94 protein-coding genes, 1 tRNA gene, 3 rRNA genes and 2 pseudogenes (1 of these 100 running past the window's edge) are annotated in these 115343 nt (G+C 69.1%); 39 read left to right on the forward strand and 61 right to left on the reverse strand.

Going from position 1 to position 115343, the window contains the following annotated elements; genetic code table 11:
- Positions 1-515 (forward strand): annotated as a pseudogene (locus tag E1P53_RS20580) (NAD(P)/FAD-dependent oxidoreductase); the annotation flags it as partial.
- Positions 516-684: 169 nt separating this feature from the next.
- Here E1P53_RS20580 and rrf read toward each other — a convergent pair.
- From rrf to E1P53_RS07005, 4 genes are all read right to left on the reverse strand, one after another.
- A 5S ribosomal RNA gene (gene rrf, locus E1P53_RS06990) occupies positions 685-801 on the reverse strand.
- A 112-nt stretch (positions 802-913) separates the two neighbouring features.
- A 23S ribosomal RNA gene (locus tag E1P53_RS06995) occupies positions 914-4043 on the reverse strand.
- 464 nt (positions 4044-4507) lie between these two features.
- Positions 4508-6031 (reverse strand): 16S ribosomal RNA (locus tag E1P53_RS07000).
- The 16S, 23S and 5S rRNA genes sit together here, the layout of an rRNA operon.
- A 1165-nt stretch (positions 6032-7196) precedes the next feature.
- Positions 7197-7273, reverse strand: a tRNA-Met gene (locus E1P53_RS07005).
- 242 nt (positions 7274-7515) lie between these two features.
- Between E1P53_RS07005 and E1P53_RS07010 the strand changes: the two genes are divergently transcribed.
- On the forward strand, positions 7516-7806 hold the full coding sequence (locus E1P53_RS07010) for a hypothetical protein (RefSeq protein ID WP_006899758.1): 291 nt from the start codon (positions 7516-7518) through the stop codon (positions 7804-7806).
- A gap of 83 nt (positions 7807-7889) precedes the next feature.
- On the opposite strand, the gene E1P53_RS07015 is transcribed toward E1P53_RS07010, so the two are convergent.
- Complete coding sequence (locus E1P53_RS07015) at positions 7890-10850, reverse strand: UPF0182 family protein (RefSeq protein ID WP_006899757.1); 2961 nt, start codon at positions 10848-10850, stop codon at positions 7890-7892.
- Positions 10851-11112: 262 nt separating this feature from the next.
- Here E1P53_RS07015 and E1P53_RS07020 point away from each other — a divergent pair, with 262 nt between their 5' ends.
- Positions 11113-11661 (forward strand): PPA1309 family protein, encoded by a 549-nt coding sequence (locus E1P53_RS07020; RefSeq protein ID WP_006899756.1) that lies wholly within the window; start codon positions 11113-11115, stop codon positions 11659-11661.
- A gap of 25 nt (positions 11662-11686) precedes the next feature.
- Here the strand turns inward: E1P53_RS07020 and E1P53_RS07025 are convergent, their stop codons facing one another.
- A complete protein-coding gene (locus E1P53_RS07025) occupies positions 11687-12751 on the reverse strand; it encodes a YlbL family protein (RefSeq protein ID WP_174320702.1) in 1065 nt (354 codons plus the stop codon).
- Positions 12752-12918: 167 nt separating this feature from the next.
- Here E1P53_RS07025 and E1P53_RS07030 point away from each other — a divergent pair, with 167 nt between their 5' ends.
- The 3 genes from E1P53_RS07030 (at position 12919) to E1P53_RS07040 (ending at position 16709) form a co-directional block, all read left to right on the forward strand.
- Complete coding sequence (locus E1P53_RS07030; RefSeq protein ID WP_006899754.1) at positions 12919-14367, forward strand: zinc-dependent metalloprotease; 1449 nt, start codon at positions 12919-12921, stop codon at positions 14365-14367.
- A gap of 95 nt (positions 14368-14462) precedes the next feature.
- On the forward strand, positions 14463-15374 hold the full coding sequence (locus tag E1P53_RS07035; RefSeq protein WP_006899753.1) for a bacteriocin biosynthesis cyclodehydratase domain-containing protein: 912 nt from the start codon (positions 14463-14465) through the stop codon (positions 15372-15374).
- 15 nt (positions 15375-15389) lie between these two features.
- The gene (locus E1P53_RS07040; RefSeq protein WP_131733852.1) at positions 15390-16709 is read left to right on the forward strand and encodes an ABC1 kinase family protein; all 1320 of its coding nucleotides are present in this window, start codon (positions 15390-15392) and stop codon (positions 16707-16709) included.
- Between the two features lie 91 nt (positions 16710-16800).
- On the opposite strand, the gene E1P53_RS07045 is transcribed toward E1P53_RS07040, so the two are convergent.
- The 3 genes from E1P53_RS07045 to E1P53_RS07055 all read right to left on the reverse strand — a co-directional run bounded on the left by E1P53_RS07045 (position 16801) and on the right by E1P53_RS07055 (position 19824).
- Entirely contained in the window at positions 16801-17091 is a 291-nt protein-coding gene (locus E1P53_RS07045; protein WP_109239331.1) for a WhiB family transcriptional regulator, read from the reverse strand.
- 159 nt (positions 17092-17250) lie between these two features.
- Positions 17251-17559 (reverse strand): hypothetical protein, encoded by a 309-nt coding sequence (locus tag E1P53_RS07050; protein WP_006899750.1) that lies wholly within the window; start codon positions 17557-17559, stop codon positions 17251-17253.
- A gap of 141 nt (positions 17560-17700) precedes the next feature.
- On the reverse strand, positions 17701-19824 hold the full coding sequence (locus E1P53_RS07055; RefSeq protein ID WP_131734512.1) for an ATP-dependent helicase: 2124 nt from the start codon (positions 19822-19824) through the stop codon (positions 17701-17703).
- Between the two features lie 115 nt (positions 19825-19939).
- Between E1P53_RS07055 and E1P53_RS07060 the strand changes: the two genes are divergently transcribed.
- A complete protein-coding gene (locus E1P53_RS07060; RefSeq protein WP_006899748.1) occupies positions 19940-20218 on the forward strand; it encodes a mycoredoxin in 279 nt (92 codons plus the stop codon).
- A gap of 93 nt (positions 20219-20311) precedes the next feature.
- On the opposite strand, the gene nudC is transcribed toward E1P53_RS07060, so the two are convergent.
- The 4 genes from nudC to E1P53_RS07080 form a co-directional block, all read right to left on the reverse strand.
- Complete coding sequence (gene nudC, locus E1P53_RS07065; RefSeq protein ID WP_210754405.1) at positions 20312-21220, reverse strand: NAD(+) diphosphatase; 909 nt, start codon at positions 21218-21220, stop codon at positions 20312-20314.
- A gap of 97 nt (positions 21221-21317) precedes the next feature.
- Positions 21318-22391, reverse strand: a complete 1074-nt coding sequence (locus E1P53_RS07070; RefSeq protein ID WP_109239410.1) for a potassium channel family protein — start codon at positions 22389-22391, stop codon at positions 21318-21320.
- 67 nt (positions 22392-22458) lie between these two features.
- Entirely contained in the window at positions 22459-25860 is a 3402-nt protein-coding gene (locus tag E1P53_RS07075) for an ATP-dependent helicase (protein ID WP_131733853.1), read from the reverse strand.
- Positions 25853-29272, reverse strand: coding sequence for an ATP-dependent helicase (locus tag E1P53_RS07080; protein WP_131733854.1), 3420 nt, complete (start codon positions 29270-29272; stop codon positions 25853-25855). Before E1P53_RS07080 ends, E1P53_RS07075 begins: the two co-directional genes overlap by 8 nt.
- 114 nt (positions 29273-29386) lie before the next feature.
- On the opposite strand from E1P53_RS07080, the gene E1P53_RS07085 reads away from it, so the two are divergent.
- Both E1P53_RS07085 and E1P53_RS07090 read left to right on the forward strand, forming a co-directional pair.
- On the forward strand, positions 29387-30181 hold the full coding sequence (locus tag E1P53_RS07085; RefSeq protein ID WP_131733855.1) for an alpha/beta fold hydrolase: 795 nt from the start codon (positions 29387-29389) through the stop codon (positions 30179-30181).
- A 12-nt stretch (positions 30182-30193) separates the two neighbouring features.
- Positions 30194-30493 (forward strand): MGMT family protein, encoded by a 300-nt coding sequence (locus tag E1P53_RS07090; protein ID WP_131733856.1) that lies wholly within the window; start codon positions 30194-30196, stop codon positions 30491-30493.
- A gap of 102 nt (positions 30494-30595) precedes the next feature.
- Here E1P53_RS07090 and E1P53_RS07095 read toward each other — a convergent pair whose 3' ends face one another.
- From E1P53_RS07095 to E1P53_RS07130, 8 genes are all read right to left on the reverse strand, one after another.
- Complete coding sequence (locus E1P53_RS07095) at positions 30596-31357, reverse strand: sirohydrochlorin chelatase (RefSeq protein ID WP_181954820.1); 762 nt, start codon at positions 31355-31357, stop codon at positions 30596-30598.
- A gap of 25 nt (positions 31358-31382) precedes the next feature.
- Complete coding sequence (locus tag E1P53_RS07100) at positions 31383-32573, reverse strand: uroporphyrinogen-III synthase (RefSeq protein ID WP_109239413.1); 1191 nt, start codon at positions 32571-32573, stop codon at positions 31383-31385.
- An 8-nt stretch (positions 32574-32581) separates the two neighbouring features.
- Positions 32582-32989, reverse strand: a complete 408-nt coding sequence (locus E1P53_RS07105; RefSeq protein WP_131733857.1) for a nitrite reductase small subunit NirD — start codon at positions 32987-32989, stop codon at positions 32582-32584.
- Positions 32986-35583 (reverse strand): nitrite reductase large subunit NirB, encoded by a 2598-nt coding sequence (gene nirB / locus E1P53_RS07110; protein ID WP_131733858.1) that lies wholly within the window; start codon positions 35581-35583, stop codon positions 32986-32988. The genes E1P53_RS07105 and nirB overlap by 4 nt, the downstream gene beginning before the upstream one ends.
- A 58-nt stretch (positions 35584-35641) precedes the next feature.
- The gene (locus tag E1P53_RS07115; RefSeq protein ID WP_131733859.1) at positions 35642-37222 is read right to left on the reverse strand and encodes an MFS transporter; all 1581 of its coding nucleotides are present in this window, start codon (positions 37220-37222) and stop codon (positions 35642-35644) included.
- Positions 37223-37466: 244 nt separating this feature from the next.
- Complete coding sequence (locus E1P53_RS07120; protein ID WP_006899736.1) at positions 37467-38321, reverse strand: TIGR02569 family protein; 855 nt, start codon at positions 38319-38321, stop codon at positions 37467-37469.
- A 65-nt stretch (positions 38322-38386) separates the two neighbouring features.
- Complete coding sequence (gene moeZ, locus E1P53_RS07125; protein WP_181371876.1) at positions 38387-39565, reverse strand: adenylyltransferase/sulfurtransferase MoeZ; 1179 nt, start codon at positions 39563-39565, stop codon at positions 38387-38389.
- A 100-nt stretch (positions 39566-39665) separates the two neighbouring features.
- Positions 39666-40709, reverse strand: coding sequence for a DUF3152 domain-containing protein (locus E1P53_RS07130; RefSeq protein WP_131733860.1), 1044 nt, complete (start codon positions 40707-40709; stop codon positions 39666-39668).
- A gap of 66 nt (positions 40710-40775) precedes the next feature.
- Here E1P53_RS07130 and fasR point away from each other — a divergent pair, with 66 nt between their 5' ends.
- On the forward strand, positions 40776-41459 hold the full coding sequence (gene fasR / locus E1P53_RS07135) for an HTH-type transcriptional activator FasR (protein ID WP_131733861.1): 684 nt from the start codon (positions 40776-40778) through the stop codon (positions 41457-41459).
- A 118-nt stretch (positions 41460-41577) separates the two neighbouring features.
- Here the strand turns inward: fasR and E1P53_RS07140 are convergent, their stop codons facing one another.
- Entirely contained in the window at positions 41578-41808 is a 231-nt protein-coding gene (locus tag E1P53_RS07140) for a DUF3107 domain-containing protein (protein WP_109239339.1), read from the reverse strand.
- A gap of 123 nt (positions 41809-41931) precedes the next feature.
- Positions 41932-42624: a ferritin-like fold-containing protein gene (locus E1P53_RS07145; protein WP_109239340.1), complete on the reverse strand. Its 693-nt coding sequence runs from the start codon at positions 42622-42624 to the stop codon at positions 41932-41934.
- A 306-nt stretch (positions 42625-42930) separates the two neighbouring features.
- On the opposite strand from E1P53_RS07145, the gene E1P53_RS07150 reads away from it, so the two are divergent.
- Together E1P53_RS07150 and E1P53_RS07155 are read left to right on the forward strand one after the other, a co-directional pair.
- Positions 42931-44583 (forward strand): DEAD/DEAH box helicase, encoded by a 1653-nt coding sequence (locus E1P53_RS07150; protein ID WP_131733862.1) that lies wholly within the window; start codon positions 42931-42933, stop codon positions 44581-44583.
- 12 nt (positions 44584-44595) lie between these two features.
- Complete coding sequence (locus tag E1P53_RS07155; protein WP_131733863.1) at positions 44596-45870, forward strand: Rv3212 family protein; 1275 nt, start codon at positions 44596-44598, stop codon at positions 45868-45870.
- A gap of 64 nt (positions 45871-45934) precedes the next feature.
- On the opposite strand, the gene E1P53_RS07160 is transcribed toward E1P53_RS07155, so the two are convergent.
- Positions 45935-46738, reverse strand: a complete 804-nt coding sequence (locus E1P53_RS07160; protein ID WP_006899728.1) for a ParA family protein — start codon at positions 46736-46738, stop codon at positions 45935-45937.
- An 83-nt stretch (positions 46739-46821) separates the two neighbouring features.
- Positions 46822-47286, reverse strand: a complete 465-nt coding sequence (locus E1P53_RS07165; protein ID WP_131733864.1) for a hypothetical protein — start codon at positions 47284-47286, stop codon at positions 46822-46824.
- A gap of 129 nt (positions 47287-47415) precedes the next feature.
- On the opposite strand from E1P53_RS07165, the gene E1P53_RS07170 reads away from it, so the two are divergent.
- Positions 47416-48351, forward strand: coding sequence for a diacylglycerol/lipid kinase family protein (locus E1P53_RS07170; RefSeq protein WP_181954834.1), 936 nt, complete (start codon positions 47416-47418; stop codon positions 48349-48351).
- Here E1P53_RS07170 and E1P53_RS07175 read toward each other — a convergent pair.
- Positions 48270-49490: an MFS transporter gene (locus E1P53_RS07175; protein ID WP_181954835.1), complete on the reverse strand. Its 1221-nt coding sequence runs from the start codon at positions 49488-49490 to the stop codon at positions 48270-48272. The two genes, E1P53_RS07170 and E1P53_RS07175, sit on opposite strands and share 82 nt — an antisense overlap.
- A 493-nt stretch (positions 49491-49983) precedes the next feature.
- On the opposite strand from E1P53_RS07175, the gene E1P53_RS07180 reads away from it, so the two are divergent.
- Positions 49984-50238 carry a WhiB family transcriptional regulator gene (locus tag E1P53_RS07180; protein ID WP_006899723.1) on the forward strand — a complete coding sequence of 85 codons (255 nt, stop codon included), beginning with the start codon at positions 49984-49986 and terminating at the stop codon, positions 50236-50238.
- Between the two features lie 158 nt (positions 50239-50396).
- Here the strand turns inward: E1P53_RS07180 and E1P53_RS07185 are convergent, their stop codons facing one another.
- On the reverse strand, positions 50397-51902 hold the full coding sequence (locus tag E1P53_RS07185) for a sensor histidine kinase (protein ID WP_131733867.1): 1506 nt from the start codon (positions 51900-51902) through the stop codon (positions 50397-50399).
- A gap of 152 nt (positions 51903-52054) precedes the next feature.
- Between E1P53_RS07185 and E1P53_RS07190 the strand changes: the two genes are divergently transcribed.
- A complete protein-coding gene (locus E1P53_RS07190; RefSeq protein WP_131733868.1) occupies positions 52055-53074 on the forward strand; it encodes an IS481 family transposase in 1020 nt (339 codons plus the stop codon).
- Here the strand turns inward: E1P53_RS07190 and E1P53_RS07195 are convergent.
- The gene (locus E1P53_RS07195; protein WP_131733869.1) at positions 53071-53298 is read right to left on the reverse strand and encodes a biotin/lipoyl-binding carrier protein; all 228 of its coding nucleotides are present in this window, start codon (positions 53296-53298) and stop codon (positions 53071-53073) included. The two genes, E1P53_RS07190 and E1P53_RS07195, sit on opposite strands and share 4 nt — an antisense overlap.
- A gap of 154 nt (positions 53299-53452) precedes the next feature.
- Between E1P53_RS07195 and E1P53_RS21115 the strand changes: the two genes are divergently transcribed.
- Complete coding sequence (locus E1P53_RS21115) at positions 53453-53527, forward strand: 50S ribosomal protein bL37 (protein WP_109239415.1); 75 nt, start codon at positions 53453-53455, stop codon at positions 53525-53527.
- A gap of 104 nt (positions 53528-53631) precedes the next feature.
- Here E1P53_RS21115 and rsrA read toward each other — a convergent pair whose 3' ends face one another.
- Complete coding sequence (gene rsrA, locus E1P53_RS07205) at positions 53632-53928, reverse strand: mycothiol system anti-sigma-R factor (protein ID WP_006899720.1); 297 nt, start codon at positions 53926-53928, stop codon at positions 53632-53634.
- A complete protein-coding gene (locus tag E1P53_RS07210) occupies positions 53925-54860 on the reverse strand; it encodes a sigma-70 family RNA polymerase sigma factor (RefSeq protein WP_131733870.1) in 936 nt (311 codons plus the stop codon). The genes rsrA and E1P53_RS07210 overlap by 4 nt, the downstream gene beginning before the upstream one ends.
- A 202-nt stretch (positions 54861-55062) precedes the next feature.
- On the opposite strand from E1P53_RS07210, the gene ybaK reads away from it, so the two are divergent.
- Both ybaK and E1P53_RS07220 read left to right on the forward strand, forming a co-directional pair.
- Complete coding sequence (gene ybaK / locus E1P53_RS07215) at positions 55063-55557, forward strand: Cys-tRNA(Pro) deacylase (RefSeq protein ID WP_006899718.1); 495 nt, start codon at positions 55063-55065, stop codon at positions 55555-55557.
- Between the two features lie 37 nt (positions 55558-55594).
- A complete protein-coding gene (locus E1P53_RS07220; RefSeq protein ID WP_006899717.1) occupies positions 55595-56350 on the forward strand; it encodes an SOS response-associated peptidase in 756 nt (251 codons plus the stop codon).
- 89 nt (positions 56351-56439) lie between these two features.
- Here the strand turns inward: E1P53_RS07220 and E1P53_RS07225 are convergent, their stop codons facing one another.
- Positions 56440-57468: a zinc-binding alcohol dehydrogenase family protein gene (locus E1P53_RS07225; protein WP_131733871.1), complete on the reverse strand. Its 1029-nt coding sequence runs from the start codon at positions 57466-57468 to the stop codon at positions 56440-56442.
- 137 nt (positions 57469-57605) lie between these two features.
- On the opposite strand from E1P53_RS07225, the gene E1P53_RS07230 reads away from it, so the two are divergent.
- Genes E1P53_RS07230 through E1P53_RS07240 form a run of 3 tightly spaced genes read left to right on the forward strand, consistent with a single transcriptional unit; the run spans position 57606 to position 60159 of the window.
- Positions 57606-58730, forward strand: coding sequence for an ABC transporter permease (locus E1P53_RS07230; RefSeq protein ID WP_006899715.1), 1125 nt, complete (start codon positions 57606-57608; stop codon positions 58728-58730).
- Positions 58727-59398: an ABC transporter ATP-binding protein gene (locus E1P53_RS07235; RefSeq protein WP_006899714.1), complete on the forward strand. Its 672-nt coding sequence runs from the start codon at positions 58727-58729 to the stop codon at positions 59396-59398. Before E1P53_RS07230 ends, E1P53_RS07235 begins: the two co-directional genes overlap by 4 nt.
- Before the next feature lie 38 nt (positions 59399-59436).
- Complete coding sequence (locus E1P53_RS07240; protein ID WP_109239352.1) at positions 59437-60159, forward strand: TetR/AcrR family transcriptional regulator; 723 nt, start codon at positions 59437-59439, stop codon at positions 60157-60159.
- Positions 60160-60184: 25 nt separating this feature from the next.
- Here the strand turns inward: E1P53_RS07240 and E1P53_RS07245 are convergent, their stop codons facing one another.
- Entirely contained in the window at positions 60185-61720 is a 1536-nt protein-coding gene (locus E1P53_RS07245; RefSeq protein ID WP_006899712.1) for a flavin-containing monooxygenase, read from the reverse strand.
- A 127-nt stretch (positions 61721-61847) separates the two neighbouring features.
- Entirely contained in the window at positions 61848-63038 is a 1191-nt protein-coding gene (locus tag E1P53_RS07250) for an ATP-grasp domain-containing protein (RefSeq protein ID WP_131733872.1), read from the reverse strand.
- Positions 63039-63168: 130 nt separating this feature from the next.
- Here E1P53_RS07250 and E1P53_RS07255 point away from each other — a divergent pair, with 130 nt between their 5' ends.
- Positions 63169-64383: an MFS transporter gene (locus tag E1P53_RS07255; protein ID WP_006899710.1), complete on the forward strand. Its 1215-nt coding sequence runs from the start codon at positions 63169-63171 to the stop codon at positions 64381-64383.
- Positions 64384-64387: 4 nt separating this feature from the next.
- Here the strand turns inward: E1P53_RS07255 and malQ are convergent, their stop codons facing one another.
- The 9 genes from malQ to E1P53_RS07300 all read right to left on the reverse strand — a co-directional run bounded on the left by malQ (position 64388) and on the right by E1P53_RS07300 (position 73317).
- Positions 64388-66520: a 4-alpha-glucanotransferase gene (gene malQ / locus E1P53_RS07260; RefSeq protein ID WP_131734514.1), complete on the reverse strand. Its 2133-nt coding sequence runs from the start codon at positions 66518-66520 to the stop codon at positions 64388-64390.
- A 78-nt stretch (positions 66521-66598) separates the two neighbouring features.
- On the reverse strand, positions 66599-67981 hold the full coding sequence (locus tag E1P53_RS07265; RefSeq protein ID WP_131733873.1) for an FAD-binding oxidoreductase: 1383 nt from the start codon (positions 67979-67981) through the stop codon (positions 66599-66601).
- A gap of 4 nt (positions 67982-67985) precedes the next feature.
- A complete protein-coding gene (locus E1P53_RS07270; protein ID WP_006899707.1) occupies positions 67986-68639 on the reverse strand; it encodes an SDR family oxidoreductase in 654 nt (217 codons plus the stop codon).
- Positions 68640-68829: 190 nt separating this feature from the next.
- Positions 68830-69102, reverse strand: coding sequence for a GlsB/YeaQ/YmgE family stress response membrane protein (locus E1P53_RS07275; protein WP_006899706.1), 273 nt, complete (start codon positions 69100-69102; stop codon positions 68830-68832).
- Between the two features lie 258 nt (positions 69103-69360).
- A complete protein-coding gene (locus tag E1P53_RS07280) occupies positions 69361-69873 on the reverse strand; it encodes a lipoprotein LpqH (protein ID WP_131733874.1) in 513 nt (170 codons plus the stop codon).
- Positions 69874-70051: 178 nt separating this feature from the next.
- Complete coding sequence (locus tag E1P53_RS07285; protein WP_006899704.1) at positions 70052-70918, reverse strand: ParA family protein; 867 nt, start codon at positions 70916-70918, stop codon at positions 70052-70054.
- 160 nt (positions 70919-71078) lie between these two features.
- Positions 71079-72452 (reverse strand): oxygenase MpaB family protein, encoded by a 1374-nt coding sequence (locus E1P53_RS07290; RefSeq protein WP_131733875.1) that lies wholly within the window; start codon positions 72450-72452, stop codon positions 71079-71081.
- A gap of 102 nt (positions 72453-72554) precedes the next feature.
- Positions 72555-72755: a hypothetical protein gene (locus E1P53_RS07295; RefSeq protein WP_006899702.1), complete on the reverse strand. Its 201-nt coding sequence runs from the start codon at positions 72753-72755 to the stop codon at positions 72555-72557.
- A gap of 88 nt (positions 72756-72843) precedes the next feature.
- The gene (locus E1P53_RS07300; RefSeq protein ID WP_131733876.1) at positions 72844-73317 is read right to left on the reverse strand and encodes an NUDIX hydrolase; all 474 of its coding nucleotides are present in this window, start codon (positions 73315-73317) and stop codon (positions 72844-72846) included.
- 90 nt (positions 73318-73407) lie between these two features.
- On the opposite strand from E1P53_RS07300, the gene E1P53_RS07305 reads away from it, so the two are divergent.
- The 9 genes and pseudogenes from E1P53_RS07305 (at position 73408) to E1P53_RS07345 (ending at position 85722) form a co-directional block, all read left to right on the forward strand.
- On the forward strand, positions 73408-74601 hold the full coding sequence (locus E1P53_RS07305; protein WP_040526549.1) for a pyridoxal phosphate-dependent aminotransferase: 1194 nt from the start codon (positions 73408-73410) through the stop codon (positions 74599-74601).
- Between the two features lie 70 nt (positions 74602-74671).
- On the forward strand, positions 74672-75883 hold the full coding sequence (acmB, locus tag E1P53_RS07310) for a methyl acetate hydrolase AcmB (protein ID WP_131733877.1): 1212 nt from the start codon (positions 74672-74674) through the stop codon (positions 75881-75883).
- Positions 75884-76024: 141 nt separating this feature from the next.
- Positions 76025-77414, forward strand: a pseudogene (locus tag E1P53_RS07315) (FAD-binding oxidoreductase).
- A gap of 32 nt (positions 77415-77446) precedes the next feature.
- The gene (locus E1P53_RS07320) at positions 77447-78601 is read left to right on the forward strand and encodes a helix-turn-helix transcriptional regulator (RefSeq protein ID WP_131733878.1); all 1155 of its coding nucleotides are present in this window, start codon (positions 77447-77449) and stop codon (positions 78599-78601) included.
- A 384-nt stretch (positions 78602-78985) separates the two neighbouring features.
- Positions 78986-80761 carry an acyl-CoA dehydrogenase gene (locus E1P53_RS07325; RefSeq protein WP_131733879.1) on the forward strand — a complete coding sequence of 592 codons (1776 nt, stop codon included), beginning with the start codon at positions 78986-78988 and terminating at the stop codon, positions 80759-80761.
- A gap of 63 nt (positions 80762-80824) precedes the next feature.
- Positions 80825-81586, forward strand: coding sequence for an SDR family NAD(P)-dependent oxidoreductase (locus tag E1P53_RS07330; RefSeq protein WP_006899695.1), 762 nt, complete (start codon positions 80825-80827; stop codon positions 81584-81586).
- 58 nt (positions 81587-81644) lie between these two features.
- Positions 81645-82178 carry a PH domain-containing protein gene (locus E1P53_RS07335; RefSeq protein ID WP_131733880.1) on the forward strand — a complete coding sequence of 178 codons (534 nt, stop codon included), beginning with the start codon at positions 81645-81647 and terminating at the stop codon, positions 82176-82178.
- Positions 82165-83694 (forward strand): PH domain-containing protein, encoded by a 1530-nt coding sequence (locus E1P53_RS07340; RefSeq protein ID WP_131733881.1) that lies wholly within the window; start codon positions 82165-82167, stop codon positions 83692-83694. The genes E1P53_RS07335 and E1P53_RS07340 overlap by 14 nt, the downstream gene beginning before the upstream one ends.
- A gap of 183 nt (positions 83695-83877) precedes the next feature.
- A complete protein-coding gene (locus E1P53_RS07345) occupies positions 83878-85722 on the forward strand; it encodes a hydroxysqualene dehydroxylase (protein ID WP_131733882.1) in 1845 nt (614 codons plus the stop codon).
- A 72-nt stretch (positions 85723-85794) separates the two neighbouring features.
- Here the strand turns inward: E1P53_RS07345 and E1P53_RS07350 are convergent, their stop codons facing one another.
- The gene (locus tag E1P53_RS07350) at positions 85795-86283 is read right to left on the reverse strand and encodes an NUDIX hydrolase (RefSeq protein ID WP_131733883.1); all 489 of its coding nucleotides are present in this window, start codon (positions 86281-86283) and stop codon (positions 85795-85797) included.
- Positions 86284-86359: 76 nt separating this feature from the next.
- Between E1P53_RS07350 and E1P53_RS07355 the strand changes: the two genes are divergently transcribed.
- From E1P53_RS07355 to rsgA, 5 genes are all read left to right on the forward strand, one after another.
- Positions 86360-88057, forward strand: coding sequence for a nucleobase:cation symporter-2 family protein (locus tag E1P53_RS07355; RefSeq protein ID WP_131733884.1), 1698 nt, complete (start codon positions 86360-86362; stop codon positions 88055-88057).
- A 71-nt stretch (positions 88058-88128) separates the two neighbouring features.
- Entirely contained in the window at positions 88129-88386 is a 258-nt protein-coding gene (locus E1P53_RS07360; RefSeq protein WP_181954821.1) for a hypothetical protein, read from the forward strand.
- Complete coding sequence (locus E1P53_RS07365; RefSeq protein ID WP_006899688.1) at positions 88386-88769, forward strand: VOC family protein; 384 nt, start codon at positions 88386-88388, stop codon at positions 88767-88769. The genes E1P53_RS07360 and E1P53_RS07365 overlap by 1 nt, the downstream gene beginning before the upstream one ends.
- Positions 88770-88821: 52 nt before the next feature.
- Positions 88822-90087, forward strand: a complete 1266-nt coding sequence (aroA, locus tag E1P53_RS07370) for a 3-phosphoshikimate 1-carboxyvinyltransferase (RefSeq protein WP_131733885.1) — start codon at positions 88822-88824, stop codon at positions 90085-90087.
- Positions 90088-90133: 46 nt separating this feature from the next.
- A complete protein-coding gene (rsgA, locus tag E1P53_RS07375; protein ID WP_131733886.1) occupies positions 90134-91180 on the forward strand; it encodes a ribosome small subunit-dependent GTPase A in 1047 nt (348 codons plus the stop codon).
- Here rsgA and E1P53_RS07380 read toward each other — a convergent pair.
- The 9 genes from E1P53_RS07380 to hpf form a co-directional block, all read right to left on the reverse strand.
- A complete protein-coding gene (locus tag E1P53_RS07380; protein ID WP_131733887.1) occupies positions 91122-92330 on the reverse strand; it encodes a fatty acid desaturase family protein in 1209 nt (402 codons plus the stop codon). The genes rsgA and E1P53_RS07380 overlap by 59 nt on opposite strands.
- Positions 92331-92420: 90 nt before the next feature.
- Entirely contained in the window at positions 92421-93752 is a 1332-nt protein-coding gene (locus E1P53_RS07385; protein WP_131733888.1) for a fatty acid desaturase family protein, read from the reverse strand.
- A 213-nt stretch (positions 93753-93965) separates the two neighbouring features.
- Complete coding sequence (locus E1P53_RS07390) at positions 93966-95081, reverse strand: GNAT family N-acetyltransferase (RefSeq protein WP_131733889.1); 1116 nt, start codon at positions 95079-95081, stop codon at positions 93966-93968.
- Positions 95082-95222: 141 nt separating this feature from the next.
- A complete protein-coding gene (locus E1P53_RS07395; protein WP_131733890.1) occupies positions 95223-96338 on the reverse strand; it encodes a ferredoxin reductase in 1116 nt (371 codons plus the stop codon).
- Positions 96339-96460: 122 nt separating this feature from the next.
- Positions 96461-97033 (reverse strand): DUF6912 family protein, encoded by a 573-nt coding sequence (locus E1P53_RS07400; RefSeq protein ID WP_006899681.1) that lies wholly within the window; start codon positions 97031-97033, stop codon positions 96461-96463.
- Between the two features lie 59 nt (positions 97034-97092).
- On the reverse strand, positions 97093-98571 hold the full coding sequence (locus E1P53_RS07405) for a wax ester/triacylglycerol synthase domain-containing protein (protein ID WP_131733891.1): 1479 nt from the start codon (positions 98569-98571) through the stop codon (positions 97093-97095).
- A gap of 60 nt (positions 98572-98631) precedes the next feature.
- Entirely contained in the window at positions 98632-99282 is a 651-nt protein-coding gene (locus tag E1P53_RS07410) for an Rv3235 family protein (protein ID WP_131733892.1), read from the reverse strand.
- Between the two features lie 95 nt (positions 99283-99377).
- On the reverse strand, positions 99378-102206 hold the full coding sequence (secA, locus tag E1P53_RS07415; RefSeq protein ID WP_131733893.1) for a preprotein translocase subunit SecA: 2829 nt from the start codon (positions 102204-102206) through the stop codon (positions 99378-99380).
- 183 nt (positions 102207-102389) lie between these two features.
- Positions 102390-103205 (reverse strand): ribosome hibernation-promoting factor, HPF/YfiA family, encoded by an 816-nt coding sequence (gene hpf, locus E1P53_RS07420; RefSeq protein ID WP_131733894.1) that lies wholly within the window; start codon positions 103203-103205, stop codon positions 102390-102392.
- A 390-nt stretch (positions 103206-103595) separates the two neighbouring features.
- Between hpf and E1P53_RS07425 the strand changes: the two genes are divergently transcribed.
- Positions 103596-104288 carry a ComF family protein gene (locus E1P53_RS07425; RefSeq protein ID WP_131733895.1) on the forward strand — a complete coding sequence of 231 codons (693 nt, stop codon included), beginning with the start codon at positions 103596-103598 and terminating at the stop codon, positions 104286-104288.
- Positions 104289-104368: 80 nt separating this feature from the next.
- On the opposite strand, the gene lpqB is transcribed toward E1P53_RS07425, so the two are convergent.
- Genes lpqB through mtrA form a run of 3 tightly spaced genes read right to left on the reverse strand, consistent with a single transcriptional unit; the run spans position 104369 to position 108656 of the window.
- Positions 104369-106138 carry an MtrAB system accessory lipoprotein LpqB gene (gene lpqB / locus E1P53_RS07430; protein ID WP_131733896.1) on the reverse strand — a complete coding sequence of 590 codons (1770 nt, stop codon included), beginning with the start codon at positions 106136-106138 and terminating at the stop codon, positions 104369-104371.
- Positions 106135-107982, reverse strand: a complete 1848-nt coding sequence (mtrB, locus tag E1P53_RS07435; RefSeq protein WP_131733897.1) for an MtrAB system histidine kinase MtrB — start codon at positions 107980-107982, stop codon at positions 106135-106137. Before mtrB ends, lpqB begins: the two co-directional genes overlap by 4 nt.
- Positions 107979-108656, reverse strand: a complete 678-nt coding sequence (gene mtrA / locus E1P53_RS07440) for an MtrAB system response regulator MtrA (RefSeq protein WP_006899673.1) — start codon at positions 108654-108656, stop codon at positions 107979-107981. The genes mtrB and mtrA overlap by 4 nt, the downstream gene beginning before the upstream one ends.
- A gap of 97 nt (positions 108657-108753) precedes the next feature.
- Between mtrA and E1P53_RS07445 the strand changes: the two genes are divergently transcribed.
- Positions 108754-109386, forward strand: coding sequence for a dTMP kinase (locus tag E1P53_RS07445; RefSeq protein ID WP_131733898.1), 633 nt, complete (start codon positions 108754-108756; stop codon positions 109384-109386).
- A 531-nt stretch (positions 109387-109917) separates the two neighbouring features.
- The gene (locus E1P53_RS20705) at positions 109918-110436 is read left to right on the forward strand and encodes a hypothetical protein (protein WP_244941135.1); all 519 of its coding nucleotides are present in this window, start codon (positions 109918-109920) and stop codon (positions 110434-110436) included.
- A 155-nt stretch (positions 110437-110591) separates the two neighbouring features.
- On the opposite strand, the gene ahcY is transcribed toward E1P53_RS20705, so the two are convergent.
- From ahcY to E1P53_RS07475, 6 genes are all read right to left on the reverse strand, one after another.
- Complete coding sequence (ahcY, locus tag E1P53_RS07455; RefSeq protein ID WP_131733900.1) at positions 110592-112067, reverse strand: adenosylhomocysteinase; 1476 nt, start codon at positions 112065-112067, stop codon at positions 110592-110594.
- Between the two features lie 151 nt (positions 112068-112218).
- Complete coding sequence (locus E1P53_RS07460; RefSeq protein WP_131733901.1) at positions 112219-112398, reverse strand: methionine/alanine import family NSS transporter small subunit; 180 nt, start codon at positions 112396-112398, stop codon at positions 112219-112221.
- Positions 112395-113978, reverse strand: coding sequence for a sodium-dependent transporter (locus tag E1P53_RS07465; protein WP_131733902.1), 1584 nt, complete (start codon positions 113976-113978; stop codon positions 112395-112397). Before E1P53_RS07465 ends, E1P53_RS07460 begins: the two co-directional genes overlap by 4 nt.
- Before the next feature lie 198 nt (positions 113979-114176).
- Positions 114177-114485: a WXG100 family type VII secretion target gene (locus tag E1P53_RS20400; RefSeq protein ID WP_006899667.1), complete on the reverse strand. Its 309-nt coding sequence runs from the start codon at positions 114483-114485 to the stop codon at positions 114177-114179.
- Between the two features lie 32 nt (positions 114486-114517).
- Positions 114518-114931 carry a WXG100 family type VII secretion target gene (locus E1P53_RS20405; RefSeq protein WP_165484402.1) on the reverse strand — a complete coding sequence of 138 codons (414 nt, stop codon included), beginning with the start codon at positions 114929-114931 and terminating at the stop codon, positions 114518-114520.
- A gap of 90 nt (positions 114932-115021) precedes the next feature.
- Positions 115022-115343, reverse strand: the end of a protein-coding gene (locus E1P53_RS07475; protein ID WP_131733904.1) for an ESX secretion-associated protein EspG. The gene runs 467 nt beyond the window's last position; 322 of the gene's 789 nt are visible here — the last part of the coding sequence; its start codon lies beyond the right edge, outside the window; it ends in the stop codon at positions 115022-115024.

Below are 115343 nucleotides of genomic sequence, written 5' to 3' on the forward strand. Positions count from 1 at the left end.
TCGCCTGGAGAAGGCCGGCTTCAAGCTCGACTTCGGCGACGACGACTCCGGCCTGTTCATGAAGTACCTCCGTCGCGGCTCCGGCTACTACATCGACGTGGGCGCCAGCGAACTGATCGCGAACGGGACGATCAAGCTCGTGCAGGGCCAACTCGACCACCTGACCGAGAACACGGTCGTCCTCGCGACGGCACGGAACTCGAGGCCGATGTCGTCGTGTATGCCACCGGGTTCGGCTCAATGAACGGTTGGGCCGCCGATCTGATGGGGCAGGAGGTCGCCGACCGGGTCGGAAAGGTCTGGGGACTGGGCTCCGACACCACCAAGGGACCCGGGTCCGTGGGAAGGCGAACTGCGGCAACATGTGGAAGCCCACGCAGCAACCCGGATTGTGGTTCCACGGCGGAAATCTCCATCAGTCCCGCCACTATTCGCTGTATCTCGCTCTCCAGCTGAAGGCCAGGTACGAGGGGCTCGACACCCCGGTCTACGGACTCGGCGAGGTCCACCACTGAGCTGACAGCAGCCGGCAGCGCAAACGAGAAATGCCCCGCGACACCGTGGTCGCGGGGCATTTCCCTATGTCGAGAATGGAGAGGTCAGAGCATGTGTCTGAATAGCCATGTGTCTGAATAGCACTGTGGCCCTTCACCGAATGGGTGAAGGGCCACAGTGGGAAGTTGTGTTCGGCGGTGTCCTACTCTCCCACACTGGTTAAGGTGCAGTACCATCGGCGCTGGAGGGCTTAGCTTCCGGGTTCGGAATGGGGCCGGGCGTTTCCCCTCCGCTATGGCCGCCGTAACTCTGTGAAACAACCACAACAGTTGTTTGTTTGTGTTGTGTGTTGTCTCAGAAGATGCATAGTGGATGCGAACACTGTTCAGACTTTTGTGTCTGGTGGTGTTGTGGTGTTGTTGGTAAGTCCTCGGCCGATTAGTACCAGTCACCTGAACACATTGCTGTGCTTACAGTTCTGGCCTATCAACCCCATGATCTGTGGGGGGCCTTAACCCCGCTGAGGGGGTGAGAAACCTCATCTTGGAACAGGCTTCCCGCTTAGATGCTTTCAGCGGTTATCCCTTCCGAACGTAGCTAACCAGCGGTGCCCCTGGCGGGACAACTGGCACACCAGAGGTTCGTCCGTCCCGGTCCTCTCGTACTAGGGACAGGTTTCCTCAAGTTTCTTACGCGCGCGCGGATAGAGACCGAACTGTCTCACGACGTTCTAAACCCAGCTCGCGTGCCGCTTTAATGGGCGAACAGCCCAACCCTTGACCTACTCCAGCCCCAGGATGCGACGAGCCGACATCGAGGTGCCAAACCATCCCGTCGATATGGACTCTTGGGGAAGATCAGCCTGTTTCCCCGGGGTACCTTTTATCCGTTGAGCGACACCGCTTCCACTTGCCGGTGCCGGATCACTAGTCCCGACTTTCGTCCCTGCTCGACATGTACGTCTCACAGTCAAGCTCCCTTGTGCACTTACACTCAACACTGATTGCCAACCAGGCTGAGGGAACCTTTGGGCGCCTCCGTTACCTTTTAGGAGGCAACCGCCCCAGTTAAACTACCCACCAGGCACTGGTCCTGAACCCGATCAGGGTCCGAGGTTAGAAGTCCAATACGATCAGAGTGGTATTTCAACAACGACTCCACCAACACTGGGCGTGCCGGCTTCACAGTCTCCCACCTATCCTACACAAACCGTACCGAACACCAATACCAAGCTATAGTGAAGGTCCCCGGGGTCTTTTCGTCCTGCCGCGCGTAACGAGCATCTTTACTCGTACTTGCAATTTCGCCGAGTCTGTGGTTGAGACAGCAGAGAAGTCGTTACGCCATTCGTGCAGGTCGGAACTTACCCGACAAGGAATTTCGCTACCTTAGGATGGTTATAGTTACCACCGCCGTTTACTGGGGCTTAAAATTCTCAGCTTCGCGGACGAATCCACTAACCGGTCCTCTTAACCTTCCAGCACCGGGCAGGCGTCAGTCCGTATACATCGTCTTACGACTTCGCACGGACCTGTGTTTTTAGTAAACAGTCGCTTCTCTCTGGTCTCTGCGACCCACACCAGCTCCCACCGCAAGGGTGTTCACCAGCCTGGGTCCCCTTCTCCCGAAGTTACGGGGGCATTTTGCCGAGTTCCTTAACCACAGTTATCTCGATCGCCTTAGTATTCTCTACCTGACCACCTGTGTCGGTTTGGGGTACGGGCCGTGTACCAACTCGCTAGAGGCTTTTCTCGGCAGCATAGGATCATGGAATTCGCCTCAACGGCTACGCATCACCTCTCAGGCATCACGAGACACGGATTTGCCTATGCCTCGCCCTACAGGCTTACACCATACAACCACTAACTGGCCCCACTACCTTCCTGCGTCACCCCATCGCTTGCCTACTACCAGCCGAGGTCCCACGCATCACCCCACCGGGCACCCGAAGGCGCCTCGGAAAGGATCTGGATGGTTAGTACAACTGATTCAGCATGGGCGCGGATACACGGGTACGGGAATATCAACCCGTTGTCCATCGACTACGCCTGTCGGCCTCGCCTTAGGTCCCGACTCACCCTGGGCGGATTAGCCTGGCCCAGGAACCCTTGGTCATCCGGCGGCAGAGTTTCTCACTCTGCTTTCGCTACTCATGCCTGCATTCTCACTCCCACACCCTCCACCACTAGATCACTCTGTGGCTTCCACGGATGCAGGACGCTCCCCTACCCACCCACACACCTGGCCGGCCCTCCGTAGAGAACCGACAAGCTAACGTGTGAGTGCCGCGGCTTCGGGCGGTGTACTTGAGCCCCGCTACATTGTCGGCGCAGGACCACTTGACCAGTGAGCTATTACGCACTCTTTCAAGGGTGGCTGCTTCTAAGCCAACCTCCTGGTTGTCTTCGCGACCCCACATCCTTTTCCACTTAGTACACGCTTAGGGGCCTTAGCCGGCGATCTGGGTTGTTTCCCTCTCGACTACGAACCTTATCGCCCGCAGTCTCACTGCCACACTCTCACTTACCGGCATTCGGAGTTTGGCTGACGTCAGTAACCCTGTGGGGCCCATCGGCCATCCAGTAGCTCTACCTCCGGTAAGAAACATGTGACGCTGCACCTAAATGCATTTCGGGGAGAACCAGCTATCACGGAGTTTGATTGGCCTTTCACCCCTACCCACAGCTCATCCCCTCCATTTTCAACTGAAGTGGGTTCGGGCCTCCACGACGTCTTACCGTCGCTTCACCCTGGCCATGGGTAGATCACTCCGCTTCGGGTCTAGACCCGGCGACTCAAACGCCCTATTCAGACTCGCTTTCGCTACGGCTACCCCACACGGGTTAACCTCGCCACCGAGCACTAACTCGCAGGCTCATTCTTCAAAAGGCACGCCATCACCCACCCTCCAAAGGAGGCACAGGCTCTGACGGATTGTAAGCGTCGGTTTCAGGTACTATTTCACTCCCCTCCCGGGGTACTTTTCACCTTTCCCTCACGGTACTAGTCCGCTATCGGTCACCAGGAAGTATTCAGGCTTACCGGGTGGTCCCGGCAGATTCACAGCAGATTCCACGAGCCCGCTGCTACTTGGGAGAACATCACGCAAGACCATGTGCTTTCAGCTACCGGACTCTCACCGTCTACGGCAGACCATTCCAGGCCACTTCACCTAACACACAGTTTTCTGACTCACGCTTCCACAGGTAGATGGAAGAAGATGAACCCCACAACCCCACACGCACAACCCCTACCCGGTATCACATGCGCATGGTTTAGCCTCCTCCGCTTTCGCTCGCCACTACTCACGGAATCACTATTGTTTTCTCTTCCTATGGGTACTGAGATGTTTCACTTCCCCACGTTCCCCCACACAGCCTATACATTCAGCTGGTGGTAACACGACATCACTCGTGCTGGGTTTCCCCATTCGGACACCCTCGGATCACAGCTCGTTTGACAACTCCCCGAGGACTATCGCGGCCTACCACGTCCTTCATCGGCTCCTGGTACCAAGGCATCCACCGAACGCCCTTACACACTTACAACAACACCTACAAACAACCCCCCACACACAGAACCACAAAGGGCCCTGCACACGAGGATCGAATGTAGACATCACCAAAAACTCAAAAGTTTTCTGCTCAATCACACACCAACAACACCAGCCACCCCCACAAGGGCCGCCAGCCTTGCCGGCGCGAAATAAAGATGCTCGCATCCACTATGCACTTCTCAAACAACACACACCGCACCCAGCTGCATGCCTCCGCGCCCCACCACAGGACACCTCACCGACACACACCCGATCTGCAGCTCAGAGGAAAACGTGTGTTCCCTCAGAACCCCGATAGTGTGACGATCAACCCGCCGGCCTCACGACCTCAGCGGCAACCCAGATGTTTCGTCAGGCGACGAAACCCACAGGCTGTGTCTGATGTTTCACCCTCGAACACACACACGCCGCACAGACATACGCCGGCAGAAACGTGTGATGTTGTGTGCTCCTTAGAAAGGAGGTGATCCAGCCGCACCTTCCGGTACGGCTACCTTGTTACGACTTCGTCCCAATCGCCGATCCCACCTTCGACAGCTCCCTCCCACAAGGGGTTAGGCCACCGGCTTCGGGTGTTACCGACTTTCATGACGTGACGGGCGGTGTGTACAAGGCCCGGGAACGTATTCACCGCAGCGTTGCTGATCTGCGATTACTAGCGACTCCGACTTCATGGGGTCGAGTTGCAGACCCCAATCCGAACTGAGACTGGCTTTAAGGGATTCGCTCCACCTCACGGTATCGCAGCCCTCTGTACCAGCCATTGTAGCATGTGTGAAGCCCTGGACATAAGGGGCATGATGACTTGACGTCATCCCCACCTTCCTCCGAGTTGACCCCGGCAGTCTCCTGCAAGTCCCCGCCATTACGCGCTGGCAATACAGGACAAGGGTTGCGCTCGTTGCGGGACTTAACCCAACATCTCACGACACGAGCTGACGACAGCCATGCACCACCTGTCTACCAGCCACAAGGGAAGCCCCATCTCTGGAGCGGTCCGGTAGATGTCAAACCCAGGTAAGGTTCTTCGCGTTGCATCGAATTAATCCACATGCTCCGCCGCTTGTGCGGGCCCCCGTCAATTCCTTTGAGTTTTAGCCTTGCGGCCGTACTCCCCAGGCGGGGTACTTAATGCGTTAGCTACGGCACGGAACCCGTGAAAAGAGTCCCACACCTAGTACCCACCGTTTACGGCGTGGACTACCAGGGTATCTAATCCTGTTCGCTCCCCACGCTTTCGCTCCTCAGCGTCAGTTACTACCCAGAGACCCGCCTTCGCCACCGGTGTTCCTCCTGATATCTGCGCATTTCACCGCTACACCAGGAATTCCAGTCTCCCCTGTAGTACTCAAGTCTGCCCGTATCGCCTGCACGCCTACAATTGAGTTGCAGAATTTCACAGACGACGCGACAAACCGCCTACGAGCTCTTTACGCCCAGTAATTCCGGACAACGCTCGCACCCTACGTATTACCGCGGCTGCTGGCACGTAGTTGGCCGGTGCTTCTTCTCCAGGTACCGTCACTCACGCTTCGTCCCTGGTGAAAGAGGTTTACAACCCGAAGGCCGTCATCCCTCACGCGGCGTCGCTGCATCAGGCTTGCGCCCATTGTGCAATATTCCCCACTGCTGCCTCCCGTAGGAGTCTGGGCCGTGTCTCAGTCCCAGTGTGGCCGATCACCCTCTCAGGTCGGCTACCCGTCGTCGCCTTGGTAGGCCATTACCCCACCAACAAGCTGATAGGCCGCGGGCCCATCCTGAACCGCAAAAGCTTTCCACCAACCCCCATGCGAGAGAAAGTGAATATCCGGTATTAGACCCAGTTTCCCAGGCTTATCCCAGAGTCCAGGGCAGATCACCCACGTGTTACTCACCCGTTCGCCACTCGAGTACCCAGCAAGCTGGGCCTTTCCGTTCGACTTGCATGTGTTAAGCACGCCGCCAGCGTTCGTCCTGAGCCAGGATCAAACTCTCCATGAAAACCTAGCAAAACAACCAACCCACAAAAGAGCCGGCGTTTCAACACTAGAAGACCAGGAAAGAAAACCTGACCAATCCAAAAACCAGCTCACGCCACCCAGACGGGGCCAGATGACATGAACAAAAAAAATACATCAACATTCGTAAAGAATGCTCGATGCCAAAAACGGCATCAGACAATCCATCATCACACTATCGAGTTCTCAAAGAACACACACCCACCAGATACTCACCCCATCACAGGGCTTTCACCAGCCGGCTCGGTTCAGACCTTCAGACGCTCACCCCGTCTCCGGGGCAACTCTTCCAGCCTACCAGACCCGATCCCCACCCCGCAAATCCGTGGATCTGCACAGTAAGGAAGTCCGGCAACCCCAACCCACCCAGCCGAAACACAACAGGTCTCGAACCAGAGGATCAGGAGCGTTCAGCTCGAACCCGGTCTCCACTCCCCGAACCAAACCCTCACCGGGCCCTCCGGGGCGGCGCCGTGGCGCGCTGACTGGGAATAAGTTACGCAGATGAGTCGGCAACGTCAAATCGCCTGGTCACGGCGGGTGCATCGGGACGAAATCCCAGGTCGTCGAGCGCCCTTGACGATGCTGCCCGGAAAATTTCCGCGAAAATTCTTCCGAACCTGCCGCGGAGGTGGCTCGTAACAGGTAGAAGCGCAGGTCGTCGCTCGAAGTGTTGTCGACGAGGCCGCCCAGCCTCGAGGACGGGAGCAGTCTCTCCCCTGACTCAGAGCCATGCCCCTCCCCGCTGGGACCGGCCTGCCGTTCCGGCTGTGTGGGGATGCCGCGGATCGGGGAGCTGGGTACTGATCCCGCGCCTCGAGCCCCGGACCGATCGGGGCGAGATGTACCCACCCTCGATCCCGCCGACTCCCTCGCCTCGACGCGTGGGGCCGGCGCTTCGAAAGACCTTCATGCGATCGGCCTTCGCACGAGGTGTCGGCACTCCCCTGCCGCGACCGACTGCGCCGGCGGCGTACTCCGTACGTTCGCGCCGGCGACCCGGACGATGGGCATCGCAACCCCATCCATGCCGGGTTCGCCTCCGGGCGCGGTCGGGCCACAGCCCTCGGGGCACGCGCCACAGTCGTGGCATCGACGCGAAAAAGCGAGAACCCCCGCCCGGACATCCCGGGCGGGGGTTCTCGTAGTGGTAGCGGGGACAGGATTTGAACCTGCGACCTCTGGGTTATGAGCCCAGCGAGCTACCGAGCTGCTCCACCCCGCGTTGGTGAACACCACGTTACACAGCGGTTCGTCGGCTATGCAAATCGCGGGACCGATCGCAGCTGACCTGCAGAAATAGACGTGACAGCAGTCACTCGCACTCGATAAAGCGCAGGTCACGGCTCGGCGCCAGGATGAGCACTCATGCCCACCCGCGGTCGTCGAGGTTGGTGATCTGCATCACAGACGGGCGTACACTCGGGTCACCCGAACCGGGCCGACCCAACAACCGAGGAGGGAACCATGGCCATCCGTCACTTCCACCACGAAAGTCACGGCAACCACCCGATGAGCTTCGTCGGGTTCGTGCTCACCCTCGCCGGATTCCTGGCGGCCGCGCTGTGGCTGGTCCACATGGCGGCGGGCAACTCCGGGTACGCCGCGATCTCCGCCGCGGTGATGGTCGTCGCCTTCGCAGGCGCAGTGGCCATCTTCTACACGATCGGACACCGCTATCACCACAGCCCTGTCCTTCCTGACAACACCCCCGCCGAAACCGAGCGTTACCTGCGCAAGTACCGCAGGCGTCACTGATCGGATCGATCCAGGAAGGGGAAGAGAAAGACGAAGCCGGCCGATGCACCCCGTAGGTGCATCGGCCGGCTTCGTCGTGCGGGCTAGTTCTGGCCGGGCAGCGACTCGTACTCGGTCACTGCCTCGTTCAGCCGATCGAGCGCTGCGCCGTACCCCGCGAAATCGCCCTTGGTCTGGGCGTCGCGCAGGGCCTTGATCGCGTCGTCGATCGCCTTCACCGCGGCGTCACGCTCGGGCGACGAACCGCCACCCTGCGGCGGGGCCGGGCGCTGCGGTGGCGTCGCACCACCCTGTTCCTCCGGCTGTTCCGGCTGCTCCTGCTCCTGCCGCTCACCCGGCGGCGTGGCGAAGTCCGGATTGATGCCGACCTGACGCAGGGCCTCCTCCACCGTGGCGGCGTAACCGATCGGTGCGGTTCCATCGTCGGTGGACTCGTATCGGGTGATCACCCGGTACAGCCGCGGGAACGCCTCCTGGCCCTGGGCCTGGGCGTACACCGGCAGGACGTAGAGGATGCCGTTGTCACCCACCGGCAGCGTGAGCAGGTTGCCGTAGATCACGGTGGCCCGCCCCTCGAGCGGCTTGAGGGTGTCGGCGACCTTGTTGTCGGTCGTCATCGGGTTGAACGCCTGCTTGGGGCCGGCCGTCTGGTTGTTGGCGGGCAGCTCCTTGACGGTGATCTGTCCGTAGTCGTCCGGGTCCGACGACACCGTCACGTACGCGCCGAGGATGGGACGGTTCAGACGGGTCAGCACCGAGGTCAGCTGGAACGACGACTTCTTCGACTCCGGGTTCGCGGCGACGAAGTAGTAGGGCGGCTGATCGAGGCCACGTCGTTCGGCATCCGGGCTGGTCGGATCGGAGGGCACCGACCAGAAGTCGTTCGCCTGGAAGAACGTGCTCGGCGATTCGACGTGGTAGCGGGTCAGCAGCGACCGCTGGATCTTGAACAGATCCTCCGGGTACCGCGCGTGCTCGCGCAGCGAGATGTTCTTGTCGTACTCGGCGCGCGGGGCGACCGTGCCCGGGAACGCCTTCATCCAGGTCTTGAGAACCGGGTCCTCGTCGTCGACCTGATAGAGGGTCACCTCACCGGTGTAGGCGTCCACCGTTGCCTTCACCGAATTGCGCACGTAGGAGACGGTCTTGTTGACCTGGCTCCGCCCGGTCTGCCCGGGGTTGAGATCCTGCGCATCGGCGGTCGCGCTCTGCAAAGACATCGGCTGCGAGTACGGGTAGTTGTCCAGCGTCGTGTAGCCGTCGACGATCCACTTGATCGATCCGTCGTCCATCACCGCCGGGTAGGCCTTGGACTCGACGGTCAGCCACGGTGCGACCTTCTTGACCCGGTCCCGGGGATCGCGGTTGTAGATGATCTTCGAGTCCGACGTGATCTCGCTGGAGAGCAGGAAGTTCCGCTCGGCGTACTTGGCCGCGTACAGGACCCGGTTGAACCAGTTGCCCAGCGGCACGCCGGCAGGGCCCTGGTAGGTGTACTTGGCATCGCCGAGATCCGCCTCGCGCGGGGTCGCCCCGCCGACGATGGCGTAGTCGGGATCGATCTTGGCCAGCAGCTCGCCGAAGTAGATGCGCGGCTGGGTCACCTTGATCGGCGCGTCGCGCTTGTACGACTCGGTCTGGTAGTTCGTGGTGTCGCTGACGAAGTACAGCGGGTCACCGCCGCCGCTGAGGTCGCTGCCGGTGACCGCCTCGCGCACCCGGTTGGCCGGCGCGGCGATGAAGCCGTCGCCGTGCGTGTACACGAGGTGCTTGTTCAGCCAGTTCTGCTGGTTCTCCAGGTAACGGCTCGGGTCGAGCTCGCGGACCGTCACCACGAAGTCCCGGATCTGACCGTCGATCTTGTACCGGTCGACCGCGAGCTGGGTCGGGAATCCGTAGAAGTTCTGGCGCTGCTGCTGCTGGATGAAGGTCGGCGAGACGACGTTCGGGTCCAGGATGCGGATGTTGGACAGCGTCGGGGTGTCGGCGTCGACGGTCGCGGGATTCGCCGGCTCGGCCGTCCAGTTCTTCTGGGTGATCACCTTGTCCGGCCCGATGCCATACGCCTCCCGGGTGGAGTTGATCGCCCGTTGGATGTACTCGGACTCCTTCTGCGCGGCGTTCGGCTTGACCGAGAACTGCTCCATGGTGAGCGGCCAGCCCACTCCGATCAACAGCGCCGAGAAGAGCATCAGCACCGTTGCGAGGGCGGGGATGCGCAGGTCGCGCAGCACGATGCCGGCGAAGAACGCGATCGCGCAGATGATGGCGATCGCCATCAGGATGAGCTTGGACGGGAGCACCGCGTTGAGGTCGGTGTAGCTCGCGCCGGGGAAGATCTCCGCCTTGCGCTGGCTGGAGAGCAGGTTGTACCGGTCGAACCAGTAGGCCACGGCCTTGAGGAGGACGAAGGTTCCGGCCAGCACCGACAACTGCACGCGGGCCGCGGTCGTCACCGATCCGCCGCCCTGCCCGAAGCGGATGCCGCCGAACAGGTAGTGCGTCACCAGGTTCGCGAGGAACGCCACCACGATGATCACGAACAGCAGGTTCAGCACGAACCGGTAGAACGGCAGGTCGAAGGCGTAGAAGCCGAGGTCGAGTCCGAACTGTGGGTCCTTGCGGCCGAAGTCGGTCCCGTGCAGGAACATCTGCACCGTCGCCCACGAGCCCTGCGCGACCAGGCCGGCGAGCACGCCGATGATCAGCGCGGGAGCCACGGCGAACCAGCGGACCTTCGCCATGATCGCGGTCCGGTAGCGGGCCAGCGGATCGTTGGGACCCGAGGTCGGCACGAACACCGGCCGCGACCGATAGGCCAGGGCGAGCGCGCCGAAGATGATCAGCCCGACCAGGATCGTCGTGATCAGGAACAGGATCAGTCGCGTCCACAGCACGGTGCTGAAGACGTTCGAGTACCCCACGTCGCGGAACCAGAGCCAGTCGGTCGCGAGACCGACGATTCGTGGTCCGACGAGCAGGAGGACCAGGACGGCGACCCCGATGCCGATGACGATCTTGCTCCTGCGTGACAGTGTCGGCATTCCCGCCGGCCCTCGTACGCCCACCAGACCCACTCTCCAAAGCTCTCAATTCGGACAACGCCCGGCGAGACGTGCTGGGCCGGGCGTGGTGACCACCACTGTACTGGCACCGCCCGTGCGGGGACCCCACTCGGGCGTCGGGCCAACGAACGGGGACCGGCCCGGGTTCCGGACGGCCACGTGCCGGCGCTGTCGGGTTGGTGTCGTGGGCACAGTCGGGGTTGTCGTCGTGGGACACGGCCGGGCGAGGCAAGATGAGCGGGTGCCTGCCGACTCGACGACTCCCGGACCCACGCCGACAGCCCCCTGGTCGACCGAGGACCTGGGTACCGCATTGAGCGAGATCCTCGACCACGTCGACGACTCCGGATGGGGTCAGGCGGCCTCGGTGTACGCCCTGGTCCCGACCTCCGTGATCGCCGAGCAGACGCCCCACCTCGTCGACGACTCGCCGTCCGTGTTCACCCCGGTCGAGCAGGAGTGCCCCGACCTCGACGAGTTCCTGGCCTCGGCCGTCTGGCCCGATGCGGTCGCCGGCGCCGCGGTGGCCCTGGAGATCGTGGTCGCCGAACCGGGGCCCGACGACGACGGCACCCCGCGCCACGTGCCCCCAGGCGCGCCAGGTCCCTCGACGGACGGGCAACAGGCGCGGCTCGTCGTCGGAGTGCTGCGCAACGGCCGGGACCTGGCACTGATGCGGCTGCGCCGGCAGGAGGGCGACGAACCCGAGACGCTCACCCACCCGAAGCTCGCGACGGAGTTGCGGGAGGCCCTGGCCGGGACCTTCGAGCCGGACGAGCCCGGGACCTGATGGAGCGGACCCGGCGGGGTCCGGTTCAGCAGGTCGGCGCCGGCTTGCCCGCGCCGATCGCGTCGAGCGCGTCGACCGCGCCGTCGAGGCTCTCGACCTTGACCAGTTCCAGACCGTCCGGCCGTTCGGAGACGGCCTCCGCGCAATTGCGCGCGGGCACCAGGAACACCTTCGCCCCGGCATCTCGGGCCGCACGGGTCTTGTGGGTGATCCCGCCGATGGGACCGACCTCGCCGTCCGGGTCGATGGTCCCGGTCCCGGCGACGAACTCCCCGTGGGTCAGCGCCCCGGGGGTCAGCTGGTCGATGACCGCCAGCGCCAGCATCATGCCCGCCGACGGGCCGCCGATGTCGCCGACGGTGTAGGTGACCTTCAGGCTCGGGTCGGCGTTGACGACGTGGGCGGTCACCCCGAGGAAGCCGTTCTCCTCGTCGGCCGGGTGCTGTGCCACCGTGACCGTGACCGTCTGCGGGGCGCCCTGGCGGACGATCTCGATCGGCACCTCGGTGCCCGGCGCCTTCTTCGACACGACCTCACGCATCTGCTTGACCGTCTCGACCTCGACCCCGGCGATTCTCACGACCTCGTCGCCGACCTGCAGGACGCCCTTGGCCGGCCCGTCGGGTTCGACACCGGCGACGCGCAGCGCGGTGGGGCGGTCCAGGTAGCGCAGGGCGGCGGCGGTGGCGTTCTCCTCCGAGCCCACCATCTGGGCGGTGTTCTCCTGCCGGACCTCCTCGGTGGTCCGGTCCGGCGGGTAGACCTCGTCGCGCGGGGTGACCGAGTACGTGCCCGACATCCACTTGCCGAGGGCGCTGAACAGGGTCAGTCCGTCGTGGACGGAGACGGTGGTCAGGTCGAGGTGACCGTCGGCCGGTTCGGTCGGCACCCCGTCGATCTGCACGACCCTGCGTTCGACGACCTCGCCGTCGTCCTCGACCTTCGCGGTGCCGAGGGTGTTCAGCGTCGGCCCGGGGCCGAGCGCCACGTACGGCACCCGCACCTGATTGCCCACCACGAGCAGAGCCAGCAACACGAACACGCTGACGGCGACGGTCGCGATCCTTCTGAGACGGGGGCTCGAACTCATTCCGCCCACGATAATGCCCCCAGCAGTGACGATGACGCGGGCACCGCCAGCGCGGACCCGGGCGCAGGACGCCGCCGCCCCGGAACGTCGCGAACCACGTGCCGGACTACGCGCACGGCGAACATCCACGACCCGTCGCGGCCCCCACCGGGCGGTACGGTGGACACATGAGTGATCTGCCCTTCGGCTTCTCGTCGTCCGGTGACGACGACGACCGCGAGAAGAACAGCGGCGACCGCGACAAGCCGGGCGACGCCGCCGGCGGCAACCCCTTCGGTGGCGCCAACCCGTTCGGATTCGCGATGGGCGGACAGGGACTGGGCGATTTCGATCCGTCGAACTTCGATCCGAACATGCTCGGCCAGATGTTCAGCCAGCTCGGCAACATGCTCAGCGGCATGGGCGCGGGTCTGGCCGGCGGCGGTTCCGGACCCGTGAACTATCAGGTCGCCGTGAATCTCGCGCGCCAGCAGATCGGTTCGTTCACGCCCGTCCTGGAGAAGGAGATCTCCGCCTCGGCCGACGCGGTGCGCCTGGCCGACGTGTGGCTCGACGACGCGACCATCTTCCCCACCGGCGTCACGCAGACCGTCGCATGGACGCCCGTGCAGTGGCTCGAGGAATCCCTCGACACCTGGAAGGTCCTCTGCAACCCCATCGCCGAGCAGCTCGCCCGCACCTGGCAGGACAACCTGCCGGCCGAGGCGGCGCAGTTCGCCGGGCCGATGCTCGGCATGCTCACGCAGATGAGCGGCATGGCCTTCGGCACCCAGCTCGGACAGGGCCTGGGCCAGCTGGCCAAGGAGGTGCTGACCTCCACCGACATCGGCCTGCCGCTGGCCCCCGAGGGGATCGCGGTGCTGCTGCCGGAGGCCATCGCGAAGTTCGCCGAGGGTCTCGGACTGCCCCCGCAGGAGATCATCGTCTTCATCGCCGCCCGCGAGGCCGCGCACGTGCGGCTGTTCGCCCATGTGGGCTGGCTGCGCCAGCGCCTCCTCGCCACGGTCGAGGAGTACGCCCGCGGGATCAGCATCGACTTCAGCGGGATCAACGAGGTCACGAGCAACATCGACCCGACCGAACTCCTGTCCGACCCGTCCAAGCTGGAGGAGCTCATCAGCTCGTCCACCTCGTTCGAACCGACGACGACGCCCGAGCAGAAGGCCGCCCTCGAGCGGCTCGAGACGCTTCTCGCGCTCATCGAGGGCTGGGTGGAGCAGGTCGTCACCCTCGCACTGGGCGACCGGATCCCGAGCACCGCCGCACTGACCGAGTCGATGCGCCGGCGTCGCGCATCCGGCGGCCCCGCCGAACAGACCTTCGCCACCCTGATCGGCCTAGAACTGCGCCCGCGAAAGGTGCGCGAGGCGTCGGAGCTGTGGCGCAAGGTCCTCGAGGCCACCGACCTGTCCACCCGCGACGGCGTCTGGGAGCACCCGGACCTGCTCCCCGACTCCGCCGACCTCGACAATCCCGCGGGCTTCGTCGACCGATTGCTGACCTCCGACTCCGATCTCGACAACGCGATCGCGGAGCTCGAGAAGTCCCTCGCCGAGCAGGACGATCCCGATACCGGTGACGGTTCGGGCGGGCCGGGGCCCGACGGCGACTCCTGAGCCGGCCGTCTCCACAGATCTCACGTCGCGCGCCATGTTGTGGATAACCCGGCTCGCCCGGGTCGGCGGCCGGATTTCGCTGGCAGAGTTGCGCCATGTCCATCACGGTTCCGCTCATCCGGCCGGGGACCCCGATCCTGGTGCGCCCGGGCAACCGCGTCCACGTCGGGATAGACCCGGCCGGCAGCGTGATCATCGAGCTCGACGCCGCGATATCGGCCCACTCGGTCGCCGCGATGCTGCGCCGGCTGGAACAGCCGTGCACCCCGGAGGCGCTGCTGCGCCGGGCCTCGGCCGCGGGCCTCGCACGCGAGGAGATCACCGAACTCCTCGACGGACTGTCCGCGGCGGGCCGAACCCTTCCGGCGCCCGCCGACAAGCCCTCGGGCGCACCGAGATCCGACGAGTTCCGCATTCAGATCCATGGTCAGGGCCCGCTGGCGGACATGTTGAGTGCGTCGCTGCGTCAGCAAGGACTGTCGGTGCACCGCACGATGCGTCGCCGTGCGGACGGCTCCCTGGACACCGTCGACACCGAGCTGGTGATCCTGAGCGACTTCCTCGTCCACGATCCGCGAGTGGTGTTCGCGCTGACGCGGGCGCGTATCCCCCACCTGCTCGTGCGGGTGCGCGACGGCGTGGGAATCGTCGGCCCGCTCGTCCTGCCCGGGCTGTCGAGCTGTCTGATGTGCGCCGACCACCATCGGTCCGACCTCGATCCGGAGTGGCCGGCGATGGCCGTCCAGCTCATCCGCGTGCCGGGCGACACCGATCCGGCGATCGTGGGTCCCACGGCGGCCATCGCCCACGGGCAGATCATCCGGCTGGTGGGCGCACTGCGTTCACCTGCGGCGCAATCGGCTGCGCTCGACGAGCCGGAGCTGTTGAATCGGGTCGTGGAGTTCCGGAACGATCCGGTCCGGACGCGCAGCCGCCGGTGGTCACCGCACCCCGACTGCGATTGTCGTCCGATGGGAGACGATCGGGGCAAGTCGTCTAAAGTGTGACGCGGAAAGGATGCTATGACCGACATCACTCGGGGGCAGGGTCGTCGCAACGCTAAGTTGGCTTCTCTCCCTCTCGGTATGGCCGGACGTGCGGCGGCGGGCCTCGGCAAGCGCATGGTCGGCAAGGACAAGGACGAGGTCAACCAGGAGCTGCTCGAGAAGACCGCGGAGCAGTTGTTCGCGGTGCTCGGCGAGCTCAAGGGCGGCGCCATGAAGGTCGGCCAGGCGCTGTCGATCATGGAGGCGGCGATCCCCGACGAGTTCGGCGAGCCGTTCCGCGACGCACTGACCAAGCTGCAGGCGGAGGCCCCGCCGATGCCCGCGGACAAGGTCCACAAGGTCCTCGACCAGCAACTCGGCACGCGGTGGCGTGAGCGGTTCCGGGAGTTCTCCGACGAGCCGGCCGCGTCGGCGTCGATCGGTCAGGTCCACAAGGGCATCTGGTCCGACGGCCGCGAGGTCGCGGTGAAGGTGCAGTATCCGGGCGCCGACCACGCACTGAAGGCCGACCTCAAGACGCTCTCGCGGATGTCGGGACTGCTCCAGAAGCTGTCGCCCGGCACCGACGTCAAGGCGATGATGGACGAGCTCATCGACCGGACCGAGGCCGAGCTCGACTACCTCGGCGAGGCCGAGAACCAGCGGGCCTTCGCCAAGGCCTACGACGGCAGCCCGGACTTCCTCGTGCCGAAGGTCATCGCGAGCGCCCCCAAGGTCGTGGTCTCCGAGTGGGTCAACGGCGTTCCGCTGTCGCGGATCATCCGCGAGGGCGATCAGGAGACCCGCAACGACGCCGCGGCGAAGATGGCCGAGTTCGAGGTCAGTTCGCCGTACCGCGTCGGCCTCCTGCACGGCGATCCCCACCCGGGCAATTTCTTCCTCGCCGACGACGGTCGCTTCGGCATCCTCGACTTCGGTGCCGTCGGCCACTACCCCGGCGGCCTGCCCCCGGAGACCGGACCGATCCTGCGGCTCGCCCGCGACCGCAAGTACGACGAGCTCCGCGAGCTGATGGTGGAGACGGACTTCATCCGCGCCTCGCACGCGCACAAGGTGACCGCCGCCGACCTCGAGGCCTACATGCGTCCGTACGTGGACCCGCTGTACTCGGAGTCGTTCCACTTCACCCGCAAGTGGATGCAATATGCGGCCGGCAAGGCCACCGATCTCAAGGGCGAGGTCTACAAGACCTCACGAAACCTGAACGTGCCCAAGCGGTTCGTGATGGTCTTCCGCGTGCTCGGCGGCTGCGTCGGGATCGCCTCCCAGCTCGAGGCACACGCTCCGTACCGCGCGATCATGGAGAAGTGGGTGCCGGGCCTGGCCGACGAGTGACGGGATGGGCGCGCGCCCGCGCCGCCCCGCGACCACACAGACGACGACACCGGCGTCGTGAGCGTTCTGCTCACGACGCCGGTGTCGTGTGTCAGGCGACATTCTTGCGCGGACGACCACGCGGTCGCTTGCGGGCGATCACGACGCCGCGCTCGAAGATCTCGCCGCCCCAGACGCCCCAGGGTTCGGCTCGGTCCAGCGCTGCCTGCAGGCACTGGGTCTTGAGCGGGCACTCGGCGCACAGGGCCTTGGCACGCTCGAGATCACGCGGGTCGTCGGCGAACCACAGGTCGGCGTCGGTGACCTGGCACGGCAGGTCGATCCGTGCGGTCGCTGCGCGGTCAGCCGAGATACAGGACTCGAGGACGCATTCGACGGTCATGGGTTTCTCCACATCTGCTCGTTGTCGGGTTTGTCGACCCGTGAACCTCGATGTGGCTGTCGTTCCGAATCCCCTTGTCAGGGGCCAGAGTTCGGATGACAGAAAGAGGGCCACGGGTTCGCCTCTGCGATTCGCCCGTGGCCCGGATATCTCGGAGGATCAGCTCCGGAGAATCGGTGTCGGTACGGGGAACCCATGCGGCGCGGGGGCTGCGGCTTCTGCTGCCGGCGGCGCGACGAGCGCTACCTGCGCTGCTGCCGGATGCGCTGTCGCGAGATGCTGTGCCGATGCGGCGGCGCGACGCGCCACGGCGGGCGCGGCCGCGACCAGGGCTCGCGAAGCCGGACGTGCACAGACAGCCGGGATCCAGGAGCGGGTGCGACGGGTGCGCGAGACGGCGGCGAACGCCGGGATCGGCTTGGCCGCAGGCACGGCGATGACGGCCTGGTTCACGGTGGTTCCGTTCACTGATCCGCTCCTTTCTTCTTCTCGGCGCTGGTGCTCTGGGTCGGCCTCGACTCGAGCGATGGGTTCCGTCGGGACACAGGCGTTCTCCACCCGTGTGCTGACTGGTGACCAGGGTAGACCGTGCGCAAAGAGCCGCACAACCTATTTTTGACCTGCGGTTTTGATGATCTCGAGCAATTCCTCGCCGTACTCGTCGAGCTTCGACGCCCCGATCCCCGGGATCGACACCAGCCCCGCGGTGTCCGTCGGCCGTTGCTCGGCGACGGCGGTGAGGGTCTTGTCGGAGAACACGACGAACGCCGGGACCTTCTTCTCCTGGGCGCGCTCGCGGCGCCATTCCTTCAGGGCGACGAGGAGGTCCTCGTCGAGGTCCGATGGGCACGACGAGCATCGGCCGAGCAGTGTCGCGGTGGAGCCGGTGAGCCGCGCTCCGCAGACCCGGCACGACGGCCCCTTGCGCGGGGTCCGCTCCTTCGCGATCTTCGACGCCGGGGAGTCGTCGGGCACGAGGTCGTTGAGGAAACGCGACCGGCGGCGGGCGCGGCCTCCCTCGTTGCGGGCCAGCGCCCACGACAGGTGGAGGTGCTCCCGGGCGCGGGTCACGCCCACGTAGAAGAGTCGGCGCTCCTCCTCGATGTCCTCCCACGAGCCCTTGATGGCCTGGCTGATCGGCAGCGAGCCGTCGGTGAGCCCGACGAGGAACACCGCGTCCCACTCGAGGCCCTTGGCCGCGTGCAACGACGACAACGTGACGCCCTGGACGGTCGGCGGGTGGCGGGCCTCGGCGCGGGCCGACAGCTCCGCCGACAGATCCGGCAGGGTCAGCTCCGGGTTCTCGGCGATCATGTCCTCGGTCAGCTGCAGCAGCGCCTTCAGGGACTCCCAGCGGGCACGCGCCTGGGCGCCGGACGGCTCCTCGGCAGACAGTCCGAGCTCCCCGAGCACCGACCGCACGACGTCGAGGGTCCCGACGCCGGGGCGAACCTCGCGCCCGGCGACGGACGCGAGTTGGCGCATCGCCTGACGGACCTCGGTGCGCGCGAAGAACGCCTCGCCCCCGCGGACCTGGTAGGGGATCCCCGCCTCGGTCAGCGCCTGCTCGTAGTTCTCCGACTGGGCGTTGACGCGGTACAGGATGGCGATCTCGGAGGGCGCGACCCCCTGCTTGATGAGGTGTTTGATCTCGATCGCGATCGAGGTGGCCGCGGCCGGCTCGTCGTCGTACTCGGCGAACGTCGGCTCGGGCCCCGGGGGCCGCTGCCCGATGAGGCGGAGTCGGGTGCCGGCGATGCGGCCGCGCGCGGCGCCGATGACCCGGTTGGCGAGGTCGACGACCTGCGGGGTGGACCGGTAGTCGCGTTCGAGCCGGACGACCGTGGCGTCGGGGAACCGGCGGGAGAAGTCCAGCAGGTAGCTCGGGGAGGCGCCGGTGAAGCTGTAGATCGTCTGGTTGGCATCGCCGACGACGGTCAGGTCGTCGCGCTCGCCGAGCCAGGCGTCGAGCAGGCCCTGCTGGACCGGCGTCACGTCCTGGTACTCGTCGACGACGAAACACCGGTAGCGCGAACGGAACTCCTCGGCCGCGCCGGGGTCGACGGTGAGGATCTGGGTCATGTAGATGAGCAGGTCGTCGAAGTCGAGGAGCCGGTCGCCCTCGGGCGAGACCTTGGCGTCCTCGTACTGCTCATACACCGCGGCGACCTTGGGCGGCGGCGCCGGCGACTCCCGCCCGAGGCGGCGGACCGCCTCCACGTAGCTCTCCGGGGCGATCAGCGTGGCCTTGGCCCACTCGATCTCCGAGGACAGGTCGCGCAGGGTGTCGGTCGAGGTGTCGAGGCCGGCCCGGCGCGCGGCGCGCGAGATGAGGGGGAACTTGTTGTCGAGCAGTTCCCACCGCGCATCGCCGAACACGTGCGGCCAGAAGTAGCGGAGCTGCCGCATGGCCGCGGCGTGGAAGGTCTGGGCCGCGACGTTGCCGGTGTGGCCGGCCCCGACGCCGAGGCTGCGCAGGCGGGTCCGCATCTCCCCCGCCGCGCGGGCGGTGAACGTCACTGCGAGAACCTGCCCGGGGTTCACCTGCCCGGTGTCGACGAGGTGCGCGATACGGCGGGTGATGGTGCGGGTCTTGCCGGTTCCGGCCCCGGCCAGGACGCACACGGGTCCGCGGGGCGCGAGGACGGCCGCGGACTGCTCGGGATCGAGCCCGTCGACCGCTCCGGCGTCGCGAGAGCTGGTGGGGGTGGTCGGATGGCGCACGGAGTCCACTATGTCACCACCCACCGACGGCGCCCGGCCGCCGACCCGCCCGTGCGTGACAGGCACCACTGTCCTCCGCGGCGTCGACGGGAACAGCCCGCCGCGGCGTGGTGTTATGAGGTTCATGAGCAACGTGATCGACGACGCGGCCGGCACCACCGACTCCGGCGAACTGACCATGTACACCACCACGTGGTGCGGCTACTGCCGCCGTCTCAAGACGGCGCTGAAGGCCAGCGGGATCCCGTGGAAGGAGATCGACATCGAGGCCGATCCCGCCGCCGCGGAGTTCGTGGGCAGCGTCAACGGCGGAAATCACGTCGTGCCGACGGTTCTCTACGCCGACGGCACCACCGCGACCAACCCGTCGATCGCCGACGTCAAGAAGAAGCTCGGCGTCTGAGTCGCCACCTTCTGATCTGCAGACGACGAACCCGGGTCCGGCATCCGCGCCGGCCCGGGTTCTCTCGTGTCGGGGTGCCCATCCCGTGGCTGTCTATCCCGTGTCTGTCTGTCCCGTGGCCGCCCAGGACTCGATGAGGGTGCGCGCGATCGAGATCGACCCGGGCAGCTGCAGTCGCGGGGGCGTCCCGTCCGGAGCGGGGTCGACGCGGGTCCATCCGTCGCGCGAGAGCGCCTCGCGCACCTCGTCGCGGTGGAACCACCGTGCGTCACCGATCTCGCCGTCGAGGAACTGCAGTTCGTCGGCCGGGTCTCCGATGGCGGCGAAGCCGAGCATCAGCGACCGCGGGAACGGCCACGGCTGGCTGCCGAGGTAGCGCGGCTCGCGCACCACGATGCCGACCTCCTCGTGGACCTCGCGGATGACGCACTGCTCCAACGACTCCCCCGGTTCCACGAAGCCGGCCAGGGTCGAGTACCAGCCGTCGGGCCAGATGGCCTGGCGGCCCAGCAGGATCCGGTCGGCACCGTCGTGCACGACGGTGATGATGGCCGGATCGGTGCGCGGGAACTCGTCGCGACCGGAGTCGACGCTGCGACGCACCCAACCGCCGCGCGCCGGCACGGTGACCGAGCCGTCGACCGGCGAATGCCTGGCCGTGTCATGCCAATTCAGGATGCCGAGTGCGGTGACCAGCAGCCCGGCCTCGTCCGCGGTCAGGCGTTCGGCACCCCGGCGGGCGTCGTCGGTGGGACCGTCGACGTGGTCGACGCGGCGGGTCCAGCGGTCGACGCCGTCGACCACGCCCAGGAACACCGCATCGGCCGGCGGGGCGTCGGCGACGGTCGTCGCCTCGACCCAGTGCAGGGCACCCGAATCGCCGACCGGATAGCGGCCGTTGGGATCGACGAGCAGCACCTTCGCCGTCGGCCAGCCGGCGGCCATCCGTTCGGCGTCGTCGCGGATCTCGTCGGCGCGGTCGAATCCCGCGCGCGAGAGCATGGGCAGTTGGAGCAGGTCGAAGTGCACGTCGTTCCCCTGGTGGTCGGTCGGGTGGGCGGTGTCGGGCCGGTCCGGTCGGATGGCGAGCGTCCGCCCGTCAGTCGTCGGACGTGCTCTTGCGGACGTACAGCAGCCGGTCGCCGGCCTCGATCTGTTCGACCTCGGCGTCGTCGACCCGATGGAGCACGCCGTCGCGGACCACGCCGAGCACGATGTCGCGCGTGTGCGCGGGCGATCCGCCTGTCTCGCTGGGATCCACCTCGCGTTCGGCGATGGAGTACCCGATGTCCGGGGTGAGGAGGTCCTCGATCATCTCGACCACCGATGGCGTCATGGTGGCAATGCCCAGCAGGCGGCCCGCCGTCTCCGACGAGACGACCACGGAGTTGGCGCCGGACTGGCGCATGAGGTGGGTGTTCTCCGACTCGCGGATCGACGCCACGATCTTCGCGCGCGGATTGATCTCGCGCGCGGTGAGCGTCGCGAGGACCGCGGTGTCGTCCCGGTTGGGCGCGACGATGATGTTCTTGGCGTGCGCGACGCCTGCGAGGCGCAGGACGTCGGACTTGGTCGCGTCGCCGCGGACCGTGACGAGCCCGTCGGCCGCCGCCGCCTCGAGGACCGCGGGTTCGGAGTCGACGACGACGATCTCCGAGGGCTTGACCCCGTCGCCGCGCATGGCGTCGACCGCGGTACGTCCCTTGGTTCCGTAGCCGATGACCACGGTGTGATTGCGCACGGCATTCCTCCAACGCTGGATCTTGAGCGCCTGCCGGGACCGTTCGGTGAGCACCTCGAGGGTGGTGCCGATCAGCACGATCAGGAACAGCACACGCAGTGGCGTGATGATGACGATGTTGACGAACCGGGCGAACGGGCTGATCGGGGTGATGTCGCCGTAACCCGTGGTCGACAGCGTCACCGCCGAGTAGTAGAGCGAATCGAGATAGGACAGCGGGTTGCCCTGCGCGTCGCGATAGCCGTCGCGGTCGATCCACACGACCACCGAGGTGAAGAACAGCGCCAGGCACGCCCAGAGGACGCGGCGACCGATCGCACGGGCCGGGCTCTGTTCGAGTTCGGGGATCCGGACGACGCCGACCAACGCGTAGTCGGGTTTGCCGGCCAGCTCGTCCCCGGATCCGAACCGGCGGCGCAAGCGGTTACGCATGGTCACATCTGGCGCTTCTGGGGTTCGCTCACACGCTGAAATGTAACCCACTCGCCGACATGGGAGCTCATTTGGCCAGCTTGGCCGCGAGCGTCGCCTCGTCGGGGAGGTCGTCGGCCATCAGCGTGTGTCCGTCGCGGACGTAGTGGAAAGCCGCGCGGACCTTCTCGACGGGAACGCCGGCCAGCTGGGCCCACGCGATGCGGTAGGCGGCCAGCTGGATGAACAGCGACTCCCGTTTCGCCGGTTCGGGAACCACGCCGGTCTTCCAGTCGACCACCGTCCACGACCCGTCCTTCTCTGCGAAGACCGCGTCGATGCGCCCGCGCACCACGATGCCGCCGATGACCGTCTCGAACGGGACCTCCACCTCGGTGGGGCTCCGGTTGGCCCACGGCGAGGCGAGAAAGGCCTCGCGCAGGGCATCGAGGTCGGCGTCGGGGCTGGCCGTGGCATCGGCGGCACCGGGGAGTTCGTCGACGTCGAGCAGTCGCGTCGCGCCGAACCACCGTTCCACCCAGGCGTGGAATGCGGTACCACGCCGCGCCATCGGATTGGGCCGGAACGGCGTGGGCCGCCGGAGCCGCCGGGCGAACTCGGCCTCGTCGGCGTCGAGTTCGACGAGCTGGCTGACCGACAGGTGGGTCGGCAGCGTGACCTCGACGAGCGCCTGGTTGGCCTGGTGGTGTTCGTCGAGCAGCGCCGACACCTCCGCCTCCCAGGCGGCGATCTCATCGTCGGGGTCGGCCGCTGCGAGCTCGGCCTGCCCCGCCGCGTCGGACGGGGCGTCGAACAGCGCGGGCGCCTCCCGCTTCGCGATCGCCTCGAGCACGAGGTCGGCGGCGGCCTGCACCGCGTCGCGGCGTCCGGCGAGCGGGTCCCGCGGCCACGACTCGGCGACGACGCGTTCGGCGAGCGGGTTGGTCGCGTCGTCGGCCGGCGGCGGGGTGCGGACCGCGATGGACATGCCCGTGGAGTCGACCGACGGATCGGTGATCACCTCGTCGATGGCGGTCATCAGCTCGTCGAAGAACTCCGATCCGCCGCGCGGCTTGTCCCCGGTCTCCGACCAGTGGTGTGCCGAGATCAGCAGGTCGTGCCGGGCACGGGTCAGCGCGACGTAGAGCAGGCGGCGGTCCTCTTCGAGGCGTCGCTGTGAGATGGCCGCCTTGTGGTCGGCGATCGCCTCCTCGAGCTGCTTGCGGTCGGCCAGCGCGTCGAGTTTGAGCACCGGGAACCCTTCGGCCGCACCGTCTGCCGACTCGGAAGGGGTCGCGAGGTCGCCGCGCAGCTCGGCCGGGAGTTCGCGGGCGCTGCCGAGCCAGGTGGTGTCGGCCTTGGCGCTGGGGAAGATCCCCTTCGCCAGGTGCGGGATCGCCACGACGTCCCACTCGAGTCCCTTCGCGGCGTGCACGGTGAGGATCTGCACGCGCTGGTCGGCCACTTCGATCTTGCCCGGCTCCAGGCCCTTCTCGATGGTCTCGGCGGCGTCCAGGAAGGCCAGCAGGCCGGGGAGGTTCGCGCCTGGACGGTCGGCGTAGTGGCTGACGTAGTCGGCGAAGGCGTCGAGGTGCTCGCGTCCGGTGATGGCGCCGCGCATGCGGCGTGCGCGGATCTGGGCCTCGACGCCCACGCCGATGGTGTGCTCCACGTCGGCGACGAGCTCGGGCAGCGGCTGCCCGATGCGACGCCGCAGCGATTCCAGCTGTGCCCCGAACGCGCGGATGCGCGCGTATCCCTCCGGGCTGTAGTCGCCCGGGTCACCGGGGTCGACGACGGCGTCGGCGAGGCCGGCCCGGTCGACGATCTCGGTGGGCAGGACGGAATCGAGTGCGGCGTCGAGCTGTTCGCGGCTGGTGACCACGCCCACCGATTCGGCGTAGCTCTCCGCGGCGAGGGTGGTGGCGCGCCGCCACAGCGCGGCGAGGTCCTTGGCCCCGAGCCGCCAGCGCGCACCCGTCAGCAGGCGTATGACCGCGGTGCCGGCCATCGGGTCGGCCATCACGCGCAGGGTGGCGATGATGTCCTCGATCTCGGGCACGTGCAGCAGGCCGCCGATGCCGACGACCTCGGCGGGGATCCCGCGGCTCTCCAGCTCGGCGGCCAACGGCGCCGAATCCTCGTTGCGCCGCACCAGGATCGCGGTCGTCGGCGGCGCCTCGCCGGCGGCCTCGGCGGCCTTCCATCGCTCCTCGATCGAGTCGGCGATCCAGCTGCGCTCGTCGATGACGGTCTCGGTGAGCGCGATGGTCGCCGTTCCGTGCGGGGCGTCGGGCCGCGGCCGCAGGACGCTGACCGGGATGCCCCGGCGCCGGAGTTCCTCGGACACCTGGTTCGCCAGGCGCAGGGCCTGCGCCGCGTTGCGCCAACTGGTGAGCAGTTCGCGGCGGTGCGCGGGCGAGCCGTCGGGACGAGGGAAGTCGCGGGCGAACCGGGGCAGGTTGGCCGCGGACGCGCCACGCCAGCCGTAGATGGACTGGATCGGATCGCCGACCGCGGTGACCGCCACCGGCTCCCGCGACGGCCCGTGCCCGCCGAACAGCGTCGACAGCAGGATGCGCTGGGAGTGGCCGGTGTCCTGGTACTCGTCGAGGAGCACCGCGCGGAACGCCGCGCGTTCGGACTCCACCACCTCGGGGTTGCCGACGACGAGCCGTGCGGCCAGCGACATCTGGCTGCCGAAATCGAGCGCGGACTGCGCGCGCATGGTGTCGGCGAGCGCGCGCACGAGCGGGAGCAGCGCCCGCCGCTCATCGATGACCTCCTTGATCTTCAGCAACGCCTGCGACGGCTTGTCGCGCTGCCGAGGGCCCTTCGGGAGGGTGTCGATGAGCTCGTACAGCCTCGACCCGGCCTTCTCGAGGTCGTCGATGTCGACGAGGTGCTCCGACATCTCGCCGTACAGCTTGAGCACGGCCTCGGTGACGCTCGCCGGGACCTTGTCGGTGTCGAGATCCTCCGGCCACGACGAGACGAGCCCGAAGGCCAGCTGCCACAGCTCCGTCTCGGTGAGCAGCGTCGACGACGGCTCGACCGGCAGCAGCAGGCCGTAGTCGGCGATGAGCCGACCGGCATAGGCGTGGTAGGTGCTGACCTCGGGGTCGGCCCCGCGCAGCCGGGCGGCCAGCGAGCCGTCGGGGTCCCAATTGCGCAGTGCCGCAGACCCCGACAGCATTGACAGGCGTCGGCGGATGCGCGCGCCGAGCTCGCTGGCGGCCTTGCGGGTGAAGGTCAGGCCCAGGATCTCGTCGGGCGCGACGATCTGGTTGGCGACGAGCCACACGACGCGCGAGGCCATCGTCTCCGTCTTTCCCGCGCCGGCACCGGCGACCACGAGCATCGGCTCGACCGGCGCCTCGATGACCGCCACCTGCTCGGGAGTCGGCTCGGGGAGCCCGAGAGCTGCGGCGAGCGTCTTGGCGCCGATCAGCGGACGCCCGGTCGGGGTCTGCGTCGCCTCGCTAGTCATCGGTCACCGCCTTTCCGGGGATCTTGGCCGGGCAGCTGGCCGTCAGCGCGCAGTGCTGGCAGCCGGGATTCGGCGTCGCGCGGAAGGTCGGGCCGATGCTCGCGCGCGCCGCGCGACGGACCTCCCCGATCCACTCGTCGAGCATCTCCGGCGTCAGCGGCGACTGGACCCGCTCGGTCGCACCCGAATCCCGGTGCGCCTTGGCCACGTACACCAGCCGCGCCCCGCCCGGGGTCGCCTCGCCGAACTGCGGCACGCCGCCGTGCGCGAGGGCCACCTGGTAGGCCGCCATCTGCGCGTGTTCGTCGGCCTCGGTCTTGGTGATGGGGTTCTTGGAGGTCTTGACGTCGACGACCACCGGGCGACCCTGCGCGTCGACCTCGAGCCGGTCGACGCGGCCGCGCAGGCGCACCGGCGGGGCCTCGGCGTCGCCGGCGGTGTCGTCGTGCACCGGGCCGGCGGGGATCGTCGCGTCGACAGGCAGCTCGACGCCCACCTCCTCGAGCTCGGACCGGGACAGCCGCAGCCAGTCGCGGAAGTGGGTGAGCATGTTCTCCGCGCGTTCGAGCTCGCGCGCGGAGTACCAGCCCGCGCCGGTGTCGACGCGGTCCCAGATCGCGCGCAGGGCCGCGGTGACCTCCTGCGGGTCCATCTGCCCGGCGACCGCCTGGACCAGGGTGTGCACCAGGCTGCCGGTGAGGGCGGGCGTCCCGTCGCCGTCGCGGCCCCCGTTGCGCTCGAGCACCCACCGCAGCGAACACCGGTTGAGTGCCTCGACATTCGACGGCGACAACACCACCGGCCCCTGGTCCGGGGTCCACAGCGGGGCGTCGGTGCTGGGCTCGGCGAGGCCGAACCAGTCCCGCGGATGGGCTCCCGGGATGTCGGAGTCGGCCAGGACCGCGAGCAGGCGCGCGGCGGCCCGGGTCCGCTCGTCGGGGTCGTGCGCGCCGGCCACCACCACCGATCGCAGGGTCGCGACCAGCGACGGCAGCGACAGGACGCGGTCGACGCCCGGGTCGAGCGCGGGCTCGGGCCGCGACGCGGCGTCGTCGGCGTCGGCGTCGGCCACCAGATCGGCGAGTTCGGTGATGAACCGCGACGGGGAGGCGTCGCCGCTGCCGTCCTCCACCGCCGTCACCAGCAGGCGACGACGCGCCCTGGTGCAGGCCACGAGGAACAACCTCCGCTCGTCGGCCAGCGCGGCGGCGCCGCGGGCGACGGTGTCGACGGCCTCGGCGTCCATCCCGTCGAGCAGGTCGACGAGCGCCGCGGTGCCGAGCACGCCGCCGCGACTGCGCAGCGATGGCCACAGGCCGTCCTGCACACCGGCGACCGCGACCACCTCCCACTCCCGGCCGACGGCGGCATGGGCCGACAGCACCGTCACGGATTCGGCTGCGGCGGTGGGCGTCCGGCTGTCGCGGGGGATCTGCAGCTGCGACAGGTAGTGCACGAACCCGGCCGGGCCGGCCGCGGGCAGGGTGTCGGCGAAGTTCGCCGCGGCCTCGAACATCGCCATGACGGCGTCGAGGTCGCGGTCGGCCTGCTCGCCGGCGGGTCCGCCGCGGACCGCGGAGGCGGCCCAGCGACGTTCGAGCCCGGTGGCCTGCCACGCCGCCCAGAGCGTCTCCTCGATGCCGCGCCCGGCGTCGTGTGCCCGCTGGGCCGCGGCCACGACGTCGAGCACCCGCCCCAGCGGCGCGGCCTCGGTCTCGGTCAGGGAGCGCCGGTAGCGGGTGCCGAGCTCCGGATCGAGGATGGCCCGCGTCAGCGACGTGAGCGAATCCTGCTGCCCCGAAGGATCTTTCGTCTCGTCGAGGCGGCGGATGCCGCGCCGGAGCCGGCGCATCGCACCGGGGTCGGCACCGCCGATCGGGCCGGACAGCAGGGTCAGGGTGTCCTCGGTCGTGAAGAGTTCGGGGGTGTCCGGATCGGTGTGGGCGGTCGGGTCGTGCCGGCGGGCCGCGACCACGCGCAGCACCAGCATCAGCGCGATGACCGCGCGTTGCCGGTGCAGGGGCAGGTCGCCGGCGGGCGTGGTGACCGGGACGCCCGCCGAGCGGAAGGCCCGGCGCAGCGGCGGCAACGCCAGCGAGACCGACCGCACGATGACGGCCATCTGCGACCACGGCACCCCGTCGAAGAGGTGCGCGCGGCGCAGCATGTCGGCGATGGCGGTGGCCTCCTTCGCCGCCGAACCGTAGATGCGCACCGCGGCGGCGTCCTTCGGGACCTCCGCCTCGCGGTCGGCATCGAGCTCGGACACCGGTTGCGGGTACGGGTGCGGCCGGGCGCCCGGGAGCCGCGCGGCGATGGCCCGCCCGAGTCGCGCGATGTCGGGGTGCGCGCGGAAGTCGTGTTCGAGGACGATGTCGCGGTCGGAGCCCGGATCGGCCAGGCCGTCGGCGAAGCGCGGGCTGGCGCCGCGGAAACCGAACACGGACTGGTCGGTGTCGGCGGCGATGATGGTCGACACCGTGCCGGTGCCGACCAGCCGGATCAGCTGCGCGGCCTGCGGATCGAGATGCTGCGCGTCGTCGACGAGGAGATGCCGGATGCGGCGCCGCTCGCCGCTGAGCAGGTCCGGGTCGGTGGCGAACGCCGAGAGCGCGGAGCCGATGAGCTCGGCCGCGTCGACGGCCGGCGCCGAGGCGCCGGGGGTCTCGAGTCCCACCGCGCCGCGCAGCAGCATGTTCTGCTCGTACTGCGCGTAGGCGCGTCCGGCGGCCACCCACTCCGGGCGCTTGTGCTTCTTGCCCAGCGCGGCGAGTTCCTCCGGCCCGACACCGCGTTCGGCGGCGCGCATCATCAGGTCGCGCAGGGCCTGCGCGAATCCGTCGGTGCCGAGCGCCGGCCGCAGGTGTGCCGGCCAGTACTCCGCGCCGTCCTCGATGTCGCCCGCGAGCAGCTCGCGCAGGACGACGTCCTGTTCGGAACCGGTGATCAGCCGGGGCGGCGGGTTGCCGTGCGCGCCGGCCTGCAGCCGCAGGATGGCGAACGCGTAGGAGTGCACGGTGCGCACCAGCGGCTCGCGCAGGGCCCCGCCCAGCACGCGCCGTCCTTCGGCGTGGGCCGACAGGACCCGTCGGGTGATCTCCTCCCGCAGCGCGACCGCGGCCCGACGGCTGGAGGCGAGGACCAGGACCGATTCCGGATCGGTGTCCGGATCGAGCAGACGCGCCACCGCGGCGTCGACGATGAGCGCGGTCTTGCCGCTGCCCGGCCCGCCGTGGACCCGGATCGGACGCCACGCCTGTTGCTCTTCGCCGGTGGCCCTGGTGCCGGCGGGATCGATCACGCGCCGGATGTGCGCAGGCCAGTCGCGCGGCGCGTCGACGGCCTCGGGTGCCGCGACCAGCCGCGCGCGCAGGGCGCTGCGCGAGGCCTGGGTGCCCGGGTTGCGACTCATGGCACCCATGCAATCACGAGCCACCGACGGCCCGGTCGCCGCCGACGCCACGCGGCCGCGGGAAGCGGTGGGTGCGGCGGGCGGCCGTCGGCGCCATCCGGCACGATAGGAGGCGTGGCAACTCTCAACACCCATGTGTTCGACGGGGATTCACCGTCCTCCGGCGAGACCCCGACGGTGCTCGCGATCCACGGCCTGACCGGGCACGGCAAACGCTGGGGACCGCTGGCCGGGTACCTGCCCGGTGTGCGCATCGTCGCACCCGACCTGATCGGGCACGGCCGCTCCCCCTGGCGCCCGCCGTGGAGCATCGAGCACCAGGTGCGGGCGTTGTCGCAGGTGCTCGACGAGCACGTGCCGACGGACCGGCAGGTCGTCGTGGTCGGCCATTCCTTCGGCGGGGCCCTCGCCCTGCACCTGGCGAATCGTCGCCCCGAGGCGGTCAGGGGCATCGTCCTGCTCGACCCCGCCCAGGGACTCGACCCGGATTTCGCGCTGGAGGTCGCGACCAACAGCCTCGACAACTGGGACTACGCCGACGCGGACGCGGCGCGCTCGGCCAAACGCGCCGAGGGCTGGGCCGCGGTGCCCGACGAGATCCTCGAGGCCGAGATCGCCGAGCATCTCGTCGCCCGCCCGCACGGCCGGGTCGGGTGGCGGGTGAGCGCTCCCGCCGCCGCGGCGTCGTGGAGCGAGATGGCCCGCCCCGCGGTGCTGCCGCCGCCGGGCATCCCGACGCACGTCGTGGTCGCCGACCGGGTTCAGCCGCCGTTCGTGCGACCGGCGTTCCTGGAGGCCTGCGCGAGCGAGCGCGCCGGCTCCGTCACCGTGCACCATGCCGACTGCGAGCACATGGTGCCGTTCCTCGCGCCGGAGCTGTCCGCGTCGCTCATCCGGTCGCTGTTCTGAGCCGGGGCCACGATGGCGGCGGTCACCGAAGAGCAGGTCGAGGCGGTCCGCGCGCTGGTCGCCGCCATCCCGGCCGGGCGGGTCAGCACCTACGGCGACCTGGCGGCCGCGGCCGGGTTGTCGAGTCCGCGCATCGTCGGCTGGATCATGCGCACCGACACCGCGGACCTGCCCTGGCACCGCGTCGTGCCGGCAAGCGGTCGCCCCGCACCGCATCTGGCCTCGCGGCAGCTGGAGCGGCTCGCCGCCGAGGGCGTTCCGATCGCAGATGGGCGAATCAGGTTGCGGGAGTGCCGATGGGCGATCCCCTGACGTGAGGGGCCGCCCTCGACACACAGGCGGCCATGACGCACCGCCGGCGGTCGAGGGACCGGCGTCCCTGCCGAGGACGTGGCGAGACCCGGACCGTGACGCTCAGGCCGTGCGCGCCACCGGGCTCCGGCGGTACGGGCTGATCGCCGCGCGCATGCGGGTGATGATCAGGTCGACGATGCGCGGGTCCGGGCCGAGCGGCGCGGCCACCGCGTCGGCGCCATAGGTCTGCAGACGCTGGTGGAACAGGCCCGGCGCGAGCAGGTGGCTCGCGACGACGACCCGACGGCCGGTGCGTCGTGCGCGTTCGATCGCATCGGGCACCGACGGCTGCGCGGTGGCGATGAACCCGACCTCGACCCGTCCGCCGATCAGCGATTCCAGTTGGCGCGCAGCCAGATACACCTGTCCACAGGCGCTCTCGTCGGACGACCCGGCGGCCGCGAGAACGACGGCGTCGCCGGGTTCCCAGCCGGCCTCGGCCAGGCGGAGTCGCGCGACCGCGGCGATCGCGGGGTCGGGACCGAGCGCGCGGGTGACCACGGTGTCGGGCCGGCCGGCCAGCGCGACGTGCTCCGGGATGTCCTTGCGGACGTGGTAGCCCGATGCGAGGAAGGCGGGCACCAGGACGGCGGGTTTGTCGAGATCGGCGATCACCTCGCTCGGCGTCGGCCCCAGCACGTCGACGAACGCCGTGCGGGTCACGCCGATCCGCCTGCCGACGGCCTCGGCGATCTCGGCGATCACGCTGACGCCGTGTGGATTACGGGTCCCGTGTGCGACCAGGACCGGGCTGACGTCGCGCAGGCGATCGCCGTACGGCAGACGGACGTCGTCGCCGGTCACGAAGGTGCCGTCTCTCATCTCGTGTCGATCTCCCCTGGTCGCGTCACTCGTCTTCGCCGTCGTACTCGAGGTCGACGGCGAGACGATAGCCGCGCTTGACGACGGTCTGCACCATCTTCGAATCCCCCAGCGCGGCACGCAGTCTGGCGACCGCGACCTCCACCGCGTGGGTGTCGGAGCTGTCGCCGGGCAGAACGGCCAGCATCTCCTGGCGCGACACCACGCGGCCGGGATTGCGGGCCAGCAGTTTGAGCAGCATCAGGCCGGTCGACGAGAGCTCCTTGAGCTCGGAGTCCACGACGACGGCCTGGCCGCGGATCGCGGTGTCGTGGCCGGCCACCCGCAGCACGTGCGACCGGCGCGGCAGTTCGTCGGTGATCAGCCGCGCCAGTGCGCCGAGGCGGAAGCGGCGCGGGTACAGCGTCGGGATCTGCAGCGCCTCCAGGGGGCTCGCCGTCACCGAGCCGACACACATCACCGGCACCGTCGTGCGCAGCGCGTGGACGAACTGCTGCAACTTGCCCAGTTCCTTGGCGCGGGTCAGGATCGACGCCGCGGCCGGCGCGCTGGTGAACGTGATCGCGTCCAGGTCGCCGCGCAACACCGACGCGATCATCTTGTCGATCCGGGCGACGTCGGGATGCATGTTCCAGCGGTACACCGGGATCGGGACGACCTCGGCGCCGGCGGCGCGCAGGACCGTGCAGAAATCCGGCAGCGGCTCCCACTCGCTGGTGGCGCCGTGCAGCTGCACCGCGATCCGCACCCCCTCGACGCCCTCGGCGAGCAGGTGGTCGAGCACCTCCGAGGAGGACTCGCTCTCCGGCGACCACTCCTCGCGCAGGCCCGCCGCCCGGATCGCGCCCTTGGCCTTGGGCCCGCGGGCGATGAGCCGGCTCTGTGACAACGCCCCCAGGACGGCCTCGGCCCTGCCCCAGCCGTCCGCGGCCTCGATCCAGCCGCGGAAACCGATGCCGGTGGTGGCGACCATGATCTGCGGCGGCGACGCGATGATCTCCTCGGTGACCCGTTCGAGCTCGGTGTCGTCCACCAGCGGCAGGATGCGGATGGTCGGGGCGTGCACGACCGCCGCACCGCGTCGTTCGAGCAGCGCGGCGAACTCGTCCGCCCGCCGGGCCGCGGTCACGCCGATCGTGAACCCGGTGAGCGGAAGTGCGACGGGGGTGTCGGTGGCCTCGGAACCGGCGTCGGCGGGTTCGCCGGCCTGATCGATGTCGGTGTTCACGCGGGAAAGAACACCTCGACGATCCGGTCGACGACGCGCACGCCGTAGCTCGGCACCGACACCGTCTCGTCGTCGAGACAAACGCCGGTGCGCAGGGAGAACACCTGCTTGCCCAGCGGCGACGCCACGGTCGGTTCCCCGCCGTGGTCGCCGGCGAGGCCGCGGGAGAGGACCGCGGCCCGGCCGAACGGGTCGATGTTGCCGATCGCATACAGCCGACTGCGGCCGACCGCCTCCCGGTCGGTCTCGGCGGCGGGCATCCGGAACAGCGCGGCCTGCTCCCCGGCGGGCCCCAGGACCGCGACGCCGCGGCCGACGACGAGGCCGTCGAGCGGGCAGGCCCGCACCCAGGTGCCCGCGACCGGCGCCGGTGTCGGCATGGTCTCGTGTGGTGCGACCGTCATGTCGGCACTCCTTCCTTGACCGGCTCGTTCGCCGGACCGTCCGCCCCGGCCCGGGAGTCGCTCGGCGTCGACGCCCCCGGACGCACCTGCGGCAGGTCCAGCAGAACCGGGACCTTTCGTTCGTATTCGGCGAATCGGATCGTCGGGTCGACCACATCGGGTGCGTTCACGAACGACACGAACCGCTTGAGCTTCTCCTCGTCGTCGAGCACCGCCGCCCATTCGTCCTGGTAACCGGCGACGTGGCGGTCCATCGCCTCCTCGAGATCGGCGGCGATGCCGAGGCTGTCCTCGCAGACGACCGCCTTCAGGTGATCCAACCCGCCGTCGAGGGACTCCAGCCACGGGGCCGTGCGCTGCAGTCGATCGGCGGTCCGGATGTAGAACATGAGATACCGATCAATGTAGGCGACCAGGGTTTCGTCATCCACCCCGCTGGCCAGCAGCTGCGCATGCCTGGGGCTCTGACCTCCGTTGCCGCCGACGTACAGGTTCCAGCCGTGCTCGGTGGCGATGACGCCGACGTCCTTGCCGCGGGCCTCTGCGCACTCACGGGCACAGCCGGAGACGCCGAACTTCAGCTTGTGCGGCGAGCGCAGGCCGCGGTAGCGCTTCTCCAGGAAGACCGCCATGCCGACCGAGTCCTGCACGCCGTAACGGCACCACGTCGAGCCGACGCAGCTCTTCACCGTGCGCAGGCTCTTGCCGTACGCATGGCCCGACTCCATGCCGGCGTCGACGAGGCGGCGCCAGATCTCCGGCAGCTGGTCGACCCGGGCGCCGAACAGGTCGATGCGCTGGCCGCCGGTGATCTTGGTGTACAGGCCGAAGTCGCGGGCGATCTCGCCGATGACGATGAGCTGCTCGGGCGTGACCTCACCGCCGGGCATGCGCGGCACCACCGAGTACGAGCCGTTCTTCTGCATGTTCGCCAGGAAGTGGTCGTTGGTGTCCTGCAGCGCCGCCTGCTCTCCGTCGAGGATGTGGTCGCTGGAGGTCGAGGCGAGGATCGACGCGACCGTGGGCTTGCAGATCTCGCAGCCGAGGCCGGTGCCGTAGCGCTCGATGAGCTCGGAGAAGGTGCGAATGCCGGTGGCCGCGACGATCTGGAAGAGCTCGGCGCGAGACTGGGCGAAGTGCTCGCACAGCGACTTGCTGAGCTCCACGCCGGAGGCCTCGAGCAGCTGCTTGATGCTCGGCACACAGCCACCGCAGGTGGTGCCGGCCGACGTGCAGCCCTTGATCGCGGCGATGTCGCAGGCGCCCTCGGCGATCGCCGAGCAGATGCTGCCCTTGGAGACGCCGTTGCACGAGCAGATCTCCGCGTCGTCGGGCAGCGCGTCCATGCCGACCCCGACGCCGCCCTCGGGTGCGATCAGCGCGGCCGGATCGCCCGGGATCTCCCGGCCGACCATCGGCTTGAGCATCGCGTAGGCCGACGCGTCGCCGACCAGGATGCCGCCGAGCAGCGTCTTGGCGTCGTCGCTGACGACGATCTTGGCGTATCTGCCGGCGACCGCGTCGCGGTAGGTGATCTCGAGCGCGTTCTCGGTGGTCGCGAAGGCGTCGCCGAAGCTGGCGACGTCGACGCCGAGGAGCTTGAGCTTGGTCGACAGGTCGGCGCCCGGGAAGGTCGACGATCCGCCGAGCAGGCGGTCGGCGACGACCTCGGCCGTCGAGTAGCCCGGGGCGACGAGTCCGTAGCAGCGGCCCTCGACCGCGGCCACCTCGCCGATGGCGTAGATGCTGTCGTCCTCGGTGACGCAGCTCGCGTCCACCAGCACACCGCCTCGCTCGGCGACCGGCAGGCCGGCGTCGCGGGCGAGCTGGTCGCGGGGCCGCACCCCCGCGGAGAACACGACCAGCGAGGCGTCGATGACCGATTCGTCCGACAGCGTGACCCGCAGGTTCCCGTTCTCGGCGTCGGCGATCTCGGACGTGCCGACGCCGGTGTGGACCTCGAGGCCGAGGTCGGTGACGAGGTTCTCGAGAATCGACCCGCCGCCGGAGTCGACCTGCATCGGCATCAGCCGCGGCACGAACTCGACGACATGCGGCTTGAGGCCGAGCAGCTTGAGGGCGTTGGCGGCCTCGAGGCCGAGCAGACCGCCGCCGACCACGACACCCGAGGCCCCCGGTCCGGCGGCCTCGGCGGCCGCCCGGATCGCGTCGAGGTCGTCGAGCGTGCGGTAGACGAAGCACTTCTCGTTGTCGTGTCCGGGCACCGGCGGCACGAAGGCGTACGAACCGGTGGCGAGAACCAGTGCGTCGTAGGCGATCTCGCGGCCCGCCGAGGTGACGACCCGCTTGGCCGCGCGGTCGATGACGGTGACGGTCTCGCCCAGGTGGGTCACGACGAGCTCGTCGCCGTCGTAGGTGTTGCCGTCCAGCGCCAGCGAATCCCGTTGCCACGAACCGACATAGGAGGACAGTCCCACCCGGTCGTAGGCCGGTTCGGCCTCCTCGCAGACGATCTCCACGCGCCAGGAGGCGTCGATGTCGCGCTTGCGCAACTCCTGGACGAAGCGGTGCCCGACCATGCCGTGGCCCACCACGACGACGATGTTGCGGCCCGCGTTGGTTTCGTTGCTCACTTCTTCACTCCCTATGCCTTGCTGCGAGGGGTTTGTGCCCGAGTCCGTCCCCGGTCGGTCATTTGATCGCCGGTGCGGTCGTGCCGTCGACGATCGCGTCGCCCGCGACGGTGTTCACCGCGTCGCCCGCGACGGTGTTCACCGCGTCGCCCGCGACGGTGTTCACCGCGTCGCCCGCGACGGTGTTCACTGCGTCGCCCGCGACGGGGCTCGAGTCCGCCGCGGCCGCCAGGACCGGCAGGTCCGTGGTCTCCTTCTCGCCCAGGACGATCGGGCGTCGAGCGTAGAACCACCACGTGACCGCCGCAGCCACCACGTAGAAGATCAGGAAGACCCAGAAGGCCTGTGTCGCAGACTGATTCGACTTGTAGCTGCCCCGCAGGACCAGGTTGATACCGACACCGCCCAGGCCGCCGGCGGCACCCGCGATGCCGATCAGCGCGCCCGACATGCTGCGCGACCACGTGGACTTGCCGAAGGCGGTGAGACCGGTGCGCGACTGCGCCTTGTGCTCCCAGATGGTCGGGATGATCTTGTAGACCGAGCCGTTGGCGACACCCGAGAGCAGGAACAGCAGGATGAAGCCGGTGATGAAGGCGGCCAGCACGCCGCCGGTGATGACCTTGCCGTTGGAGTCCGCCGACATGCCCGCGACCACCAGGATCGACGCGGCCGCGGCCATCGCGACGAAGCAGTACAGGGTCACCTTGCCGCCGCCGATGCGGTCGGCGAGCTTGCCGCCGTAGGGGCGGGCGAGCGAGCCGAGCAACGGGCCGATCCAGGCGATCTGCGCGGCGGCCAGGGCGGGCTTGGACGCGCCGGCCGAGGTGAAGCTGATGTTGAGGACCTGGCTGAACGCGAATCCGAAACCGATGAACGAACCGAAGGTGCCGACGTAGAGCAGGCAGATCAGCCAGGTGTCGCGGTACTTGAGACAGTCGACCATCGCCTTGCCGCTGGCCGTCTGGTGGTCGAGATTGTCCATGTAGAGCGCTGCGCCGACACCGGCGACGGCCAGTGCCACCAGGTAGATCGCGCACACGATCTCGGGCCGGTCGGCGAAGAGCCAGATCACCAGCAGGCCGATGACCTGGACCGCCGGGACGCCGATGTTGCCGCCGCCGGCATTGAGGCCGAGCGCCCAGCCCTTCAACCGCTGCGGGTAGAAGGCGTTGATATTGGTCATCGACGAGGCGAAGTTGCCGCCGCCGAACCCGGTGATCGCCGCGACCGCGAGGAACCAGCCGAAGCCGAACTCGCCGGGGTTCATCATCAGCACCATCGTCATCACGGTCGGGACGACCAGCACGAAGGCGGAGAAGATGGCCCAGTTGCGCCCGCCGAACCGCGCGGTGGCCTGGGTGTAAGGGATGCGCAGGCACGAGCCGACGAGGGTCGCGGTCGCCGCGATGACGAATTTCTGGTCCTGGCTGATGCCGTACTGAGGACCCATGAACAGGGCCGTCACCGAGAACAGGGACCAGATCGAGAATCCGATGTGCTCGCAGATCACCGACCAGACGAGATTGCGCTTGGCGATCTCGGCGTTGCCGTCGTCCCAGGCGACGCGATCCTCGGGATCCCAGTCGGTGATGGTGTGGTCACGTGTGAACTGCGCTTTGAGGTCTGCGAAAACCATGCGTCCCCGTCTTCCGTGGCTTGGTGGTCACTGCACGTGCAGTGCGCCGGCGATGCGACTCGACGACCGGGTGCGGCCGTCGATGCGCCGCCGACACCGATGTCGTGCGACTCGCCACCAAGCATGTGGGGAGCGTGTTGCGGGCATTTGCGGTCACGTGACCTCGCAGTCACGTTGTCCTCACTTCGCCACGCGGGCCCTGTGAGAACTCACACGAACCCGAAATACCCGCTGTGAGCTGGGATTATACCAGTAGACGCACCAGCTCGACCACGCGCTGCAGACCGGGTAGCGCCCCCGAGGTCGAGCGCGGGTGCAGGGCGTGGACGGCCAGCCGGAACATGGTCGCCCGCAGCATCATCTGCGGCCACTCCGGCTGATCGGACCAGCGGTCGATGAGTTCGGCGTCGGCGCCGCCCCACGCGAGGGCGTCGACCACCGCGACCGCCGCCGCCCACGGGGCGGGCCGCCAGTACGGGACGATGTCGGTGATGCCCGGCGCCGCGGCACCGGCGAACAGCACGGTGCCGAACAGGTCTCCGTGGACCACCTGGGAGGGCAGGTCCACCGGCTTGCGCAGCTTCGCGAGCGTCTTGAGCATCTCTACGCTCTGCACGCCGTCCGGCGAGGTCGGTTCGGCCATCCCCGCCGCCCGCGCCGACCGCAACGGCACGTCCTCCCACGCGGCGCGGTCGGCGGCGGTGAAGACGTCGACGTCGGTGTGCGGCGGGGCCGGCGGCTGCAGCAGGAATCGCGGGCGCTCGAGCGAGGCGAGGGCCTCGTGGAGGCGGTCGGCGACGAGGACGACCTCGTCGTGGCGGGGCTCGGGGTTGCCGGCGATGTAGGTGTCGGCCCGCCACCCGGACACGACGTAGCGGCCGTCGGTGGCGCGGAACGGGCGCGCGATGCGCAGGCCCTCGACGTACAGCGTCTCGCGCACCGAGGCCGACCAGGCGGCACGGGCGTGATCGGGCACCAGCGACAGCACGACCTCACCGACGCGCCACCCACCGATCCAGGAGTCGCCGAGGGCGACAGGTGGATGCGCGGTGAGCCCGAACGTGTTCAGCACGTGTACGGGCGGCTCGACGGTATTCACCAGGCCAGATTAGCGAGCGCCCGGCGGCGAGTGGACGAGGCACGCGGTGTCGCGCGCGAATCGCCTCAGTAGACGGGAAGGGTCTTGTCCACCTGATTCGCCCAGGCCGTGACCCCGCCCTGCAAGTGCGTCGCGTCGGCGAAACCGGCGCGCTTGAGAGCCGCGAGCGCCTCCGCGGACCGCACCCCGGTCTTGCAGTACAGGACCGTCGGACGGTCGTGCGGGATCTTCGCCAGACCCTCGCCGGAGAGGATCTCGCCCTTGGGGACGAGTGTCGCGCCGTCGATGTGGACGATGTCCCACTCGACGGGTTCGCGCACGTCGATCAGGGCCAGCTTCTCCCCCGCGTCGATCTTCTCCTTGAGTTCGACGGCGGTGATCGTCGACCCTGCCGCGGCCTCGGCGGCCTCGTTGGAGACGACGCCGCAGAAATCGTCGTAGTCGATGAGCTCGGTTATGCGCTCGCGGTCGGGGTCCTTGCGGATCCGGATCGTCCGGTAGGTCATGTCGAGGGCGTCGTAGACCATCAGGCGGCCCAGCAGCGGCTCGCCGATGCCGCAGATGAGCTTGATGGCCTCGGTGCCCATGATCGAGCCGATCGACGCGCAGAGGATGCCGAGCACGCCGCCCTCCGCGCACGACGGCACCATGCCGGGCGGCGGCGCCTGCGGGTAGAGGTCGCGGTAGTTGATGCCGCGGCCGTCCGGCGCGTCCTCCCAGAACACCGACGCCTGCCCCTCGAAGCGGTAGATCGAACCCCAGACGTAGGGCTTGTGCGCGAGCACCGCGGCGTCGTTGACGAGGTAGCGGGTCGCGAAGTTGTCGGTGCCGTCGAGGATCAGGTCGTACTGCGAGAACAGCTCGACCGCGCCTTCCGGTTCGAGGCGCTGGTCGTGGATGTTCACCGTGACGAACGGGTTGATCTCGAGGATGGAGTCCCGCGCGCTCTCTGCCTTCGGGCGTCCGATGTCGGACTGCCCGTGGATGACCTGGCGCTGCAGGTTCGACTCGTCGACGATGTCGAACTCGACGATGCCGATGGTGCCCACACCCGCCGCGGCGAGGTACAGCAGCGTCGGCGAGCCGAGTCCGCCGGCGCCGATGACCAGCACCTTGGCGTTCTTCAGCCGCTTCTGCCCGTCCATCCCGACGTCCGGGATGATCAGGTGACGGCTGTAGCGGGCCACCTCTTCATTGCTCAGCTCCGCCGCGGGCTCCACCAGCGGTGGCAGCGAACCGGTCACCGGACCTTGTGACACCTGACGCCTCCAGAAAATGGTTGTACACGTGACGACTGGGTCAACCACCCCGACGCGGCGCGCATTCCCGGACCGGCGCGCGTTCCTACTTGGTGGGGAACGGCCACGGGTTCGGTCGGCACACGAAGGATCGGTTGGCCTCCATGTCCGGGTCCAGCGCCATGATCTCGGAGTTGGCGACGCCGAAGGACTGCTGCATCATCACCGGGGCCAGCGCCCCGTTCTCGCGGCACGGCTCGTGGTCGGCGTAGCCGATGCCGTGGCCGACCTCGTGGTTGACGAGGTACTGGCGGTAGGCGATGTCGTCGCCCTGGTAGGACAGCGCGCCGCGGACCCACCGCGCCTCGTTGAGCGCGACCCGCGCCTGCGGCGGATAGAAGCACGACGTCTCGAGTTTGATCTGATATCCGCACAGCTCGCGCGTGGTGCCGGGTGAGACGAGCGTGATCCGCAGGTCGGGTTCGCCGCGGTCGATGCGCCGGAAGCTGACGCGCCCGTCCCCTATCCAGCTACGCGGGTTGGCCAGCGTCGTGTCGACCATCTTCGCGAAGGTCGGGTCGCCGCCGTAGTCCTGCGGATTCAGTCCGTTCTCCACCTCGACGGTGTAGGTGTACTCCTGGCCGCCGGTGCCCACCTTCTCCCCGGCGCCGCGGAGCACGCGGAAGGTCTTGCGGCCCTGCTCGGTGAACGGTCCGCCCTGCGGGAGCGTGCCGGCGGGAAGCGCCGCGGCCTGGATGTCGCCGGCCGGCGCGCCGATCGGCCGGGTCTCGGTGCTGATGTCGGTGTTGCGGGCCGCCGAGTCGGGGTTCACCGCCGCGGTGTCCGCGAGACCGTCGCCGCCTGCGTCGCGGACGGTCACCACGATGAGGGCGATGGTCAGGACGATGAGGACCGGGATGGCGTAGGCGCGCCAGCCGTAGGTCGAGACGAATCGGCCGAGCGCCGACTGCTTCTTGTACTCGGGTTGGGAGTCGCGATCGACGCGGGGGCGACCGCTGTCGTCGGTCGGGTCCCAGCGCGCGCGAAGCGGCTGGTCCGGCCTCGGCCGTCCCGACGGTCTCGGGCCGGCATCCTTGGTGCGAACCCGGCCCGTGTCCGGGGCGGGGCCACCCTCCTGAGTGCGGCTCACGGACCTACTTTCTCACAGCGCACCACCGATACTGCGGAGGAAGGTCTCCCGAGTAGTCTCTTGGGCATGTCGACCGCAACCAACGCGTCCGCCGTTCCCGGGCGCAGTACGCGCCTGCCCCGCAGCGCACGGCGCATGCAGTTGCTCGACGCTGCCAGCGAGATCTTCGTCGAGCGCGGCTACCACGCCGCCGGCATGGACGAGATCGCCGTGCACGCGGGAGTGAGCAAGCCCGTCCTCTACCAGCACTTCCCGTCCAAACTCGACCTCTACATCGCCGTCGTGGACTCCCATGCCGAGAAGCTGGTGAACGACGTCAACACCGCGCTGCGCACCACCACCGACAACCACCAGCGCGTGCGCGCGGCGGTGCAGGCGTTCTTCGACTTCATCGACCAGGACAACTCCGGCTACCGCCTGATCTTCTCCTCCGACGCCTCCGACCCGGCCGTGATCCGCCGTGTCGAGGGCGCCACCGAGGCCTGCGTCGACGCGGTGTACGGACTCGTCATGCACGACTCCGGCCTCGACCCGTACCGGTCGCGGATGCTGGCCTCGGGCCTCGTCGGCGCCAGCCAGGTCAATGCCCGCTATTGGCTCGAGGCGAAACGGCCGGTGGACAAGCAGACCGCGGTGGAGACCACCGTCGCCCTGCTGTGGGGCGGCCTGTCCGGCTTCCCGCGGCAGAACCCCGCCCGGTCCGATGCCGAGCCGAGGTCGGATGCCGCCGACACCGGCGCCGAGGCCTGAACCGCACCCGCCGGCACACGACGAGGGCCCTGCACCCGATCGGTGATCGTTCACCGGATGGGTGCAGGGCCCTCGTCGTGTGTCATCGGGCGGCGGCCGTCGGCGGGCCGCCGGCGCGTCAGGAACCGAATCCGACGCGGCGGTTCTCCGCGGCTCCGACCTCGACGTAGGCGATCTTGGTCACCGGGACGATGTAGCGGGCGCCCCGCTCGTCGACCAGGGTGAGCAGCTCCTTGCTGCCGCCCAGTGCCGCCTCGACCTCGTTGTAGGCCTCGTCGCTGGTCAGCGGCGTCGCGACAATCAGCTCCCGCGGGCTCTCGGTGATGCCGATCTTCACTTCCACGGCCATGTGCGGCCCTCCTCGAGTCTGGAACAACGCTTGCCGCACAAGGCTAGTCCAGCCGACCGGGTGGCACTCACCGGCTCCGCTGTCAGCGAAAAGCGCCGAGGAACCTCGTGCGGGCGGGGCAGGTCAGGCGAGTCCGAGATCGGCCATGCGCTCGGCGTGCTTGGCGGCCACCGCGTCGAAGAAGGTCGCGATGCCCGACAGCGACGACGCCCCGGAGAAGAGCAGGTCGGTGACCTCCTCCTCGGCGGCAAGGACCCACTGTGCGTGGGTGATCGCCTCACCCAGCAGGCGCCGGCCCCAGAGCACCAGGGGCGACTTCAGCGACGGGTCCCGCTCGACGGCGGAACGGACCTGCTCGCGCGCGAACTGCGAGTTGGCGGTCTCGGCCATGACCTCGGCCACCACCGAGCGGGAGTCGGTGGGGAGGGTGTCGGCGAGTTCGACGTAGAAGTCGGCCGCGAGGCCGTCGCCGACATAGGCCTTGACGAGGGCCTCGTACCAGGTCTTGGGGGTGGTCGCGCGGTGGTACTGGTCGAACACGGAGCGGTAGCGCTCCACGGCCTCGGCCGCGGTGAGCCCGGTCATCGCCTCGACGCGTTCGGCGAGCCGGTCGAAGTGCTCGACTTCCGAGGCCGCCATGCGCGCGATGGCGATCTTGCTCGGCACGTCGGGGGCCATCGCGGACTCCTCGATGAGCCGGTGGAAGGCCGAGAACTCGCCGGCGAGCAGCACCGCGAACAGCTTCCCGACCGCTCGATCCTGGTTCTCGATCGCGACTACCGGGTTCTGTTCAGAGGGGTCGGATGCAGGCGCCATGAGGTGATGGTAGCGGCCCGGCATACCAAGTACACTCGGTGTCGGTGCACTCCGACGGGACCCCCCGGCGCCTGCCCGCGTAGCCACGTGATCCCACGTGTTCGCCGGAGCGAGCGTGTGGATGCGGCCGTGTGGATGTGATGGAGACCACTCGCGAACGTCGCGGGAACAACGAGTCCGTGTCGCGACACCCCGGCCGAATCCCCGGTGCCACTACGACATTGCGCGCGCACTTTCGAGCTTTCCTCGTGCGCGCAGGAACCAACCGTGCGCGCAAGAGACTGGCCAGAAAGGCAACAACCGCACATGACCGATTCGTCCGTGCAGACGACCATCGTCGACGACACCCACACCGCCCCCACGTTCGCCGAGCTCGGCGTCGACGAGCGTATCGTCTCGGCCCTCGCCGACGACGGCAAGACCCAGACCTTCGCGATCCAGGAGCTCACCCTCCCCCTCGCCCTGCAGGGCGACGACCTCATCGGTCAGGCCCGCACCGGCATGGGCAAGACCTACGGCTTCGGCATCCCGCTGCTCCACCGCCTGGCCAACGCCGAGGCGTCGGGCATCCGCCCGCTGGACAACACCCCGCGGGCGCTGGTCATCGTCCCCACCCGCGAGCTGTGCATCCAGGTCACCAGCGATCTCGAGATCGCCGCCCGCAAGACCGACGTCACCCTGGCCGACGGCACCAACCGCATGCTGAAGATCACCTCGATCTACGGCGGGCGCCCCTACGAGTCGCAGATCGCCGAGCTGCAGTCCGGCGTCGACGTCGTCGTCGGCACCCCGGGCCGCCTCCTCGACCTCGCCCAGCAGGGCCACCTGGTCCTCGGCAAGGTGGCGATCCTCGTGCTCGACGAGGCCGACGAGATGCTCGACCTCGGCTTCCTGCCGGACATCGAGCGGATCATGGCCGCCCTGCCGACGCCGCGCCAGACGATGCTGTTCTCGGCGACCATGCCGGGCCCGATCGTCACGCTGGCCCGCACGTTCCTGCACCGCCCGACCCACATCCGGGCGGAGAACGCCAACGACTCGGCGGTGCACGACCGCACCACCCAGTTCGCCTACCGCGCGCACGCCCTCGACAAGGCCGAGCTCGTGGCCCGCATCCTGCAGGCCGAGGGCCGCGGCGCGACGATGATCTTCACGCGCACCAAGCGCACCGCGCAGAAGGTCGCCGACGACCTCGCCGAGCGCGGGTTCAAGGTGGGCGCGGTCCACGGCGACCTCGGCCAGGTCGCGCGTGAGAAGGCCCTCAAGAAGTTCCGCGACGGCAGCATCGACGTGCTGGTCGCCACCGACGTCGCGGCGCGCGGAATCGACATCGACGACGTCACCCACGTCATCAACTACCAGTGCCCGGAGGACGAGAAGACCTACGTGCACCGGATCGGCCGTACCGGTCGCGCCGGGCGCACCGGCATCGCGGTCACGCTCGTCGACTGGGACGAGCTGCACCGCTGGGAGCTGATCGACAAGGCCCTCGGCCTGGGCATGCCCGAGCCGGTGGAGACCTACTCGACCTCCGAGCACCTGCGCGCGGACCTGAACATCCCCGAGTCGGCCACCGGCCGAGTCGTGGCCCCCAAGCCCGAGCGCGACCCGAGCGAGGTGCGCGAGTCCCGCGAGGAGCGCGCTCCCCGCAAGCGCTCCAACCGCACGCGGCGTCGCACCCGCGGCGGCCGGCCGGTCGACGCCGATGCCAGGTCCGGCGAGTCCGCCGGCACCGAGGCCGCCCACGGCACCGACAAGCCCGAGAAGTCGGAGAAGGCGGAGAAGGCCGCCGACGCGAAGAGCGAGGCCGACGGCGCCGAGTCCGGTGGCGAGGGCGGCACCAAGCCGCGCCGTCGTCGCCGTCGTCGCGGCGGCCGCAAGCCGGCGGGCGAGCAGGGCGGCTCCGGCGGCGATGCGACCCCGGTGGCCGCACAGTCCGCCTCGGCAGCCGCCGAGTAGCCCAGCCCGCGCGTGGCACGCGTCCGACCCGAGCGGCGACGGCCCATCGACCTGGTGATCACCGCGATCATCGTCGTGGCCGTCGCCGTGCTCTGTCTGATCGCCTGGATCGTCAGCCCGGTTCGCGCCACCCAGAGCGCCCAGGCCGCCTCCGAGCCGCCTCCGGTCGTCTCGGCCACCGCGGTCCCCGAGCGCTTCGCGGCCCGGTGGAGCGCCGGGTCGGACGCGACCGTCGCACCGGCGGTCGGAAAGGCGCTCGTGGTCACCGGTGACGGCGGCACGGTCGTCGGCCGCGATCCGCGCACCGGGGACGAGGTCTGGTCGTACTCGCGGGATCTGGATCTCTGCGCGGTGGACACCGCCTGGACGTCGAGCGCCGACACCGTGCTCGCGGTGTACCGCAACTCGCGGGGCTGCTCGGAGGTCACCGCGCTCGACGCGGCCACCGGCGCGCGCCGAGGCGCCCGCACGAGCGACGCCGACGAGGAACTGCGTCTCGTCAGCGACCACGGCTACGTCGTGGCCCGGGGTCCGCAGCGCCTGGAGACCTGGGGATCGAACCTCGTGCGCGGCATCGAATACGGGCGCGTCGTGGCACGGGTGCGCCCCGAGGACGATCCGCGGCGGCAGGACTGCCGGTTGTTCTCGGCCGCGATCAGCGGTGATCGCCTGGCGGTCGTCGAGCGCTGCGCGGGCGACCCCGGTTACCGGCTGACCGTCCTCGGCGCCGTCCTCGACGACGAGGAACGGGTCCGCGAGTATGGCTCCTCACTCATCACCGGCGACGTGAACGGCCCGCCCCCGGTGCTGATCGCGATGTCGTCGTCGGGCATCGCCGTCTACGACGGCGGGGTGAACCCGGCCGAACCCCCGTCGTTCGGCGACGACAGCGGCCCGACGATCCGCCGCTTCGACACCGACGCGGTGGCGGTGGGCACCAACACGGTGGCCGGCGACGCCTCCCCACCGGCGAACAGCGTGCCCATCGAGAGCGACGGCGTCGTGACGTACTGGACCGGCAAGGCGACGGTCGTGCTCGACGCACAGAGCCTGCGGCCGATCTACCAGGTCCCCGGCGCGCTCGGGCCGGGCCAGGTGATGGCCGGGCAACTCCTGCTCCCCAGCGTGGCGGGCATCAGCGTGCGCGACGTGGCCACCGGCCGCGAGGTGCGGTCGATCCCCCTGCAGCGCAGTTCTCCCCCGGACGGCGTCGTGAGCCTGAAGGTCGTCGGCGACACCGTCGTCGAGCAGCGTGGACGGACCGTCGAGGCGTTCGGGCCGGCCTGAGCGCCCGGCGCTCCTCGGGGCCGCGGCACCGGACGGGTCTCGCGGCGTCGGCACCGCCGACCGGTCAGGACTGCTGGGCAGTCAGATCGTAGGTGCGCACATCCTCGCCCGCGTCCCAGTGCTTCCAGAGGTTCTCGGCGAGCGCACGGTAGGCGGTGGCGCCCTTGTTCTTGCGGCCGCGCATCACCGACGATCCGGATGCGGAGGCCTCCGCGAACCGCACCGTGCGCGGGATCGGCGGATCGAGGACCGGCAGGTCGTACCGGTCGGAGACGTCGGAGAGCACGTCGCGGCTGTGCGTGGTGCGGGCGTCGAAGAGCGTCGCCACCGCGCCGAGCATCTTCAGGTTCGGGTTGGTGATCTGCTGGACCTCGCGCACCGTGCGCAGCAACTGGCCGACACCGCGGTGTGCGAGGGTCTCACACTGCAAGGGCACGATCACCTCGTCGGCCGCGGTCAGCCCGTTGAGCGTGAGCACGCCCAGCGACGGCGGGCAGTCGACGAGGATGACGTCGAAGTCCTCCGCGACCTCGGCGAGGGCCCGCTTGAGCGCGTATTCGCGGCCGGGTCGCATGAGGAGCAGGGCCTCCGCCCCGGCGAGGTCGATCGTCGCCGGCAGCAGGGTCACCTTGTCCTCGGTGTCGAGCAGGACGTCGGTGATCTCCTCGTCGCCCAGCAGCACGTCGTGGACCGAGGTCTCCAGCTGGTCTGGATCGTGCCCCAGCGAGAAGGTGAGACACCCCTGCGGGTCCAGATCGACGACGAGCACCGACACGTCGAGGTCGGCGAGCGCTGCTCCGAGGGACTCCACCGTGGTGGTCTTGGCGACCCCACCCTTCTGGTTGGCAATCGCGAGGATGCGCGTCATGCGCCCTACTGTACGGGTGACCGCTCCACGATCGCCCCTCGACAGACGACCGTGTCCGTTACGAGCGGGTCAACTCGGACGCGTCAGAGATCCGGGTCGGACTCACCGGCGAGCCAGCGGACGGACGGGCCGCTGAAGAGCATGACGAGCACCGTCGCGGAGACGAGCGCCATCGGCACCGCGACGACGGTGATCCCGCTGGTGTAGAGGTAGTACGCGACCGGCAGCAGCAGGATCTGCGCCACCAGCGCGATCGAGCGCCCCCAGCGCCGCCCGGCCCACAGCGCGATGCCGCCGACGAGCACGCCGCCGAAGATGATGCCGAACCAGGCCGCCGTGCCGTATCCGCTGATGGCGGTCTCCTCGTGGCCGGCGAGTGCGCGGATCACCAGGACGATCGCCACGATGACGCCGATGAGGCCCTGGACGGAGGTCACCGCGCCGGCGATCTTGATCTGCCTCGGCGGGGCCGGATCCACGGACGACGCCACCGGGGAATGTTCCGGGGCGGTCTCGTCCTTCTTCCGGCGATCCTTCTCCGTGCTCACCCGACCCAGGGTATTGGGTGCCGGTCCGGCCGCGATCGGCACTCCCCGCGGCGCACGCCCGCCCGGACTCGCGGTGGGCGGGTGACACCGGCGTTTTGTCAACCCATATCCTCGGGAGTCGTGCGCGTCATGCTCATCGTCAACCCGTTCGCCACCGCGACCAGTCCGGCGGGGCGTGACGCCCTCGTCCACACCCTCGGCGCGCACTTCGACCTCGACGTCGAGCTCACCACGCACCGCGGCCACGCCTTCGAGCTCGCAGCCCGGGCAGCGGCCGAGGGATTCGACGCGGTGGTCGTCCACGGCGGCGACGGGTCGGTGAACGAGGCGACCAACGGGCTGCTCGATCCCCCGGGGACATCGGACCCGTCCACCGCCCGCCCCGCGCTCGGGGTGATCCCGGGCGGGAGCGCCAACGTGTTCGCGCGAACCCTCGGCGTCGACCCCGACCCCCTCTTGGCGACGCAGCAGATCATCGACCTCCTCGACGCCGGCCATACCCGCCGGATCGGGCTCGGCCACACCGACGACCGATGGTTCCTCTTCAACGCCGGCATGGGCATCGACGCGGTCGTGGTGCACGCGATGGAGGACAAGCGCCACGCCGGCAAGGCGGCCACCCCCGCCCGGTATCTCTGGACGACGGTCAGCAGCTTCCTCCGCCACGCCGGGAGTGCGGCGACGTTCGACGTCGAGATCCCCGGCCACGACCGGATCACCGGCGCGCGCTTCGGCTTCGTCTCCAACACGAGTCCGTGGACCTACCTGGGGCCGCGCGAGATCCGCACCAACCCGGGCACCGGCTTCGACACCGGCCTCGGCGTCTTCGTGTCCACCTCGACCGGCGTGCTCCGCAATCTCCCGCTGGCGACTCGCCTTCTGGCACAAGCAGATCCGAAGGCCGGCCACCTCTATCGCGAGGACGACGTCGACGAGGTCCGGTTCGTCGCGGAGACGCCCATCGACGTCCAGATGGACGGCGACTACATCGGCGCCTTCCGCGACATCCGCTTCCGCCACCGACACGACGCGCTCACTGTCATCGCTCCCGCCGACGCCAGGTAGGGCACCAGGAGATACGGGACGGCGGCGAGCGCGAACAGCACCGGAGGGTCGAACCGGACCGAGCCGGCCGCCCAGGCGGCGAACGCCAGGAGTGCGACGAGTTCCTCGCCCATCCCGGCGAGGGAGGTGACCGTCGCGCGCGACTCCGAGTCCAGGCGGTCCTGCAGCGCGGCCTCGGCGACCACCAGCGCCCACCCGAACACGCCGAATGCGACGGCCACCCCGACGACGCCGGCCGGATGCCCCCACAACGACACGACGACGAGGACCGCGGCCGCGAGCGCCACCCCCGGACCGATCGCCGCCGGGCGGCGGAAACGCCCGGCCGCGAGCGCCCCGCAGATGTCACCGACCGAGACGACCACCATCAGCAGGGCCACCGTCTGCGGCGCGGCGACGCCCTCATCGCCCCCGGCGGAGGCGGCGCCGGCGGCTCCCGTGACGAAGGAGCCGACGAGCAGCGGCAGGTACTCGTCGAGCGCCCCGACCCAGGTCAGCGCGACAACGAGCAGCAGGAGCCGACGGACGACGGGCCGGCCCCGTAGGCTCCGGACACCGCTGCCGATGATGGCGCGGACGCCCGGGTCCGGATCGGGGCCCCCGCATTCCGCGGATTCCTCCGGGCCGCGTCCATCGGGCTCGGACCGTCGGCGCCGCGACTCGGGCAGGGCCGCCGAGGCGAGGGCGCAGAGGACGCAGGAGACGACGCCCGCCACCCCGGCGGCCGTGTAGCCGCCCCACTCGAAGAGCGGCGCCGCGAGCGCCGTGCCCGCGATGACGCCGACCGCGGAGGCCGCCCGCATCGCCCCCGCGAAACGGGCGTAGTCGCCCGCCCGCCCCTCGGCATCGAGTTCGTCGTAGACGAGCGCCTGCGCCGTCCCGGACCGCAACGCGCCGCCGATGGCCCAGAGGACGAACCCCGCGGCGAAGGAGGCGAAGGACGGGACGAAGACCCACAGCGCAAAGCCCGTGCCGGTGACGCAGGGACCGAGGATCATCGGCCACCGACGCGAGAACCGGTCGGCGAGCACCCCGGTCGGCACCTCGACGACGACGGTCGACGCGGACCAGAGAGCGAACAACGCCGAGATCTGCGCACCGGACACTCCGGCGCCGGGCACTGTCGGATCGGCGAACAGGAGTGCGTACAGCGGATAAAGAGGGATCAGGTCCTCGAAAAGCGCTGCACCCGTCGCGGCCGGCCAGAGGCGCCGCGAGCGGGCCCCGGACCCTGCTTCGAGGTGTGGCCTGGATCAACATCGTCGGAACATGTGACCCACTATACGCACACGATCCGGCCTGGTCACCAGCCGATTTTCGAGACAGAAGGGCTCTACCTGCAGAAACCCATCGACACCGCCGTTGCGGGACGCGTAGGTTACTACACGGGCAGCAACCCCGCTGTCCATACCCCCCTCGGGGTTCCTGCGAGCCGGAGTGGTAGGCGCTCGACGTGATGTTGCCCACGTGTTAACCAAGAACCATTGACTTCGGCTGAATTCGTGAAAGTATTCACAAGCAACAGCGCGGAAACATTCGGTGCGCCCGCGTGAATTGTGAGTAACAGCCAACAAGCAGCAAGCAACCAACTGACGATGTGGTGCGCTCAGCCGCGCCTGAAGGAGTAGTGGAATGGACTGGCGTCACAAGGCCATCTGTCGCGACGAGGATCCGGAGCTGTTCTTCCCCGTGGGAACCAGCGGTCCGGCCATCGCGCAGGTCGCCGACGCAAAGCTCGTCTGCGCCCGGTGCCCCGTCACCGCCGAGTGCCTGTCCTGGGCCCTCGAGACCGGCCAGGACGCGGGCGTCTGGGGCGGCATGAGCGAGGACGAGCGCCGCGCGCTGAAGCGCCGCACCGCTCGCACGCGCACCCGGAGCAGCGTCTAGGCTCATCGAGCCGGTCACGACCGGACTTCGAAGAAACCCGGCTCCGGCCGGGTTTTTTCGTGCCCTCGTCCCCGGTCCCTCGGCCCCGGCCCCTCGGCCGGCGTGCAACCGCGCGCGACACCACTTCCGCGAACCACCGTGATTCGCAGGAGTATTCGTCACCCGCGAAGCGGGATGTCCACGGCCACTTCGGTTCCCGGACCCTCGGGATTGGGGCGGATGTCGAGTTCGCCGCCGAGCTCGATCGAGACCAGGGTCTTCACGATCTGCAGCCCGAGGTGATCCGAGGTGCCTAGGTCGAAATCCTCGGCGAGACCGGAGCCGTTGTCGCGCACCATTATCCGCAGGTGCCGGACATCTCGCTCGGCGATCACGGCGATCTCGGCGTCCGGCCTCGGCTCCCCCGGGAAGCCGTGCTCCATGGCGTTCTGGATCACCTCGGTGAGGACCATCACCAGCGGCATCGCCAGTTCCGCGGTGAGCACCCCGAGGCGATCCTGGTGGCGCACCCGCACCGGCGACTCGCTGGGGGCCACGTCGACGAGGATCGGAACGAGCCGGTCGACCACCTCGTCGAGATCCACCTCCTCGTCGACGCTCCCGGACAGCAATTCATGCACCAGGGCGATCGAGGCGACACGACGCACGGCCTCGTTGAGCGCCTCGCGGGCATCGGAGTTGGAGGTGCGTCGGGCCTGCAGGCGCAGCAGCGCCGACACCGACTGCAGGTTGTTCTTCACCCGGTGGTGGATCTCCCGGATGGTCGCGTCCTTGCTGATCAGCGCCCGGTCACGCCGCTTGACCTCGGTGACGTCGCGGATGAGCACCACCGAGCCGGACACCTCGCCACGCGGCCGCAGGGGGACCGCGCGGATCAGCACCGTCGCCCGTCGCGCGTCGGCCTCCACACGCATGCCCACGTCGCGGTAAGGGCCGGCGGGAACCTCGATCGCCCCGGCGGCGATGTCGAGCATCATGGCGACGTCGTCGGCCTCGAAGGGCTCGGTGATCAGCTGCTTGACGACGTGGGACAGCCGCGTGTTGCTGAGTTCGGCCGTCCACCCCATGCGATGGAACGCCGACAGCGCGTTGGGGCTGGTGTAGGTGACGACCCCGTTGCGGTCGAGCCGGATGAATCCGTCACCGGCGCGCGGCGTCGACAACCCGCGCGGATTGCCCTCCTCTTCGGGAAAGGTCCCGTCGGCCACCATCTGGCACAGGTCGTCGGCGGAGTCCTGGTAGGCGAGCTCCAGCGGCGACGGCAGTCGCGGGTGGGTGAGGTCGACGGCGCGGGTCAACACCCCGATCGCGCCGCCGTCGAAGCCCACCGGAACGGACTCCCGCCGCATCGCGGTCGCGCCGAACCAGGTGGGGTCCTCGTCGCGCAGCACGCGGTCGGACTCGAAGGCGCGCAACACCTGCGGATGCGCCGTCGTGTCGATGACGCGACCCACCTCGTCGGTGGGGAACACGGTCGACGCCGTGTTCGGGCGACACTGGGCGACGGTGACGACCGCTCCCTCGTCGGTCCGCACGGACAGCAGCAGGTCCGCGAAGGACAGGTCGGCGAGCAGCTGCCACTCGGCGACGAGGCGCTGCAGGTGGGCCGCCGCCGCGTCGGAGAGGGTCGTGTGCTCGGCGAGGAGGTCGGCAAGGGTCGACATGGTGAGGCTCCGGTTCCGCGGGTCTGCGCGGCGGCTAGGTGTACTGACCCGGAACGTTAGGTACAGAGTTCGGCGAGTCGACGTGACATAGGGAAGACCTCCGAGTGAGGTGTGGAGCTGTCTAAGAACCGCTCCTCAACCCGGAGGTCTTCATGTCCCACCGTAATTCACCGCTGTCCCCGACTGGCCGGTTGCGTCTGGCTCGGTGTGTTGTGGACGACCGGTGGCCACTGCGCCGCGCAGCTGACCGGTTCAACGTCTCAGTCACCACGGCCAAGCGATGGGCGGATCGCTACCGCGACCACGGGCCGGCCGGAATGGTCGACCGGTCCAGCCGGCCCCGATCGTGTCCGCATCGCACCAGCCGGCGCCGGGAACGCCGGGTCGTCGGGTTACGCGTCTCCCGCCGCTGGGGGCCAGCCCGGATCGGATACCACCTGGGGTTGAACGTCTCCACGGTGCACCGCATCCTCACCCGCTACGGCTGCCTACGACTGTCGTGGATCGACCCGGCAACCGGGGCGCCGGTACGTGCCCGCAGACGCGAGGTCCGCCGGTACGAACACCAAGCGCCCGGAGACTTGATCCACGTCGACATCAAAAAGCTCGGCAGAATCCCCGACGGCGGTGGACATCGCGTACACGGCCGCGCCCAGGGCACCCGCAACTCCAGTGCCCACCGCGAGCCTGGACGAACCCGCAAAGTTGCTGGCCGCCCCAACCTGGGGTACGCGTATCTGCATCACGCCGTCGACGACCACTCCCGCTACGCCTACTCCGAGATCCTCGCTGATGAGAAGAAGGAAACCGCGACCGCGTTCATGACTCGGGCGTTGGCGCACTTCGCCTCGATCGGTGTCACCACCGCGCGAGTGATGACCGACAACGGGTCGTGTTACCGGTCCCGCATATTTCGGGACTTGTTGCACGACAACAAGATCAAGCACAAGCGGACCAGACCGTACCGGCCGCAAACCAACGGCAAGGTCGAACGATTCAACCGGACCCTGCAGGAGGAATGGGCCTACGCCCGTCCCTACCTCAGTGAAACCGAACGCGTCGCGGCCTTCCCCGAGTTCCTTCGCATCTACAATCACGAACGCGGCCACACCGCACTCCGAGGCAACTCACCCGCCGACCGCGTACCCAACCTGTCGGGTCAGTACAGCTAGGCCGTGGGATCGTCGAAGGTCGCGATGACGTCGCCGGCCTGGATCACGTCCCCGACGTTAACGCGCACGTCTGCGATGGTGCCCGCCTCCTCGGCGAGCACGGGGATCTCCATCTTCATCGACTCGAGCAGGACGACGGTGTCCCCGGCCTCGACCTCCTGCCCCGGGGTGACGAGCACCTCGAGGACGCTCGCGACGATCTCTGCGACCAGGTCTTCTGCCATGGACCCAAGTTAGCCCACCGTCCGCACGCCCACGACGGCTCGGGTGGTCGGCGACCGGCGCGCGCACCGGGGCCGTGGCCGGGGCGTTTTTGGCACGTGGGAGAATGCCTGAGACACTGTGATGTCACCATTCGGCAACAAAGGAGAATGCGTCATGGGAAAGCGCGGACGCAAGAAGCGCGCTCGTAAGAAGAGCGCAGCCAACCACGGCAAGCGCCCCAACGCCTGATCTCCGCCTCACGGCGGGTTCGGCTAGCGAGCACCAAGCGAAAAAACGCCCGGGTACGGCCTCTCGGCCGCCCGGGCTTTTTCGTGTTCGACGCCGTTCCCGCGTCAGCGGGGATCGGTGTTCTGCTCGCCGTACTCGTGGACGATGACGGTCTTGCGGATCTCGATGCGCAGACGGTCCTTGAGACCCTGTGGTGCCTGGTCGCCGCCGCACTTGCGGTTGACGAGGGCCTTGAGCTGCCGCTCGATCCCGTAGTGGGCCAGGCACGACGGGCAGTTGTCGAGGTGGCCCTGAAGGCGCTTGCGGGCGTTCTCGTCGCACTCGTTGTCGAGCAGGAGCCAGACGTCGGCGATGACCGCCGAGCAGTCGAGCTGGGTGACCTCCGGATCGATGTCGCTCATCGCGCCACCTCCGCACCCGTGGTCTTCGAACGGTTGAACCCACGATCCCGGGCGACGTCGGCCAGCAGCTCGCGGAGCTGGCGGCGTCCTCGGTGGAGTCTGGACATGACGGTGCCGATGGGGGTGTCCATGATCTCGGCGATCTCCTTGTACGGCAGGCCTTCGACGTCGGCGTAGTACACGGCCATCCGGAAGTCCTCCGGCAGCGCCTGCAGCGCGGCCTTGATCTCGTCATCCGGAAGAGCGTCGAGCGCTTCGATCTCCGCCGATCGCAACCCCTGGGAGCTGTGCTCGGCGGTGGCCGCGATCTGCCAGTCGGTGATCTCGTCGGTCGGGTACTGGGCCGGCTGACGCTGTTTCTTGCGGTAGCCGTTGATGTAGGTGTTGGTCAGAATCCGGTAGAGCCACGCCTTGAGGTTGGTGCCCTCCCGGAACGACGCGAAGGCCGTGAACGCCTTGATGTAGGTCTCCTGCACCAGGTCTTCGGCGTCGGAGGGATTGCGGGTCATCCGAAGCGCCGCACCGTACATCTGGTCGAGGAGCGGCAGCGCATCACGTTCGAAACGCTCGGTCAGCTCCTCGGCGCTCTCGGACGGGTCGGCGCGCCGCGGCGCCCCCTTCCCGTCGGACACGTCGTCGGTCGGCACGTCGGGGCTCGCGGATTCCGCGGGGCCGTCGGCGTCCGGACCGGCCGGCGCGGTGTCCGGCCGGGTGTCGGCCGAGTCGGCGTCGGATGGAGCTCCGTCGGCGGGGGCTCCGTCGGCGGGGGCTCCGTCAGATGGGGCTCCGTCAGCTGGGGCTTGGGCCACTACGATCCCTTCGATCAGAGGCGTCACTGGGACGTTGCCGATCCAGCTTACCGACCCCGCCCACTCACCGAGAGAGGTCGCGCCGGCCAGCGGCCCGCGCTCGAGTACGGCCGTGTCGCTCACGTCGGTCCCACCTCTCTCGGTTGCTCACGATCATCACGTCGCAAACAGTCACAACAGGACCCGACCGGCGGTTTGTTCCCGACGTGACCGGCACCTCGCGGGCCGCGCCCGATCGACTCGCGCGAAGCCGTGCGGCGGCCGACCGCCGTGCTCGCATACCCTTCGGAGCAGTCCCGACCCGCGACCAGCGAGGAGACCGGCCATGGCGGCAACCCCGGCGATCGCAGCCCTCGAACGCGCGAAGATCGTCCACACCGTGCATCGCTACGACCACGACCCGCGGTCGGAGTCCTATGGCACCGAGGCCGTCGACCACCTGGCCGTCGAACTCGGGATCGTCGCCGAACAGGTCTTCAAGACCCTTGTCGTCGAGCTGTCCGGCAGCCGACGACCCGGGCTGGCGGTGGCGGTGGTCCCGGTTCCCCGCAAGCTGTCGCTGAAGGCCGCCGCGGCCGCCCTCGGCGCCTCGAAGGCGAAGATGGCCGAGGCCAAGGCCGTCACCCGCAGCACCGGTTATGTGCTCGGCGGGGTCTCGCCGGTCGGCCAGCGGACCCCGCTCCCGACGGTCGTCGACTCTTCGGCGCTCGGTTTCGACCGTGTCCTGTGCAGCGCGGGCAAGCGGGGCCTCGAGATCGCGCTGGCACCCGCCGACCTGATCGCGGTGACCGACGCCGTGGTCGCCGACATCGCGGTCTGACCTGTCGGGTGTCGGACGCCTGGGGCAGCATGGAGGCATGTGCGGACGCTATGCGGTGACCACCGACCCGGCGAAGCTCGCGGCCGAGATCGACGCGGTCGACGAGGTACCCGAACCCGAGGACTCCACCGACCTCGACTCCCCCACCCCGCGCGCGCCCGGCCCGAACTACAACGTCGCGCCGACCACGACCGTGATGACCGTGGTGAAGCGGCATTCCCCCGACGACCCCGACGACGATCCGCTCCTGCGCATCCGGGCGATGCGATGGGGTCTCGTGCCGCCCTGGGCCAAGGAGGTCGGCAAGGGGCCGCTGCTGTTCAACGCCCGCGCCGAGACCGCCGCGGAGAAGAGTTCGTTCCGCGCGTCGGTGAGGTCCAAGCGATGCCTGGTGCCGATGGACGGCTGGTACGAGTGGAAGAAGGGACCCCTCGACCCCAAGGGCAAGCCGACGAAGATCCCCTTCTACATGACCCCCGAGGACGGCACGCGGCTGTTCATGGCGGGTCTCTGGTCGGTGTGGCACCCGAAGGGGACCGATGCGCCCCCGCTACTCAGCTGCACGATCCTCACCACCGACGCGGTCGGTAGGCTGCGCGAGGTCCACGACCGGATGCCGCTGATCATGCCGTACGACAACTGGGACGACTGGCTCGATCCGGACCACCCGGCGCCCGGCGAACTGTTCGCCCCGCCGCCGCAACCGCTGGCCGAGGCGATCGAGATCCGCGAGGTCGCACCGCTGGTCAACCGGGTCTCCAACAACGGCCCGGAGCTGATCGAGCCGGTGTAGACCCGGCGCCATGAAGCCGGTGGCATCGAGCCCGGAGGGACCCGTGCTGTCCGGGACACCGAGCAATGTGGACCTCGAGGTCGTGGGCCTCAGCGCGGGGCGACGAGCACCGCGGCGCCGTCGAATCGCCCCGCCTCGAGGTCGGCGAGTGCCGCGTCGGCCTCCGACATCGGGTACTCGTGCGTCGTCGCCCGCACCCCGTGGCGAGCGGCAAGCTCCAGGAACTCGCGCCCGTCCTCCCGCGTGTTGGCGGTGACGGAGCGGATCTCCTTCTCGTAGAACAGTTCCCGCTCGTAGTTGATCGCCGGGATGTCGCTGAGGTGGATGCCGGCGATCGACAGGACGCCGCCGCGGTCGAGGGCGCGCATCGCGACCGGGACCAACTCGCCGACGGGTGCGAAGGTGATCGCGGCGTCCAGCAACACCGGCGGGGCGTCGTAAGCGCCGCCCACCGACGCCGCCCCCAGTTCGGCGGCGAGCCGGCGGGACTGCTCGCCGCGCGTCATCACGTGGACCTCCATGCCCAGCGCGATCGCCACCTGGGCGCACAGGTGCGCGCTACCGCCGAAGCCGTAGAGACCCAGCCGACGCGGGCGCCCCGACTCGGCGACCGAGGCATCGAGCAGGCCGGTCCGCCGCAGCGCGCGGTAGCCGATGATGCCCGCGCAGAGCAGCGGCGCGATCGACACGTCGTCGACGTCGTCGGGCAGGGCGTAGGCGAACGCGGCGGGCACGGTGACGAACTCGGCGTACCCGCCGTCGACGTCCCACCCGGTGTACACCGATGCGGCGCACAGGTTCTCGGCGCCGCGGCGGCAGCAGTCGCAGGTGCCGTCCGTCCGGTGCAGCCAGGCGACGCCGACGCGGTCGCCGGGCGCGAACCCCTGCGCACCCGGGCCGAGTTCGACAACCTCCCCGACCACCTCGTGTCCGGGCGTCACACCCTCGCGATGGACCGGCAGATCGCCCTCGGCGACGTGCAGGTCCGTTCGGCAGACCCCGCAGGCCCGCACCCGGACCAGCAGCTCCCCCGGACCGGGCCGCGGATCGGGTTTGTCGACGAGTTGCAACGGCCGGGAGGCGATCGGTCCCGGCTCTGTCACCGACCACGCGCGCATACCCCGAGGTTATCGCCGATCGGGCGGGCTCGACGCAAGTGAAGTGCGACCGGTCTCACCATTGACGAACTCGTTTTTCCGACATCGCGTCGGTAAACTTTCCGACATGTTGTCGGCAAATCAGCGAGGGCAGTGACGTGTTCCTCGCACTCCGTGAACTGTCCTTCGCCCGCGGGCGCTTCGCCCTGATGGGATCGGTGGTCGCGCTCATCGCGATCCTGATGGTCCTGCTCAGCGGCCTGTCCGTGGGCCTCGTCAACGACGGCGTCTCCGGCCTCAAGAAGCTGCCGGTGACCTCCTTCGCCTTCCAGAAGGACGTCGCCACCGATTCTGCCTTCTCCCGCTCGCTGGTCCCGATCTCCGATGTGGAGACCTGGAAGGAGCAGCCGGGCGTCGAGGCCGCGGCCCCGTTCGGCAACACCCTCGTCAACGGCCGCACCGAGAAGGGCCTCGAGATCGACCTCGCCCTCTTCGGCGTCGAGCCGGGATCGTTCGTCGACCCGAAGGCGGCCAAGGGCGAGTCCCTCTCGGGCGCTCCCGGCGAGATCGTGATCAGCGAGACCGCCGAGGAGAACGGGCTGAAGATCGGCGACGTCGTGACAGTCGAACCGCTCGGCACGCAGCTGCGCGTCGTCGGCGTCCTCGACGGCCAGAGCACCTTCGGTCACGTCGACGTCGCCTACGTGCCGCTGAAGACGTGGCAGGAGATCCGCGCCGGCGCGCGTCCGGGCGAGCCGGTCCCCCCGCGCGTCTACGAGGACATCACCGCGGTCGCGGTGAAGGGCAAGGACGTGAACCTCGCGGCCGGTGACGCCGCCGCCGACACCACCTCGCTCACGCTCGACGAGTCCTTCGGCGCCTCGCCCGGTTACACCGCCGAGACGTCGACCCTGTCGCTCATCCAGGCGTTCCTGTACGCGATCTCGGCCCTCGTCGTCGGCGCCTTCTTCACCGTCTGGACGATCCAGCGCCGTCAGGAGATCGCGGTGATGCGCGCCATGGGCGCCTCCACCGGCTACCTGCTGCGCGACTCCCTCGCCCAGTCCTTCATCCTGCTGCTCGTCTCGGCCCTGGTCGGCATCGGCATCGGCGTGGGCATCGGCGCCGCCATCGGCTCGACCCCCATGCCGTTCGCACTCGAGGCCGGATCGGTCGCCGTCGCCGGCACCCTGCTGGTCCTGTTCGGAATGATCGGCGCCGCCGTCGCGGTTCTCCGCATCACCCGCGTCGACCCCCTGACCGCGCTGGGAGGCAACCGATGAGCGCTCTGTCCCTGAAGAACGTCACTCTCGTCCACGGCGACGGCGAGGACGTCGTCACCGCACTCGACGACGTCAGCATCGACGTCACCCCCGGCGAGTTCGTCGCCATCGTCGGCCCGTCCGGCTCCGGCAAGTCGAGCCTGCTCGCCGTCGCCGGCGCACTCACCACCCCGACGTCGGGCACCGTCACCGTCGGCGGCGTCGACCTGGGCACCGCGTCGAAGAAGGAGCTGACCCGGATCCGCCGTGAGCACATCGGTTTCGTGTTCCAGAGCGGCAACCTGCTCGGCGCCCTCACCGTGGAGGACCAGCTGCGGTTGCCGCTGACGTTCGGCAAGGTCGAGAACCCGCGGTCGCCCGCCGACCTGCTGGCCAGCGTGGGCATGAGCCACAAGGCCAAGCGTCGTCCCCATCAGCTCTCGGGCGGCGAGCGGCAGCGCGTGGGAATCGCCCGGGCGCTCGTGACCAGCCCCGACGTCCTGCTCGTCGACGAGCCCACCGCCGCGCTGGACCGCCGGCGCAGCCACGAGATCGTCGAGCTCCTCGCCCGCGAGGCGCACGAGCACGGCGTCGCCACGATCATGGTGACCCACGACCAGGACGTGCTCGTACACTGTGACAAGGTGTACGAGATGATCGACGGAACACTGAAAGCGGTGTCGTCCTAGCAGTTTTGACCGATCGAATGAGCTGAGGAGGTGGGCGTTTGCCTCGCATCCAGGCGCCCACCCTCGCCGAGCACCGCCGCCAGCAGATGCAGGCGATCCTCGACGGCGCCAAGGCCATCCTCGCCGAGACCGGAAAGGCCCCGAGCCTCGCCGCGGTCGGAGCGCGGGTGGGCCTGGCGCGGTCGAGCGTCTACCAGTACTTCTCCTCGAGCGACGAGTTGCTCGAGGCCGTGGTGGCCGATCTGTTCCCGAGCTGGGGGCGCTTCGTCGGCGACCGCGTGTCCGCGGAGTCCGAGCCGGGTCGCCGCATCTGGGCGTACATCTGCGCGAACGTCGACCTGTTCGTCGGCTCCGAGCAGGCGGTCGCCAACGCACTCGCACGCGTCGTCGACCCGAGCGTCCTGCTGGAGCCGATGCAGCGATTCCACGCCGAGTTGCAGGAGCCCCTGATCGAGGCCCTCGTCGCGCACGGCGAGTCGCACCCGCGGGAGGTCGCCGGGATCATCGACTCGGTGATCCTGCAGGCCTGCCGGTCACTCGGCGCCGAGCACTCCGACGACGAGCACTCTGACGACGAGGAGCCCCGGGAGACCGGCACCGACTCCGCCCCAGCCCCCGCCCCCGCCGCGGACCCGAAGATCGCCGCGGTCCGCGAGGAGATCCTCGCGATGATCCGCCGCCTGCTCGGCGGCTACCTCGGACTCGTCCCCGGCTCGGCGCCGGACCCGGGCAATTCGTGGTCGCCCCAGCGGGATCGGTGATCGACCCGGTGGAATTCGCGGTGGCTCACCGGAATTCGTAATCGCTCAACGGGAACGAGTCCATCTCACGCAGCGTGCGCAGGGTCGACGACGGTCGGAGCAGCGTCGCCTCCCCGTGCTGGTTGAAGTAATAGCTGCGCGAGGTGGCGCAGTTCCCGTTGTAGAACACCGAGGACTGCAGGCGATCGGTCATCTCGTCGAGGAAGGCGTCGTTGGCCGCCTCGGTGACCTCGAAGGTGTCGCGCCCGCGCCGGCGCAGTTCGCCGAAGAGTCGCGTGATGTGCTTCATCTGCCCCTCGATGGTGGTGAAGTACGACAGCCCGCTGTAGGAGTACGGACTGTTCAGGGAGACGAAGTTCGGGAACCTCGGCACCGTCACGCCCTCGTATGCCTGGAAGCGGTTCTCCCGCCAGAACTTCCCGAGCTCACGGCCCTCCCGTCCGGTGATCTCGAAGGCCGGGAAGTTCACGTCCCAGAGGTTGAACCCGGTGGCCAGGACGAGGGTGTCGATCTCGATGCGCGTGCCGTCGGCGGCGAGGATCGCGTCGGGTTCCAGCCGCGCGATGCCGCTGGTCTGGAGGGTGACGTGGGGCTTGGCGAAACTGGCGAAGTAGGTGTTGGAGAAGGTCGGCCGCTTGCACCCGAAGTCGTAGTCCGGGGTCAGCTTGCGCCGTAGCTCCCGGTCGCGGACCTGCACGCGAAGATGTGCCTTGGCCAGCAACTCGGCGAGCTTGTTGCCCGGCTTGAGCTGCTTGTGGTGCAGGACCCCGGCCACCATGAGCAGCTCCAGCATCGAGGTGTTGACCACCCGGGCCGCCTTCTGGGTGAGCGGCACACGCCGGAACATGCGCTGCACCGGCGGCGGGATCGGGAAGTCGACCTTGGGCACCACCCAGATCGGCGTGCGTTGGAAGACGGTGAGCGACTCGGCCGCCTTCGCCGCCTCCGGGATGAGCTGCACCGCCGTCGCGCCGGTGCCGATGACCGCCACCTTCTTGCCGGTGAGGTCGAAGTCGTCCTCCCAGTCCGCGGTGTGCAGGATCTTTCCCCGGAAGTTCTTGAGCCCCGGGAAATCCGGCACGTGCGGCTGGGACAGGAAACCGGTCGCGGTCACCAGGTACCGGGCCGTGCGCTCGGCGCCGTCGGCGGTACGGACCCGCCAGATCCGGGCGTCGTCGTCCCACGCCGCCGAGTCGACCCGGGCGCCGAACTCCATGTGGCGCTTGAGGTCGTACTTGTCGGCGACGTGGTGGGCGTAGCGCTTGAGCTCGGGGCCCGGGGCGAACAGCCGCGACCAGTTCGGGTTGGGCTCGAAGGAGTACGAGTAGGTCACCGACGCGATGTCGACGGCCAGTCCGGGGTAGTGGTTGACGTGCCAGGTCCCGCCGAGGTCGTCCTCACGTTCGAGAATGGCGATGTCGTCGATGCCGAGGCGTTTGAACGCGATGGCCGCACCCATCCCGCCGAAGCCGGCACCGACGATCAGCACCTCGTGTTCCGGGACCTCGCGACCGGGACCATCGGGACCGGGAAGACCGGGACCTGGGCGTGCGGGTTGCATGACTGACCCCCAATAACTGTTACCAGCAGTTACTGTAATCTAGCACACACCCGCCGCCCATCGCCCATCGCCCATCGGGCCAGGTCACCGGACATGCTCCCGGCCACCGCCCCGGCGTCAAACGCAATCAGGCGATGGCGGTCCCGTCCCACAGCACGTCGAAGAACTGGGTCGCCATCAGCTCCTCGGCCTTGTTGCGGTCGAGTCCGAGCTCGCGCCGGTAGGCCAGGACATGCTGCAGCGACAGCGCCGAGTAGAGCAGGGGCAGGTGGTCGTGCTTCTGGTCGTAGACACCCGTGGCGCCCTTGGCCGCCTCCAGGTTCTTCCGCAGATGCGACGGATGCTTGATGATGTCGCGGAGCACCGCCGCCTTGATCATCTTCTTGCGTCCGGCGGGCACGACCACCAGCTCGCCCGGATCGAACAGGGCCTTGTCGAACTCCTCCGCGGTGGCGACGGTGCACCCGGCGGTGGGACGCGGGTTGCATTCGACCATGTGGTGCTCGCCGTCCTCGGTGACCAGGTAGTCGAAGCTGATCTGCCCGTGCCAGTTCAGCTCCCGGGCGATCTTCTGGGCGGCCTCGAGCGACTCGGGCGAGTCCACCGACTGGAAGACGATGCCGCCGCGGTCGTCGATCGCCAGCGGGTGCTCGTAGCAGGAGTGCAGCACGATCTCGCCGTGATGGGCGACGCTCCAGCTGCAGCGGTCGACGCCCTTCAGGAACTCCTGCACCAGCCACGGGTCCTCGGCGGTGGGGGTCACGTCGTCGACGGAGGACTCCCCGGCCAGCGGGCCGGTGTTGGTGAGGATGTCGAGGCCGCCACGACCGTATGCGGCGCGAGCGAACCAGTGCGGCCAGCGCCCGGTGGCCTCGCGCAGTTCGTCTCGGCTGGTGACGGTCACCGATTCCGCGGCGGGCAGCCCGAGTTCGCGGCACAGCTCGGTGAAGGTGACCTTGTCGTGCACGCGGGCGAGGGTGTCGAAGTCGGGGAAGAACAGCTCCGTAGCGGGGTGCGCGGCGGCGATCCGGTCCCGGTGCCGTGCGAGATAGAAGACCTCCTCGAACATCGGCAGCAGCCAGTTGACGTCGTACTCGCCGATGGCCTCGATCACCGCGTCGATGAACGCCTCGGTCTGCTGGGTGGGCGCCGGCACCACGATGTGGCGAGTCGCGCCGCGCGAGTGGCTGCCCGGCGCCGAGGCGAACGTGTCGGCGGCCGTGACGTCTCGGCCCGTCTGCCCGAGCTTGTGGATCTCGTCGACGGCGAAGGGCATCCGGGAGGTGGTGACCAGGATTCGGGGGTCGGCAATCGTCATGAGACGAAAGTAGAACATGTGTCCGCGTCGAATCGGACGACGCCGCCGTGACAGCACGGATCCGCGCCCGCAGGCACAAATACGGCCCGGAACGGCCGCGCACAGGGCCCCGGAGTAGTTTGGCCTTCTCATGAATTCCCGAACCGCCGGACCGACCACGCCCTCGGCCACCACGTCGACGACCCGGTCCTTCGTCGCCGCCGTGTACGCCTTCGCGGTCGTCATGCTCGGTACCACCATGCCGACACCGCTGTACGCGATCTACGGCGAGCAGCTCGGTTTCGGGGTCGCGACGACGACGGTGATCTACGCCGTCTACGCGGCCGGTGTCATCGCGGCGCTGATCCTCTTCGGCCGCTGGTCCGACGTCGTCGGGCGTCGGCGCCTGCTCATCGCAGGGGCGGCGTTGTCGGCGGTCAGCGCCGTCGTCTTCCTGACCGCGGGCCCGGTGTGGCAGATGCTGATCGGCCGGGTCATCTCGGGGATGTCCGCCGGCATCTACGCCGGCGCGGCGACCACCGCCATCATCGAACTGGCCCCGCCGTCGTGGCGCGGACGGGCACCGGCGGTCGCCACCGCGGCCAACATCGGCGGACTCGGCCTGGGTCCCCTCATCGCCGGTGTGCTCGCCCAGTACGCCCCCGCCCCGCTGCACACCCCGTTCGCCGTCGACCTCGCGCTGCTGGCGCTCGCCTTCGCCGGGATCTGGCGCCTGACCGAGACCGTCGCCGTGAAACCGGGTGCACGACTGGGCATCCAGCGGCTCTCGGTGCCCGCCGACATGCGCGCCGTGTTCACCCGTGCCTCGATCGCGGCGTTCGCCGGGTTCGCGGTCACCGGGACGTTCACCGGGGTGGCGCCGACGTTCCTGTCGTCGATCCTCGGCATCGACAACCTCGCCTTCGCCGGGGTGGTGGTGTTCGCGGTGTTCGCGTCGAGTGCCGTCACGCAGATCGTGGTACGCCGCATGCCGACCGACACGGCGCTGGTCGCGGGGTGCGCGATCCTGATCGGCGGCACGTGCCTGTCCACCGCGGGCCTCGTCACCGCATCGGCGGCGCTGGTCGTCGCCGGGGCCATGGTCTCCGGCATCGGGCAGGGCATGTCGTTCTCCAAGGGCCTGGCCTCGGTGGTGGCGGCCGCCCCGCACGACCGCCGCGCGGAGGTCACCTCCACCTTCTTCGTCGTCGCCTACGTGGGCATCTCGATCCCCATCGTCGGCGAAGGGCTCACCGCCCGCGCCTGGGGGCTGCAGGAGGCGGGCATCGTGTTCAACGCCGGCGCCGCGGTGCTCGCGCTGCTGTCGCTGATCCTGACGGTCGCCGCCGTCCGGCGCGCCGGCTGACGCCTCAGGTCCGCGGCACCCCTGCGGCGGCGAGGGTTTCCGCCAGCGCGCGGAACCGGGCGCTGCTGACCAGGTCCTCGACGAGGACCACCTCACCGTCGGCGTCGGCCAGCGGGATGCACCAGTTCGGGTACTGCCTCGCGTTCGTGCCCGGTTGGTTCTGAATCCGCCGCTCGCCCACCGCATCCACGAGGGCGACGCTCAGCAGCACCGACGGGCTGCGGGCGATGAGCGCGTACAGCGCGTCGACGACCTCCGGCGCGGCGAGCGGGATGTCCCGCGGGAGCAGTCCGCGCTCGTGGGCGAGGTCGAGCACGGCATCGCGCTCGCGCTCGACGCGTTCGCGTTCGGCCTCCTCGCTCGTCTCGAGGATGCCGAGCCGGGCACGCAGGGCGACGTGGTCGCCGGCGAGGTAACCGGCGGTCGGCGGGAGATCGTGGGTCGTCACCGAGGTCAGGCAGAGTTCGCGGTAGCGCTCGGGCGGGACGGCTCCGTCGCGGTCCTGCTCGAACCAGAGGATCGAGGTTCCGAGGATTCCGCGCTCGCGCAACGTGTCCTGCACCGTCGGTTCGAAGACGCCGAGGTCCTCGCCGACGACGACCGCGTCGGCCCGTTGTGCCTCGAGCGCGAGGATCCCGATGAGCGCCTCGCTGTCGTAGTCGACGTAGGCGCCCTGCGCGGCGCTCATCCCGTCGGGTATCCACCAGAGTCGGAACAGGCCGAGGATGTGGTCGACCCGCACCCCGCCGGCGTGCCGCAGCACGGTGCGGAGCATGTCGCGGTAGGGCGTGTAACCCGCCTCGGCGAGCCTGCGCGGATGCCAGGGCGGCTGGTCCCAGTTCTGACCCTGCTGGTTGAAGCCGTCGGGCGGCGCGCCGACCGACACCCCGGTGGCGAGGACGTCGCCGAGCGCCCAGGCGTCGGCGCTGTGCCGGCCGACGCCGACGGCGAGGTCGACCATGACGCCGATCGACATCCCCGACGACGAGGCCGCGTGCGCGGCGGCGGCGAGTTGCTGATCGCAGATCCACTGCAGCCAGATGTAGAAGTCGATCCGGCGGGAGAGCTTGCGCCGCTTCTTCTTCACGTATGCCGGGTCGAGGAACTTGCCCTGCCAGCGCGGGTCGTCGGCGTCGTACCGCTCGGCGAGCGCGCACCAGGTCGCGAACCTCTTGAGGCCCTTGCCCTCTCGTTGCCGGAATGCGCGCAACGCGGCCTTGCGTTCGCGGCTGAGGGGCACCCCGTAGATCAGTTCCAGGGCCTCCATCTTCGCGCGGTAGGCCTTGTTGCGCCGGATTCTGTCGGCGGCGGTGTTCTCCGCCAGGAAGCCGCGCGCGACCTTCCGCGCCCACTTGCGCTGCGACTTGGTCAGTCCCTCGTACTCGGGGATGTCGGTCACGCGGATGTAGAGCGGGTTGAGGAAGCGCCGGGTGACCGGCAGGTACGGCGAGGCCTCGATCGGCGGCTGCGGTTGCGCCGCGTGCAGGGGGTTGACCTGGACGAAGTCGGCCCCGAACGTGGCACCGGCCGCCTCGCAGATCCCCGTCAGGTCCGCGAGATCGCCGACTCCCCACGAGTCCGCCGACCGGATCGAGTACAGCTGCACCGCCAGCCCCCACCGCTGCCCGCCGAGGAGCCGGTCGGCGGTGTGCAGCCGGCGCGGGGTGACGATCAGCGGCGCCTCGCCCGATGCCGAGGCGGCGAGATCGACGGCGTGGATGCGGTGGTAGCCGGGTTCGAGGGAGTCCGGAACCGCGAAGGTCGCGCGACCGACGAGTCGCCCGTCGACCTCCCGCGGGTCGACCCACACGTCGAGCTGTTCGGGCGCGATGATGCGCCCGTCCTCGGCGACGATCGTCACCGTCACCGGATTCCCGTGCGGGACGTGGACGCAGAAGGTGTTGCCCGTCCCCTCGGTCACGACGGTGACGGCGGGAACGAACTCGCGCCAGGGTCGTTCGTCGATCTGCCGGATCGACTCCTCGATCGCCTCGGGCGAATCCGCCGCGACACCGAGCGCGTCGAGGACGGCCACCAGCGTCTCCGGGCTCGCCTCGTGCCGCTCCTCTTCCCAGCCCACGTGATCGGTGGCCACACCGCAACGACGTGCCAGGTCGGTCAAGCGGTCGGGGTTCACGTCAGCCACCTGGTCATGGTCTCAGGATTCGGCCGGGTCCGCCGTGCATGTGTCCGCCCCGGCCGCACCCGACGACCCCTACCCGAAGATGACCCCCGGGTTCAGCAGCCACTGCGGGTCGAGAGCCGACTTGATCGCCCGCATCGCGTCCAGGTCGACGTCGGACCGACCGAGATGGGTCCATCGCGCCTTCGCCCGTCCGATGCCGTGCTCGGCGCTGATGGAACCGCCGTGCGCCGAGACGATCCCGAACACCGTGTCGGTGACATCGCCGGCGCGTTCGACGGGGACGTCGAGGAGATTGACGTGGATGTTGCCGTCGCCGACATGTCCGAAAAGAACCGGACGGCAGTCGAAGTCTCCGGAGTCCCCCACCGCGGCGAGATCCGCGAACGCCTCGGGCAGGGCGCGGATCGGGACCGAGATGTCGAGCTTGACCACCGGTGTCGCCGACGATCGCGTGATGGACTCGGTGTGGCTCTCGCGGGCGCCCCACAGCGCCCGGGCCGGCGCCGGCTCGAGCACGGCGTCGGCGAGTCCGTCTGTGCCGGAGAGCAGTTCCGCGGTGGCGGCCTCGATGTCGCCCGGCCCGCAGACCTCGAGCAGGACGTAGAAGGGCGCCCGACTCGCGGTGGGGCGCCGCTGCCCGTGCTCGTGGACGAGCGCGATCCCGGCCTCGGTCATGAGTTCGGCGGCCTCGACGGTGAGCCCCTGCGACGACGCGGCGCCGATCAGGTCGATCGCGGTCTGCACGTGGTCGACCGCGGCCACGGCGACCACCGCCGACGCAGGCGGCACCACCAGCCGGAAGAGCACGCGCGTCACCACGGCGAGAGTGCCCTCGCTGCCCGCGAGCAGGCCCGGGAGGTCATACCCGACGTTGTCCTTGATCAGCGACGTCCATCGGCGCAGGACCCGGCCGTCGGCGAGGACGGCCTCGATGCCGAGGACCTGTGAGCGGGTGTTGCCGCGCCGGATCATGCGCGTCCCCCCGGCGTTGGTCGAGACCACCCCGCCGGCGGTGGCCGACTCGCGCGATGCGAGATCGATCGGGAACGCCAGACCGGCCTGCGCGGCGCGCGCGTCGATCGCGGCGACGGTCGCGCCCGCCTGGGCTCCGACGCAGCGGCCGATCACGTCGACCTCGTCGATGTCGGTCATGCGGGACGTCGACAGCAGGATCGTCGGGCGTTCCGGATCACGCCGCGCCGGCGGCACCGACCCGCCGACCAGTCCGGTGTTGCCGCCCTGCACGCAGATCCGCGCCCCGGCGCCGGAGCAGATGCGGACGACCGCGGACACCTCGTCGGTGGTCCGGGGTCGCACGACGGCGTCCGCCTCGCCCCGGTATGCGCCGGTCCAGTCGACGAGGAAGCCCGCCATCGCATCGGGATCGGTCAGGACGTTCGCGTCCCCGACGACCTCGCGCAGGGACGCCTGCAGGGTGTCGGCCGCCCTCATCGCGTCAGGCCCGGGCGACCGCATCGGGGATCGGGGTGTCGCCGTCGTTGAACTCGATGACCTTGTGCACGGTCTCGGGCCTGGCCAGGACCTCCGCGGCGACGGCGGCCACGTTGTCGCGGCTCACCTCGTCACCCGCGGTCCGCGAGCCGCCCACGGAGATCCTGCCGGAGCCGGGTTCGTCGGTGAGCCGGCTCGGGCCGAGGATCGTCCAGTCGAGATCGCTCGCCTTGAGGTGGGAGTCGGCCGCCGCCTTGGCCTCCGCATAGGCGTAGAACGAGTTGTCCTCGGGGACTCCGTGATCGGGTCCCGCACCGAAGTACGACACCATGACGTAGCGGCGGACGCCGACCTTCGCCGCGGCGTCGATGGAGCGGATGGCGGCGTCCCGGTCGACCGCGTAGGTCCGCGTCGGGTTCCCGCCTCCCGCGCCGGCCGACCAGACCACTGCGTCGTGGTCGGCGATCGCGGTGGCGATCCCTGCGACGTCGAGGGTCTCCACGTCGGCGACGACCGGTTCCGCGCCCGTCTCCGCGACATCGCGCACATGCTCGGGGTTGCGGATGATCGAGGTCACCTGATCCCCCCGATCGGTCAGGATCCTCGCCAGCTTCAACGCGATCTTGCCGTGTCCTCCGATGATGGCCACTCGGGTCATTGACTGCTCACTTTCGGTTGCTCGCTTGTGGACTCGTGGGCGCCTGTCCCAACGTACTCACGCCGAGGCCACGTCGCCCCGGTTCGTCGACGCCTTTGCACGACAACGCCCCGGCACGACAACACCTCGGCACGACAACGCCCCGGCACGAACGCGGTGCGCGAACGTGCCGGGGCGGGGCGTCGGGGTGTCAGACGCGAGTGCGACGTCCGGTGACGGCCTTGACGATGGCCAGCAGGATGCAGGCTCCCACCAGGCAGGTGATGAAGCTGAAGATCCAGCCGGCGCCCTCCACGTCGACGCCGAAGACTTTCAGCAGGAAGCCGCCGATCACGCCGCCGATCACGCCGACGACGATGTTGAGCAGAATTCCCTGCTGCGCATCGGTCTTCATGATCTTGGAGGCGATCCAGCCTGCGAGTCCGCCGATGATGATCCATGCGATGATGCCGATTCCCAGCATTGTGTGCCTCCTAGTGCCTTGAGTCTGAAGCGTGCGAATCGCCCGGGTCGGACAGATGGTGCGATTCGCGACATGACCGGAGTTACCCACGCGCCGTGGAGCCAAACCTGCGCATGGAGATCCGTGTCCGCTTCGAGACCTCTGCGGAGGCCGTACCGAGACCTCCGGCCGCGGGACGCGTCCGGAGCAGATCACCGGTGAGCTGCAACAAACCCGCGATGGCGGCCGCTCAGGAGGCGGCCGGGTCCCGGGACGGATCTACGGACAGGTCACCTTGATCTCGTAGCTCTTCTTGACCATCTTCGTCGGGTCGGACATGTTGACGCCCGTGGCCTCTCCCTTGATCGTGTAGGTCTTGCCGTCCTTGTCGACCTCGGCGCTGCCCTCGCCGGCGCCTCGCTGGTATCCGAGGGTCACCCCGTCCACGGAACCGAGTCCGACGGATTCGACCTGCGGGTCGTCACCGGTGGACACGACGGCACCCACGCCCGACGTCCCGGCGCCGACCCCGATGTTCACCTTGCCCGCGACCTCGGCACATGCGACGGTCTTGTCGCCGAGATCGACCTCCTTGTCGTCGACCTTCACCGTCGCCTCGCTCGACGACCCGGAGTCGTCGGACTTCGCCGTCGCGGTCAACGACCCGGACTCGACCGTCACCGCCGCCCCGCTCGACGATCCGGAGTCACCCGAATCGTCTGAGCCACAGGCGGGAAGGGTCGCGGCCAGCGCCGCCGCGCCGAGAATCGAGGCGATCTGCACCTTGTTCATGAGGGACTCCCTGGGAGATGTGAACGCCCGCCGGGCGGCGAACTAGGTCGAAAATAGCCCGTTGAGCACGCACTTTGACCCAGATTCGAAGGGAGCCCCCGCTGCCGACGGGCCGAGTACCCGCGAAACGGCCGGTTCGGAATCGCGACTTGAGTTCCGGTTCGGCCGGATCCGCGTCTCAACCGGCCGGCGCCAACTTGGCGTCCGCCTCGATCATCACCGCCCGGGTCAGGTCCCGGAACTGTTCGTAGTGGCCGTGATAGCCGTATTTCGCACGCAGACTCGGCCGGCAACCGTACTCTGCGGCGGCGCCGACGGCATTGGACTCGTGGATGTAGGCAGGCAGGATGTTCTGGATCGTCGGGTCGCGGCGGAGCCGGTGCACGGTGTCCCGGTGCAGCGTCGACGACGCCCGGTACTTGGTGATCACGACGCCGAGTTCGACGATGCGACGACCGATCTCGTCGGAGAAGTCGGCGACCTGCCGCTGAACGTGCGGGATCGCATAGGTGGACAGCACGTCCGGGATCGTCGGGATGAGATATCCGTCCGCCATGGCCAGCCCATTGAGGCTGAACGGCCCGACGTTCGGCGGGCAGTCGATGAGCACGTAGTCGTAGCGGGACAGGATCGGTGCCAACGCCCGACGCAGCACCTCCACCGCCGCCAGATGGTCGTCGAGCGCCACCCGGCGGGCGCTCAGCTCCTCCTGCAGGTCGATGAGATCCAGCGACGAGGGGACGAGGTCGATTCCCGTGAGCCCGTCCGTCGCGGAGACGTCACGGCAGACCGTGCGCTCGAGGTCGAACCGCCGTGTGCCGTCGAGCACGTCGGCGAAGAGCGGGGCGACGGTGTGTCCCCGCCGGTTGAGCGCCTCCCAGCGCTGCTCCCCGATCATCATCGTGGTGAGGCTGGTCTGCGCGTCGAGGTCGATCAGCAACACCTTCTTGCCGAAGACCCCGGCCAGGAAGTCGGCGAGGCCTGCGGTGAGCGTGGTCTTGCCGACACCGCCCTTGAGGCTGATGGTCGCGATCACCGTCGGCATGTGCGTCCTCGGCTCTGGTCTCCTCGTGCCACTCGGCGATCAGGTTAACCGAGGTCAGGTGCCCACACCTGCGATGTCGCCCAATGCCGGGCACCGCGTGCGGCGCGAGCCGGTATCCGACGACGACCCGCGCCTGCGCGCGCACGAGCCGGACGACCGGTCAGCCGGCCCTGCCCAGCGCCTCGACGCGACGGTCGTGACCGGCGAACGTGGGGCCGCGTCCGCCGTCCTTCTCCGCGGCCAGGCGGGTGAACGCGGCGTGCATGACGGCCCAGTAGGTGTCGCCCCGGGCACGGCGTCGGTCGGCCCGCTTCCAGTAGCCGGGGACGCGCCGGTCGAGGTTGGCGAGGTGCACCTGCGCGGTGACGAGCTTCGGGGCCAGGCGGCCGATCCACGTCGGCTCGGGCGTTCCGGTGATGCGCAGGCCGAGGACCTGACCTCCGATGAAGAAGTACAGCCCGTGCAGGGCCTGGTGGATCGCCGATTTCACCCGGGCATCGACGACCGGGACGTGCACCTTGTCCATCAGCGTCTCGAGCATCATCTCCGAGAGGTCGTTGAGCGCATCGGCGTACTCTGACGGCGGTTCCATCACCGCGTAGCCGTAGTCGAGCAGCTCGACGGCCTCACCGAAGGTGCGCGGGATCATCGCCTCGCGGATACCCAGGAGGTGGCCGATGTACGACCAGAAGATGTTGAGGTCCTCGAGGTCCCGATACTCGTAGCGACGACCGTAGTTGATGTCGTACATGAGGTTGGCGACACCGAATGACGGTATGCCGCCGGACATCTCGGCATTGGAGATCGGCACTCCGTGTTCGGCCACCCACTCCTCGCCCCACTTCTTGCGGAGCATGACCCGCGCGTGTGCGTGCATGAGCCGGACGCGGACGGCGTTCTTGAACGCGACCCCGAAGCGGTTCAGCGCGCCGGGGGCCGGCAGGTGCACCCAGAACTCCGCCGACTCCAGCGACCGGTTGATCATGTCGCGCTGCATGCGGCCCATGGTGCCGACGGCGGACCCCACCGACCCGCCCTGGACCGTCGCCAGGGTGTTGAGGAAGATCAGCGACGCCTTGCCCGCCGGGGTGACGCTGTTCGCCACGATCGCACCGCGGTCGACGCGGTCCTTGGTGATCCATGCCGGCGGGGTGTCGATGTGCCCGAAGAGCGCCACGAGCTCGTGGGGCGGATCCTCGATGGTGTCCAGGCCGAAGTTCAGTGCGCGCTCGAACATCTCGCGCCCCTTCCGCGGCGGCAGTCGTCGGAACATCTGCACGACCGCATCCATCTCCGGGTCCCCGACCCACACGTGGTCCTTGGCTCGCGCGACGATCCCACCCGTCTCGGGCAGCCGGTCCTGCACGTCGACCCAGCCGTCGAGCAGTCGGCGTCTCGCCGGGGTCCACTCCGGGTTGAACCTCGGCCGCCCGGGAGGAGCCGGCCGGAGCGGTCGCCCGAGGACCGGGTCGACCGGGGCGCCCGGATCGGGCGGCGGAGCGAGCGGATCGAGTTCGTCGATGGCGGTCGTCACGGCAACTCCCCCTGCGGTCGATGAGATAACCAGGTGATCTAGGTTACCTATGTCGACTCCATTTGGGACGCGCTTTGGCAGTTCCCGCCCGAGTTCGACCGATCACTGGAGCGGAGTCGGATGGTTGTCCTTCGACTTGGAACGGAACAGCAGCACCCAGCCGCCGTAGAGCGCCAGGCCGATCAGAGCGATCCAGAAGAGCCCCTTGAGCAACGGGCCGACAACCGCGAGAGCGATCAGCACGACGGCGACGACGCCGAGGATCTTCCAGAAGGTGTTCGATGAGTTCGTCGTTGTGTTCATGACACCGAGTCTCCGCCGCCGGAAACCGGAAATCCACAGGTCAGCACGCATATGGGGCGAAGTTCAGGGGCTTCCCTGACCTCGACCCCTAGCGTCGGAACCAGGCCTGCGGACCACCCTCGAGGGCCTTGGAGATCCGAAGCCGGGAGGTGTCGGTGAGGTCGTCGGGCAGGGAGTCCGGGGCGAACCAGGCGACGTCGGAGTTCTCGTCGTCGGCGGCGCGGGGGTCTCCGGCGACGTGGTGGGCCAGGAAGCACACGTCGAGATATCGCGCCCGGTCCCCGTTCGGATAGGTGATCACCGGGGTCACGTCGACGCTGGTCAACCGCACGATGTCGACGGTCACCGCGGTCTCCTCGGCCACCTCGCGCACCGCGGCCCGGGCCGGTTCCTCGCCGGGTTCGAGCACCCCCGACACCACGGCCCACCGGCCGTTGTCGACGCGCCGGGTCAGCAGGACGCGACCGCCTGCGTCGAGGACGACAACGCTGACACCGGACAGCCAGAGCTCACGATGACCGACCTGGGCACGCAACTCGCGGATGAATTCGGGAACGGGCACCCCCACATCCTCCCCGCCGCCTTCCCCGGCAGCACCGGAAGCGGCGATGCGGACGCCGTGTCCGGCGGCCCGACGCGCAGAATGTCCTCCATGAGGATCTCCCGCCGAGCCGAGCAGATCGCGCCGTTCTACGCGATGGAATTCGCCAGGGACGCCGCCGAGCTGGAGGCGCAGGGCCATCACATCGTCAAGCTCAACATCGGCGAACCCGACTTCGGGGCGCCGCCGGAGGTCCTCGCTGCCGCACGCCAGGTGAGCGACGGCCGGCCGCTCGCCTACACCGGCGCGCTGGGCCTTCCCGAACTGCGTTCGGCCATCGCCGGGTTCTACCGCGACCACTTCGGCGCCGACGTGGACCCGAGGCGGGTCGCGGTCACGTCCGGGGCGTCGGCCGCGCTGCTGCTGTCGTGCGCGGCCCTCGTCGATCCCGGCGACGGCGTGCTGATCGGCGATCCGTCGTACCCGTGCAATCGGCAGTTCGCCCACGCCTTCGGCGCCGACGTCACGTTGCTGCCGACAACCGCCGCGACCCGCTTCCAGCTGACCACCGAGGCCGTCGCCGCGGCGTGGACCGAGACCACCCGCGGCGTCATCGTCGCGACGCCGTCGAACCCCACGGGCACGTCGGTGCCCTACGACGAGCTGGTCGCGATGACCGACCTCGTCGCCGCGCGCGGCGGCTGGTCCATCGTCGACGAGATCTATCTCGGGTTGTCCGATCCCGGTCCCGACGGGCGGCCTCCGCGCAGCATCCTGGCGACCGACTCCCCCGGCGCCGCCGAGACGGTCGTGATCAACAGCTTCTCGAAGTACTTCGGCATGACCGGCTGGCGTCTGGGTTGGTGCATCGTGCCCGACGAGCTCGTGGGCGTCCTCGAGCGACTGGCGCAGAACTTCTACGTCTGCCCGCCCACCCCGTCGCAGTACGCGGCGCTGGCCTGTTTCACCCCCGAGTCCCTGGCCGTCGCCGAGGGCAACCGGCGCGAGTTCGCACGGCGGCGCGGGTTGGTCATCGACGGGCTCGCGCGCATCGGGCTCGACGTGCCGGTGGTGCCCGACGGCGCGTTCTACGTCTACATCGACGTCGGCTCCACCGGGTTGACCGCGTCGGAGTTCTGCGAGCGGGCCCTGCACGAGGCCCACGTGGCGCTGACACCGGGCAAGGACTTCGGCGTGGCCGGGGCGGAGCGGTTCGTGCGGCTGTCCTACGCGGCCTCGACCGAGGACCTGGCCACCGCCGTCGACCGCCTCGGCGGGTTCGTGGAGTCGCTCCGCCCCGCCTGAACGGCCGGTGACCTCGCCATCCGGCCGATACAGTGTGGTGCGGAACACTCCTCGGACGCGGGAGACGCGCATGAGCACGGCAGATCTCGACACCGTCGACCCCGAGCGCATCGAGCAGGAGGCGGGCCGGGCCCTGCGCGGTCTCCTCGGCCGCACGCCGCGCATCCCCGGCGTGGTCGCCGGCGTCACGACCGACCGCCGCACCGTCCACCTCGACGCCGTGGGGGTGCGGTCGATCGACGACGGCTCCCCGATGACCACCGACTCCGTGTTCGCCCTGTTCTCCACCTCCAAGGCCATCACCGCGACCGTCGCGCTGCAACTCGTCGAGAGAGGGGAACTCGACCTGCACGCGCCGGCGAGCGAGTACGCCCCGGCGATCGGGGACCTGCAGGTGATCACCGGCTTCGACGCCGACGGCACCCCCTGTTCCCGCCCGCCCGCGTCGCCGATCACCACCCACCATCTGCTCACTCACACAGCGGGTTTCGGCTACTCGTTCTTCAACGAGACCTACCGTCGGCTCGAGACCGAGCACCGACAGCCGTCGATCTCCACCGCGACCATGGCCGCCCTGCGGACGCCCCTGCTGTTCGATCCGGGCACGCGGTGGGAGTACGGCTCGAACATCGACTGGGTCGGCCAGGTGATCGAGGGCGTCACCGGCCGGCGACTCGGCGAGGAGATGCACGACCGGGTGTTCGCCCCACTCGGCATGTCCGACACCGGTTTCCATCACACGGAGTCCACCCGCCACCGGCACGTGACCATGCACCACCGCCGGGGCGACGACCTCGTCGCCGAACCCTGGCGGGAACCGCCCGCCGCCCCGGAGGTCCAGATGGGCGGGCAGGGCCTGCACTCGACCGTCGGAGACTACCTGCGGTTCATGCGGATGTGGTTGGCCGACGGCCGATCCGATTCCGGCGAGCGCATCCTCTCCCCCGAGACGGTCGCGATGGCGATGCGCAACCATCTCGGCGACCTGAGGATCCACCGGCTCCCCGGACTCGATCCCCGCCTGACCAACGACGCCGAGTTCTTCCCCGGCATGACGAAGTCGTGGTCGTACGCCTTCATGATCAACGACTCCGACGCCCCCACCGGACGCCCGGCCGGTTCCCAGTCGTGGGCCGGTCTCGCGAACCTCTACTACTGGCTCGACCCGCTGAACAAGATCGGCGGATTCTGGGCGACCCAGGTCCTCCCCTTCTTCGACCCGGCCTCGGTGGAGGGCTATCTGGATTTCGAGTCCGCGGTGTACCGCGCGCTGAGCGTCTGACGCCGCACCCGGCGCACGGAATCCCCACGGCCGTGTGACATCCCAGACTTCTGGGAACCCCTGATCCCAGAACCGCCGCCGGGATTCTCCCCGCCGTCGCGGGATGGTCGAAAGGCATGGACCCCACGGATTCTGGGGGACATGAACACAACGATCACATCCCAACCCACCGACCACATCTCCCTCGGCACGCTCATGTCCGAGGTCTCCGGCCCCGTCCTCACCCCGACCGATGAGGGGTACGCCACGGAGCTGGGCGGCTTCAACCTGATCGCCGCACCGGCGGCCGACCTGGTCGTCGGCGCGACGAACGCCGACGACGTCGCCCTCGCCGTGCGATATGCCCGCGCGAACGGATTCCGCGTGGGGGCCCGGGCCACCGGACACGGCCTGCCGATCGAGGGCAGGGGCACCGTCGTCGTCACCACCTCGCGGTTGAACTCGATCACCGTCGACCCGGTCGCGCGGACCGCGCGTGTCGGTGCCGGCGTGCGCTGGCGCGACGTCGTCGCCGCGACGGCGCCGCACGGGCTGACCGGGGTCGTCGGCTCGTCCTCGCCGGTCGGCGTCGTCGGCTACACGCTCGGCGGCGGGCTGAGCCCGCTCGGGCGCCGGTTCGGTTGGGCCGCAGACCATGTCCGCTCCATCGAGCTGGTGACCGCGGACGGCGTCGTCCGCAGCGTCGACGCGTCGGCCGGCTCGGACCTGTTCTGGGCGATCCTCGGAGGGCGCGACGGTTTCGGGATCGTCACCGCCATCGAGTTCGAGCTGTTCGACCTCCCCACCGTCTACGGCGGCGGCATCTTCTTCGCCGGTTCGGCGGCACGGGACGTGCTGCACGCGTGGCGCGACTGGGCGCCGACCCTTCCGGAGGAGGCGGGCACCTCGGTCGCCGTCCTCCGCCTCCCACCGGATCCCGATCTGCCCGCGCCCCTGCAGGGACAGCTCGCCGTCCACGTCCGGTACACGCACACCGGAGACCCCGCCGCGGCGGCCGCCCTTCTCGCGCCGATGCGTTCGGCCGGGCCGATCCTGCTGGAGAACGTCGACATCCTGCCGACCGCCGCCCTGGACGCGGTGCACATGGACCCGGCCGACCCGATGCCCAGCGTCGAACGCGGCGTCCTGCTCGGCGAGTTCCCGGCCGCGGCCGTCGAGGCGCTGCTCGAGGTGGCCGGACCGCAGGTGCCGATCCCGCCGGCCATCGTCGAGGTGCGGTTGCTGGGGGGGACGTCTGCGACGGCCGCAGCGCGTGCCGAACGCGGTCGCCGGACGCCACGGCGCCTATTCCGTGATCGCGATCGGAGTGCCGGCCGGACCGCTCGCCGACCAGGTGGGTCCGCGCCTGCAGGCGGTCGTCGACGCACTGGCGCCGTGGCGGTGCGGCGCGCTGCTGAACTTCTGCGGGCTCCCGCCGCCGACCGCGCCGGCCTGTGGGGACCCGACGAGCGGCTGCGACTGGAGACGATCCGCCGCCGGCACGACCCGACGAGGGTACTGGCGAGTAGATGACCCCAACATTATGGGATAGACATCGGCGCAGCTCAGGACCATGATTGGGCAATGGTGTCGAGTCTGACGACCGAGCGCGTGCGCCGCGACGTGGAAGTCGTGGCGCACGCGGGTCTCGGTCTCGACGAGTTCTTCGCCGAGACGGTCGAGTCGCTGCGACGGGCGGTCCCCGTCGACGCGGCGTGTGTGGCGACCTTCGACGCGAAGACGCAGATGCTCACCTCTGCGCGCAAGTACGGCGACCTGCTCGGCCAGGACGAGCGGGACCCGGACTTCGGGCTCCTCGAGTACGGCGGCTGCGAACCGTCGAGCTATCGGGAGCTGGCGTCGCGCAAGTGCGACGCGGTCGGCATGAACCTCCTCACCCGAGGACAGGTCAAGCGGTCGGAACGCATGTCGCAGTTGATGATTCCGGAGTACTGCTTCCACGACGAGGCCCGCCTGTCGATCCGCGACGGCGATCGGCTGTGGGCCGGGATCGCGATGTTCCGCAGCGGCGCGGGCTGCCGCCCGTTCGACGAGGACGAGATCGGCTTCCTGGCCTCCCTGTCCCGCACGCTCGCGCACGGGGTCCGGATCGGCCTGCTCAGCTCCGTCGTCACCGAGCCCGTCGTCACCGAACCCGGAACCTCGGTCATGCACGGCCCCGCGGTCCTCATCATCGACCGGGACAACGAGATCGTGCAGATGTCGGCGGGCAGCGAGGAACGGATCGACGACCTCGCGGCCGGCCCCAACAGCGCCTCGGCAGTCAATCCCGTCTTCGGGCTGATCGGCGCCGCCCGACGCTACGGCGCCGGCGAGACCGATGTCCCGCCCCGCCTACGGGTACGCGGAAAGTCCGGGATGTGGCTGGTGATCAACGCCTCCCCGCTGTCGTCTGCCGACGGACGGGTGGGCGAGGTGGTGGTGACCATCGAGGAGGCGCGACCGCCCGAGATCATCCCTCTGGTGGTCGAGGCCTTCGGACTCACCGCGCGAGAGCGGGACGTGACCCAGATGGTGTTGCAGAACGTCGCGACGAAGGACATCGCCGCCGCACTGCACGTTTCGGCCTACACCGTGCAGGACCACCTCAAGTCGATTTTCGACAAGGCCGGTGTGCGGAGTCGCCGGGAGCTCATCGCTCGCGTGTACTTCGATCAGTACGCGAACCGCCTCGGGGACACGTTGACGCCGTCGGGCTGGTTCGCGTCGGAAGAGTGACACCTCGACGATCCGGGACCCGGGGTTCGACGACCAGAGGCCGGAAAGGCCGGGCTCAGCAGACCGGGACTCGAAATCGGGGCGGGCTCGGGACGATGCCACCCCCGCCGCATGGCACCGTTCCCGATCCTCCCGTGGGTATTCACGACATAACCGAAGTTATTCACGATCGTGAATCGTCAGTAGTCCAACACATCCCCGCGCACCTTTACAAGGAAACGTGGCAAGCTGTGATGGAGGTAACGTGTGTTGTCAGATTGCGGAGCGCAACCCTCCGCCCGCCCACGATGACCGGACTCACCACCGAGCGAACGATCGGTATAGCATCGTGGGAGTGCCGTACCGGGCACACTGCAAGCGTCGGTCCGATCACGAGGAAGTGCGATGGCCACACCCATGTCCCGCCGGGACCTCGAGTTCCTGCTGTATGAATGGCTCGATGTCGAATCGCTGACCTCGCGTGAGCGGTTCGCCTCCCACTCGCGCGACACCTTCGACGCCGTCCTCGAGCTGAGCGCCGACCTCGCCATGAAATGCTTCGCCCCGGCCAACAAGATCGGCGATGCCCACGAGCCCTACATCGGCGACGACGGCAAGGTCGTCCTGCCCGACGAGGTCGTCGCCGGACTCGAGGAGTTCCGCAAGGCCGGCCTGATCGCCGCGTCGTTCGACGAAGAGCTCGGCGGGATGGCGCTCCCCACGGTGATCCGACAGGCCTCGTCGGTGTGGTTCCAGGCCGCCAACGCCGCGATGTCGTCGTACGGCTTCCTCACCGTCGGCAACGCGAACCTCCTCGCCGAGTACGGCACCCCCGAGCAGATCGACACCTGGGTGCGGCCGCTGGTCGAGGGCCGCTACTCGGGCACGATGTGCCTGTCGGAGCCCCAGGCCGGGTCGTCGCTGGCCGACATCACCACCAAGGCCGTCAAGGCCGACGACGGCACGTACCGGATCACCGGGACCAAGATGTGGATCTCGGCGGGCGATCACGAACTGACCGAGAACATCGTGCACCTGGTGCTGGCGAAGACCCCCGGCGGAGGCCCCGGAGTCAAGGGCATCTCGCTGTTCATCGTGCCCAAGTTCCTGCCCGACGGCACCCGCAACGACGTCGCGCTCGTCGGCCTCAACCACAAGATGGGCAACCGGGCCACCACCAACTGCCTGCTGAACTTCGGCGACGGCACCTTCTCCCCCGCGGCGGAACCGGGCGCGGTCGGCTTCCTCGTCGGCGAGGAGCACCGGGGCCTGTCCTACATGTTCCACATGATGAACGAGTCCCGCATCGGCGTCGGGTTCCTCGCCACCGCACTCGGATACGCCGGGTACCAGGCATCGCTGGAATACGCGAAGGTGCGCACCCAGGGGCGCCCCGTCGACCAGAAGGACCCGTCCACGAAGCCGGTCCCGATCATCGAGCACGCCGACGTGCGCCGGATGTTGCTGGCGCAGAAGGCCTACGTGGAAGGCGCACTCGCCTTCGGGCTGTACTGCAGCAAGCTCGTCGACGAGGCCGCGACCGCCTCCGACGAGGAGCGCGACCGCATCAACCTGCTGCTCGAGCTGCTCACGCCGATCGCCAAGAGCTGGCCGTCGCAGTGGTGCCTGGAGGCCAACAGCCTCGCCATCCAGGTGCACGGCGGCTACGGCTACACCCGCGAGTTCGACGTCGAGCAGTACTACCGCGACAACCGCCTCAACCCGATCCACGAAGGGGCACACGGCATCCACGGCCTCGACCTGCTGGGCCGCAAGGTCACCATGCAGGGCGGGGCCGCGCTGACGCTGCTCGCCGAGAGAATCGGCGCGACCGTCGACCGGGCACGCGAGGTGCCCGAGGCCGCCGGGTACGCCGAGGCCCTGCAGTCCGCCGTCGACCGGCTCGGCAAGGTGACCGCGCACATCTGGTCGTGCGATGACCCTAAGCTCGCCCTGGCCAACGCCACGATCTACCTCGAGACCGCCGGCCACATCGTCATCGCCTGGATCTGGCTGGAACAGGTGCTGGCCGCCCACGGCCGGTCCGGAGACTTCTACGACGGCAAACGCGCTGCGGCGCAGTACTTCTTCCGGTACGAGCTACCGAAGACCGGCCCACAGCTCGACCTGCTCGCCGCACTGGACCGCACCACCCTCGACGTCGAACCGTCCTGGTTCTGACACCCCCGACCCCGGCGCGGCCCACGGTGGGCCGCGCCCGAACACGCTGTAAGGGAGACGATGATGTCCGTGATGGATCTGTTCGACACGACCGGCAAGGTGGTCATCGTGACCGGCGCCTCGTCGGGACTCGGTGTCTCGTTCGCGAAGGGCTTCGCCGAGGCCGGCGCCGACGTGGTGCTCGCCGCGCGCCGCGTGGAGAAGCTCGCCGACACCGCCGCCGCCGTCGAGGCGTTGGGGCGCAAGGCACTCGCCGTACCGGCCGACGTCGCCGATCCCGAGCAGTGCCGGCGCGTGGTCGATTCGGCGATGGAGACCTTCGGCAAGGTCGACGTGCTGATCAACAACGCCGGCATCGGCACCGCCTACCCCGCGACGAAGGAGACGCCCGAACAGTTCCGGGAGGTCATCGACATCAACCTCAACGGCTCGTACTGGATGGCGCAGGCGTGCGGCCGGGTGATGCAGCCCGGATCGGCGATCGTCAACATATCCTCGATCCTCGGCATCACCACCGCCGGGCTCCCGCAGGCCGCGTACGCCGCCAGCAAGGCCGGCGTCATCGGCCTGACCCGCGACCTCGCCCAGCAGTGGGGCGCGCGCAAGGGCATCCGCGTCAACGCGATCGCGCCGGGCTTCTTCGAGACCGAGATGACCGACCACTACAAGCCCGGATACCTCGACTCGCAGATGCCGCGAGTGGTGCTCGGGCGCACCGGCCACGGCGAGGAGCTCGCCGCCACCGCGATCTGGCTGTCGTCGGCCGCCTCCGGATACGTCACCGGCCAGACGATCGCCGTCGACGGCGGCGTGACCCTGACCTGACGCCGACTCCGTTCGCAAAACGAACTGTGCGTGGGTCGTGCACCCTAGACTGACCGCAATGGACCCCGCATCTGCCCCACATCACACCGACCCGGCGAACGCGGTGCACCCGACCCTCCGGGAACCGGTCAACCAGGTCGACCCTCGGGCCAGGACGCTCTGGCGGCTGCCGCCGCTGATCTTCGGCATCCCGGCGACCATCGCGGCCATCGCGGTCGCGGTGGTCGCCCCCGAGGCCCGCGCGGTCGCCACCTGCGCCGCGGTCGTGCTCGCGCTGCTCACCGCCTTCTACGCGACGGTTGTCCCGTTGTGGCGGTACCGGTTCCACCGCTGGGAGGTGAGCGACGACGCGGTGTACTCGCAGACCGGTTGGTTCGTCCGGCACCGGGTGATCATCCCGATCGCCCGCATCCAGGTCGTCGACACCGAGGCGGGTCCGCTCGAACAACTGCTGGGTCTGGCGAAGCTCACCGTGACGACCGCATCGTCGGCCGGCACGATCCACATCGCCGGCCTCGACGCCGAGCTGGCGCGCACCACCGCCTCCGACCTGACCATCCGCACCCAGGCGTTCACCGATGACGCGACCTGACCCGGTCCCGCCTGCGCCGCCGCCTCCCGCTCGGCTGCACATCGACGCGCCCGACGAGTGGCATCGGCTGTCGCCGTGGATGATGGCGGTGGGCCTCGTCGAGGCGCTACCGTCGCTGGTCCCGGTGCTCATCGCAGTGGTCTTCGCCGGCCGGTCCGCGCCGCTGCTCATCCTGATCGCCACCGTCCTCATCGTGCCGCCGGCAGCGGCGATCCCCTGGCTGACGACCTTCTACCAGGTGACCGACGAACACGTCCGAGTCCGCAGCGGACTCCTGAACAAGAAGGTCGCCACCGCCCGGCGCGACCGCATCCGCAGCGTCGACCTGACCGCCTCCCTGGTGCACCGGATCCTCAACCTGCAGAAGGTCACGATCGGCACCGGCGGCGACGACCAGTCGTCGCAGGTGAAATTGCGCGCCGTGACGCTCGCCGAGGCCCGGGCGCTGCACGACGAACTCATGCCGACCGCGACCTCCGGCGCGGCGGCCGCCGCGGATGCCACGGACGGCTCGCCGGCACACCCGGTCGCGCACCCAGAGGTGCTGACGCGGTTCCAGATGAGTTGGCTGCGCTTCTCGCCGTTCTCGGTCGGCGGCCTCGCGGTCGCGGCGGCGATCGGCGGCGCCGCCGCACAGATCGCCAACGAGGCAGGATTGTTCGACCGGACCGCGGGTGTCGTCCACGACGCGTACGACACCGTGCGCGAGATGCCGCTCGCGCTCGTCGCCACCGTCGGCGTGGTCGCCGTGATCGTCGGCGGCGCGGTGCTGTCGGCAGTCGGTTACCTGTTGAGCTACTGGGATTTCCGGCTCACGCGACATCCCGACGGCACGTTGCGCACCGAGCGCGGACTCCTCACCACCAATGCCATCAGCTTCGACGAGAACCGGATTCGCGGATCCGATCTCTCCGAGCCGATCCTGATGCGACCGCTGCGAGGTGCCCGCCTGCACGCGATCGCCATCGGCGCGCACAAGCACCCGTTGCTGCTCCCGCCCGCCCCGCGCGACGAGGCGATGCGCGTGGCCGGACTGGTCACGCACGAGCAGGCCGAACTGACCGCCCCGCTCACCGCCCACGGCCGTGCGGCGTTCGTCCGACGACTCAATCGCGGATTCCTCTCCGGCCTCGTCGTGTTCGCGGCGATCGCTGTCCCGGCCGTCGCCGGCACCATTCCCGTCGGCTGGATCGCGGCGGGTGCACTCGCGCTTGCCGCGTCGACGACTCTCGGCGTCGTCCGCGCCCGGCATCTCGGGCACCGCGTGACCGCGCGGTCGGTGGTCATCGCCCCGCCCACCGTCGCGCGCCGGCGGATCGTCGTCGACCGCGACGGCGTGGTCGGCTGGGCAAGCAGGTCCTCGCTGTTCCAGCGTCGCGCAGGGGTGTGCACGCTGATCGTCGCGACGGCCGCCGGCGCCGAGCACTACTCGATCGTCGACGTGGACGAGACCACGGCCGCGGCGATCCCCGCCGAGGTCACGCCGGAGTGGGTGGCCCCGTTCCTGGCGCGCTGAGTCCTGCAGGCCACCCGGCCTGCGCCACCGACGAGCACTCCCCGTGAGGAGCGGCCGGCACTGTCGAGCACCTGGACGACCAACCGAGACGTTCGCCGAATTCCGTCCCACGCCGTCCGCGGCTGTGTTAGACCTCGAGGAGTCGGTACTGACTGCTCTGGGGTCGACGAAGGGGTCGGAGGCATGTCGGAAGACCAGCACACCACCGTGGGACCGAACACGCCTCTTCGCAGAGGCATTCCGAGACGCGCGGTCCTGACCGGACCGGCCGCAGCCGCCGTGATCGCCGGGACCGCGGTGGCACTCCCCCACGCGACGGTGCCGTCGGCGAGGGCGGTACCCCGCACCGGCGTCGGCCGCGGACGCGACGTCGCGATCTTCGGCGGGGGCATGGCCGGGCTCGCCGCAGCACACGAACTCAGCGAACGCGGCTTCTCGGTGACCGTCTACGAACCCGCCTATCTCGGCGGCAAGGCCCGCAGCTTCGACGTTCCCGGCACCGCTCGAGGTGGCCGTCGCGGCCTCCCCGGCGAGCACGGCTTCCGCTTCTATCCCAGCTGCTACCAGCACGTCCCGGAGATGATGCAGCGAATCCCGGTGGGCCGCAGCAATGTTCGCGACCGGCATCTCACCAGCGTCGAGTCGGCCATGATCGCCTTCGACGAATCGGGGTACGCACCGACCACCGTCCCGGCCTCACTGATCGGTTTCGTCGATCACGCACCGCAGATCGCCACACTCGAGAATCTCCGCAACTCGCTGATCACCGGGCTCAAGTTCGTCGTCGACGTCCCGGCCACCGAGCTCACCTACTTCGTGTCGCGCCTGCTGGTGATGGCCACCAGTTGCACCGAGCGCCGGATCGCCCAGTGGGAGAACCGGTCCTGGATGGAGTTCGTCAAGGCCAAGGGCAAGTCCCGTTCCTACCAGCGCTATCTCGTGGGAGCACTCACCCGGTCGCTGGTCGCGGCCAAGCCGGAGACCGCGTCTGCCCGGACGATCGGGCAGATCGGCCTGGCCCTCGCCACCGCCGCGAGCGGGCTGATCCCGCAGTACCGCTCCGACCTCGTCCGCGGCGACGTCGACCGAATCCTCGACCGGCCCACCAACCAGGCGTGGATCGACCCGTGGGTCACCCATCTCCGCACCCGCGGGGTCCGCTTCGTGATGGGGGCCGGTCTCGCACGGTTGGACGTCGGCGGCGGACGCATCACCGGAGCCCGCCTGACCACCGGCCAGATCGTCGAGGCCGACTGGTACGTCGCGGCAATGCCGATCGACCGCCTCAAGCCGCTGCTGACCCCCGCGCTGCTCGACGCCGCGCCATCACTCGCGGGAGTGCCTGCGCTGCAGGACGACTGGATGGTCGGCATCCAGTACTATCTCCGCCACCGGTCGGATCTGCCGCCGGGCCACATCGCCGCGCTGGGCACCCCGTGGGCGCTCACCGGCCTGTTCCAGGCCGCACCGTGGAACGTCGACTTCTCCCGCACCTACGGCGACGGGACGGTGAAGGACTGCCTGTCCATCGACATCTCGGAGTGGGAGAAGCCAGGCATCCTGTACGGCAAGCCCGCCAAGCAGTGCACCAGGCAGGAGATCGCGCGTGAGGTGTGGGCGCAGATGAGCCGGGCGCTGAACGCCGGCGGCCGCGAGACCCTGCGCGCCGACGACATCGTCACCTGGTCCCTCGATCCGGGCATCACCTGGTCAGGGGGTCGCACCCACAACGCGACCCCGCTCATGGTCAACACGAAGGGGTCCTACGGCAACCGGCCCGACGCGCACACCGAGATCCCGAACCTGTTCATCGGCGGCGACCACGTGCGCAGCAACATCGACCTCGCGACCATGGAGGGCGCCAACGAATCCGGGCGTCGGGTCACCAATGCCATCATCGCCGCGGCCGACAGTCCCGCCGCGGAGGCGACGCTCTTCCCACTGTGGGAGCTGCCCGTCCTCGAGCCGCTGAAACAACTCGACCGGGATCGCCACCGGGCCGGGCTTCCGCACATCCTCGACGTCTGACCGGTCGCCGCCGGGCCGGCGTCCCGGACGCCTTCACACGCCGCTCGAGCGCGCGCGATCTCTCGCCACCGCTCAGCCGAGCAACTCCAGCAACCGGTCCACGAACGCGACCTGCGCGGGGTTCAGCTTCGCCCGCGCGGTCTCGGGATCGAACCACTCGGCGCGGTCGACCTCGGGGAACTCCTGCACGCGTCCCGACCGGGGTGGCCACTGCATCTCGAAGGTGTTGCTGACGACCTCCGAGACGTCGAGGTCACCTTCCAGGGCGAAGGCGACGACCCGCTTGCCGCTCTTGAGACACACCTCGCCGAGATCGGCGTGCGGTCCGGCGGGCGGCGGGGAGCCGATCTCCTCGGTGAACTCCCGCCGCGCGGCGTCCCACTCGGACTCGCCCGCGTCGACGAGGCCCTTCGGCACCGACCACGCACCCTCGTCCTTGCGCGCCCACAGCGGGCCGCCCGGATGGACGAGAAGGACCTCCACACCGTCGGGGTTCGCGTCGGTGCGGCGGTAGAGCAGGAGTCCGGCGCTGCGGGGAGCGTTCGATGGGCGCGGGGGCACGGATATATCTTCGCGGAAACGTCGAGGACACACGAACGCGCCTTCCCGGAAATACCGGGTCCGTACAAAACGTGGCATGTCCGTCATCGGTGTGCTCAAGAACGGGAAGCCCGGCGCTCGGCCGGTCGACGAGATCCCGCCCTTCGTCAGACTGTTCCCGCTCGGACTGCAGCACGTGCTCGCCATGTACGCCGGCGCGGTCGCGGTCCCGCTGATCGTCGGCGGTGCGATGGCCGGCGCCGGGCAGCTCGAGTCCGGCGACATCGTGCACCTGATCATGGCCGACCTGTTCGTCGCCGGCATCGCGACGATCCTGCAGGCCGTCGGGTTCTGGCGCTTCGGCGTCCGGCTGCCGCTGATGCAGGGCGTGACCTTCGCCGCCGTCGGCCCGATGATCACCATCGGCACCAGCTATGGCATCACCGCCATCTACGGCTCGGTGATCGCCTGCGGCCTCTTCATGATCGCCGTCGCACCCGTCGTCGGACGCCTCATCAGATTCTTCCCGCCGCTGGTCACCGGCACCATCATCCTCATCATCGGCGTCTCGCTGATGCGCGTGGCCGCGGGATGGTTCGGCGGCGGCACCGCCGCCGGACCGGACTTCGGCGACCCCAAGGACATCGGATTCGGCTTCCTGACACTGGCGATCATCGTCGCGATCGAACGGTTCGCCCCCGACGCCCTGCGACGGGTCTCGATCCTGCTCGGCCTCGTGATCGGAACCCTCGTCTCGATCCCGTTCAGCATGACCAACTGGGACAAGATCGGCGAGTACCCGTGGGTCGGCGTGCCGCAGCCCTTCCAGTTCGGCGCACCGACCTTCGAGATCAGCGCGATCATCTCGCTCCTCATCGTGGGCCTGGTGATCATGACCGAGACCACCGGCGACATCGTCGCGGTCGGCGAGATCGTCGACGAGAAGATCACCCCGCGCCGCCTCGCCGACGGCATGCGCGCCGACGGTCTCGGCACCCTGCTGGGCGGCATCTTCAACACGTTCCCCTACACCGCCTTCGCTCAGAACGTCGGGCTCGTCGCCATCACCGGCGTGCGCACCCGCCACGTCGCGACCTGCGCCGGCATCATCCTCGTCGTCCTGGGCCTGCTGCCGAAGATGGCGGCCGTCGTCGAGGGCATCCCGCTCGCCGTGCTCGGCGGGGCCGGCGTCGCCCTGTTCGGCATGGTCGCGGCCAGCGGCATCCGGACCCTCGCCAAGGTGAAGTTCAACAACGTCAACGTGCTCGTCGTCGCGATCTCGGTCGGCGTCGCCATGCTCACCGAGGCGAAGATCTACTACACCGACCGCAGCGGCGACGCCCCGGTCGACGTCGTCCTCGACATCTACGCCGAGTTCCCGGACTGGTTCCAGACCATCTTCCACTCGGGCATCTCCGCCGGCGCGATCACCGCGATCCTGCTGAACCTGCTGCTCAACACCCGCAGCGTGTCGTCGGACCCGGTCGACTATCACAACACCGGCGACATCGCCGTCGTCGGCACGCCGCCCGGCCTGTCGGCCTCCGACGGCGTCCGCGCCCCGGCCTTCGACCCGCGTGACGCACTGGCCGCCGCCGATCCCGACACCCCGCCGGAGACCCTGCGCTACCTGGCCGACCACGACCCGTCGCTGCACCAGTTCATCGTCACGAACCCGTCGGCCCCGAAAGACCTCTGCGACGAGATCAGGGAGCTCGGCGACCCGAAGGTCATGCGCGTGTTCGAGGCGTGGGACGGCAAGACGGAGGGGAAGTTCTCGCAGCGGGGATCCTGACCGGCGCGCCCGGCCGGGCTTGTTCGTCGTGGCGACCCTCCCGAGCACCGAGAACGGCATATCGTGGGGTCATGTCCTCCACTATCGAAGCCGGTCCCGTCGGAGAAGATCCCGACGGTCCGGCCGCCCTCGACGACGGCCTGATCACCGACCCGGATCTGCCGCACGAATACCCGCACGAGTCGGCCTTCGCCTTCGGTGACTCCACACCGATCGGCGTGACCGAACGCCTGGCGCGCGAGAGCGCCGCCTACGAGGCGGCCGCCCGCGCCGATCGCAATCCGGGCCACGCCGTCGGCGGCTCGGCGGGAAGCACCGAGGGGCGTTGATGGAGGTCCTGTCCAGCCGGGTGCTGTTGCTCTCGGCCGATCCCGAACGTCTGCAGGCCTTCTACCGTGACCGCATCGGGCTGCCGATCCATCGCGAATACCCCGGCGGAATCGTGTTCTTCGCGGGCAACGGCCTCATCGAGATCTCCTCGCACCTGAAGACCGACGCCCCGAGTCCGGCGAGCGACGCGGCGCTCTGGTTGCAGGTCCGCGACGCCGAGGCCACCGAGAAACAGTTCCGCGACCGCGGGGTCACCGTGCTGCGCGAGCCGCGCCAGGAGCCCTGGGGCCTGATCGAGATGCATGCCGAGGATCCCGACGGACGCCGGATCATCGTCGTGGAGATCCCCGCCGACCACCCGCTGCGCAAGGACACCCGGTAGTCCCCCGGCGGCGTGCCCCGACGCCGGAGGGCGGCATGACAAACTGGACCGCATGAGTTCCTGGAGCGCGCCGACCTGCACGAGCGGCCTGAATGCCACCGTCGAGCTGCCCGGTTCCAAGTCCATCACCAACCGTGCTCTCGTCCTGGCCGCGCTCGCCGACGGACCGTCGACGGTCCGCGGAACGCTGCGCAGCCGCGACACCAACCTCATGCTGGGCGCGCTCGAGGCGCTCGGCGTCGAGGTACGGGTCGACCCCGCCTCCGACACCACCGTCTCGCTGGCCCCCGGCCCGCTGCACGGCGCCGAGATCGACTGCGGTCTCGCCGGCACCGTGATGCGGTTCCTCCCGCCGCTGGCCGCACTCGCCGAGGGCCGGGTCCGGTTCGACGGAGACCCGCAGGCCCGGGTCCGCCCGCAGACCACCATCCTCGACGCCCTGCGCACCCTCGGGGTCGCGGTCACCGGCGACCGGCTGCCGTTCGTCATCGACGGCACCGGCAACGTGCGCGGCGGCGAGGTCACCATCGACGCCTCCGGGTCGTCGCAGTTCGTCTCCGGCCTGCTGTTGTCGGCGGCACGGTTCGACGAGGGGCTCGTGGTCCGGCACGAGGGACCTCCCGTTCCGTCGACGCCGCACATCGACATGACCGTGGAGATGCTCGCCACCGCGGGCGTCGCGGTCGACACCTCCGAGCCGAACGTGTGGAAGGTGGCACCCGGACCGATCCGCGCGGTCGACTGGACCGTCGAACCCGACCTGTCGAACGCCGCGGCGTTCCTGGCCGCGGCCGCGGTCACCGGCGGCGTGGTCCGCGTCCCGTATTGGCCGGCGGTCACCACCCAGCCCGGCGCGCGCATCGCCGACGTCCTCGCCGCGATGGGCTGCACGGTCGAACACCTCGACGGCACGCTGAGCGTCCACGGGCCCGAGGTCCTCAAGGCGGTGAACCTCGACCTGCGCGACATCGGCGAGCTCACCCCCACCATCGCCGCCCTGTGCGCCCTCGCCGACGGCGAGTCCGAGCTCACCGGCATCGCCCACCTGCGCGGCCACGAGACGGACCGCCTCGCCGCGCTCACCACCGAGATCACCCGTCTCGGCGGCATCTGCACCGAGACCGAGGACGGGCTGCGCATCACCGGGACCACGCTGCACGGCGGCACCTGGGAGTCCTACGCCGATCACCGGATGGCCACCGCCGGCGCGATCATCGGACTGGTGACCCCCGGCGTCGTGGTCGACGACATCGAGACGACGAGCAAGACGTTGCCGGACTTCCCCGGCATGTGGACGAAGATGATCGGACAGGAATGAGTTCGCCCGCCATGAGTCCACGGTTCGTTTCCCGCGGGGGTCGCCGTTGAGCCGGCGGGCCGACAACTACGACGAATCCGATGTCCGGGTCCGTCCGGGCAAGGGGACCCGACCCCGCACCAAACGCCGTCCCGCACACGACGACGCGGTCGAGGGCATGGTGGTCTCGAAGGACCGCGGGCGCTGGGGCGTCGTGCTCGGCGGCGATCCGTCACGACGCGTGGTCGCGATGCGGGCCCGCGAACTGGGTCGGACCCCGATCGTCGTCGGCGACGAAGTGGCCGTGGTCGGCGACCTGTCCGGCAAGCCGGACACCCTCGCCCGGATCGTGCGCGTGGCCGATCGCCGAACGGTGTTGCGCCGCACCGCCGATGACTCCGACCCGTACGAACGGATCGTGGTGGCCAACGCCGATCAGCTGCTCATCGTGACGGCGATGGCCGATCCGCCGCCGCGCACCGGCTTCGTCGAACGCGCGCTCGCCGCGGCCTACGCCGGCGGCCTGGAACCCATCCTGTGCCTGACCAAGTCCGACCTGGCCGACCCGACCGAGTTCACCGCGGCCTTCGCCGATCTCGATCTGCCGATCGTCCGGGCGGGACGAGACGATCCGCTCGACGAGATACTCGACGTCCTGCGCGGCCACATCACCGCACTCATCGGACACTCCGGCGTGGGCAAGTCGACCCTGGTGAATCGCCTTGTGCCCCAGGCGGATCGAGCGACCGGCGAGGTCTCCGGGGTCGGCAAGGGACGCCACACGTCGACGCAGTCGGTGGCGTTGCCGCTACCGGGCGACGACAACGCACCGCTCGGCTGGGTGATCGACACCCCCGGCATCCGCTCGTTCGGCCTGGCCCACATGGGTCCCGACGACATCATCGCGGCGTTCGACGACCTCCGCGACGCCATCGAGGGATGCCCCAGGGGCTGTACGCATCTCGGTCCGCCCGCCGATCCCGAGTGCGCCCTCGACGAACTCGAGGGACACTCCTACCGGCGGGGCATGGCCGTACGCGGCCTGCTCGCCGCGGTCAGCGGCGGAACATCCGCCGACGACGCCGCTGCCGAGCCTGGCGAATCGCCGTCCTGAGACCACCCGTCCGCGGCATGCCCGCGAACCGCTTCTCCGACGCGGTCTCGGGCGCGTCGTCGGCGGTGGCCGACAGGAACCTGTCGGGCAACGCGAGCTTGTGGATGGTGCGCAGCGTCAGGAAGTACTGCTTCGCAAGCGATCCCGTGGTGTAGGGGATGTCGTACTTGTCGCACAGGGCGCGCACGCGCACCGCGATCTCGGCGTAGCGATTGCTCGGAAGATCGGGGTACAGGTGGTGCTCGATCTGGTAGCAGAGGTTCCCGCTGAGGAAGGCGAGCGCGGGCCCGGCATCGAAGTTCGCCGTGCCCAGCATCTGGCGCAGGTACCACTGGCCCTGGGTCTCGTTCTCGATCGACTCGGAGGTGAACTTCTCCGCGCCGTCGGGGAAATGGCCGCAGAAGATGACCACGTACGCCCACAGGTTGCGGATGAGGTTCGCGGTCAGGTTCGCGGTCAGGGTGTGCCTGAAGTTCGGGCCGGACAGCGCCGGGAACAGCACGTAGTCCTTCGCGACCTGCTTGGCGATCTTGCGGCCGAACTCCTTGATCTGCGGGATCGCGACCTCTTTGGGCTTCTCGCCCGCGATGACCTCTTTGAGCGCGAGGTCGTGCAGGCCGATGCCCCACTCGAAGGTCGCGGCCAGCATCACGTTGAAGAACGGCTGGAAGAGCCGGCGCGGCTCCCACGGCTCGTCGCGGGTCACCCGCAGGATCTTGTAGCCCACGTCGTGATCCATTCCGACCACGTTCGTGTACTTGTGATGGATGTAGTTGTGGGAGTGCTTCCAGTGCGGCGAGGCGCACACCATGTCCCATTCCCAGGTGGTCGAGTGGACCTCCGGGTCGTTCATCCAGTCCCACTGCCCGTGCATCACATTGTGCCCGAGCTCCATGTTCTCGATGATCTTCGACAGGGCGAGGGCACCCGTGCCGAGAACCCAGAGCGGACGCGACCGGCTGCCGAGCAGCGCCAGACGCCCGGCCACCTCGAGCGCGCGGTGCGCGAGGATGGTGCGTCGCAGGTAGGTGACGTCGCGCATGCCGCGATCGGATTCGATCTCGCGGCGAAGTGCGTCGAGTTCGGCACCCAGCGCCTCCACGTCGGCGTCGGTCAGATGCGCGTACTCGTTGATGTCAGTGATCGCCATTGGGTTCCATTGTGCCGGACTGGTCGGATGAACGCCCGCGGACCGAGCACCGCCCGGCCCCGTCCGGGTCTGCGATCAGTGTAGTCCCGATCAGGCCGCGGCCTCGGTGTCGCGCGACGAGCGCAGCTCGGTGACCACGGCGCGACGTCCGCGGCTCGCCCGGCGTCGCTCGCGCAGGTTCGCCATCGCCGTGCGCAGGCCGCGGCGGCGGCCGGTGGCCTCGTCGATGGCCGACTGCAGGCGCGCGCCCTCCGGCAGGCCCTGCTTGAAGCGTCGCTCCGAGGCGGTCTCGGGCGCGTCGTCGGCGGTCGCCTTGAGGTACTTGTCCGGCAGCGACAGCTTGGCGATGGTGCGCCACGACTTGGCGTACTGCACGAGCAGCGGACCGGTGGTGTAGGGCAGGTCGTACTTGTCGCACAGGGCCCGCACGCGCTCGGAGATCTCGCGGTAGCGGTTGCTGGGCAGGTCGGGATACAGGTGGTGCTCGATCTGGTACGACAAGTTGCCGCTGAGGAACGCCAGGATGAAGCCGCTGTTGAAGTTGGCGCTGCCGAGCATCTGCCGCAGGTACCACTCGGCCTGGGTCTCGTTGTCGACGTCCTGCTTGGTGAACTTCTCCGCGCCGTCGGGGAAATGCCCGCAGAAGATCACCGCGTTGGACCAGATGTTGCGGATGACGTTGCCGAGCATGTTGGCGGTGAACGTCTTGGCGAAGGCACGGCCGTAACCCACCTTGTGGCCGGTGGTGGCCGCCACCAGCGTCGGGTACGCGAGGTAGTCCTTGGCCACCTGCCGGCCGATCTTCGACAGAACCTGAGCCTTGTCGCGCTCGAACTCGGCCTGCTCCTCGGGGGTGCGGTTGCGCTTGAGAAGCTCGAGCTTCTGGATCGCCACGCCGTACTGGAAGGCCAGCATGAGGATCGTGTTGTAGACGATGTTGCCCAGGTAGAACGGCCGCCACCGCTGGTCGCGGGTGACGCGCAGCAGGCCGTAGCCCACGTCGGCGTCCAGGCCCAGCACGTTCGTGTACTTGTGATGGATGTAGTTGTGGGTGTGCTTCCAGTGCGCCGACGGGTCGGTGTTGTCCCACTCCCACGTCGAGCTGTGCACCTCGGGATCGTTCATCCAGTCCCACTGGCCGTGCATGACGTTGTGGCCGAGTTCCATGTTCTCGACGATCTTCGACAGGCCGAGTGCGCCGGCGCCCGCCCACCAGCAGGCCTTCTTCGTGGAGCCGAAGAGCAGGGCCCGGCCGAGGAGCTCGGTGCCGCGCTGGAAGCGGATGGTGTTGCGAAGGTAGCGCGCGTCGCGTTCACCGCGGCTGGCCTCGATGTCGGCGCGGATGGCGTCGAGTTCGGCGCCGAGTGCCTCGACATCGGCCTCGGTGAGGTGCGCGTACTCGGGAATGTCGGTGATCGCCATACGTGTGTCCCTTCAGGCGGAGGTGTGGCTGCCGCGGGGTGCCGATCATCGTCTTCGACGACCATGCGTACGACACCGATGCGGCTCAGTGCCGGATTTCTCACCCTTACGTCTGCGTAACTTACGCAAGCGTAGGTTACACGGCGCGAGCCTGTCCAGCGGTTGTGACGCGTGAGGGCACGGAATTTGCCGAGGGTCGACGCCCTCCGGGGTTCACGAGCGCGTGGCGTAATAGTCGTCGACGAAGAGCTCGAAGCCGATGAGGTCCTCGTACAGCCCGTCGGACCGGGCCGCGAGCTTCTGCCGGCTGACCTCCCGGAAACCCGCCGCACGTGCGAGCTTCTTGCTTCCGGTGTTGCTGTCGGCGGCGAACAGGGTCAGGCGGCGGAAACCGAGCTTTTCGAAGGCATATTGCACCGACGCCGGGAAGGCCTCGCCCAGGACGCCTCTCCCGCGCGCCTCGGGATGGGTGTAGAAGCCCGCCTCCGCGCCGGTGACCTCGTCGATGCCCAGGAGGCTGATGTCGCCGAGGTACTCGTCGGTCTCCCGGTCGGCCACCGCCCACGTGCACGTCAACCCCTGCGCGGCGGTCCACCACTTGCGGATGCGCTCGGCCGCGGCGTGCTCGAGTTCCAGCGGGTCGGGCCGCGCGAACAGGTATTTCCGCGAGATCGGGTCGTCGAGCGTCTCCCGGATGCGCGGGTCGTCGGACTCGGCCAGCGGGCGGAGACGGAACCGCTCGGTCTCGAAGACGTCGGTGCGCCAGGTGGTCCGAGGCTCGCGCGGGTCGTCGGCGCGCAAGGACCCCACCCATGCGTCGCGGATGTGTCCGCGCACCTCGATGCCGTCCGGCACGGCGGCGTCGAGCCGGAAGCCGCAGGCATGGGCGACGCGGAGCGCATCGATGTTGCCCGCGACCGTCGTCCAGCGGACGACCTCCTTGCCGGCCTCGGCGAACGCGTGATCGACGGCGAGGAGCACGGCCCGTTTCATCACTCCCCACCCGCGGGCATCGGGGTGGAGGTCGTAACTCAGCTGCGTCAGCGGGCCCTCGCCGGCGATGTCGACGGTACCGACGAACCGGCCGTCGAACTCGACCGCCCACACCATGCGAGAGCCGTCGACCCACGATCTCGGCGCGTAGTCGAGGGCGAATCTCTCCGCGGCGGCACGGCTGTAGGGAGCCGGGATCGGGGTCCACCGCATCATGGCCTGATCGGCCGCGAGTTCGACCATGCGATCGAGGTCGCGGGGCTCATGGGCCCGTAGCGTCACCCCGCCGTCGCTGAGGATCGGGACGTTTTCGGGGATCGGGACCTCGGCCTTCACGATCAGGCCTCACACTCGGCGACGCCTGCGGAACGGGACCCGTGACTGTGACCACGCACGTATCCGAGCGTACCGACTACCCCGCCGCCACGCCGGTGTCACCGCGAAGCCCCCGGTCAGGCAACCGGCGGGCGAAAAGGCTCAGACGTCGAGCGTGCAATCCCCGGCGGCCGCGCTGACACAGGTCTGGATGCGCTCGCCCTCGACGTGCTCGGCGCCCGAGCGGAGGTCGCGGACGCAGCCCTTGTCGAGCATGACCACACAGCTCTGGCAGATGCCCATCCGGCAGCCGAACGGCATGATCGCACCGGCGGCCTCCCCCGCCTCGAGGAGCGTGGTGGCGCCGTCGACGGACGCGGTCTTGCCCGAACGCTTGAACGTGACGGTGCCGCCCTGGGCGCCGATCGCGCCGCGCTCGAGTGCGAATCGCTCGATGTGGAGCTGGTCGGCCAGACCCGCCTCGGAGTAGAGCTTGTCGAGGCCCTCGAGGAAGCCGGCCGGGCCGCACGCCCACACCTGACGCTCGCGCCAGTCCTCGCACAGCGTCGGCAGGACCTCCGGCGTCACCTTGCCCTCGGCGCGGGTGTATTGGATGTGCAGGTCGATGAGACCGGAGGCGGCCATCTCCTCGAGTTCCGGGCCGAAGAGGAGGTCGGCCGGGGTCGGCGTCGAGTGGATCACCTTGATGTCGGTGCGCTGCCCGCGCTGACGGACCATGCGCAGCATCGAGATGATCGGGGTCAGGCCGCTGCCCGCTGTGGCGAACAGGATCTTCTCCGGCAACGGCTCGGGCAGCACGAACTCGCCCTGCGGCGCGGCGAGACGCACGACGGTCCCCGGCTTCAGGCCGTTGACGAGGTGCGTCGAGAGGAAGCCCTCGGGCATCGCCTTGACGGTGATCGCGATGGTCTTGTCATTGGCCGAGGTGTCGGGGGTCGAGGTCAGCGAATAGGAACGCCACGTCCAGCGGCCGTCCATGAGCACGCCGATGCCGACGTACTGGCCGGGCACGTAGTCGAAGGAGAAACCCCAGCCGGGACGGATCCGGATCGTCGCGGAGTCCTCGGTCTCCCGGGTGACCGAGATGACCTTGCCGCGCAGCTCGCGCGCCGACCACAGCGGGTTCGCCAGGTGCAGGTAGTCGTCGGGAAGCAACGGGGTGGTGATGCGGGTGAGCGCGGCACGTGCCCACTTCGCCCCGCGACTACGCGCCGCGACCCCGGCAACCGGTTCTTCGAATCGCTCGAGGAAACCCATCTGACAACCGCCTTCAACTCTGTTGTGTACTGCGGAGTCACCTTAACCTACGCAACCGTAGGTTAATGCCCGCAGTAATCCGGGTCACCTCCGCGCAGCACATTCGGGCACGGTTCGGTGCATCAGAGCAGTTCGAGCAGGAACGGCAGTTCCTGGGTGGCGTACCAGGCGAGGTCGAAGTCCTCGGCGTCGCCGACCGCGAGTTCGGCGTCGAGGTCGCCGAGATCGGCGGCGTCGATCACCACGACCGCGGCCCGCACCTTGTCCTCGGCCTCCTTGACGTCGACGTGCACCGACGCTATGGCCTTCAGCGGAACCGTCCCGGACACCTTCACCACGGCGTCGTCGAGATCGGGGCGCAGCGTCACCGCCGAGTCGTCGACGTCGGCGGCGATCACCACCCGGCGCGGCGGGAGGTCCGGCGTCAGGCCCGGCTTGGTGGTCTGCTCGTCGGCGGCGAGCTCCACCTCGGCGGCCTCGTCGCCGGGCTCGGGGGCCTCGCCGGCGAGCAACCGCAGCGATGCTCGCGCGGCCTCGCGCATGGCCACCTCCGAGAGCTCCTCGTCGTCGCCGGAGAGGAAGGACTCGCGCAGCGCCGGGGTCAATGCGAAGCCGGTCCCCCCGACCGGGCGGAACTCCCCGTCGGAGTTCAGCTGGATCAACATCGCCAACGTCGCCGGCAGATACACCCTCATTCGACTTCGCTCCCTTGCGCCTTCCACCGATACCCGCTCACCTTAGCCGCGCAACGCGGTCAATCGGAGGCGCGCAACTCCTCGTAGGACTCGACGGCGTAGTCGCCCAGGACCGGCAGGTCCGAGATGACGCCCCGGTCGGCGACGAAGGCGAAGTTCAACCGGTCGGCGTACTCGACGACGCTGACCGACAGCGCCCGCTGCGACACCAGGACGGGCACGTAGTACACCTCCCGCACCGGGACGCCGAGGACGAAGCGGTCGGCGACCGGCGCGGTGCTCATCGCCACCGGCACGTTGTAGGAACGGCTGTCGAGCGATCGGAAAGCGCGCGAGCTGATGTCGGCGAACGGGACGACGCCGAGTTCCGGGAACCACGGGCTCGGGCCGGTGCTCATCCGTCGCGACGACTGGGCGTAGCGGTCGGCCAGCCCGGCGACCTGCGCCAGGCGCACGGTCGGATTCGCCTCTCCCACCGGGAGATCGGTCACGAAGCTCGGTTTGGCGATGGGGATCCAGCTCGGCTCCGCCTCGGGATCGACCTCGACGCCCGGATCGCGCGCCGACAGGGGCACGACGACGCGCACGGTGTCCGCCGGGGTCGCAGCCACCGGGTCGACCGACAGCAGCCACCTGCGCATGACGCCGGTGATGATCGCGAGTTCCACGTCGATGACCGTGCAGTTGTGGTGTTCGGCGATCTTCGCGCACTCGCGGCGCGGCACCGACGCGGTGGTGAAACCACGAGTGGTGGTGCCCGCATTGTTGAGCGGGCTGCGCGGCGCGGAATCGGTGAGCTGGCCGACCACGCCGCCGACCCGTCGCAGCGTGCCACCGACGACCGAACGCACCTCGGCGACCACGCCGTTGCCGTGCACCACCGTCTCCACCAGATCGCCGGGACGGGCCAGTGCCTCGGCGAGAGCCCCGATGACCAGGCTCGTGCCGCCCGGCGGGGACCCCGGCATCCACAGCTCCTCCGGCAGCACCTCCGGCTCCTCGGTGGTGTCGCAGATGACCTCGCTGATCTCCGGATGACCGTCGTGCTCGTCGATCAGGCAGCGGTGCGACTTGGTGAGGATCGCCAGACGGCCATCGGCCAGGCCCTCGATCAGATACATCTCCCACAGCGGCCGGGTCCGGTCCAGCGGACGCGACATCACGCGGGAGACCAGGTCGGCGAGGTCTGCGGGACCGCCGGGACGGGGCAACCCCGCGCGGCGGATGTGGAAGTTGATGTCGAAGTCGGGATCGTCGGTCCACACCGGCCGCGCGAGACCGAGGGTGACCTCCCGGACGAGTTGCCGGTATCGGGGCGCTCGCTGCAGCCGATTCTCGACCAGCGAGACCAGCGACGCGTAGTCCAGCGGCTTGCGGGAGCCCGGCCCCGCACCATTTCCCGACTGTTCACCTGCGTCCGGGCCGGTGCTCGCGGCCATGGCCGGATCGACGATCAGCAGCGCACCCAGGTGGGTCGTCGAGCGGGAATCGTCAAGGAAGTAGTACATCGCGTCGCGCGGCGACAAACGGGTGACCACGCCGCCGATCCTAGCGGGCCGGCCGAGTCGGGGTCGGCTGCGCGCCGATGGCGCGGCGGATCAGCTGAACTCGAGGGCGACCAGTTGCCACCGGTACTCGACGCGACCGAGCACGGGCCGGGCGGCGCCGGGCTCCACAACGGTTCGGGCGCGGCGAGGTGCGCGTTCGATCCGCCCCGCGAAGGCGCGGATGCGTCCGCCGCAACTGTAGGACCCGAAGACCTCGGCGACGCTGGTGTCACACAGTTGCACGTGGACCCGCTGCAGAACGGTCCCCGGCGCGGCGGTGCTCGGTGACGGGCCGGCGGGTTCGGCGGGGCGGAAGGCGTCGTGCCGAACGAGTGCCGCCACCTGGTCGATCAAAGCGGGCGCCACGGAGTCGGCGAGGTGAGCGGTCCCGCGACGACGGTCGATGACCTCGAACAGCAGCCGGGAGGTCGCGATGGCGAAGCGCCGGGCCTCCACCGCGGCCGCCAGGGTCTTGCGCGACGGCGGGGAACCCGCGTCCGCGAGCTCCCGCACCACGAGTGTCCCCGTCCCGGTCGTCCGGCGTGCCGTGTGGGTGACCGGCCCGAGACCGGCCGGTTCGTACGGCGGCGCGGGTCGGACGCGGACCCGCGGGGTCCGGACGCCGGCCTCGGCGACCGCGGCGACGAGATCGCTCGCGGACGCGGAGGCCGACTCGGGACGAGCAGTGATCAGCGGCTGCATGGGGATAGGACGCAGCCACTCCCCCGTCCGGTTCCATGTCCGGCGAAGAAAATTTTGTGATGTGCGCCTCAGGGCGTTGCCCGTCGGCGCTCACATCAGCGGCGCTTCTTCGACTTCGGCGGCTTGGCCTTGTTGCCCTTGGCGCCGGCCCGCGCCGCGGCCCGACGCTCGCGCCGGCTCGCGGACTCCGCGGCCCCGTTCTCCGGAGCACCCGAGAGCTCCTCCTCCTCGGAGTGCACCACGGTGCCGCCGCCCTCGCCGGGACCCGAGTAGGTCACCGCGGGCTCCTGCGCCGGTGCTCCGGTGCCGCGCAGCGCAGCGGGCACCTGTGCGCCCTCGGCCGCCGGCGCGGGTGCCGGGGTGCCACCGGCCACCGCCGCGCGGAGATCGGCGGCGGTCGGCAGCGGCGGCTGGGGCGCGGGCTGCTCGGTCTGGACGTGCGCGTTGAAGAGGATGCTCAGCGTCTCTTCCTTGAGGCCCTCGAGCATGCCCTGGAACATGTCGTAGCCCTCGCGCTGGTACTCGACCACCGGGTCGCGCTGTGCCATCGACCGCAGGTGGATGCCCTCGCGGAGGTAGTCCATCTCGTAGAGGTGGTCGCGCCACTTGCGGTCGAGGACGCTGAGCAGCACGCTGCGCTCGAGCTGGCGCATCGCGCCCTCGCCGGCCACCTCGTCGATGGCCTTCTCGCGCTTGTCGTAGGCGGCGCGGGCGTCGGCGACGAGGATGTCACGCAGTTCCTCGGCCGAGATGTCGTCGCGCTCACCGTATTCCGTCTCGCCGACAACCTCGCGGAGGTCGAGCTCCATCGGGTAGAGGGTGCGCAGCGCGGTCGTCAGCTCGTCGAGATCCCAGTCCTCGGCGTATCCCTCGGCGGTCGCGCCCTCGACATAGGCCGAGACCACGTCGTCGATCATCTGCTTGATCTGCTCGTGGTGGTCCTCGCCCTCGAGGATCTTGCGGCGCTCGGCGTAGATCACCTTGCGCTGCTGGTTCATGACCTCGTCGTACTTGAGGACGTTCTTGCGCATCTCGAAGTTCTGCTGCTCGACCTGCGTCTGAGCGCTGCGGATGGCCTTGGTGACCATCTTCGCCTCGATCGGCACGTCGTCGGGCAGGCGGCTCATGATGGCCTCGAGCGCGCCGCCGTTGAAGCGCCGCATCAGCTCGTCGGCGACCGACAGGTAGAACCGCGACTCGCCCGGGTCACCCTGACGACCGGAGCGACCGCGCAGCTGGTTGTCGATACGACGCGACTCGTGGCGTTCGGTGCCGAGCACGTAGAGGCCGCCGACCTTGCGGACCTCCTCGGCCTCCTCTGCCGCCTCCTTGCGCGCGATCTCGATGGCCTCGTTCCACGCGGCCTCATACTCCTCGGGGGTGTTCACCGGGTCGAGGCCGGCCTTGCGCAGGCGGGTGTCGGCGATGATGTCGGGGTTGCCGCCGAGCACGATGTCGGTACCGCGACCGGCCATGTTGGTGGCCACCGTGACCGCCCCGATGCGACCGGCCTCGGCGATGATCTGGGCTTCCTGCTCGTGGAACTTCGCGTTGAGCACGCTGTGCGGGATGCCCGCCTTCTTCAGCTGGCGCGACAGGTACTCCGAGCGCTCGACGCTGGTGGTGCCGACGAGCACCGGCTGGCCCTCGCGATGCCGTTCGACGATGTCGTCGACGACCGCGGCGAACTTGGCCTCCTCGGTCTTGTAGATCAGGTCGCCCTGGTCCTTGCGGATCATCGGGCGGTTGGTCGGGATCGGGATCACGCCGAGCTTGTAGATCTGGTCGAACTCGGCGGCCTCGGTCTCGGCCGTGCCGGTCATGCCGGCGAGCTTGTCGTACAGACGGAAGTAGTTCTGCAGGGTGATCGTGGCGAGGGTCTGGTTCTCCGCCTTGATCTCGACGCCTTCCTTGGCCTCGATCGCCTGGTGCAGGCCCTCGTTGAAGCGGCGTCCCTCCAGCACGCGGCCGGTGAACTCGTCGACGATGAGGACCTCGCCGTTGCGGACGATGTAGTCCTTGTCGCGGTGGAACAGCTCCTTGACCTTGATCGCGTTGTTCAGGTAGCTGACCAGCGGCGAGTTGGCGGCCTCGTAGAGGTTGTCGATGCCGAGGCGGTCCTCGACGAACTCCACGCCCGCCTCGTGGATGCCGACCGTCTTCTTCTTGATGTCCACCTCGTAGTGGACGTCCTTCTCGAGCAGCGGCGCGATGCGCGCGAACTCCACGTACCACTTGCTCGAGCCCTCGGCGGGGCCCGAGATGATCAGCGGGGTACGGGCCTCGTCGATGAGGATCGAGTCGACCTCGTCGACGATGGCGTAGTTGTGACCACGCTGGACCAGTTCGGCCAGCGAGTGCGCCATGTTGTCGCGGAGGTAGTCGAAGCCGAACTCGTTGTTGGTGCCGTAGGTGATGTCGGCGGCGTAGGCCTCGCGGCGCGCGGCGGGCGTCATGCCGGTGAGGATCACCGCGGTCTCGAGACCCAGGAAGCGATGGACGCGGCCCATCCACTCCGAGTCGCGCTTGGCGAGGTAGTCGTTGACCGTGACGACGTGGACGCCGTCGCCGGTGAGTGCGTTCAGGTACGCCGGGAGCACACAGGTGAGGGTCTTGCCCTCACCGGTCTTCATCTCGGCGATGTTGCCGTAGTGCAGTGCCGCGCCGCCCATGATCTGCACGTGGAAGTGCTTCTGGTCGAGGACGCGCCAGGCCGCCTCGCGGGCGGTCGCGAAGGCCTCGGGCAGCAGCTCGTCGAGCGTCTCACCGTCGGCGAGCCGCTTCTTGAACTCGTCGGTCTTCGCACGCAGTTCCGCGTCGGAGAGCGCTTCGAACTCGTCGGAGAGCGCCTCGACGTGCGACGCGATCGCGTCGAGTCGCTTCACCATGCGGCCTTCGCCGACGCGCAACAGCTTGTTCAGCACCGTGGATCGAGTTCCTCACCTGTTGAAAACACACGGAATCCGGCCCGCGCAACGCACAGACCGGATCCCATGGTAGCGATGTGAGCTGAGTGGACCCTGATCGGACCGCGTTCCCGCCGCCGACCTGTCGCCGGTGTCGTCCGATCGCGGACGATCAGGGCCACCCGGTGTCGCCCGCCCTGATCAGACGAGACGGATGAGGCCGTAGTCGAAGGCGTGCCTGCGGTACACCACCGACGGCTTGTCGGTCTCCTTGTCGTGGAACAGGAAGAAGTCGTGCCCGACGAGTTCCATCTCGTAGAGCGCGTCGTCGACGGTCATCGGCACCGCGGAGTGCTCCTTGATGCGGACGATCTGGCCGGGGGTGTGGTCCTCGACGTCGTCGTACGGATCCTTCGTCTCCGGCTTCTGATAGCCGTCGCCGACGAAGCCGTCGACCGACAACTGGTCCTCCCGCAGCGGCGGCGCACCGATCTCGGTGGCCTCCGCGACCGACTGCGGCCGGCGGTTCCCGTGGTGGACCCGGCGGCGATCCTTCACGCGGCGCAGCCTGGACTCGAGCTTGTCGAGACAGTTCTCGAGCGCGGCGTAGAAGTTGTCGCCGTTCGCCTGGGCGCGGACGACGGGGCCCTTGCCCTTCGCGGTGATCTCCACCCTCTGACAGACCTTCGACAGCCTGCGGTTGCGATAGTGCTTCAGCTCGACGTCGAACTGGAAGATCGTCGGATCGAATCGCTCGAGACGCGCGAGCTTGTCGCCGACGTAGATGCGGTAGTGGTCGGGGATGACGACGTTGCGACCGCTGAACACGATTTTCGCTTGGGGCTCGGCGGGTTCCTCGGCGTCCACGGTTCCTGGCGGACGGACGAACGCGAACTCCGGGTCGAAGGAGTCGGTCTGGGTTGATTCGGTATCGGGCTCCTGGCCCTTCTCCACGGTCGGCCTCTGGTCCGCGATCTTGGGTTCGCGCTGGCCTTTGCGGTGGATGACTGAGGACATTCAACTACCTCCTGAATTGTTCCCGGCAGCGTTGGATCATCGTGATCTGTTGTCGCACTGATGATTTGCACGACACCGAGGAAAGTGTCCATGCCAGCCGGTGGCTGGCACACAACGACAGGGGCATCACCTCCCGAAGCACCGGCCGCCCTCACTGCGAGGACCTCGCGGACCTCTCGGACAACCCGTTTGTACCCACGACCGTAGCCTCGAATTCAGACGGTGGCCACGTTTTCGACCACGGCGTGGCACAGGTCGGGACAAGAGGGGCCCCAAGTACTCCGCACGGATGATCAGAAGGTCCCGACCGGCGGGGTCCCGGTGCGGAATTGTCCACAATCTCCCGTCTCGGCCCGCCACGCGCCGGGCCGCGGCTCTAGGGTCGCCGGCATGCGTGAACCGCGATTCCTGACGGGCGGGGCGGCGGTGACGCGCGCGGCGGCCGACCTCGTGTGTCCACTCGTGTGCGGCGGGTGCGCGCGCCCGGGGACCGCGTGGTGCCGACGCTGCGACAGATCGTTGCATGACGCACCGATCTCGGTGCGTCCCCGGGTCTTTCCCGCCGCCCCGGTGTGGGCTCTGGGACGGTACCGGGGAGTGCACCGCCGCGCTGTCCTCGCGGTCAAGGAACACGACCGACGCGATCTCGTCGCCCCGCTGGGATCGGCCCTCGCGCACGGGATCCGCACACTCGCCCGCTGGGGCGAGCTACCGGACGCCCCGACCCTTGTCCTGATCCCGGCCCCCACCCGACGCCTGGCCGCCCGGCGCCGCGGCGGTGACCGGGTGACCGCCTTCGCGCACCATGCCGCCACCGCCCTCGGGCCGCGGGTGCGGGTGGTGCCGGTGCTGGCGACCGCCGCGACGGCGCGGGACTCGGCCGGGCTCGACGCACGCGCACGGGCCCGCAACCTCTCCGGTGCGATCCGGCCTCGTACTCGGAAAGTCGCTCTGCCGCACCGCGCGACGACGATCCTCGTCGACGACGTGATGACCACCGGCGCGACCGCGGCCGAGTCGGTCCGCGTCCTGCGCCGCGCGGGCGTCGGGGTCGATGCCGTCGTGGTGGTCGCGGCGGCGTAGACGCGCCGCAGAGGTCTTCGGGGCCGGCAGCATCAGTGCGGGACCGGATCGGGGCGGGACCGGATCAGGGCGGGAACGGATCAGGGCAGGACCGGGATCGCGCCGGGGATCATCGCCGGCTCGACCTCGGTCCAGTACTGATCGGGCTGGCCGTCGTCGCTGCCGAGCCTGAGCACGCCGCGCTGGTCGCCGACGTAGATCGTCGACGAGTTCGCGACCACCGCCCGCACGGGCGGGGACACGTTGCCGCTCAGCAGCCCGACGGCGGGCGTGCCGTCGATGGACAACTGCACCACCGGCGACTCGGGGGCCTCGCGCGCGATCACCAGCGTCGTCGGCGACGCCCAGTCCAGCGACACCGCCCGGTTGCCGATGTTGAAGGCCGCGATCCGCGGGCTCGTGAGCGAGACCTGCCCCTCGGCGTTGGTCGACAGGATCGCGAAGACGACCTGGCCGCCGACGACGAGCGCCGCACGGACCCCGTCGGGAGCGATCTGCATCTCGGTGATCGCGCCGCGCGCCACGGTCGGGATCGACGACGCCTCGATCGGGACCGTGCGCGTTCCGTCGTCGTCGCGCTGCCACTGCAACGGGCGGCCGTCGACCACGACCCACACGGTGTTCTCGTCGGAGCCGAAGGACGGGCGGGTGATCGACGCGCCCTCGGCGATCGGGCCGACGTTGCCGCCGTAGTCGCCGATGACGCACTCGAGGCGCCGGTCGGAACCGCCCACGGCACGCACCGCGGCCACCCGGTCCCCGTTCTCGGAGATGGTCGCCGCCCGCACGTCGCGCGACGTGCCGAGGGGGCCGCGCACCGGCACGGCCGCGTTCTCGGTGACGGCACGCAGCGCGCCGCCGGTGACGATGTTGAGGCCGACGTCGGTCGACGGCACCGCGTCGGGATCGAACGAACGCACGTCGGCGGGTTGCCATCCCGATGCACGCTCGGCCGACAGCGGCGCGCCGTCGGCGTCGATCACGTACGGACCGGAGATGTCGGCCCCGTCGAGGGTCCACACGAGCTGCGCGGCGAGCACCGTCCGATTCCGATTCGACGCGTTGCCGATCCCGCTGAGGTCGATGCGCACCCCTCCCCCCGGCAGGCCGACGACCGGGCCGCGCAGGGTGGCCCCGCTCGGGAAGCCGCTGTCGACGGCCGCGGCGAGATCGGTGGCCGGACCGGCGATGAGCCGGTTCACGAGCGCCGTCGGGTCGGTGGCCTGTCCGGCGTAGAACCAGCGCGGGTCGGGCACCAGATGCCGGCCGGTGCGGTCGCTGAAGTACAGCGACACCGGGCGGTAGGTGTTGGCGAACTGGTCGCGGTCGATCATCGTCCCGTTCGGGAGCGGGCCGTCGATACGCCACTGGTCGCCCTGGCGGGTCAGGCTGAGGGTCGTCTCCACCCGGCCCGAGGCGGGCAGCAGTTGGCCGTCGGACTTCAGGGTGCCCACGTTGTCGCCGATCAGGCGCATCCGGACCGAGTCCTCGTCGCGCTGGTCGACGAAGATGCTGATCTCGTCGAGGATCAGCGCGTCGCCGCGGTCGTCCCACTGCTGGGACGCGACCGGCGTGAGGAACGCCCGCGCGGCGTCGTGTCCGGCGTCGGGGTCGACGGTCGACTTCAGAAACGCCCGGACGAGGGCTTCGGGGTCCATGTCGGCCTGCGGCGCCGGGGCCGCGTTGGTGGCGGCCTCACGCTGGAAGGACTTGATGGGCTGGGGTGACGAGTCGTCGGGGATCGACCCGCAGCCCGAGACCACCAGCAGCGCGGCGATGATCATCGCCACGGCCGCCACGATTCCCCGCGCACCCCCGCGGGCGCGCACCGGTCGCCGGTTGCCACTCATTCGTCGTCCGCCTCCGTGGTCGACTGCCTCCGGCTCGCCGTCGCATCGGCCTCGGTCTCCTCCGTCGGTGCCGCGCCGGCCGGCGTCACGCCGGTCCATTCCGCGTCTGCCGCCGCGGTCGACGCGCCTGCGGCCGGGGTGGCCTGGGCAGCAAGGGTGACCGGCGCCGGGGTCTCGGCGGCCTCCGCGCCGTTCTGCGACGCACTCTGCGAGCGACTCGTCTTCGACGAACGCGGCGTCGTGCCGACCGGCTTCAGCGGCAGCGGCGACCCGAGCACCTTGTGGCCGCGGACCAGCGGCAGGGTCAGCCGGAAGCACGCCCCCTTGCCGGGCTCGCCCCACGCCTCGAGCCGGCCCTGGTGCAGGCGGGCGTCCTCGATGCTGATGGCCAGGCCGAGCCCGGTGCCGCCCGAGCGGCGGAACCGCGACGGGTCCGATCGCCAGAACCGGTTGAACACCAGCTTCTCCTCACCGGGCCGCAGGCCGATGCCCTGGTCGCGCACGGTGATCGCGACGGCGTCTCCGTCGGACCGCATCGTCAGCGTCACGGGCTTCCGTTCGCCGTGGTCGATCGCGTTCGCGAGCAGGTTCCGCAGGATGCGCTCGACGCGCCGCGGATCGATCTCGGCCATCACCGGTTCGGCGGGCAGGTCGAGGACGAGTTCGGTGCCCGTCTCCTCGGCGAGATGTCGGACGGTGTCGAGGGCGGCGTCGATCGGGATCGCCATGTCCATCCGCTCGGCGGCGAGTTCGGCCATGCCGGCGTCGTGGCGGGAGATCTCCAGCAGCTCGTTGAGCAGGGTCTCGAAGCGGTCGAGCTCCTTGTCGAGCAACTCGACCGAGCGCTTGCGCACCGGATCGAGTTCGTCGCGCCCCTCGTAGAGCACGTCGGAGGCCATGCGCACGGTGGTCAGCGGCGTCCGCAGCTCGTGGCTGACGTCGGAGGTGAACTGGCGCTGGAGGCTGCCGAACTCCTCGAGGTGGGTGATCTGCTTGGACAGGCTCTCGGCCATGTCGTTGAACGACATCGCCAGGCGGGCCATGTCGTCCTCGCCGCGGACCGGCATGCGTTCCTTGAGGCGGCCGTCGGCGAACCGGACGGCGATGCGCGAGGCCGACCGCACCGGTATCACCACCTGCCGAGAGATGATCCAGGCGATCGCCGCGAGCAGGCCGAGGAGCACGACGCTGCCGGTGAGCAGGGTTCCGCGGACCAGGTCGACGGTGTTCTGCTCGGCGGTCAGCGGGAAGACCAGATACAGCTCGAGTCCCGGCACCGACGCATTCGTCGGGGTGCCGACGATCAGTGCCGGCGCCTGACCGCCCGAGCCGTCGGGGACGCGGGTGTACTGATAGGCCACCTGGCCGCCCCGGACCATGTCGCGGAGATTCTGCGGGATCTCGGCGATCGGGCCGACGCCGCCGGCGGTGCTGCCGTCCGTCCCGGGCACCAGCAACACGGTGTCGAAGGCGCCGACCGTGCCCGACGACTGTCCGGTGTCGGAGTCGCGGTCGGTCAACAACGACCGGGTCTGGCGGAGGCGGTTCTGGACCGACATGTTGCCCGCCCCGCTGGACAGGTCGCGCTCGACCGAGATCCGCGCGCGATCGATTTCCTCGGTCGCGGCGGCGAGCTTCACGTCGAGGAGACGATCGGTGATCTGCGAGATGAGCACGAACCCGAGGATGAGGAGGACGACGACCGACAGCAGCAGCGTCGACGCCACGACCCGTAACTGCAACGAGCGCCGCCAGAGATGCCCGAAGGCACCTCCGACAGCGCCGGCAGCACGGGTGATGCGCCCGAAGGTGCTGTTGACCCGCCGTCGGGAACGCCCGATCACGGCGGGCCGGCCTTGTAGCCGACCCCCCTCACCGTCAGCACGACCTCGGGGTTCTCCGGGTCTTTCTCGACCTTGGCGCGTAGCCGCTGGACATGCACGTTCACGAGTCTAGTGTCGGCCGGGTGCCGGTAGCCCCAGACCTGTTCGAGCAGGACGTCGCGGGTGAAGACCTGCCGCGGCTTGCGGGCCAGCGCCACCAGGAGGTCGAACTCGAGCGGGGTGAGCGAGATGGGCACGCCGTCGCGGGTGACCTTGTGGGCCGGCACGTCGATCTCGACCGGGCCGATCGACAGCAGCTCGGCGGGCTCCTCGTCGGTGCGGCGCAGCCGGGCCCGAATACGCGCGACGAGCTCCTTCGGCTTGAAGGGCTTGACCATGTAGTCGTCGGCCCCGGACTCCAGGCCGAGCACCACGTCGACGGTGTCCGACTTCGCGGTCAGCATGACGATCGGGACGCCTGAGTCGGCACGGAGCACGCGGCAGACGTCGATGCCGTTCATGCCCGGGAGCATGAGATCGAGGAGCACGAGATCGGGGCGGATCTCCCTCACCGCGGTCAGCGCCTGCGTTCCGTCACCGACCACGAAGGGTTCGAAACCCTCGCCGCGCAACACGATGGTCAGCATCTCGGCGAGAGCGGCGTCGTCGTCGACGACCAGGATGCGGGGCTTCATGTGTTCAATGGTGACATCATCGTGATGAAAGCGTCGTCATCGACGCGCCGGACCGGACGTTCTGTCCCGAACAGTCCCACCCCATAGACTCCCCCGCGTGGGTCAGTTGATTGCCGTCGAGGGACTCGACGGCGCGGGAAAGAACACGATGGTCACCGGTCTGGTGGAACGCTGGACGAACGCCGGGATGCGCGTTGCGACATTCACTTTCCCGCGCTACGGACGTTCCACGACCGCCGACATCGCGTCCGAGGCCCTGCACGGTTCGCACGGCGACCTCCGGGACAGCGTGTACGCGATGGCCCTCCTGTTCGCCCTCGACCGCGCCGACGCGGCCGCCGAGATCCTCGCCGCACGCGGGGACAACGACATCGTCATCCTGGATCGTTACGTCGCCTCGAACGCCGCCTACAACGCGGCGCGCCTCGAGCAGGACGTCGACGGCGAGGTGGTGCGCTGGGTCCACGACCTGGAGTACGGGCGCTTCGGCCTGCCGGTCCCGGATCGTCACGTGCTGCTCGGGGTGCGGCCCGAGGTCGCGATGGAGCGCGCCCGGTCCCGCGCTGCCGGCGACGCGAGCCGGGCGCGGGACGCGTACGAGCGCGACAGCGACCTGCAACTCCGGGTCGACGCGGTCTACCGACGGCTCGCGGAGATCGGTTGGACGTCGCCGTGGCATCTCTACGACGGCGAGGACATCGACGCGCTGGCCGATCGCCTGACGAGGTGACGCGACGCCGGCCGCGGCCCCCGAGAATCCGGTGACCCCAGAACCTGAGTCGCGGTCATTCGGCCGATCGTCATGCCGACGCCAGGACACTGCCGGCGTCGTCGGGCTTCGATAGCCTTGCCCAATGATCGCGGAGGGGGGCTCATGACATATCCACCACCTCCCGGCGACCCCGGCTTCGGCCCGGCGCGACCGGGCCGCCCGGATCCAGACGCCGGGCAGTCCGTTCCGGGTGGGGTCTTCCCGCCCGGGCAGATGCCCCCGCGTCCCGCCACCCCGCGGCAACCCGCCGGGCCGTACGGCCCTTCTCCCCGCCCGTTCGGGTCGCCCGCATCACCGGGGCGGTACGGGCCATCCGGTCCTCACGTGCCTCATGGCGCCGGGCCGTCGGGCGCGCCGGGTGTGTACGGCGCCGGTCCGACGGGTCCCGGGGGTCCGGGCTTCGGGGGTCCTCCCGGTGGCCCCGGCGGCTTCCCCGGCCCCTACGGGCCCCCTCCACCGCGACGCCGCACCGGGGCGATCGTCGCGTGGGTGACCGGTGGAATCGCCGTGGTCGCCCTGATCGCGCTGGTGGCGACCCTGATCGTCGTGAACTCCGCGGAGTCGGACGACTCGGCCGTGGCGTCGGGTGCAAGCAGTTCCCCGGCCGCCGGGTCGAACGGTTCGGACCGCTCGACGAGCCGCACACCCAGCAGTGTGCCGTCCAGCCGTTCCGGCGGCACCGACTATGTCGCGGTCGGGCAGATCCGCGCGGCGATGCAGAACTACGTGGCGGCCCACAACGCCCGCAACGTCGACCAGATGCGCGCCGCGGTCTGCACGCAGTCGCGCGAGCGCATCACCGAGGCGCCGCCGTCCGACGCCGGCACCATCGTCCTCGACGGGTTCCTCGAGACGATCTTCGACGGCAACGTCGCGCAGACCGAGGTCGTGGCGCATCTGGAGAAGGACGGGAAGCGAACGCGATCGGCGACGTCCAAGGAACGGTTCCTGAAGGAACGCGGATCCTGGATCTACTGCCCCGGCGCCGAGCCCGACATCGGCGCCTAGGCCGGAGTCGCCGCGGCGAACCTCTCGGCACGCGGCCCGCCGGAACAGATCACCTCCGAACGCAGATCGCCGCCCGACGGAATGTCCGTCGGGCGGCGATCTGCGTCAGAGTCGTTCCGCGGGAAGCGAGGTCGCTCCGCAGGAGGCGATCCGGATCAGTAGCGGTAGTGCTCCGGCTTGTACGGGCCCTCCACATCGACACCGAGGTACTCGGCCTGATCCTTGGTGAGCTTGGTCAGCTTGCCGCCGAGGGCCTCGACGTGGATGCGCGCGACCTTCTCGTCGAGGTGCTTGGGCAGGCGGTAGACCTCGTTGTCGTACTCGTCGTTCTTGGTCCACAGCTCGATCTGGGCGATGACCTGGTTGGAGAAGCTGTTGCTCATCACGAACGACGGGTGGCCGGTCGCGTTGCCGAGGTTGAGCAGACGACCCTCGCTCAGCACGATGATCGTCTTGCCGTTCTCGAAGATCCACTGGTCGACCTGCGGCTTGACGGTGACGCGCTTGGCGCCCGACCGCTCGAGGCCGGCCATGTCGATCTCGTTGTCGAAGTGGCCGATGTTGCCCAGGATCGCCTGGTGCTTCATCTGCCGCATGTGATCGATGGTGATGATGTCCTTGTTGCCGGTGGCGGTGATGACGATGTCGGCGTCGCCGATCGCATCCTCGACGGTGACCACGTCGAAGCCGTCCATCAGCGCCTGGAGCGCGTTGATCGGGTCGATCTCGGTGACCTGGACGCGCGCGCCCTGGCCGGCCAGCGACTCCGCGCAGCCCTTGCCGACGTCGCCGTAACCGCAGACGAGCACCTTCTTGCCGCCGATGAGGACGTCGGTGCCGCGGTTGATGCCGTCGATCAGCGAGTGGCGTGTGCCGTACTTGTTGTCGAACTTGGACTTGGTGACCGAGTCGTTGACGTTGATCGCCGGGAAGGCGAGCTCACCCGCGGCGGCGAACTGGTAGAGCCGCAGCACACCGGTCGTGGTTTCCTCGGTGACGCCCTTGACCGACTCCGCGATCGTCGTCCACTTGGTCTTGTCGGTCTCGAACCGCTTGCGCAGCAACTCGAGGAAGACCTTGTACTCGGCGGGGTGATCGTCGTCGGCGGGCGGGACGAGGCCGGCCTTCTCGAACTCGGCGCCGCGCAGCACGAGCATGGTCGCGTCACCGCCGTCGTCGAGGATCATGTTGGCGGGCTTGTCGGCGTCCGGCCACGTGAGCATCTGCTCGGCGGCCCACCAGTACTCCTCCAGCGTCTCACCCTTCCATGCGAACACCGGGACGCCCTTGGGCTCCTCGGGGGTGCCGTGCGGTCCCACGACGACGGCCGCGGCCGCGTGGTCCTGGGTCGAGAAGATGTTGCACGACGCCCAGCGCACCTCGGCCCCGAGGGCGACGAGCGTCTCGATGAGAACCGCGGTCTGCACCGTCATGTGCAGCGAGCCCGAGATGCGAGCACCCTTGAGCGGCAGCACATCTGCGTACTCGCGGCGCAGAGCCATGAGTCCGGGCATCTCGTGCTCGGCGAGCTCGATCTCCTTGCGGCCGAAGTCCGCCAGGGACAAATCGGCCACCTTGTAGTCGATCCCGTTGCGGTTGTCGGCCTTCAGCTCGTCCTGAGCAGTGGTCATCTGATCCCCTTGTCGTTCGCGTCGGGCGCCACGGGGTGTGGCGCGGAATGCGTTCGATCCAGGCTATCGGACCTCGACCGCGGATCCCATGGTCAGGTGCTGGGAGCTGCCGAAACATGGCCCCGGCCCAGGTCAGGCAACCCCCGGGGTTCTAGGTGTCGCGGAACGGGTGCGGCTGCGACGCACGTTCCTCGTCCTCGCGCACCAGGTCCGGATCCTCGTACAGGTCCTCGACCTCGGGGCGTAGGCGCAAGAAGATGATGCTCGCGATCAACCCTCCCCACACGATGATGATGGAGACGAGAAGCATGACGATCGCGGTCGCGCTCATCGGACGGTCTCCTTTCGCTCGTGCGGGCCTGAGCCCCGCACGTCCTCGGGCAGTGGTGGCCACGGCAGGAAGGTGTCCGGGTCGTCACGACCCTTCCACGAGGGCAGGGTGAGCAGGACTGCGGCCACGGAAACCAGGATGACGCTGCCCCAACCGAAGGTGGTCGTGTACCACGTCGGGTAACCTTCGTACCCGTCGACGATCACCGAGTACGCGCGCTGGACCAGCATGATGATGAGGAAGACCGGCGCGACGACTCCGACCAGGCCGAGCCAGATCTTGCCCAGCTTGAACGTGGACACGGCGTTGAGGTGCCGGCGCAGCATGTCGCCGCGGCGCAGGACCCAGATGAGGATGACCGACATCAGGATGGCGGAGGCGACGACGCCGATGTTGTTGGCGTAGTTGTCGACGGTGTCCAGGGTGAACAGACCCGACGTCGTCGAGAACAGGGCGATCGAGATCAGGCCGCACACCAGGGACACGCTCACCGCCGCCGTGCGACGCGACAGCCCCCACTTGTCCTGGATCGCGCTCGAGACACCGATCATCAGCGAGATCAGCGACGTGAACCCGGCGATCACCAGCGACCCGAAGAACAGGGCGCCGAAGAAGGCGGAGCCCGGCATCTCGGAGATCACTGCGGGGAACGTGATGAACGACAGCGACGGACCGGTGAGTCCCTCGAGTTCGCCCACCGCGATCTGCTGCTGGTAGGCGAAGAAGCCCAGCGCGGAGAACACCCCGATGCCGGCGAGGATCTCGAAGGAGGAGTTCGCGAACGCGACGACGAGTCCCGAACTCGTCATGTTGGCCTTGCGTCGCTGGAACGAGGCGTAGGCGATCATGATGCCGAAGGCGATCGACAGCGAGAGGAAGATCTGGCTGTAGGCGGCGATCCAGACGTCGAGGTCCGTCAGCGCGTCCCAGTGCGGGGTGAACAGAGCGTTCAGTCCCTCGGCCGCACCGGGCAGGGTGACCGCCCGTATGACCAGCGCCGCGAAGGCCACGAAGAGCAACGGGATGAAGACGATGTTGACCTTCTCGATGCCCTTGGCGACACCGAGCGCGAGGACCACCAGCACGGCCAGCCACACCACGACCAGCGGGATCGCGACGCCGCCGACGAGCGTCGTCGACACCCCCGGCTCGTCGGCCTTGAGATAGTCCTCGACGAAGAACGTGGCGGTGTCCTCGCCCCAGCTCTGCTTGAACGAGAAGAAGAAGTAGCTCAGCGCCCAGGCGATGACCGCCGCGTAGTAGACGCCGATGACGAACAACAGCCCGGTCTGGAACCAGCCCAGCGACTCGACGGGCTTCTTGATGCGCCGGAACGACAACGGCGCGGTGCCGCGAAAGCGGTGCCCCACTGCGTAATCAAGGAAGAGGATCGGGATGCCGGCGGTCAGCAGCGCGACCAGGTACGGAATGAGGAACGCGCCGCCGCCGCTCTCGTAGGCGACGCCGGGGAAGCGCCAGATGTTCCCGAGTCCCACCGCGGAGCCGATCGCAGCGAAGATGAAGCCGAAGTTCCGGGTGAACGTGTCCCGGTGTTCTCCGCCCGCTTTCGCAGATGTCACTGCTACCTCCTCGTCGAGCGATGGACCCTCGAGATCCCGGGCCGGGTGATCTCCGCTGCGACGCTATCACAACCCGGAGGAGTCGTGGGCGGGTTCGGTTCGGCGTGGCGGAACCATTCCGCATACGCGCAGGGAGCCGTCACGCACGCGCCACAGCGCACGTGACGGCTCCCCTGATTCCGACCGCGGTGTAGCAGCTCAGGCGCCGATGATTCCGTTGAAGGCGCGCCGGTTGCGCTCCTCCACATCATTGAAGACGCGACTGACGTTCTGGACTCCGCCGTGCAGCGACTCGAGCGCGTGGTGGTTCTGCTGGAAGAACTGCGTGAACGCCTCGTGCGCACGGTAGAAGGCGTCCTTCGCCGGGTCGTTGCCCTGCCAGATCTGGGTGGAGATCTGGTCGACCTGGTTCTTGAGCTGCGTGTTGAGGGTGGCAAGTTCCTCGAACTCCCGCCGCAGATTCGACGCCAGTTGCGCGACGACTGCCTCGGTGTATGCGATTGTCACGGTTGTGTCCCTTCGGTGGAGGTCGGTGGAGGTCAGACGAGGGTGCCGGAGCCGGGCGCGCCGAACGCCGAACCGGCCGCGGCGTCCGCGTCGTCGCGATCGTCGAAGTTGAAGCCGAGTGCGTTCTTGATGTCTCCGAGGAGGTTGTTCATCCGGATCGCCGCCGAGTTCCAGTCGGCGTGCGTCTCGGTGAGCGCACCCACCCACCGGCCGGCGGACTCCTGCTTCGACGCGGTGGAGTTGTCGGTGGCCCGCGCGATGCGGTCGACGACCGCCTGCATGTCGCTGACGATGGTCTTGATGGAGGCGACCGACGCCTGGCCCCCGGCGGTGTCGACGCTCCACGCCGACCCTCCCGATGCGCCCGCAGCAGGCGATCCGATGATGGACTCCGCCCCGGCAAGTTCAGTGATGTCACTATGAATCCTCCTGGTGTGTGATGGCATCGATGGCGATACCGGTGTGGGTGTCCGCGACGCGGAAACCGCCTGACAATTGCCTGCCGCGGCAGTGCCGACCGCAGGCTCCGGTGCGGATCACATCGACCACGTCCCGTCCGGGAGGGTCTCGATCAGCAGGCGCACTGCCTGCGCGATCCGATGACCCGACCCGGGAGAGAGGGTGGTCCACACCCGACCGTCCGGAGACTTGCTGGGACTCGACACGACCCGTCCCCTGCTGGTGTCGAAAACGGCTACGGCCCCAGAAGATTGCGAGAATCGCCCGTCCTCGTCGGAGGTGGCGACGATCTCGGTTCGCGCCCGGCACGATGCGAGGGCGGCGGCGATGGTCACGGCGTCGGACATCGGCGCACCGAGCGTGAACAGCGCGTCGGTGATCTCGGTTCCCGAACGGCAC

Source organism: Gordonia paraffinivorans, assembly GCF_900683595.1.
GTDB lineage: Bacteria > Actinomycetota > Actinomycetes > Mycobacteriales > Mycobacteriaceae > Gordonia > Gordonia paraffinivorans.

Coding starts and splice junctions, on each gene's coding strand:
- E1P53_RS07095 (WP_181954820.1), bottom strand. CDS start 31,357: ATGAGAGACGGCACCTTCGTGACCGGCGACGACGTCCGTCTGCCGTAC.
- E1P53_RS07305 (WP_040526549.1), top strand. CDS start 73,408: ATGAGGATCTCCCGCCGAGCCGAGCAGATCGCGCCGTTCTACGCGATG.
- E1P53_RS07250 (WP_131733872.1), bottom strand. CDS start 63,038: ATGACGATTGCCGACCCCCGAATCCTGGTCACCACCTCCCGGATGCCC.
- E1P53_RS07395 (WP_131733890.1), bottom strand. CDS start 96,338: ATGGGTTTCCTCGAGCGATTCGAAGAACCGGTTGCCGGGGTCGCGGCG.
- E1P53_RS07295 (WP_006899702.1), bottom strand. CDS start 72,755: ATGAACACAACGACGAACTCATCGAACACCTTCTGGAAGATCCTCGGC.
- E1P53_RS07270 (WP_006899707.1), bottom strand. CDS start 68,639: ATGACCCGAGTGGCCATCATCGGAGGACACGGCAAGATCGCGTTGAAG.
- acmB (WP_131733877.1), top strand. CDS start 74,672: ATGAGCACGGCAGATCTCGACACCGTCGACCCCGAGCGCATCGAGCAG.
- E1P53_RS07190 (WP_131733868.1), top strand. CDS start 52,055: ATGTCCCACCGTAATTCACCGCTGTCCCCGACTGGCCGGTTGCGTCTG.
- fasR (WP_131733861.1), top strand. CDS start 40,776: ATGTCGACCGCAACCAACGCGTCCGCCGTTCCCGGGCGCAGTACGCGC.
- E1P53_RS07225 (WP_131733871.1), bottom strand. CDS start 57,468: ATGCGCGCGTGGTCGGTGACAGAGCCGGGACCGATCGCCTCCCGGCCG.
- E1P53_RS07330 (WP_006899695.1), top strand. CDS start 80,825: ATGTCCGTGATGGATCTGTTCGACACGACCGGCAAGGTGGTCATCGTG.
- E1P53_RS07340 (WP_131733881.1), top strand. CDS start 82,165: ATGACGCGACCTGACCCGGTCCCGCCTGCGCCGCCGCCTCCCGCTCGG.
- E1P53_RS07460 (WP_131733901.1), bottom strand. CDS start 112,398: ATGAGCGCGACCGCGATCGTCATGCTTCTCGTCTCCATCATCATCGTG.
- E1P53_RS20405 (WP_165484402.1), bottom strand. CDS start 114,931: ATGCCATCACACACCAGGAGGATTCATAGTGACATCACTGAACTTGCC.
- E1P53_RS07105 (WP_131733857.1), bottom strand. CDS start 32,989: ATGACGGTCGCACCACACGAGACCATGCCGACACCGGCGCCGGTCGCG.
- rsrA (WP_006899720.1), bottom strand. CDS start 53,928: ATGAGCGACATCGATCCGGAGGTCACCCAGCTCGACTGCTCGGCGGTC.
- E1P53_RS07160 (WP_006899728.1), bottom strand. CDS start 46,738: ATGACGCGCATCCTCGCGATTGCCAACCAGAAGGGTGGGGTCGCCAAG.
- mtrA (WP_006899673.1), bottom strand. CDS start 108,656: ATGAAGCCCCGCATCCTGGTCGTCGACGACGACGCCGCTCTCGCCGAG.
- E1P53_RS07245 (WP_006899712.1), bottom strand. CDS start 61,720: ATGCAACCCGCACGCCCAGGTCCCGGTCTTCCCGGTCCCGATGGTCCC.
- E1P53_RS07380 (WP_131733887.1), bottom strand. CDS start 92,330: ATGGCGATCACTGACATCAACGAGTACGCGCATCTGACCGACGCCGAC.
- E1P53_RS07220 (WP_006899717.1), top strand. CDS start 55,595: ATGTGCGGACGCTATGCGGTGACCACCGACCCGGCGAAGCTCGCGGCC.
- ybaK (WP_006899718.1), top strand. CDS start 55,063: ATGGCGGCAACCCCGGCGATCGCAGCCCTCGAACGCGCGAAGATCGTC.
- E1P53_RS07035 (WP_006899753.1), top strand. CDS start 14,463: ATGTCCATCACGGTTCCGCTCATCCGGCCGGGGACCCCGATCCTGGTG.
- E1P53_RS07010 (WP_006899758.1), top strand. CDS start 7,516: ATGGCCATCCGTCACTTCCACCACGAAAGTCACGGCAACCACCCGATG.
- E1P53_RS07060 (WP_006899748.1), top strand. CDS start 19,940: ATGAGCAACGTGATCGACGACGCGGCCGGCACCACCGACTCCGGCGAA.
- E1P53_RS07030 (WP_006899754.1), top strand. CDS start 12,919: ATGAGTGATCTGCCCTTCGGCTTCTCGTCGTCCGGTGACGACGACGAC.
- E1P53_RS07400 (WP_006899681.1), bottom strand. CDS start 97,033: ATGAGGGTGTATCTGCCGGCGACGTTGGCGATGTTGATCCAGCTGAAC.
- E1P53_RS07365 (WP_006899688.1), top strand. CDS start 88,386: ATGGAGGTCCTGTCCAGCCGGGTGCTGTTGCTCTCGGCCGATCCCGAA.
- E1P53_RS07235 (WP_006899714.1), top strand. CDS start 58,727: ATGAGCGCTCTGTCCCTGAAGAACGTCACTCTCGTCCACGGCGACGGC.
- E1P53_RS07025 (WP_174320702.1), bottom strand. CDS start 12,751: ATGAGTTCGAGCCCCCGTCTCAGAAGGATCGCGACCGTCGCCGTCAGC.
- E1P53_RS07015 (WP_006899757.1), bottom strand. CDS start 10,850: ATGCCGACACTGTCACGCAGGAGCAAGATCGTCATCGGCATCGGGGTC.
- E1P53_RS07090 (WP_131733856.1), top strand. CDS start 30,194: ATGGCGGCGGTCACCGAAGAGCAGGTCGAGGCGGTCCGCGCGCTGGTC.
- E1P53_RS07145 (WP_109239340.1), bottom strand. CDS start 42,624: ATGGCGCCTGCATCCGACCCCTCTGAACAGAACCCGGTAGTCGCGATC.
- E1P53_RS07320 (WP_131733878.1), top strand. CDS start 77,447: ATGGTGTCGAGTCTGACGACCGAGCGCGTGCGCCGCGACGTGGAAGTC.
- nudC (WP_210754405.1), bottom strand. CDS start 21,220: ATGCTCTCGCGCGCGGGATTCGACCGCGCCGACGAGATCCGCGACGAC.
- ahcY (WP_131733900.1), bottom strand. CDS start 112,067: ATGACCACTGCTCAGGACGAGCTGAAGGCCGACAACCGCAACGGGATC.
- E1P53_RS07070 (WP_109239410.1), bottom strand. CDS start 22,391: ATGCGTAACCGCTTGCGCCGCCGGTTCGGATCCGGGGACGAGCTGGCC.
- E1P53_RS07080 (WP_131733854.1), bottom strand. CDS start 29,272: ATGAGTCGCAACCCGGGCACCCAGGCCTCGCGCAGCGCCCTGCGCGCG.
- E1P53_RS07255 (WP_006899710.1), top strand. CDS start 63,169: ATGAATTCCCGAACCGCCGGACCGACCACGCCCTCGGCCACCACGTCG.
- E1P53_RS07075 (WP_131733853.1), bottom strand. CDS start 25,860: ATGACTAGCGAGGCGACGCAGACCCCGACCGGGCGTCCGCTGATCGGC.
- E1P53_RS07180 (WP_006899723.1), top strand. CDS start 49,984: ATGGACTGGCGTCACAAGGCCATCTGTCGCGACGAGGATCCGGAGCTG.
- lpqB (WP_131733896.1), bottom strand. CDS start 106,138: ATGAGTGGCAACCGGCGACCGGTGCGCGCCCGCGGGGGTGCGCGGGGA.
- E1P53_RS07285 (WP_006899704.1), bottom strand. CDS start 70,918: ATGCCGACGGTGATCGCGACCATCAGCCTCAAGGGCGGTGTCGGCAAG.
- aroA (WP_131733885.1), top strand. CDS start 88,822: ATGAGTTCCTGGAGCGCGCCGACCTGCACGAGCGGCCTGAATGCCACC.
- E1P53_RS07335 (WP_131733880.1), top strand. CDS start 81,645: ATGGACCCCGCATCTGCCCCACATCACACCGACCCGGCGAACGCGGTG.
- E1P53_RS07185 (WP_131733867.1), bottom strand. CDS start 51,902: ATGTCGACCCTTGCCGACCTCCTCGCCGAGCACACGACCCTCTCCGAC.
- E1P53_RS07265 (WP_131733873.1), bottom strand. CDS start 67,981: ATGAGGGCGGCCGACACCCTGCAGGCGTCCCTGCGCGAGGTCGTCGGG.
- E1P53_RS07170 (WP_181954834.1), top strand. CDS start 47,416: ATGCTCATCGTCAACCCGTTCGCCACCGCGACCAGTCCGGCGGGGCGT.
- E1P53_RS07195 (WP_131733869.1), bottom strand. CDS start 53,298: ATGGCAGAAGACCTGGTCGCAGAGATCGTCGCGAGCGTCCTCGAGGTG.
- E1P53_RS07345 (WP_131733882.1), top strand. CDS start 83,878: ATGTCGGAAGACCAGCACACCACCGTGGGACCGAACACGCCTCTTCGC.
- E1P53_RS07385 (WP_131733888.1), bottom strand. CDS start 93,752: ATGGCGATCACCGACATTCCCGAGTACGCGCACCTCACCGAGGCCGAT.
- E1P53_RS07410 (WP_131733892.1), bottom strand. CDS start 99,282: ATGCAGCCGCTGATCACTGCTCGTCCCGAGTCGGCCTCCGCGTCCGCG.
- E1P53_RS07140 (WP_109239339.1), bottom strand. CDS start 41,808: ATGGCCGTGGAAGTGAAGATCGGCATCACCGAGAGCCCGCGGGAGCTG.
- E1P53_RS07275 (WP_006899706.1), bottom strand. CDS start 69,102: ATGCTGGGAATCGGCATCATCGCATGGATCATCATCGGCGGACTCGCA.
- E1P53_RS07360 (WP_181954821.1), top strand. CDS start 88,129: ATGTCCTCCACTATCGAAGCCGGTCCCGTCGGAGAAGATCCCGACGGT.
- E1P53_RS07040 (WP_131733852.1), top strand. CDS start 15,390: ATGACCGACATCACTCGGGGGCAGGGTCGTCGCAACGCTAAGTTGGCT.
- E1P53_RS07115 (WP_131733859.1), bottom strand. CDS start 37,222: ATGGTTTTCGCAGACCTCAAAGCGCAGTTCACACGTGACCACACCATC.
- E1P53_RS07325 (WP_131733879.1), top strand. CDS start 78,986: ATGGCCACACCCATGTCCCGCCGGGACCTCGAGTTCCTGCTGTATGAA.
- E1P53_RS07045 (WP_109239331.1), bottom strand. CDS start 17,091: ATGACCGTCGAATGCGTCCTCGAGTCCTGTATCTCGGCTGACCGCGCA.
- E1P53_RS07280 (WP_131733874.1), bottom strand. CDS start 69,873: ATGAACAAGGTGCAGATCGCCTCGATTCTCGGCGCGGCGGCGCTGGCC.
- hpf (WP_131733894.1), bottom strand. CDS start 103,205: ATGTCCTCAGTCATCCACCGCAAAGGCCAGCGCGAACCCAAGATCGCG.
- E1P53_RS07425 (WP_131733895.1), top strand. CDS start 103,596: ATGCGTGAACCGCGATTCCTGACGGGCGGGGCGGCGGTGACGCGCGCG.
- E1P53_RS07355 (WP_131733884.1), top strand. CDS start 86,360: ATGTCCGTCATCGGTGTGCTCAAGAACGGGAAGCCCGGCGCTCGGCCG.
- E1P53_RS07150 (WP_131733862.1), top strand. CDS start 42,931: ATGACCGATTCGTCCGTGCAGACGACCATCGTCGACGACACCCACACC.